This is a genomic window from Streptomyces sp. NPDC006339 (assembly GCF_040612775.1).
Taxonomy (GTDB): Bacteria; Actinomycetota; Actinomycetes; order Streptomycetales; family Streptomycetaceae; genus Streptomyces.
Map to the genome: position 1 here is coordinate 114603 of NZ_JBEXQW010000003.1, position 115343 is coordinate 229945.

General features: G+C 73.5%; 86 protein-coding genes, 1 pseudogene and 1 riboswitch (2 of these 88 cut by a window edge). Of the genes and pseudogenes, 23 read left to right on the forward strand and 64 right to left on the reverse strand.

All coding sequences use genetic code 11. The annotated features are described in order from the left end of the window. The 4 genes from ABZ135_RS03365 to ABZ135_RS03380 form a co-directional block, all read right to left on the reverse strand. Positions 1 to 880: the 5' portion of a hypothetical protein gene (locus ABZ135_RS03365; protein ID WP_356691273.1), read on the reverse strand. It extends 143 nt beyond the left edge of the window; the window shows 880 of its 1023 coding nt (coding positions 1-880); the start codon lies at positions 878 to 880; the stop codon falls past the left edge of the window. A gap of 12 nt (positions 881 to 892) precedes the next feature. After that, the gene (locus ABZ135_RS03370) at positions 893 to 1189 is read right to left on the reverse strand and encodes a DUF4193 domain-containing protein (protein WP_003955561.1); all 297 of its coding nucleotides are present in this window, start codon (positions 1187 to 1189) and stop codon (positions 893 to 895) included. A 396-nt stretch (positions 1190 to 1585) separates the two neighbouring features. Beyond that, positions 1586 to 2821 carry a HAMP domain-containing sensor histidine kinase gene (locus tag ABZ135_RS03375; RefSeq protein WP_356691274.1) on the reverse strand — a complete coding sequence of 412 codons (1236 nt, stop codon included), beginning with the start codon at positions 2819 to 2821 and terminating at the stop codon, positions 1586 to 1588. Between the two features lie 6 nt (positions 2822 to 2827). Beyond that, on the reverse strand, positions 2828 to 3481 hold the full coding sequence (locus ABZ135_RS03380) for a response regulator transcription factor (protein WP_345485078.1): 654 nt from the start codon (positions 3479 to 3481) through the stop codon (positions 2828 to 2830). A 373-nt stretch (positions 3482 to 3854) separates the two neighbouring features. Between ABZ135_RS03380 and ABZ135_RS03385 the strand changes: the two genes are divergently transcribed. Next, positions 3855 to 4028: a hypothetical protein gene (locus ABZ135_RS03385; protein ID WP_352079527.1), complete on the forward strand. Its 174-nt coding sequence runs from the start codon at positions 3855 to 3857 to the stop codon at positions 4026 to 4028. Between the two features lie 80 nt (positions 4029 to 4108). Here the strand turns inward: ABZ135_RS03385 and ABZ135_RS03390 are convergent. The 3 genes and pseudogenes from ABZ135_RS03390 to ABZ135_RS03400 all read right to left on the reverse strand — a co-directional run. After that, positions 4109 to 4264, reverse strand: a pseudogene (locus tag ABZ135_RS03390) (inositol monophosphatase); the annotation flags it as partial. Between the two features lie 215 nt (positions 4265 to 4479). Further along, a complete protein-coding gene (locus tag ABZ135_RS03395; protein ID WP_356691276.1) occupies positions 4480 to 5280 on the reverse strand; it encodes an inositol monophosphatase family protein in 801 nt (266 codons plus the stop codon). Between the two features lie 12 nt (positions 5281 to 5292). Next, a complete protein-coding gene (locus ABZ135_RS03400; RefSeq protein WP_356691278.1) occupies positions 5293 to 6420 on the reverse strand; it encodes a ferrochelatase in 1128 nt (375 codons plus the stop codon). Between the two features lie 158 nt (positions 6421 to 6578). Between ABZ135_RS03400 and ABZ135_RS03405 the strand changes: the two genes are divergently transcribed. Then, positions 6579 to 7835, forward strand: coding sequence for an MFS transporter (locus tag ABZ135_RS03405; protein ID WP_356691279.1), 1257 nt, complete (start codon positions 6579 to 6581; stop codon positions 7833 to 7835). Further along, complete coding sequence (locus ABZ135_RS03410) at positions 7786 to 9114, forward strand: D-arabinono-1,4-lactone oxidase (RefSeq protein WP_356691469.1); 1329 nt, start codon at positions 7786 to 7788, stop codon at positions 9112 to 9114. The genes ABZ135_RS03405 and ABZ135_RS03410 overlap by 50 nt, the downstream gene beginning before the upstream one ends. Before the next feature lie 3 nt (positions 9115 to 9117). On the opposite strand, the gene ABZ135_RS03415 is transcribed toward ABZ135_RS03410, so the two are convergent. Next, a complete protein-coding gene (locus ABZ135_RS03415; RefSeq protein WP_356691280.1) occupies positions 9118 to 9984 on the reverse strand; it encodes a hypothetical protein in 867 nt (288 codons plus the stop codon). Between the two features lie 432 nt (positions 9985 to 10416). Between ABZ135_RS03415 and sepH the strand changes: the two genes are divergently transcribed. After that, complete coding sequence (sepH, locus tag ABZ135_RS03420) at positions 10417 to 11472, forward strand: septation protein SepH (protein WP_356691282.1); 1056 nt, start codon at positions 10417 to 10419, stop codon at positions 11470 to 11472. A gap of 282 nt (positions 11473 to 11754) precedes the next feature. On the opposite strand, the gene ABZ135_RS03425 is transcribed toward sepH, so the two are convergent. Next, positions 11755 to 12582 (reverse strand): sulfurtransferase, encoded by an 828-nt coding sequence (locus ABZ135_RS03425; protein ID WP_356691283.1) that lies wholly within the window; start codon positions 12580 to 12582, stop codon positions 11755 to 11757. Between the two features lie 214 nt (positions 12583 to 12796). Here ABZ135_RS03425 and ABZ135_RS03430 point away from each other — a divergent pair, with 214 nt between their 5' ends. Beyond that, a complete protein-coding gene (locus ABZ135_RS03430) occupies positions 12797 to 13573 on the forward strand; it encodes a VOC family protein (protein ID WP_356691285.1) in 777 nt (258 codons plus the stop codon). A gap of 63 nt (positions 13574 to 13636) precedes the next feature. Here the strand turns inward: ABZ135_RS03430 and ABZ135_RS03435 are convergent, their stop codons facing one another. The 3 genes from ABZ135_RS03435 to ABZ135_RS03445 all read right to left on the reverse strand — a co-directional run bounded on the left by ABZ135_RS03435 (position 13637) and on the right by ABZ135_RS03445 (position 18816). Further along, positions 13637 to 14938, reverse strand: coding sequence for a polysialyltransferase family glycosyltransferase (locus ABZ135_RS03435; RefSeq protein WP_356691287.1), 1302 nt, complete (start codon positions 14936 to 14938; stop codon positions 13637 to 13639). Between the two features lie 74 nt (positions 14939 to 15012). Further along, complete coding sequence (locus ABZ135_RS03440; protein WP_356691289.1) at positions 15013 to 15987, reverse strand: glycosyltransferase family 2 protein; 975 nt, start codon at positions 15985 to 15987, stop codon at positions 15013 to 15015. Between the two features lie 39 nt (positions 15988 to 16026). Beyond that, complete coding sequence (locus tag ABZ135_RS03445) at positions 16027 to 18816, reverse strand: YfhO family protein (RefSeq protein WP_356691291.1); 2790 nt, start codon at positions 18814 to 18816, stop codon at positions 16027 to 16029. Positions 18817 to 19004: 188 nt separating this feature from the next. Here ABZ135_RS03445 and ABZ135_RS03450 point away from each other — a divergent pair, with 188 nt between their 5' ends. After that, positions 19005 to 20003, forward strand: a complete 999-nt coding sequence (locus tag ABZ135_RS03450; protein WP_356691292.1) for a DJ-1/PfpI family protein — start codon at positions 19005 to 19007, stop codon at positions 20001 to 20003. A gap of 97 nt (positions 20004 to 20100) precedes the next feature. On the opposite strand, the gene ABZ135_RS03455 is transcribed toward ABZ135_RS03450, so the two are convergent. The 6 genes from ABZ135_RS03455 to ABZ135_RS03480 all read right to left on the reverse strand — a co-directional run bounded on the left by ABZ135_RS03455 (position 20101) and on the right by ABZ135_RS03480 (position 34734). Further along, on the reverse strand, positions 20101 to 21528 hold the full coding sequence (locus tag ABZ135_RS03455) for an FAD-binding oxidoreductase (protein WP_356691294.1): 1428 nt from the start codon (positions 21526 to 21528) through the stop codon (positions 20101 to 20103). A gap of 43 nt (positions 21529 to 21571) precedes the next feature. Next, entirely contained in the window at positions 21572 to 22837 is a 1266-nt protein-coding gene (locus ABZ135_RS03460) for a LuxR C-terminal-related transcriptional regulator (protein WP_356691296.1), read from the reverse strand. Next, positions 22834 to 24576, reverse strand: coding sequence for a phenylacetic acid degradation protein PaaN (paaN, locus tag ABZ135_RS03465; protein WP_356691298.1), 1743 nt, complete (start codon positions 24574 to 24576; stop codon positions 22834 to 22836). The genes ABZ135_RS03460 and paaN overlap by 4 nt, the downstream gene beginning before the upstream one ends. Before the next feature lie 513 nt (positions 24577 to 25089). Then, positions 25090 to 25968, reverse strand: a complete 879-nt coding sequence (locus tag ABZ135_RS03470; protein ID WP_356691300.1) for an SDR family oxidoreductase — start codon at positions 25966 to 25968, stop codon at positions 25090 to 25092. Between the two features lie 29 nt (positions 25969 to 25997). Further along, a complete protein-coding gene (locus ABZ135_RS03475; protein ID WP_356691471.1) occupies positions 25998 to 27212 on the reverse strand; it encodes an NAD(P)/FAD-dependent oxidoreductase in 1215 nt (404 codons plus the stop codon). A gap of 61 nt (positions 27213 to 27273) precedes the next feature. Continuing rightward, positions 27274 to 34734, reverse strand: coding sequence for an amino acid adenylation domain-containing protein (locus tag ABZ135_RS03480; RefSeq protein ID WP_356691302.1), 7461 nt, complete (start codon positions 34732 to 34734; stop codon positions 27274 to 27276). A 196-nt stretch (positions 34735 to 34930) separates the two neighbouring features. Between ABZ135_RS03480 and ABZ135_RS03485 the strand changes: the two genes are divergently transcribed. Beyond that, entirely contained in the window at positions 34931 to 35722 is a 792-nt protein-coding gene (locus tag ABZ135_RS03485; RefSeq protein WP_356691473.1) for an alpha/beta hydrolase, read from the forward strand. Positions 35723 to 35864: 142 nt separating this feature from the next. Here the strand turns inward: ABZ135_RS03485 and ABZ135_RS03490 are convergent, their stop codons facing one another. Further along, positions 35865 to 37043, reverse strand: coding sequence for an MFS transporter (locus ABZ135_RS03490; RefSeq protein WP_356691304.1), 1179 nt, complete (start codon positions 37041 to 37043; stop codon positions 35865 to 35867). A gap of 118 nt (positions 37044 to 37161) precedes the next feature. On the opposite strand from ABZ135_RS03490, the gene ABZ135_RS03495 reads away from it, so the two are divergent. After that, positions 37162 to 38067, forward strand: coding sequence for a LysR family transcriptional regulator (locus ABZ135_RS03495; RefSeq protein WP_356691475.1), 906 nt, complete (start codon positions 37162 to 37164; stop codon positions 38065 to 38067). Positions 38068 to 38069: 2 nt separating this feature from the next. On the opposite strand, the gene ABZ135_RS03500 is transcribed toward ABZ135_RS03495, so the two are convergent. The 4 genes from ABZ135_RS03500 to ABZ135_RS03515 form a co-directional block, all read right to left on the reverse strand. Further along, positions 38070 to 38717 (reverse strand): thymidine kinase, encoded by a 648-nt coding sequence (locus tag ABZ135_RS03500; RefSeq protein WP_356691306.1) that lies wholly within the window; start codon positions 38715 to 38717, stop codon positions 38070 to 38072. 71 nt (positions 38718 to 38788) lie between these two features. After that, complete coding sequence (locus ABZ135_RS03505; protein WP_356691308.1) at positions 38789 to 39994, reverse strand: nucleotide pyrophosphatase/phosphodiesterase family protein; 1206 nt, start codon at positions 39992 to 39994, stop codon at positions 38789 to 38791. Next, positions 39994 to 40587 carry a DUF5998 family protein gene (locus tag ABZ135_RS03510; RefSeq protein WP_356691310.1) on the reverse strand — a complete coding sequence of 198 codons (594 nt, stop codon included), beginning with the start codon at positions 40585 to 40587 and terminating at the stop codon, positions 39994 to 39996. Before ABZ135_RS03510 ends, ABZ135_RS03505 begins: the two co-directional genes overlap by 1 nt. Positions 40588 to 40675: 88 nt before the next feature. Further along, positions 40676 to 43543, reverse strand: coding sequence for a GNAT family N-acetyltransferase (locus ABZ135_RS03515; protein ID WP_356691312.1), 2868 nt, complete (start codon positions 43541 to 43543; stop codon positions 40676 to 40678). Positions 43544 to 43737: 194 nt separating this feature from the next. Between ABZ135_RS03515 and ABZ135_RS03520 the strand changes: the two genes are divergently transcribed. Continuing rightward, a complete protein-coding gene (locus ABZ135_RS03520; RefSeq protein ID WP_046910823.1) occupies positions 43738 to 44019 on the forward strand; it encodes an HPr family phosphocarrier protein in 282 nt (93 codons plus the stop codon). Positions 44020 to 44176: 157 nt separating this feature from the next. Here ABZ135_RS03520 and ABZ135_RS03525 read toward each other — a convergent pair whose 3' ends face one another. The 4 genes from ABZ135_RS03525 to ABZ135_RS03540 form a co-directional block, all read right to left on the reverse strand. Then, on the reverse strand, positions 44177 to 44860 hold the full coding sequence (locus ABZ135_RS03525; RefSeq protein WP_356691314.1) for a GntR family transcriptional regulator: 684 nt from the start codon (positions 44858 to 44860) through the stop codon (positions 44177 to 44179). A gap of 170 nt (positions 44861 to 45030) precedes the next feature. Continuing rightward, positions 45031 to 45801, reverse strand: coding sequence for a M23 family metallopeptidase (locus ABZ135_RS03530; RefSeq protein WP_356691316.1), 771 nt, complete (start codon positions 45799 to 45801; stop codon positions 45031 to 45033). A gap of 12 nt (positions 45802 to 45813) precedes the next feature. Continuing rightward, a riboswitch (cyclic di-AMP (ydaO/yuaA leader) is annotated at positions 45814 to 45979 on the reverse strand. 202 nt (positions 45980 to 46181) lie between these two features. Then, positions 46182 to 47549 carry a pitrilysin family protein gene (locus ABZ135_RS03535; protein ID WP_356691477.1) on the reverse strand — a complete coding sequence of 456 codons (1368 nt, stop codon included), beginning with the start codon at positions 47547 to 47549 and terminating at the stop codon, positions 46182 to 46184. 26 nt (positions 47550 to 47575) lie between these two features. Next, positions 47576 to 48922, reverse strand: coding sequence for a pitrilysin family protein (locus ABZ135_RS03540; RefSeq protein WP_356691318.1), 1347 nt, complete (start codon positions 48920 to 48922; stop codon positions 47576 to 47578). 181 nt (positions 48923 to 49103) lie between these two features. Between ABZ135_RS03540 and ABZ135_RS03545 the strand changes: the two genes are divergently transcribed. Then, positions 49104 to 51560, forward strand: a complete 2457-nt coding sequence (locus ABZ135_RS03545; RefSeq protein WP_356691320.1) for a DNA topoisomerase IV subunit A — start codon at positions 49104 to 49106, stop codon at positions 51558 to 51560. Between the two features lie 115 nt (positions 51561 to 51675). Here the strand turns inward: ABZ135_RS03545 and ABZ135_RS03550 are convergent, their stop codons facing one another. Next, positions 51676 to 52734, reverse strand: a complete 1059-nt coding sequence (locus ABZ135_RS03550) for a GTP-binding protein (protein ID WP_356691322.1) — start codon at positions 52732 to 52734, stop codon at positions 51676 to 51678. 154 nt (positions 52735 to 52888) lie between these two features. On the opposite strand from ABZ135_RS03550, the gene ABZ135_RS03555 reads away from it, so the two are divergent. After that, a complete protein-coding gene (locus tag ABZ135_RS03555) occupies positions 52889 to 54574 on the forward strand; it encodes a sensor histidine kinase (RefSeq protein ID WP_356691324.1) in 1686 nt (561 codons plus the stop codon). Continuing rightward, positions 54571 to 55263, forward strand: a complete 693-nt coding sequence (locus tag ABZ135_RS03560; protein WP_356691326.1) for a response regulator — start codon at positions 54571 to 54573, stop codon at positions 55261 to 55263. Before ABZ135_RS03555 ends, ABZ135_RS03560 begins: the two co-directional genes overlap by 4 nt. Positions 55264 to 55319: 56 nt before the next feature. Here the strand turns inward: ABZ135_RS03560 and ABZ135_RS03565 are convergent, their stop codons facing one another. The 3 genes from ABZ135_RS03565 to ABZ135_RS03575 form a co-directional block, all read right to left on the reverse strand. Further along, entirely contained in the window at positions 55320 to 56912 is a 1593-nt protein-coding gene (locus ABZ135_RS03565) for a cation acetate symporter (protein ID WP_356691328.1), read from the reverse strand. Beyond that, positions 56909 to 57478, reverse strand: a complete 570-nt coding sequence (locus ABZ135_RS03570; protein ID WP_356691330.1) for a DUF485 domain-containing protein — start codon at positions 57476 to 57478, stop codon at positions 56909 to 56911. The genes ABZ135_RS03565 and ABZ135_RS03570 overlap by 4 nt, the downstream gene beginning before the upstream one ends. Positions 57479 to 57620: 142 nt before the next feature. After that, complete coding sequence (locus tag ABZ135_RS03575; RefSeq protein ID WP_356691332.1) at positions 57621 to 59738, reverse strand: DNA topoisomerase IV subunit B; 2118 nt, start codon at positions 59736 to 59738, stop codon at positions 57621 to 57623. Between the two features lie 432 nt (positions 59739 to 60170). Here ABZ135_RS03575 and ABZ135_RS03580 point away from each other — a divergent pair, with 432 nt between their 5' ends. Next, the gene (locus tag ABZ135_RS03580; RefSeq protein WP_046910811.1) at positions 60171 to 60401 is read left to right on the forward strand and encodes a hypothetical protein; all 231 of its coding nucleotides are present in this window, start codon (positions 60171 to 60173) and stop codon (positions 60399 to 60401) included. A 141-nt stretch (positions 60402 to 60542) separates the two neighbouring features. On the opposite strand, the gene ABZ135_RS03585 is transcribed toward ABZ135_RS03580, so the two are convergent. The 7 genes from ABZ135_RS03585 to ABZ135_RS03615 form a co-directional block, all read right to left on the reverse strand. Then, the gene (locus tag ABZ135_RS03585; RefSeq protein WP_356691334.1) at positions 60543 to 61361 is read right to left on the reverse strand and encodes a serine protease; all 819 of its coding nucleotides are present in this window, start codon (positions 61359 to 61361) and stop codon (positions 60543 to 60545) included. A 144-nt stretch (positions 61362 to 61505) separates the two neighbouring features. Then, entirely contained in the window at positions 61506 to 63053 is a 1548-nt protein-coding gene (locus ABZ135_RS03590; protein ID WP_356691336.1) for an RNA polymerase sigma factor, read from the reverse strand. 412 nt (positions 63054 to 63465) lie between these two features. Beyond that, on the reverse strand, positions 63466 to 64350 hold the full coding sequence (locus tag ABZ135_RS03595; RefSeq protein WP_356691338.1) for an FCD domain-containing protein: 885 nt from the start codon (positions 64348 to 64350) through the stop codon (positions 63466 to 63468). A gap of 160 nt (positions 64351 to 64510) precedes the next feature. After that, positions 64511 to 66292: an ABC transporter ATP-binding protein gene (locus ABZ135_RS03600; protein WP_356691340.1), complete on the reverse strand. Its 1782-nt coding sequence runs from the start codon at positions 66290 to 66292 to the stop codon at positions 64511 to 64513. 120 nt (positions 66293 to 66412) lie between these two features. Further along, positions 66413 to 67183, reverse strand: coding sequence for an NUDIX domain-containing protein (locus tag ABZ135_RS03605; protein WP_356691342.1), 771 nt, complete (start codon positions 67181 to 67183; stop codon positions 66413 to 66415). 140 nt (positions 67184 to 67323) lie between these two features. Continuing rightward, entirely contained in the window at positions 67324 to 69378 is a 2055-nt protein-coding gene (locus ABZ135_RS03610; RefSeq protein ID WP_356691344.1) for a glycogen debranching N-terminal domain-containing protein, read from the reverse strand. A 259-nt stretch (positions 69379 to 69637) separates the two neighbouring features. Beyond that, positions 69638 to 71239 carry a DUF4192 domain-containing protein gene (locus ABZ135_RS03615; protein WP_356691346.1) on the reverse strand — a complete coding sequence of 534 codons (1602 nt, stop codon included), beginning with the start codon at positions 71237 to 71239 and terminating at the stop codon, positions 69638 to 69640. Between the two features lie 134 nt (positions 71240 to 71373). Between ABZ135_RS03615 and ABZ135_RS03620 the strand changes: the two genes are divergently transcribed. Further along, entirely contained in the window at positions 71374 to 73557 is a 2184-nt protein-coding gene (locus ABZ135_RS03620; protein WP_356691348.1) for a RecQ family ATP-dependent DNA helicase, read from the forward strand. Positions 73558 to 73773: 216 nt separating this feature from the next. Continuing rightward, positions 73774 to 74400 carry a hypothetical protein gene (locus tag ABZ135_RS03625; RefSeq protein WP_356691350.1) on the forward strand — a complete coding sequence of 209 codons (627 nt, stop codon included), beginning with the start codon at positions 73774 to 73776 and terminating at the stop codon, positions 74398 to 74400. 279 nt (positions 74401 to 74679) lie between these two features. On the opposite strand, the gene ABZ135_RS03630 is transcribed toward ABZ135_RS03625, so the two are convergent. From ABZ135_RS03630 to ABZ135_RS03655, 6 genes are all read right to left on the reverse strand, one after another. Continuing rightward, positions 74680 to 75309 carry a hypothetical protein gene (locus ABZ135_RS03630; protein WP_356691352.1) on the reverse strand — a complete coding sequence of 210 codons (630 nt, stop codon included), beginning with the start codon at positions 75307 to 75309 and terminating at the stop codon, positions 74680 to 74682. A gap of 182 nt (positions 75310 to 75491) precedes the next feature. After that, positions 75492 to 76202: a ribonuclease HII gene (locus tag ABZ135_RS03635; protein ID WP_356691354.1), complete on the reverse strand. Its 711-nt coding sequence runs from the start codon at positions 76200 to 76202 to the stop codon at positions 75492 to 75494. A gap of 540 nt (positions 76203 to 76742) precedes the next feature. Continuing rightward, positions 76743 to 78689, reverse strand: coding sequence for a DUF4153 domain-containing protein (locus tag ABZ135_RS03640; RefSeq protein ID WP_356691356.1), 1947 nt, complete (start codon positions 78687 to 78689; stop codon positions 76743 to 76745). Between the two features lie 286 nt (positions 78690 to 78975). Further along, positions 78976 to 79887, reverse strand: a complete 912-nt coding sequence (locus ABZ135_RS03645; protein WP_356691358.1) for an ADP-ribosylglycohydrolase family protein — start codon at positions 79885 to 79887, stop codon at positions 78976 to 78978. Between the two features lie 12 nt (positions 79888 to 79899). Beyond that, a complete protein-coding gene (locus tag ABZ135_RS03650; protein ID WP_356691360.1) occupies positions 79900 to 80559 on the reverse strand; it encodes a histidine phosphatase family protein in 660 nt (219 codons plus the stop codon). A 165-nt stretch (positions 80560 to 80724) separates the two neighbouring features. Then, positions 80725 to 81330 carry a YdbC family protein gene (locus tag ABZ135_RS03655; protein ID WP_356691361.1) on the reverse strand — a complete coding sequence of 202 codons (606 nt, stop codon included), beginning with the start codon at positions 81328 to 81330 and terminating at the stop codon, positions 80725 to 80727. 196 nt (positions 81331 to 81526) lie between these two features. Here ABZ135_RS03655 and ABZ135_RS03660 point away from each other — a divergent pair, with 196 nt between their 5' ends. Continuing rightward, positions 81527 to 82057, forward strand: a complete 531-nt coding sequence (locus ABZ135_RS03660) for a TerD family protein (protein ID WP_356691362.1) — start codon at positions 81527 to 81529, stop codon at positions 82055 to 82057. A 69-nt stretch (positions 82058 to 82126) separates the two neighbouring features. Here the strand turns inward: ABZ135_RS03660 and ABZ135_RS03665 are convergent, their stop codons facing one another. The 3 genes from ABZ135_RS03665 to nrdR all read right to left on the reverse strand — a co-directional run bounded on the left by ABZ135_RS03665 (position 82127) and on the right by nrdR (position 86571). Beyond that, on the reverse strand, positions 82127 to 82822 hold the full coding sequence (locus ABZ135_RS03665) for a DUF6215 domain-containing protein (RefSeq protein ID WP_356691364.1): 696 nt from the start codon (positions 82820 to 82822) through the stop codon (positions 82127 to 82129). A 173-nt stretch (positions 82823 to 82995) separates the two neighbouring features. Further along, on the reverse strand, positions 82996 to 85887 hold the full coding sequence (locus ABZ135_RS03670; protein ID WP_356691366.1) for a vitamin B12-dependent ribonucleotide reductase: 2892 nt from the start codon (positions 85885 to 85887) through the stop codon (positions 82996 to 82998). A 174-nt stretch (positions 85888 to 86061) separates the two neighbouring features. After that, on the reverse strand, positions 86062 to 86571 hold the full coding sequence (nrdR, locus tag ABZ135_RS03675) for a transcriptional regulator NrdR (RefSeq protein ID WP_356691368.1): 510 nt from the start codon (positions 86569 to 86571) through the stop codon (positions 86062 to 86064). 523 nt (positions 86572 to 87094) lie between these two features. Between nrdR and lexA the strand changes: the two genes are divergently transcribed. Beyond that, positions 87095 to 87883, forward strand: a complete 789-nt coding sequence (lexA, locus tag ABZ135_RS03680; protein ID WP_356691370.1) for a transcriptional repressor LexA — start codon at positions 87095 to 87097, stop codon at positions 87881 to 87883. Positions 87884 to 88004: 121 nt separating this feature from the next. Here lexA and ABZ135_RS03685 read toward each other — a convergent pair whose 3' ends face one another. From ABZ135_RS03685 to ABZ135_RS03705, 5 genes are all read right to left on the reverse strand, one after another. Further along, entirely contained in the window at positions 88005 to 89978 is a 1974-nt protein-coding gene (locus tag ABZ135_RS03685; protein ID WP_356691371.1) for an ATP-dependent DNA helicase, read from the reverse strand. 50 nt (positions 89979 to 90028) lie between these two features. After that, positions 90029 to 91831 carry an IucA/IucC family protein gene (locus tag ABZ135_RS03690; protein WP_356691373.1) on the reverse strand — a complete coding sequence of 601 codons (1803 nt, stop codon included), beginning with the start codon at positions 91829 to 91831 and terminating at the stop codon, positions 90029 to 90031. A gap of 60 nt (positions 91832 to 91891) precedes the next feature. Continuing rightward, positions 91892 to 92614, reverse strand: a complete 723-nt coding sequence (locus ABZ135_RS03695; protein WP_356691375.1) for a GNAT family N-acetyltransferase — start codon at positions 92612 to 92614, stop codon at positions 91892 to 91894. A 70-nt stretch (positions 92615 to 92684) separates the two neighbouring features. Further along, positions 92685 to 94577 (reverse strand): IucA/IucC family protein, encoded by a 1893-nt coding sequence (locus ABZ135_RS03700; RefSeq protein WP_356691376.1) that lies wholly within the window; start codon positions 94575 to 94577, stop codon positions 92685 to 92687. Positions 94578 to 94620: 43 nt separating this feature from the next. Continuing rightward, positions 94621 to 95943 (reverse strand): diaminobutyrate--2-oxoglutarate transaminase family protein, encoded by a 1323-nt coding sequence (locus ABZ135_RS03705; RefSeq protein ID WP_356691479.1) that lies wholly within the window; start codon positions 95941 to 95943, stop codon positions 94621 to 94623. A 412-nt stretch (positions 95944 to 96355) separates the two neighbouring features. Between ABZ135_RS03705 and ABZ135_RS03710 the strand changes: the two genes are divergently transcribed. Together ABZ135_RS03710 and ABZ135_RS03715 are read left to right on the forward strand one after the other, a co-directional pair. Next, the gene (locus ABZ135_RS03710) at positions 96356 to 97537 is read left to right on the forward strand and encodes a hypothetical protein (RefSeq protein WP_356691377.1); all 1182 of its coding nucleotides are present in this window, start codon (positions 96356 to 96358) and stop codon (positions 97535 to 97537) included. A gap of 157 nt (positions 97538 to 97694) precedes the next feature. Beyond that, positions 97695 to 98870, forward strand: a complete 1176-nt coding sequence (locus tag ABZ135_RS03715) for a hypothetical protein (RefSeq protein WP_356691379.1) — start codon at positions 97695 to 97697, stop codon at positions 98868 to 98870. Between the two features lie 87 nt (positions 98871 to 98957). Here ABZ135_RS03715 and hflX read toward each other — a convergent pair whose 3' ends face one another. The 6 genes from hflX to miaA all read right to left on the reverse strand — a co-directional run bounded on the left by hflX (position 98958) and on the right by miaA (position 107151). After that, the gene (gene hflX, locus ABZ135_RS03720; RefSeq protein ID WP_356691380.1) at positions 98958 to 100451 is read right to left on the reverse strand and encodes a GTPase HflX; all 1494 of its coding nucleotides are present in this window, start codon (positions 100449 to 100451) and stop codon (positions 98958 to 98960) included. 135 nt (positions 100452 to 100586) lie between these two features. After that, positions 100587 to 102083, reverse strand: coding sequence for a M1 family metallopeptidase (locus ABZ135_RS03725; RefSeq protein WP_356691381.1), 1497 nt, complete (start codon positions 102081 to 102083; stop codon positions 100587 to 100589). A gap of 198 nt (positions 102084 to 102281) precedes the next feature. After that, complete coding sequence (locus ABZ135_RS03730) at positions 102282 to 104438, reverse strand: HD domain-containing protein (protein ID WP_356691382.1); 2157 nt, start codon at positions 104436 to 104438, stop codon at positions 102282 to 102284. A gap of 214 nt (positions 104439 to 104652) precedes the next feature. Then, a complete protein-coding gene (gene dapF / locus ABZ135_RS03735) occupies positions 104653 to 105519 on the reverse strand; it encodes a diaminopimelate epimerase (RefSeq protein WP_356691481.1) in 867 nt (288 codons plus the stop codon). Between the two features lie 120 nt (positions 105520 to 105639). After that, on the reverse strand, positions 105640 to 106104 hold the full coding sequence (locus tag ABZ135_RS03740; protein ID WP_356691483.1) for a hypothetical protein: 465 nt from the start codon (positions 106102 to 106104) through the stop codon (positions 105640 to 105642). Between the two features lie 108 nt (positions 106105 to 106212). After that, the gene (miaA, locus tag ABZ135_RS03745; RefSeq protein WP_356691383.1) at positions 106213 to 107151 is read right to left on the reverse strand and encodes a tRNA (adenosine(37)-N6)-dimethylallyltransferase MiaA; all 939 of its coding nucleotides are present in this window, start codon (positions 107149 to 107151) and stop codon (positions 106213 to 106215) included. A 113-nt stretch (positions 107152 to 107264) separates the two neighbouring features. On the opposite strand from miaA, the gene ABZ135_RS03750 reads away from it, so the two are divergent. Further along, positions 107265 to 107585 carry a hypothetical protein gene (locus ABZ135_RS03750; RefSeq protein ID WP_356691385.1) on the forward strand — a complete coding sequence of 107 codons (321 nt, stop codon included), beginning with the start codon at positions 107265 to 107267 and terminating at the stop codon, positions 107583 to 107585. Positions 107586 to 107661: 76 nt separating this feature from the next. Continuing rightward, the gene (locus ABZ135_RS03755; protein WP_356691387.1) at positions 107662 to 107967 is read left to right on the forward strand and encodes an antitoxin; all 306 of its coding nucleotides are present in this window, start codon (positions 107662 to 107664) and stop codon (positions 107965 to 107967) included. Positions 107968 to 108044: 77 nt separating this feature from the next. On the opposite strand, the gene ABZ135_RS03760 is transcribed toward ABZ135_RS03755, so the two are convergent. From ABZ135_RS03760 to ABZ135_RS03785, 6 genes are read right to left on the reverse strand one after another with little or no spacing between them, the layout of a single operon-like run. After that, positions 108045 to 108752 (reverse strand): class III extradiol dioxygenase subunit B-like domain-containing protein, encoded by a 708-nt coding sequence (locus tag ABZ135_RS03760; protein ID WP_356691389.1) that lies wholly within the window; start codon positions 108750 to 108752, stop codon positions 108045 to 108047. A gap of 22 nt (positions 108753 to 108774) precedes the next feature. Then, a complete protein-coding gene (locus tag ABZ135_RS03765) occupies positions 108775 to 109113 on the reverse strand; it encodes a hypothetical protein (protein WP_356691391.1) in 339 nt (112 codons plus the stop codon). A 40-nt stretch (positions 109114 to 109153) separates the two neighbouring features. Continuing rightward, positions 109154 to 110659 (reverse strand): tRNA (N6-isopentenyl adenosine(37)-C2)-methylthiotransferase MiaB, encoded by a 1506-nt coding sequence (gene miaB / locus ABZ135_RS03770; protein ID WP_356691485.1) that lies wholly within the window; start codon positions 110657 to 110659, stop codon positions 109154 to 109156. 26 nt (positions 110660 to 110685) lie between these two features. Beyond that, positions 110686 to 111399, reverse strand: coding sequence for a HisA/HisF-related TIM barrel protein (locus ABZ135_RS03775; protein ID WP_356691393.1), 714 nt, complete (start codon positions 111397 to 111399; stop codon positions 110686 to 110688). A gap of 40 nt (positions 111400 to 111439) precedes the next feature. Then, a complete protein-coding gene (pdxA, locus tag ABZ135_RS03780; protein ID WP_356691395.1) occupies positions 111440 to 112471 on the reverse strand; it encodes a 4-hydroxythreonine-4-phosphate dehydrogenase PdxA in 1032 nt (343 codons plus the stop codon). Next, positions 112468 to 113976 (reverse strand): four-carbon acid sugar kinase family protein, encoded by a 1509-nt coding sequence (locus tag ABZ135_RS03785; protein WP_356691397.1) that lies wholly within the window; start codon positions 113974 to 113976, stop codon positions 112468 to 112470. The genes pdxA and ABZ135_RS03785 overlap by 4 nt, the downstream gene beginning before the upstream one ends. Before the next feature lie 171 nt (positions 113977 to 114147). Here ABZ135_RS03785 and ABZ135_RS03790 point away from each other — a divergent pair, with 171 nt between their 5' ends. Continuing rightward, the gene (locus ABZ135_RS03790) at positions 114148 to 115083 is read left to right on the forward strand and encodes a LysR family transcriptional regulator (protein WP_356691399.1); all 936 of its coding nucleotides are present in this window, start codon (positions 114148 to 114150) and stop codon (positions 115081 to 115083) included. Between the two features lie 87 nt (positions 115084 to 115170). Next, positions 115171 to 115343 carry the 5' portion of a TAXI family TRAP transporter solute-binding subunit gene (locus ABZ135_RS03795; RefSeq protein WP_356691401.1) on the forward strand. The gene runs 826 nt beyond the window's last position, so 173 of the gene's 999 nt are visible here — the first part of the coding sequence; it begins with the start codon at positions 115171 to 115173; its stop codon lies beyond the right edge, outside the window.

A 115343-nucleotide genomic window follows, 5' to 3' on the forward strand; every position in this document is an offset into this window, starting at 1 on the left:
CGACGGCCGCGCCCACCATGAACGGGGCGAGGTTCGGCAGGTTGCGCACCATGCGCTTCATGATCTGCTGGCGCAGTTCGCGCTTGAGCTGTCCGCCGAGGGCCGCGTTGACGGTGGTGGGCTTGGTGGGGTCGATGCCGCGCTCCTCGGCCCAGGAGGTCAGATAGGCGGTCGAGCGCTGGGTGAGGCCGCCGGGCGGCCGCAGGCCGTAGACCTCGTGCAGTTCGGCGATGAGCTTCAGCTCGACGGCGGCGACGCCGGTGATCTCCGCGGCCAGCTCGGCGGGCATCGCGGGCGGTACGGGGAGCATGGCGGCGGCTCCGACGCCGGCGCCGACCGTGGCGCTGGCGTTGGCCGCGCCGTTGACCAGCTTGTCGGCGAGCTGTTCGGGGCCGAGTCCGGGGAACTGCCGGCGCAGGGTGGCCAGGTCCCGTACGGGGACGCGCGGGGCGAGCTCGATGACGCGGTCCGCGAGGAAGCCGAGGCCGGCCTTGGCTCCCTGACCGCCGCGCCTGACTCCGCGCCGTACGGCGTCGACGCGGGCGGGGTCGAGCTTGAGGCGGTCGAGCTTGACGCGGTCGAGCCCGGCGCGCGCGGGGTCGGTCACGCGCCACAGGACGCCGCCCCTGGGGCCGTCGCCCTCGGGGTCGTTGTCCCGTCGGTCCTGGACGGGCCGGTGGTCGGCCCGGTGCGACGCCGCTTCGAGCGAGGCCGAGGGGCCTCGCTCGTCGTCACGTGCGCCAGGGGTGGGCAGGGGGGCGGAGTGCTCGGCGGAGGATGCGTCCTGTGCGCCCTCTGCCGGGCCCGAGCCGCCCTTGTACGACCCCGGCTTCCAAGGGAGCCGGAGTCGCCGCTTCCGAGACGGTGTGTCGCCTGCCACGGCCGCTCGATCTCAGTCGCAGTCGCGGCAGATCGGCTGGCCGTTCTTCTCCCGGGCCAACTGGCTGCGGTGGTGCACGAGGAAGCAGCTCATGCAGGTGAACTCGTCGGCCTGCTTGGGCAGGACCCGGACGGCGAGCTCCTCGTTCGACAGGTCGGCGCCCGGGAGCTCCAGGCCCTCGGCGGCCTCGAACTCGTCGACGTCGACGGTCGAGGTCGACTTGTCGTTCCGGCGGGCCTTCAGTTCTTCAAGGCTGTCCGAGTCGACGTCGTCGTCGGTCTTGCGTGGGGTGTCGTAATCCGTTGCCATGTCGCTCTCCCCCTCTGGGTGGTTTGCGGTGTCTCCAGCGCACGTAACGCGTGAGAGGCCGGACTTGTGCCCGACCCGAGGCGGAGATTTTGCCTCACATCAAGGTCTGTTACTCAATCGACACCCAATCCGCCCTCTCACGAGTGAGCGGCTTTGGGTGGCGAACCGGACCGTACACGGTCCGTCGGCGGTCCCTCGCAGGCGCCACCCCGTGTACTTCCCGTCATTCGGACCCCCGGAAACCCGGACTTTTCCGGGTTTTCCGAGGGAATTCGCGATCACGGAGAGTGGAGGGACGGGCACCCATTCCTGTGATCGATCACACAGGACCGTCTCAGGAATGGAAACCGGAAATTCCGCGCAAAGCGAACAAAACCGGTCGGCTCGTGCAGTGTGTCAGATCGGGAGAGTGACGCGCATCACGAGACCACCGCCCTCGCGGGGCTCCGCGATGATACGGCCCCCGTGGGCACGCGCGACGGAGCGCGCGATCGACAGGCCGAGGCCGACCCCCTTGTCGCTGCCGGTGCGCTCCTGACGGAGGCGCCGGAATGGCTCGAAAAGGTTGTCGATCTCGTACGCCGGGACGACGGGGCCGGTGTTGGAGACCTCCAGGACCGCCTGACCGTTGCCGGTCGTGGTGGTGACCTCCACCCAGCCGTCCTCCGGCACGTTGTACCGGACGGCGTTCTGCACGAGGTTCAGGGCGATCCGTTCGAGCAGGACGCCATTGCCCCGGACGACGGCCGGACCCCGCTCGCCCCGGAACGCCACGCCCTTGGCCTCGGCCTCGGCGTGCACCTGGTCCATCGCCCGCGAGGCGACCTCGGCCAGGTCGACGGGTTTCCGCTCGACGATCTCGTTGTCGCTGCGGGCCAGCAGCAGCAGGCCCTCGACGAGCTGCTCGCTGCGCTCGTTGGTGGCGAGCAGGGTCTTGCCGAGCTGCTGGAGCTCCACCGGCGCCTCGGGGTCGGAGAGCTGGACCTCCAGCAGGGTGCGGTTGATCGCGAGCGGGGTGCGCAGCTCGTGCGAGGCGTTCGCGACGAAGCGCTGTTGGGCGCTGAAGGCCCGCTCCAGGCGCTCCAGCATCTCGTCGAAGGTGTCGGCGAGCTCCTTGAGCTCGTCGTCGGGGCCGTCCAGCTCGATCCGCCGGGACAGATCGGATCCGGCCACCTGGCGGGCGGTCCGGGTGATCCGGCCCAGCGGGGAGAGCACCCGGCCGGCCATCGCGTAACCGAAGGCGAAGGCGATGATGCTCAGGCCGAGCAGGGCGAACAGGGAGCGGCGCAGCAGGTCGTCCAGGGCGATGTCGCTCTGGTGGCGCAGACACATGGTGACGGCGTTGTTGAGCTGCTCGCCGGTGGACTTCTCGGGGAGGTCGCACCAGTCGGTGGTGGGCTGGACGGTGCCGGTGACGACCTTGAAGGGCAGCTCGGAGGTGCTGTCCCGGAGGGCCTGCGCGGTGAACAGGTAGATGATCGCCAGCAGCAGGATGCCGGCGATCAGGAACATCCCGCCGTAGAGCAGGGTGAGCCTTATCCGGATGGTCGGCCGCAGCAGCGGGCGCACCGGGTCCCGGGGGTCCCAGGTCGGCTTCGGAGGCGCGTGGAGGGGCGCCGGAGTCTGGACCATCGGCGGTCAGATCCGGTAGCCCGAGCCCGGCACGGTGACGATCACCGGGGGTTCGCCGAGCTTGCGCCGCAGGGTCATCACGGTGACGCGTACGACGTTGGTGAACGGGTCGGTGTTCTCGTCCCAAGCCTTCTCCAGGAGCTGCTCGGCCGAGACGACGGCGCCCTCGCTGCGCATCAGGACCTCCAGGACGGCGAACTCCTTGGGCGCGAGCTGCACCTCCTTGCCGTCGCGGAAGACCTCGCGGCGGTTCGGGTCGAGCTTGATGCCGGCGCGCTCCAGGACGGGCGGGAGCGGGACGGTGGTGCGGCGGCCGAGGGCGCGGACGCGGGCGGTGAGCTCGCTGAAGGCGAAGGGCTTGGGGAGGTAGTCGTCGGCGCCGAGCTCCAGGCCCTCGACGCGGTCGCTGACGTCTCCCGACGCGGTGAGCATCAGGACGCGGGTGGGCATGCCGAGCTCGACGATCTTGCGGCAGACGTCGTCGCCGTGGACCAGGGGGAGGTCGCGGTCCAGGACCACGACGTCGTAGTCGTTGACCCCGACCCGCTCCAGGGCGGCCGCGCCGTCGTACACGACGTCGACCGCCATGGCCTCCCGGCGCAGGCCGGTGGCCACCGCATCCGCGAGCAGTTGCTCGTCCTCGACGACGAGTACGCGCACGTCTGAAGTCCTTTCGTGGGCCCTGGTCCTGGACGCGGACGGGCGGTTTCACGCACTGACTGTGCGTGTCCATCCTGCCCCGAACGCGCGTAAACCGGCTGTAAGGCGGCGGTGGGGGCCGGACGGGCGAGGGGCGGTGGGGCGGGGCGGGGGGCGCGGGTGCGGCCGGATCCGCCGGCGGGGATCGGCCTGATTCGCGGCCGGGTTGAGGTTTCTCTGAGGAAAGGGGTGGGGAGGACGACTGCACACCCCGCGATCACGCCCTGTAGGTGTCACGCCACCTACCGCTCTCTGTCCCCCAGAGGTTGCGGTGTGTGATCCACCCACCCCCGGCACACCCCCGTGCCACCGACCCACGACGAGGGGGCGCACGATGGACGCTTTCACCGCAGGACTGCTGCACCGGATCAAGACCACGCAGTCCGACCTCACGCGCGCTCGTGAGACGGGCGACGACTTCCTCGCGGAGGTCGAGCAGGCCGAGCTCGACGACCTGCACCGCCTGGCCGCCGAACACGGCGTGGAGGTCGGCGCGTCCTGCGCCTGACCCCATCGACGTGAGCGGGCCCCCGGAGTCACCGACTCCGGGGGCCCGCCCATGTGCCCGCCGGGCCGCCCGGCCGGGCCTCAGTCGCGCCAGGCCCCCCACTCCTCCAGGAAGCCCTGCAGCACCCCGAACACCCCCTCCGACGCCGCCAGCGTCAGCTCGCCCGAGGCCGGGTCGCCGGGGCGGCCGCCCGTCAGGGCGCCGGACTCGCGGGCGATGAGGGTGCCGGCGGCGAGGGCAGTCGCCTCGATGGCCGCCCTCGCACTGCTCGGCCCCAGGGGCCTCACAGGCTTCGGACGGCCGGCCGGACTCCGTCCGGCGTGCCCAGGGCCCTCGGGGCAGTCGCGAGCCCGGAGTGCTCGCCCCCTCGCGCCTCAGGCGTGCCAGCCCGGCATGCCCGGTCCCTCGCGCCTCAGGCGCGCCAGCCCGGCATGCCCCGGCCGCTCCTGCCTCAGTCGTGCCAGGCCCCCCACTCCTCCAAGAAGCCCTGCAACACCCCGAACACCCCCTCCGACGCCGCCAACGTCAGCTCGCCCGAGGCCGGGTCGCCGGGGCGGCCGCCCGTCAGGGCGCCGGATTCGCGGGCGATGAGGGTGCCGGCGGCGAGGTCCCAGGGGTGGAGGCCGCGTTCGTAGTAGGCGTCGAGGCGGCCGGCGGCGACGTCGCAGAGGTCGACGGCGGCCGAGCCGGAGCGGCGGATGTCGCGGACGCGTGGGATGAGGCGCTGGACGACGTCGGCCTGGTGGGCGCGGCGGGTCTGGACGTAGGCGAAGCCGGTGGCGACCAGGGCCTCGTCGAGCGGCGGGGAGGGGCGGACGGCCAGGCGGCGGTCGCCGAGCCACGCGCCGCCGCCGAGGACGGCGTGGAAGGTCTCGCCGCGCAGCGGGACCTCGACGACGCCGACGAGGGTCTCGCCGTCCCGCTCGGCGGCGATGGAGACGGCCCAGGTCGGCAGCCCGTAGAGGTAGTTCACGGTGCCGTCGAGCGGGTCGACGATCCAGCGGATCCCGCTGGTGCCGGCGCTGGAGGCGCCCTCCTCGCCGAGCATGCCGTCCTGGGGGCGGTGCTCGGCGAGGAAGCCGGTGATCAGCTTCTCGGCGGCGATGTCCATCTCGGTGACGACGTCGATGGCGCTGGACTTGGTCCTGGCCACGGCCAGGTCGTCGGGCCGCCCGTCGCGCAGCAGCGCGCCGGCCCGGCGCCCGGCCTCCAGGGCCAGGTCGAGGAGTTCGGGCAGCAGGGGGTCGGTCACGGGGCGGTCTCCTTACGCGTACGGGCTGTCGGCGCCGGCCGCCGCCGGCCGCTCGGCCCGGGCGGGGCAGCAGCCGATCGGGCAGAGGTCGTGGGAGGGCCCGAGCGCGCCGAGGGCGCAGCGCTCCACGCGCTGCCCGCGTTCGGTGGCGGCCCGCTCCAGGACGAGCTCGCGCACGGCCGCGGCGAACCGCGGGTCGGCGCCGACCGTGGCCGAGCGCCGCACCGGGAGCCCGAGCTCGGCGGCCTTGGCGGTGGCCTCGGTGTCGAGGTCGTACAGGACCTCCATGTGGTCCGAGACGAAGCCGATCGGCACCATGACGACGGCGGGGGCCCCGGCGCCGTGCAGCTCCTCCAGGTGGTCGCAGATGTCCGGCTCCAGCCACGGGATGTGCGGGGCGCCGCTGCGGGACTGGTAGACGAGCTGCCAGGGGTGCTCGACGCCGGTCTCCTCGCGGACCGCGTCGGCGATCAGGCGGGCCACGTCGAGGTGCTGCTTCACATAGGCGCCGCCGTCGCCGTGCTCGGTGACGGGGCCCGAGGTGTCGGCGGCGGAGTCGGGGATGGAGTGGGTGGTGAAGGCCAGGTGGGCCCCGTCGCGCACGGACTCGTCGAGTGCGGCGAGCGAGGCGAGCACGCCCTCGACCATGGGCCGGACGAAACCGGGGTGGTTGAAGTAGTGCCGGAGCTTGTCGACGCGGGGCAGCGGCAGCCCTTCCGCGTCCAGTTCGGCGAGGGAGTCCGCGAGGTTCTCGCGGTACTGGCGGCAGCCGGAGTAGGAGGCGTACGCGCTGGTGGCGAGGACGGCGATGTGGCGCCGGCCGTCGGTGACCATCTCGCGCAGGGTGTCGGTGAGGTACGGCGCCCAGTTCCGGTTCCCCCAGTAGACCGGCAGGTCGAGACCGGCCTCGGCGAAGTCCGCGCGCAGGGCGTCGAGGAGGGCGCGGTTCTGGTCGTTGATGGGGCTGACGCCGCCGAAGAGGAAGTAGTGCCGGCCCACCTCCTTCAGGCGTTCCTTGGGGATGCCTCGGCCGCGGGTCACGTTCTCCAGGAACGGGACCACGTCGTCCGGGCCCTCGGGGCCGCCGAAGGAGAGCAGCAGCAGCGCGTCGTACGGGGCGGGATCGAGCTCGTCGGACATGGCACCGATCCTCCCACCCTTCCCGCGCCCGCGACCGCGAGGCCCCTGCGGAGGGCCGCCCGTCCGGGCGGGCCGAAAATGGAGCGTGACCGATCCAATTCAAGGCCGTAGGCTTTAGCTATTAATTACACGTGTTGAGCGGAAGCCCGGAGATCATCTTGCCCAGTCCCTACCGCGCGATCTTCGCAGCCCCCGGCACCAGATCCTTCTCCGTGGCCGGCTTCCTCGGCCGTATGCCGCTGTCCATGATGGGCATCGGTATCGTGACCATGATCTCGCAGGTCACGGGCCGGTACGGGCTCGCCGGCGCGCTCTCCGCGACCCTCGCGATGTCCGCCGCGGTGCTCGGCCCGCAGATCTCCCGCATGGTCGACCGCTACGGCCAGCGGCGGGTGCTGCGCCCGGCGACGCTGATCTCGCTGGCGGCGGCCGCGGGACTGCTGCTCTGCGTGCAGTTCGAGGCCGCCGACTGGACGCTGTTCGTGTTCACGGCCTTCGTCGGCTGTGTGCCGAGCGTCGGCGCGATGACCCGGGCCCGGTGGGCGGACATCTACCGGGGCGAGGCCCAGCGGCTGCACACCGCGTACTCGTGGGAGTCGATCGTCGACGAGGTGTGCTTCATCTTCGGCCCGATCATCTCCATCGGCCTGTCGACCATCTGGTTCCCCGAGGCCGGCCCGCTGCTCGCCGGTGTCTTCCTCGCCGTCGGCGTCTTCTGGCTGACCGCTCAGCGCGCCACCGAGCCCGTCCCGCACCCCCGCGAGGAGCACTCCGGCGGCTCCGCGCTGCGCTCCCCCGGCCTGCAGGTGCTCGCCCTCGCCTTCGTCGCCACGGGCGCCATCTTCGGTTCGGTGGACGTCGTGACCGTCGCCTTCGCCGAGGAGCAGGGCCACAAGGCCGCGGCAAGTCTGGTTCTGGCCGTCTACGCGCTGGGTTCCTGCCTCGCGGGCGCCGTCTTCGGACTGCTCCACGTCAAGGGCGAGCCGTCCGTCCGCTGGCTCGTGGGCGTCTGCGCCATGGCCGTGAGTATGATCCCCCTCCTACTGGCCGGGAACTTGCCGTTGCTGGCCGTGGCGCTCTTTGTCGCGGGCCTGTCCATCGCGCCGACGATGGTGACCACCATGGCCCTCGTCGAAGCGCACGTACCGCGCACCAAACTGACCGAGGGCATGACCTGGACAGGGACCGGGCTCGCGATCGGTGTGGCGCTCGGCTCCTCGGCCGCCGGCTGGGTGGTCGACGCGTCCGGGGCGGAGGCGGCGTACGTGGTGCCCGTGGTCTCGGGTGCGCTCGCGGTCGTGGTGGCGCTCCTGGGCTATCGCCGGCTGCGCAGGCCGGTGCCGACGCGGGAGGGGCAGCGTGACGATGACACAGCGGTCGGGGAACGGCTCGACGGCGAGCAGCACGTGGCGTAACTGGGCGGGGAACGTCACCTCCCGGCCGGTACGGGAGGTGAGTCCCGCCTCCGCCGAGGAGCTCGCCGACGCCGTGCGGAAGGCCGCCGAGGACGGGCTGCGGGTGAAGACGGTCGGCACCGGCCACTCCTTCACCTCGATCGCCGCCACGGACGGCGTCCTCATCAGGCCGGGGCTGCTCACCGGCATCCGCCGGATCGACCGCGAGACGATGACGGTGACCGTCGAGTCCGGCACCCCGCTCAAGCGGCTCAACGTGGCGCTGGCCCGGGAGGGCCTGTCGCTCACGAACATGGGCGACATCATGGAGCAGACGGTCGCCGGGGCGACCTCCACGGGCACCCACGGCACCGGCCGCGAGTCGGCCTCCCTCGCCGCGCAGATCCGCGCGCTCGAACTGGTCACGGCCGACGGCCGGCTGATGACCTGCTCGCCGACGGAGAACCCCGAGGTCTTCGCCGCCGCCAGGATCGGACTCGGGGCGCTCGGCATCGTCACGGCCCTCACCTTCGCCGTGGAGCCGGTCTTCCTGCTCACCGCGCGCGAGGAGCCGATGAGCTTCGACCGCGTGACCTCCGAGTTCGACGCGCTGCACGCGGAGAACGAGCACTTCGAGTTCTACTGGTTCCCGCACACCGACAACTGCACCACCAAGCGCAACAACCGCAGCGCGGGCCCCGCCGCTCCGCCCGGGCGGCTGAGCGGCTGGATCGAGGACGAGCTCCTCTCCAACGGCGTCTTCCAGATCGCCTGCGCGGTGGGGCGCGCCGTGCCGCCGCTGGTCCCGTCGATCGCCAAGGTCTCCAGCCGGGCCCTGTCGGCCCGTACGTACACCGACATCCCGTACAAGGTGTTCACCTCGCCGCGCCGGGTGCGCTTCCTGGAGATGGAGTACGCGCTGCCGCGCGAGGCGGCGGTGCCGGCGCTGCGCGAGCTGAAGGCGATGGTCGAACGCTCGCCGCTGAAGGTGAGCTTCCCGGTGGAGGTGCGCACGGCGCCGGCGGACGACATCGCGCTGTCCACGGCCTCGGACCGCGAGTCGGCGTACATCGCCGTGCACCTGTACAAGGGCACGCCCCACCGCGGGTACTTCACCGCGGTGGAGCGCATCATGACCGCGCACGGCGGCCGGCCGCACTGGGGGAAGATCCACACCAGGGACGCCGCCTACTTCGAGAAGGTCTATCCGCGGTTCGCCGAGTTCACGGCCCTGCGGGACCGTCTCGACCCGGACCGGCGCTTCGCGAACGACTATCTGCGCCGGGTCCTGGGCGACTGACGGTCACTCGGCTCCCGTGCCCCCGGGACTCTCGGGGGCGGGGGCGGCGGGCGGGGAAGTCGGCGGGGCGGTGGTGGCGCCGCCCGCGGGTCCGGTGGAACCGGACGGCGTGGGCGTCGGGGTGGGCGTGGGCGCCGGCGTCGGAGTGGTGTCCGGAGTGGCCGGACCGGTGCCGGGGGTGTCGCCCGGGGCCGGGGCGTCCCCGCCGCCGGTCCGCTCCCCCGGGTCTCCCTGCCCGGCGCCGGCGCTCGGCGTCGCGTCGGGCGTGCCGCCCCCGGCCGGCCGCTCCTCGCCCTTGCCGTCGCCTCCGCCTCCGCCGCCCTGACCGCTGACCACGGAGCCGAACGTGGTCGTGCCCCTGGTGCCGCTGAGGTCCTGTCCGGAGGTCAGCTCGTACGCGGTGATGCCGCCCATCGAGATCAGGAAGACCAGGGCGGCGCCGAGGGCGGGGCGCTTCCAGCCCCGGACCCGGGTGCCGTGGGTGGTGGGTTCGCCGAACTCCCCGGCCGGCGTCGCCCCGCTCTCGTACGGCTCGGCGGCCTGGCGCGCCTTCGGGCGGGGGACCGTGACCTCGCGCATCTGCTCGCCGGTGCGCTTGAGGAGGTGCTGGAGGACCGGGCCCCCGCAGGTGGCGATGACGCTGATCACACCGGCGCCGACGATGGTGCCGTACACGCCGAGCGTGGAGGCGAGCTTGGCGGCGAGGACGGTCGCGAGGGCGCTGCCGGCCACCTGAGGCACGCTCAGGTCGAACCGCTTCCCTTCCGCCTTCCCCGCCTTGCCTGTCTTCTCAGCCTTGCCTGCCTTTCCCGCCGTCTCAGTCGTCTCCATGGTCTTCGTGTGACGCATCTCCGGCCCCTGCTTGTTCATCTGTTCCACCATGCACCCACAAGGGACAAAAGGGCGAAGGGATTAGTTCCGTTTCTGGTGTTTCTGTGAAGAGCGACACGCGTCACCCGGACGACGGGGAATCAACTCCCGTACACCCCGAGAAGTTGGGCGGCGCGCCTGTCCACCCAGGTGGCCCGAATGGAGTACTGTGGCGAACCCTGGGTCCGGATTCCCTCACGGGTGTCCGGAATCGACGGAAGGGGGCCGAAGGTGGCACTCGAACCGGCGGCGCCGCGGCACCGCACGGACTCCCGCGACACAGCGTGACGGTCGATCACTCTGTGTCGCAAGTGGGTAACCGTGCCATAACGGCGTTCCAGGGTCCAGGCCCGACACGCCGGGCAACTCGGCAGGGTTGTGGCAGGCTGCACCCGGGCAGGCCACACTCGACTAGCGGAAGCAGCGACGCACGTGACGTCGGCAGGCACCACCCGGGAGGTTCCCATGCCCGAACTGCGTGTCGTGGCCGTCTCGAACGACGGCACACGACTGGTGCTGAAGGCTGCTGACAGCACGGAGTACACGCTTCCGATCGACGAGCGGCTGCGCGCCGCCGTGCGCAACGACCGCGCGCGCCTCGGCCAGATCGAGATCGAGGTGGAGAGCCACCTCCGCCCCCGCGACATCCAGGCACGGATACGTGCCGGTGCCTCCGCCGAGGAGGTCGCCCAGCTCGCCGGCATCCCCGTCGACCGGGTACGGCGCTTCGAGGGCCCCGTGCTCGCCGAGCGCGCGTTCATGGCGGAGCGGGCCCGCAAGACCCCCGTACGACGGCCGGGCGAGAACACCGGACCGCAGCTCGGCGAGGCCGTTCAGGAACGGCTGCTGCTGCGCGGCGCCGAGAAGGACACCGTGCAGTGGGACTCCTGGCGCCGTGACGACGGCACCTGGGAGGTCCTCCTGGTCTACCGGGTGGCGGGCGAGGTGCACACCGCCAGTTGGACGTACGACCCGCCGCGGCGGCTCGTCCAGGCCGTCGACGACGAGGCGCGCGCGCTGATCGGCGAGACCGACGACACGCTCGCCGCGGTGCCGGAGCCGAGCTTCCCGTTCGTCCCGCGGATCGCCCGGCTGCCCCGGGACCGGCCGCTGGACCGCGCGCTCGACCGCCAGATGGACCGGACGCCGGTCCCGGCGCCCGAGCCGGAGGAGGAGCGCGACTCCCTGACCAGCCTCCTGGAGGCCGTGCCCAGCTTCCGCGGCGACCTGGTGGTGACCGAACCGTCCGACACGGAGCCCTCCGACGAGGTCGAGGCGGAGGAGCCGCCGGCCCCGGCCGCCTCGGCGGGTGCGGGCTCCGCCTACGCGGACGTCCTCATGCCGCGCGCCGTCTCCGGCCACCGCGACCGCCTGCACGGCGCCACGGACCGCCAGGCCGAGGCGGACGGCGTCCGCCCGGGCCGCCGCGCGGCCGTCCCGAGCTGGGACGAGATCGTCTTCGGCACCCGCCGCAAAAAGCAGGAGTGACGACCGGACCGACGTCCCGTACGTACGTCGAAGGGGGCCGCGCCGGTGTGCGCGGCCCCCTTCGAAGTACGCCCTGGAGTGGTCGACGGCCCGGACAGCCGCGAGCCCGGGCCGGGGCGACGCCCCGAGTCCGGCCCGTGGCCCCCGGGCGGTGCCGGTCACCGCGCGGCCGGGCCCGGTGCCTTCCGGCGAGTCACGCCCGTGGCCCCCGGCCCTCGTCACTACTGGGTCCGGGCACGGGGTCATCCGGCGAGTCGAGCCCATGGCCTCGGGCGGTGCGGGCTATTGCGGGTCCGGGCCCGTTGCCACGGGGCGGGTGGGGTCGGAGGACCAGTCGGACCAGGAGCCGGCGTAGAGGGCGGCGTCGAAGCCGGCGAGCTGGAGGGCGAGGACCTCGTGGGCTCCGGAGACGCCCGAGCCGCAGTAGACGGCGACGTCCGCGGCCTCCGCGACGCCCAGGGCGGTGAAGCGGGCCGCGAGCGCGTCGGCGGGGAGGAAGCGGCCGTCGGGGGTCACGTTCTCCGTCGTCGGGGCCGAGACGGCGCCGGGGATGTGGCCGCCGACGCGGTCGATGGGTTCGACGTCGCCGCGGTAGCGCTCCGCGGCGCGCGCGTCCAGGAGGAGCCCCGCGCGGGCCAGCGCCGCCGCGCCGTCCGCGTCGAGCAGACCCATGCCGCCCGGGCGTGGCTGGAAGTCGCCGGGCTCGGGGGACGGGATGTCCTTGGACAGCTCCCCCTCCCAGGCGGCGAGGCCGCCGTCCAGGACCCGCACATCCGGGTGCCCCGCCCAGCGCAGCAGCCACCAGGCGCGGGCCGCGCCCCAGCCCGGGCCGCCGTCGTAGACGACGACCGGCGTGTCCGCGGAGACACCCGCACGACGCATCGCGGCCCCGAAGGCGGCGAGGTCCGGCAGCGGGTGGCGGCCGCCGCGTCCGGGCGGACCCGCGAGTTCGGTGTCCAGGTCCACGTACACGGCGCCGGGAAGGTGCCCGGCCTCGTACTCGGGGCGTCCGGGCGGGCCGCCGAGGGTCCAGCGGACGTCCAGGAGGACCGGGGGCCGCGCCCCCGCCGACTCGCTCAACAGTTCGCTTGCGGAGATGATGGGCTTCATGGGTGCCATCCTCGCGCAGCGCGCACCCTGAAGACGGCCCTCCTTCCGGAATCGTCCGGGGCGCGCGGCCCGCCCCGCGGTGCGACCATCGGCACGGGACGTACGACCGGTCGATGTGTACGACGGGCGGTTGGTGGGCAGGGACCCGCCGGAGCCCCGCCGTACGGCCCGCCGACCCCACCCTCGTACGGCCACTGGCGAGGAGAGAGTGACGATGACCGAGGCGCCTCGGCGCACACCCGGCACACCCTGTTGGGTGAGCTTGATGGTGCACGGACTTGACGCGACGCTGGAGTTCTACGCGTCGCTGTTCGGCTGGGACTTCGTGCCCGGCCCGCAGCAGCTCGGCCCCTATGTGCGGGCACTGCTCGACGGCCGCGAGGTGGCGGGGATCGGCCAGTTGCCGCCCGACCGCCATCTGCCGATCGCCTGGACGACGTATCTGGCCACGGACGACGCCGACGAGACGGCGGAGACCATCCGCTGCTGCGGCGGCACGGTCGCCGTCGGTCCGCTCGACGCGGGCGAGGCCGGGCGGCTGGCGCTCTGCTCCGACCCGGCCGGCGCCGTCTTCGGCGTCTGGCAGGCCGAGGCCCACCACGGCACGGCCACCGCCGGCCCGGCCGGCACGCCGGTCTGGAACGAGCTCCTGACCTACGAGACGGCCTCGGTCGGCAAGTTCTACCAGACGATCTTCGGGTACGAGGTCGAGCCCGGCGTCTCCGCCGACTTCGACTATCTGACGCTCCACCTCCAGGGCCGCCCGGTCGTCTCCCTGCACGGCGTGGGCGCGGCGCTGCCGCGCGACCGGGGCGCGCACTGGATGACGTACTTCGAGGTCGACGACGTGGACGCGTCCGCCCGGCTGGTCTCGGAGCTGGGCGGCCAGGTGCTCCGCCCGCCGCGCGAGGGCACGGCGGGGCGGCTGGCCCTGGTGACCGACCCCGAGGGCGCGGTCTTCACGCTCGTCCGGTCGGCGGAACGGACCTGAGATCGACCTGGGGTCGACCCGAGATTCGACCTGACACGGACCTGAGGGGCGGACGGCGGTCGGTCAGACGCGGGCCGCTGCCGTCGTCAGCCCCAGTTCGGCGAGCCGTTCCTCCGGGAAGTGGAGGGCGGCCGCCGGGTCGCCCCGGTGCTCCGCGAGGTAGCGGACGGTCTCGGCGCGCAGACCCGGGTGGGCGGTCGGCCGCATGCAGTAGCCGACGGCCCGGACCAGCGGCGCCAGGCTCGCGGGCGCGCCGCCCGGCACGACGGGCCGCTCGCCGCCGGCCAGGTCCGGCACGAGGTGGTCGACGACGGTCAGCGGGACGCGGTTGCTGTTCTCGTACGGGGTGAGCCGGGCCAGGACGGTGTCCGTGCCCACGCGTGCGACGGGCACGCCGTAGTAGACGGCGGCGGTGAGCATGGCCGTGGAGAAGCAGCCCACCACCAGTTCGGGGCGGCAGCGCTCGTAGAAGGTCTCGGCGAGCAGCGGCCCGTCCAGGACGGTGAGGGTGACGTCCGCGCGGGCGGCCTCCTCGTGGAGGGCGGTCGAGTAGCTCGCCGGGGCCGTGGGGTGGGGCTTGAAGACGACGGAGCGGTGCCCGGCCGCGGCGGCGCCGCGCAGCATCCGTACGTGCAGGTCCTCCTCCTCCTCGGCGGTGAGGATGCCGAGGGCCGCCAGGTACTGACCGAGCAGCAGGGCGGTGGGAGCGGCGGCGGCAGCGGCGGTGAGGCCCACGTCCTCGGCGCTCTCCCCGGCGGCCTCCGCGATCTCGCGCAGCACCGCGCGGAAGGCGTCGTCGGGGACCAGCTCGGCCTCGACGCCGTACTCGGTGAGCAGCAGCGGCCGCAGGCCCGGCACCAGGTCGAGGTGGAGGACGCGGCGGACGCGGCAGGCGAGGGACTGGGGCAGTTCGTCGCGGGTGGGGCCGTAGCTCATGAGCCCGTCGGCGTAGACGTGGACGGCGCTCTCGGCGAAGACGGCGGCGAGTGCCTTGGCCGGGTTGACCTGGATGGACTCGACGACGACCTCGACCGTGGTGGCGGGACCGAGCCCCCACGCGGTGCGGAAGACCCGCTGCCACAGCGGGGCCTCCTCGGGGCGGGGTGCCCAGGAGCTGGGGTGGTGCGGGTGGACGGCCTCGTTCCAGTCCACGACCTCGTCGAAGCGGGCGGCGATCCGCTCGTAGCCGGTCATGGAGGCGAGGCGGACCGCGGTCTCGGGGACCTCGGCGTTGTGCGAGACGAGCAGGAGGCGGCGGGCGTGGCCGGGGGCGCCGAACTGTCCGGCGTCGACGGCCGCGGCCACGGTCGCGGCGCCGTAGAGGGTGGACACCTGGAAGATCTGGACGCGGTCCACACGGTCCACGCCTTCCGTTTTTTCCGTGCGTTCCGTGCGTTCCGTGCGTTCCGTGCGTTCCGTGCGTTCCGTGGTCGGCATGGTCAGGCGGCCTTTCCGGTGTCGCGCAGGCTCCGGAGGAGGGTGCTGCGGGTGGCGTCCATCGTCGCGAGGGTCTCGTCGAGGACGGGCTGCGGCATCCGGCGCAGGGCGTCGGTGACGTCGCGGCGCAGCCGCTTGGCCACGGCCGGCTCGTACTGGCCGGCCTTCGCCATGTGGAAGGCGATCATCGCGCAGTAGGTGCGGACGGCCTTCGGCAGGAACCGGTCGGCGTCACGGTCGCGTGCGACCTCGTCGAGCAGCAGGTCGTAGGACGGGATGAAGTCGAGCTGCCGGTTGTCGGTGATCTGGGTGAGCGAGGTGGTGACGCCGCGCCGGTAGAAGACGCCGTGCAGGGAGAGCGCCGCGTAGGTGCGGGCGGTGAGGTGGAGGCGCCAGATCCAGAGCCGGTCCTCGGCGGTGCGCAGCTTCGTCTCGAAGCGTGAGGCGCCGTTCTCGAACAGCCGGGCGCTGTAGATGCCGAACGGGACGAAGGGGTAGTCGACCATCGTCACCATGCTGGCGGGGGCGATGCCGTCCCTGGGGTCCATGACGGTGTCCCGCCGCTTCGCGGGCGCGTAGCGGATCTGCCGGTTGCGGCCGGTCGACAGGACGTGGTCGGTGCGGGCGAAGTCGCAGCCCAGACGCTCGATTCCGGCGACCATCGCGCGCAGGTGGCCGGGGGCGTACCAGTCGTCGCCGTCGAGGAAGGTGAGGTAGTCGCCGGTCGCCGCGTCGATCCCGGTGTTGCGTGCCTGGGCGACGCCCAGGTTGGTCGGGTGGCGGATCACGGTGGCCTGCGGGATGCGGTCCTTCCAGCGGTCGAGCAGGTCCGGCGTCTCGTCGGTGGAGTGGTCGTCGATCAGCAGGAACTCGATGTCGGTGCCGGCCGGGTCCGCGTTGTCCGCGAGACTGCGCAGGGTGTCGGGGGCGTAGGGCCCGACATTGTGGAGGGGCACGACGACGGACAGTTTCGGCACTCGGGCTTCCCAACTCGCGTATCTGTACTGGCGGGCAGACTAGGCAGGGCTCTTCTCGGCCGGACGAGGCCCAGGTTCACGGGCGGTGAACTCTTGCCGTCCCTCGGGGGCACGGGCGCGGCGGCGCCGGTGGAGCAGGGCGGTGGCGAGGAGGGCGACGAGGGCCGCGGCGCCGATCGCGCCGCCGAGCCGCAGTCCCGGGGGACGGAAGGAGCAGGTCACGGAGGTGGCCCGGCCGTCGAGGGGGACGGCGAGCAGGCCGAGGTGGCTGCGCGCGGGGGCGAGGGGCGCGTCGCCGGCCGCGCAGCGCCAGCCGGAGATCCGGGGGACGGCGAGGACGGCGGTGCCGGTGCTGCCGGGGGGCAGGTCGGCGGTGAGGGTGTGGCCGGTGGTCCGGACGTCGGTCGCGCCGGTGGCGGTGAGCTGCCGTACGGCGGTGTCGAGCCGTTCCCGGACCAGGCAGCCGATGGGGTGCGCGGGCAGCTTCGGCCTGGGCAGGGCCTTGGTCGCGGACTTGGTCGTGGTTTTGGTCGTGGTCTTGGCCGTGGTCTTGGGGTGCAGGTCGATGCGGACGGTGCCGGTGAGGGGGGTGGTGCCGAGCTGCCGCATGGGGGCCAGGACGGACGGCTGCTTGCCCGCGTAGTCGACGGGTCGTCCGTCGGCGGACCGTCCGTCGGCGGACCGTCCATCGGTGAGGGCGGCGGTGCCCTGGTACTCGGGCGCCCAGAACCAGACCCCGGAGCCCGCGGGACAGGCGGCGGTCAGGGTGACGGTGCCGTCGGGGGCGGTCGTACGGAGCGGGGTGTCCGGCACGTCGTACACCCGGTGGCCGAGGAGTCGTTCCTGGCGGGTGAAGGCGGAGTCGGCGGCCCGCGTGTTCCGGGCGTTCTCCGCGTTCCGTGGCCGGACGGTGACGAGCGGCGGCACGGGGGTGTCGGTGACGGTGATGCGGGCCTCCGGCAGCCGGTCCGGGTCGAGCGGTGCCGTGGGGGTCGAGCGCATCCGGGTGCCGATGGAGAAGATCGCGTCGGTGACGGGGTTGTCGAGGCTGACGGGGTGACGGCCCTTGGCGTAGTAGCCGAAGCCGAGGCCGGCGAGGGTCTCGGAGTACGTGGCGGAGGTGAGGCTGCTGTAGTAGTCGGCGCCCTCTCCGCCGACCAGCAGGACGTCGTTGCCGCCCGGGACCTCGCCCGGGTCGGTCCGGTGGCGCGGCCAGGCGCCGGCGGCGGCGACGGCGTCGGCCATGTCGGTGTGCCAGGGGCCGACTCGGGGAGCCCAGGAGACCTCGCTCACCTGCTGTTCCTCGATGCGCTTGCCGGTGACGAGGGTTTCGCCGGCCTGGGCGGCGAGCAGCAGGACGACGGCGAGGGCGGGCAGCAGGCGGGTGCCGGGCCGGCGTCCGGCGAGCAGCGCGGTCACGGCGGCGAGGGCGGCCAGTGCGGCGGCTCCCGCGACGGCGGGGTAGGTCCAGCGGTCGATGTCGGCGCTGCCTCGGGCGGCCGCGGCGGCGACGGCCAGCAGTCCGCCGCCGGCGAGCAGTGCGACGGGCCGGGGCGCTCCCCCGGCCGTGGACAGCCAGGCAGCGAGGAGGAGCAGCCCGCACAGCACGAAGCTCTGGCGGTAGGGGATGCCGTTGGGCGAGGCTCCGGCGTGCCAGAGGAGATGGGTCGGCTCCCACTGGAGGGACAGCGCGACCAGCGCGATCGCCGCCGTCCAGGCGAGGCGGACGCGGGCGGCGACGGCGGTGTTGAAGGGCAGGGTGAGGGCGAGCGCCAGGGCGGGGGTGCCGATGAAGAGGGCGGGGGTGGCCACGCTCGCGGTGGCCGGCAGGAGGCGGGCGAGGACGTCCGTCCAGGCGGCGGGGGCGAAGGCGGTGGGCGGGGTCGGGTCGGCGACCCGGGTGGCGAGGAAGACGACGACGACGAGCGGGGCGGCGAGCCCGATGCCGATGAGGACGGTGCGGGCGGCCCGCAGCAGGGCGGTGAGCCGAGGGCGGCGGGTGGCGGGGGCCGTGGCGGTGGTGCCGCCGTGCGCGCCGTTCGTGGTCAGCAGCCGGACGGCGAGGAAGACGGCGGCGCCGAGGGTGGCCATGTAGGCGGTGTAGAAGTTGGCGAACCAGGCCAGGGCGACGACCAGCGGCCCGAGGACCGGCCGGCGCCCCGTGCGGGCCCACTCGGCCACCAGGCAGAGGAGCGGGAAGGCGATGAGCCCGTCGAGCCACATCGGCACGGTGGCCGCGTAGTTGAAGGTCCAGCCGGACAGCGCGTACGCGGTGCCGAGCACGGAGGCGAGCGGCCAGGGGCCGCGCCGCAGGGTGAGGAGCAGGGCCGCCATCGCCGCGCCCGCCGTGGAGATCTTGGCGGCGGTGATCACGTAGAGGGCGAGCTCGGTGCGGTCGGCCGGGAAGAGGATGACGAGCAGCGCGAACGGGCTGCTCAGATAGGTGCCGAAATCGCCGAGGAAATTGGATCCAAAACCCGATGTCCAGTTCAGGAAGAGATCGCCGTGGGTCTGACCGGTGATCAGCTTCCGCCCGTACGCGTGGTACGGAAGGTACTGCTGGCCCAGGTCGACGATGTTGCGGGTCCGGGGTCCGAAGGGATGGCTTCCCGCGAGCCGCCCGGCGAGGCAGAACAGCAGACCGGTCAGCAGGGCCGCGCCCGCCGCCGCCCGCAGCCGCGGCCGGGACGAGGAGCTCTCGGCCGCGGACCCGGTCGCGGTCGCGGACTCGGTCGCGGACCCGGTCGCGGTCGCGGACTCGGTCGCGGACCCGGTCGCGGTCGCCGTCGCGGGCTCCGGCTCGGTCTCCGGCTCGGCAGCGGGTGGCACACGTCCTCCAGGGTCGGCTTCGGCGATGACGGTCGCCGTAGAGACGCATTACCGCCGAGCCGTGCGACCCGCGGCCGATCGGCAGGAGATCCCCGCGTACACCTCAGGTGAACAGCCGGTGCCCGTCGCCGTCGGGCTCCGTACCATGCACAACCGGACACCGCGTTCACCCACCGACCGGAGACCCCATGAGCACCGCCGGCGAACGACTCGTCGTCATCGTCCTCTTCGAGGGCGTCGACCTGCTCGACGTCACCGGACCGCCGGAGGTCTTCGCCCTCCTGCGCCGCGAGACGGACGACGCGCCGGGCTACGAGGTCGTCCTCGCCGCCGAGACCCTGGACCCGGTCACCACCTCCGCCGGTGTGCGGGTGCTGCCCGACACCACCTTCGACGCGCTGGCCACGCGGGCGGTGGACACCCTTCTGGTGCCCGGCGCGGTGGAGGTCGACGAGCGGCGGCGGGTGCACGCGCTGGTCGACCCCGGTGTGGTCGACCGGGTGCGGTCCCTGGCCGGGCGGACCCGGCGGGTCACGTCCGTCTGCGTCGGAGCGCACATCCTCGCCGCCGCCGGACTGCTCGACGGCAGGCGCGCCACCACCCACTGGTCGACCGCGCAGCAGCTCGCCGCCGACCATCCGGCGGTCGAGGTCGACGCCGACCCGATCTTCATCCGGGACGGGAACGTGTGGACGGGGGCGGGCATCAGCTCCTGCCTCGACCTGGCGCTGGCCCTGGTCGCCGACGACCACGGCGAGACCGTGGCGCTGCGGATCGCCCGGCAGTTGGTGATGTATCTGAAGCGGCCCAGCGGGCAGAGCCAGTTCAGCGTGCCCCTGGAACCGGTCTCCACGACCCGGCGGATGGAGGACCTGCGCCACTACATCAGCCGGAACATCGGCGAGCGGCTGACCCTCGCGGACCTCGCCGCCAGCGCCCATGTCAGCGAGCGCCAGCTCACCCGGATCTTCAAGGCGGAGCTGGGGACGACACCGAGCGCGTACGTCGAGTCGGCGCGGGTGGAGAGGGCCCGCCACCAGCTCGAGACCACCGACGCCACGCTCGAACGGATCACCACCCTCTGCGGTTTCGGCACGACGGACACGCTGATACGGGCGTTCCGCCGCCGGCTCGACACGACGCCGATGGAGTACCGGCGCCGCTTCCGGGCCTCTCCGGGCGACTGACGGCGTCCAGGCGGCCGCTCCGGGCGACCGACGGCGTCCGGGCGGCCGCTCCCCCGCCACCGACGGCTCCCGGACCTCCGCCGCCGGCCGCCGTCCGTCAGAACACCGACACCAGTCGCTTGACCAGGTCGGGGACCCGTCCCCCGCCGTCCTCCCGGGCCTCCACCGCCCGCAGGGCCGGCAGCACGAGGCGCGCGCCCGGGTAGCGCACCGGCTCGGGCGGGAACCAGCCGCCCGGCGCCCGCGTGAAGGCCGACCGCGCCCAGGCGTCGTTCGTGCCGAGGACGAAGGAGGCCAGCACCTTCGCCATCAGGCGGGAGGGGCCGACGCCGTCGCCGGAGTATCCGGCGGCGTAGCAGACGCCCGGCACGGACTTCAGCCACCCGGCGAACGGCAGCGAGGTCACCGAGTACTCCACGGGCGCGGTCCAGCTCATGTCGACCGGCGCGTCGGCGAGTTCGGGGAAGAGGCGGCGCAGATGGGCCCGCAGTTCGGCGGGGCGCAGCGCGTCGCCCCACAGGGTGCTGGGTCCGAGGTCGCCGTAGGCGACGCCGGAGCCGCCCTTGCCGAACAGCAACCGGCCGTCGGGGGTGGTGCGGTAGTAGTTCAGGCGGCGCCGGGAGTCGCAGACCGAGACCTCGCCGTTCCAGCCGAGGGCCTTCAGGCGCTCCGGTACGGGCCGGGTCAGCACGGTGTCGCTGGCCACGGTCACCATGCGGCGGCCGAGGTCCTCGATCTTTCCGGCCCAGGCGTTGACGGCCAGCACCACCTTGTCCGCGTGGACCGTGCCGTAGGGCGTGCGGGCGCGGACGGTACCGCCTCCGGCGGCCCGCAGCGCGGCGAGCGGGGTGCGTTCGTGGATCCGTACACCCGCGTCGAGGGCGGCCCGGCGCAGGCCGCGGGTCAGCTTGGCGGGCTGGAGGGTGGCGCAGCCCGGGTCGAGCACGGCTCCGTAGTGGCTGCGGGTGCCGACGGTCTCGCGGGACTCGGCCGCGGTGATGCGGTGCAGCGGTTCTATGCCGGCCCGGTGCAGGTCGTCGAGGGTCCGCTGCCAGGCGCCGCGCTGGGCGGGCGAGGAGGCGGCCCACATCCAGGGGCCGCGGCGGTGCTCGATGTCGATGCCGTGGGTGTCGGCGAAGTCGAGGATCTCGTCGACGGCCGCGGCCGACGCCTCGCCGATGCGGCGGGCCTCCTCGTACCCGCCGAGGGCGACGAGGCTGCTGAAGCGGGCCCACATGGGCATGAGGAAGCCGGCGTTGGCGCCGCTGGCGCCGCCGCCGCACACATCGGCCTCGATCAGCACGATGTCGGTGCCGGGTGCCCGGCGCAGGATCTCCAGGGCCGTCCACAGTCCGGTGAATCCGCCGCCGACGACGAGGACGTCGCAGCGCGTCTCGTCGGTGAGCGGCGGGGTGCGGCCGTCGTCGGGTTCGGCGGCGAGGGCGTCCCGCAGCCAGGGGGTGCGGCGGTCGGGGCGCGGGGTGTCGAGGTGGGGCCAGGTCGGGGCCAGGCGCAGTTCGGTCATGGGTGGTGTCTCCAGCGGGGTACGAGGGGTGAGGGGCGCGGCCTCAGGCGCGGCGGGCGGCCCGCAGCAGGTCGATCCGCGAGCTCACCCCGTAGAGCTTGAAAAGCCGGCGCAGGTGGTAGTTGACGGTGTGCGGGGAGAGGGCGAGCCGGCTGGCGATCTGCTGGTTGGTGAGTCCTTCGGCGACCAGCGCCACCAGGGCGTGCTGCTGCTCGCTCAACTGTCCGCCCCGGGTGGGCCGCTCGGCGGTGGAGGGGCCCGGCCGGGCCGGGGCGGCCGGCGGCGGGGCCGTGGCCGGGAGCGGAGCGGGTGCCGGGTGGCGCTGCCCCCGGCGTACGGAGCGCAGCGCCGCGGCCTCCTGCTCCAGGGCGAGCCGCACCGACGGGGGCACGGATTCCGCGATGAGGCGGCGGAGCAGCGGGTTGTGGAAGACGGCGCGGCTGCCGATGTTGCGGACGACTCCGGTGGCGCAGACCTCTTCCAGGGTGGGCAGCAGGGCGGAGACGGAGGTTCGCATCATCAGGGCCAGTTCGCCGTACACGACCTCGTCGCCGAGGACGGCGGCCACGCAGAGCAGTTGGCGGCAGGACGGCGAGTAGCGCTCCAGGGTGGTGCGTACGCGTGCGGCGAGCCGGGCGGGCAGCGTCTCGGTCAGCAGCTCGGCCGCTCCGCCGGACAGGGCGACGCCGCCCTCCTCCTGGAGGCCGGTCAGGAGCTCGATGAGCAGCCGGGGGTGGCCTCCGGCGTCGTCGATGAGGGGTTCGAGGGACGGGGCGGGCGGTACGCCGAGCAGGCCGTGGGCGAGCCGGCGGGTGTCGGTGGGGGCCAGCGGTCCGAGGACCAGGCGCTCGGTGCGTGCGGCCGGGTCGGCGAGGAGGGGGCCGGTGAGCGGCGGGGACTCGCCGGGCCGGTGGGCGATCAGCCAGACGGCCCGGCCGGTGCCGGGGCGGCCCCGGGGGCCGGGGACGCGGGCGAGGCCGGTCAGGCGGTCGGTGGTCCCGCGCGGGTCGTCGACGATCACGAGCCGGGGTCCGGTGGGGCGGTCGCCGCTCCGGGCGCCGGTGAGGGCGGCGGCCGGGCGGTGGGTGCGTGCCTCGCGTCCGTGGCCGCCGCGCGAGGGAAGGTAGCCGAGGCGCCGGGCGAGGGTCGCGGCCTCGGTCAGCAGGCGGGTCTTGCCGATGCCCGGCATGCCTTCGACGGAGACCACGGCGGTGCCCTCGCGTCTGCCGTGCTCCAGGACGTCGCGGATCAGGGCCAGTTCGCGTTCCCGGCCGTGCAGCGGCAGGTCGGTGGTCAGGAGGGTGTTCATGTGGCACCGCCGTAGCGTCGTACGACCACCGTGCGGAAACGTTCCGCCACGTAGGCACCGTCGCTGTACACCGCGTTGCCCGCCGGGTTCATGCCGGTGCCGTGCAGGTCGGAGTAGACGGCGGACTGCGAGATGTACCAGTCGCCCATCAGGTTCATCGACAGCATCACCCCGGTCTCGACGCAGGCGGCCTCCATCGCCGCCTCCACCTCGGCGGACACCGAGTACAGACCCACCGAGAGGGCCCCGCACAGACGCGTGGTCTCCTTCACGAGCTCCACGGCCGCCGCCACCGAGTCCACGGCCACGGCGAAACAGACCGGTCCGAGCCATTCGGCGAGCAGGGTGGCCCGTTCCTCCGCCCGGCCGGCGTCGAGCCGTACGACGACGGGTGTACGGACCACCGCGTCCGGGTACCTCGGGTGCCGCACCTCCCGCGAGGGCACGCCGACGGGGCCCAGCGCCCCGGACATCGCGAGGTCGACCCGGGAGCGCACCTCGGGGCCGATCAGCGCGCCCAGCACCTCGCAGGCCGCGCCGTCGTCGCCGAGCAGGGCGTCCAGGGCGGCGCCGAGGTCGGCGACCACCTCCTCGTAGCTCTTGTGGCCCTCGTCGGTGGCGATGCCGGTGCGCGGGATCAGCAGGTTCTGGGGGCTGGTGCAGAGCTGGCCGCTGTAGAGGGAGACCGAGAAGGCCAGGTTGGCGAGCATGTCGCGGTAGTCGTGGGTGGACTCGACGAGCAGCGAGTTGACGGCGGAGGCGGCCGTGAAGACCCGGGCCTGGCGGGCGTTGTCCCCGAGCCAGTCGGCGAAGGCGGTGCGGCCCGCGTAGTCCACGAGGCGCACCCGGGGGTCGGTCGCCAGGCGCCGGGCCAGCCGCTCGCCGGGGTATTCGGGGGCCAGGCACACCAGGTCGGGGGCGAAGCCCGCCTCGGCGAGCACCTCCCGGGCGATCCGGACGGTGAGCGCGAGCGGCAGGACCGCGGCGGGGTGCGGCTTGACCAGGACGGGGTTGCCGGTGGCGAGGGAGGCGAAGAGGCCGGGGTAGCCGTTCCACGTGGGGAAGACGCTGTTGGCGACGAGGAGGGAGATCCCCCGGGGCACGGCCGTGAACCGCTTGCCGATCTCGACGCTCCGGCCCGGGCCCTGGGGCTTGCTCCAGTGGGCGGTCGCGGGCAGCCTGGTCTGCTCGGCGTAGGCGTAGGCCACGGCCTCCAGGCCCCGGTCCTGCGCGTGGACGGCGCCGGCGTGGAAGGCCATGACGGGGTTGTGGCCGCTGGTGTGCTCGGCGACGGCCGCGAACTCGGGGCTCCGGGCGTTGATCCGGTCCAGGATCTCGACGCAGACGGCGGCGCGGGCCTCGGGACCGGCGTCCCGCCAGGCGGGCAGCGCGGCCGTCATGGCGGGCAGCAGGACCGCGGGGTCGTGGTGGGGATAGGAGATGCCCAGCTCCATGCCGTACGGGGAGCGCTCGCCGCCCCGCTCGGGTTCGGGCCCGACCGTGCCGTCCCGGCCGGGCTGGCCGAGGTCCATCGGCCGGCCGAGCAGCGCGCGTAAGGACGCCTCGCCGTCCGCCGTGGCGTCCGGCCCGTAGGCCCGGGTGTCCTCGGGGTAGGGGGACCAGTGCTCGCGGGTGCGGATGGCCGTCAGGGCGCGGTCCAGGGTGGCGCGGTGGCGGGTGATCAGGCGCGCCGGGGATCGGCCGTCGGTGGGGGGAACGTGGGGAGTGGTACGTGCCATGATCTTCATCCTTGTCGTGCGGGGTCACCGGTTTCCACAGCAAACTCGGTCACTGCGGGCCTTGACGGTCCGTTCACACACGCCGTCCCGCGCACCGCGCGCCCGGCGCACGCCGAGGGGCCCGGGAAGGGCGCGCGAAATCCCCGGGCAGGGCGTGGGAGAGGCGCGATCCCGTGGGTCCCGGGGCCTTCGGCGGGTCCGCCCGGGCGGGCCGCGGGCACGGAGGACGACATGCCTCGGCGTGACCGGGACACCGGGGTTCCGGTCACGATCTTGGCGCGATCTCTACGGGGAGGGTGGGCCGGGCAGGTCGGACGACTGGCCTGTTTCCTACGGGTCCGAGCCGTACGACAGTTCGGTCGGACGACGGACCCGCCGGGAGGGCGGCGGGTCCGTCGTCCGGTCTCGTGGGGGAAGGGGCTCCCGGCCGGCGGCGTCACCGAGGGATCGGACCGAGTGACCGGGATGCCCAGGGATCGGGATTCCGAGGAATCGGGTTACCGAGGGCTCGGGCTACCGCGTGATCGGGCTCAGGTACCGGTCGAGTGCCGCGTCCGGCAGGGCCCGCGCCAGGACGCTCACGGTGCGGGCGTCCGTACCGACCCGGTAGCGGGACTTCGGCCGCCGGGAGGTGAGCGCCTGGCCCACGGTGCGCGCGAAGTCCTCGGGACGGGTCCTGCTGTCCCTGGCCTGGCGCTCGTTGGCGTGCAGGAAGCGGTGGAACGGGATGCGGTAGAGGTCGGCGATGTGCTCGGGGACGCCGTCCATGGCGGCCCGGGCCGTCTCGCTCACCTTCCCCCAGATCGGGGTCATGATCGCCCCGGGCTGGACCACGCTCACGTCCACCCCGTGCGGCCGCAGCTCGCGCCTCAGCACGTCGGTGAGGGCCTCCTTGGCGAACTGCGCCGAGGCGTAGGCCCCCAGGTAGGGGATGGCCACGCTGCCGAGACCGGAGGTCACGTTGACCACCCGGCCCCGGGCACGGCGCAACGGGGGCAGGAACGCCTGGGTGACGGCGAGCTGGCCGACCACGTTGATGTCGAGCTGGCGGCGCAACTGTTCGGGCGCCACGCACTCGAGCGGGGCCGAGACGCAGATGCCCGCGTTGTTGACCAGGCCCCACAGGCCCCGGTCCCCCACGGCCCGCGCGACCTGTTCGGCCGCCGCCGCGATGGTCTTCTCCTCGGTCACGTCGATCCGGACGGGGGTGATCCCGCCGCCCGTGGCCTCCTGGGCCAGGGCCTCGCCGTCGGCCTCGGCGCGCACGCCGGCGAAGACCCGGAAGCCGGAGCGCTCCAGTTCCAGCGCGCAGACCCGGCCCAGGCCCGAGGAGGCGCCGGTGACAAGCACGGTCCTGCCGTGCGGGGTGAGCGCGCGCGGATTGCCTGACATGTGGTGTCTCCTGAGTCGTTCGGCGGCGGTCATGCCGCGGCGGGGGCCGGGGAGGCGGGGCGCGGGGTGCTCAGCGGGAAGGTGAGCGAGTCCTCCAGGGTGCGGACCAGCTTCCGCTGCGGCATGAAGCGGAAGTAGGCGTCGCGCAGGGGCCGGCGCACCGGGTCCTCGGACTGCTCGAAGGTGCTGATGCCGCGCGAGGCGGCCACCATGCCCCGGGTGCGTTCCCGGCGCTCGTCCTCGTAACGGCGCAGGGCGCGCGGCAGGTCGACGGCGCCCGCAAGGGCCCGCCCGAGGACGACGGCGTCCTCGATGGCCATGCCCGAGCCCTGGCCGAGGCTGGTGAGCATGGGGTGGGCGGCGTCGCCGAGCAGGGTGACGGGGCCCCGGCCCCAGCGTTCCAGGAAGACCCGGTCCCGGGAGGGCACGGCGATGACCGCCTCCGCCGGGGTGGCCCGGATGGCCTCCTGGACCTCGTCCGCCCAGCCCGCGTAGGTGGCGAGGATCTCCTCCTTGCCGCCCCGCCAGTGGGCGGAGCGCTCGGCGGGCATGTTCTTGGTGCCCCACCAGTAGAGCCGCCCGCCGCCCATGTCGACCATCCCGAAGCGCCGGCCGCTGCCCCAGTAGTGGGTGACCGAGCCGGGCGCGAACCGGGGGTGCGCGAAGGGGATCACGGCCAGCCAGCAGAGGTAGCCGCTGTCCTGGGAGTCCTCCGGGCCGACCAACTGCCGGCGGACGACCGAGTGGAAGCCGTCGGCGCCGATCAGCACGTCCCCGTGGACCTCGCGGCCGTCCTCGAAGCGCACCCGCACCCCGTCCGCCGGGTCCTCGCCGGTCTCGAAGCCGGTGGCGGTGGCGCCGAGGGTGAGGGGGATGCCGTCCGCCGCCTCAAGCAGGGCCGCCTGGAGGTCGGCGCGGGTGATCAGCACGCTGGGGACGCCGAGCCGCCCGATGATCTCCGGGAAGGGGAACTCCCGGATCAGCCGGCCCCGCGCGGTCCTGACGTGGTACGACTCCAGGGCCGTGCCCCGCTTCTCCAGGTCGATGCCGAGGCCGAGGGAGTCCAGGGCACCGACGGCGTTGCTCATCACCGAGAGGCCGGAGCCCGCGGCGCGCAGCTCGCCCGCCCGCTCGTACACCTCGACGTCGAGTCCCGCCCGGCGCAGGGCGACGGCGGCGGTGAGGCCGCCGATGCCCGCGCCGAGGACGATGGCCTTCCGTGCCGTGCTGCCGCTCCGCTTCATCGCGCCGTCCCTGTCTCTGTCCTGGTGCTGGTGCTGGTGCGTGTCGGTGAGGTCGGCCATGTCACGCGCCGCCGATCAGCTCGACGACGGTCCTGACCATGTGACCCACGTGCGGCTCCTCCATGATCGTGAGGTGGTCGCCGGGGACGTCGACCACGTCCAGGACGCCGCTGGTGCGTTCGCGCCAGCCGTTGGTGGGGTCCTTGTGCATGCTCTCGATCGCGGTGTGCATGGAGTTGAGGACCTCCGGCAGCGGCTCCGAGGCGTGGATGAGGACCATGTCCTGCTCCACCACCTCCGGGCGGTAGGCGAAGGCGGCCTTCCAGTTCGCCTCGTACACGTGGAACAGCCGCCGCACGACCGCTCCCGTGCTGCCCGCCGGCAGCACGCCCTCCTCGATGGCGAGCTGCGCGATGAAGTCGAACTTCTCCTCCAGTGTGGCGAGTCCGGCCGGGATCAGCTCCAGCGGGGAGTCACCGCCGCGGCGCAGCCAGAGCAGCTCCCAGAAGAACCAGCCGAGCAGCGCCTCGTCGCCGGTGTTCAGCCGCCGTCCGGGGTTGAGCGCGGTGGTGTCGAGGAGCACCAGGCGGGCGATCTCCTCGCCGGCCGCGCGCAGTTGGCGGGCCATCTCGAAGGCGACGAAGCCGCCGAAGGACCAGCCGCCGATCACGTACGGGCCGCTGGGCTGGACCCGGCGGATCGCCTCGACATAGCTCGCGGCGATCTCCTCCACGCTGCGCAGCGCCTCGGTGCCCGGATCGGCGCCGGCCGCCTGGAGGGCGTAGAACGGCTGGCCGTCCGGGAGGTGCTTGGCGAAGCGGACGTAGCAGAGCACGTTGCCGCCCATGGGGTGCACGAAGAACATCGGGCGCCTGTCGCCGTCGGGGCGGATCGGCACCAGCGGGTCGAAGGCCGTGCAGGCCCGCCCCGAGCGCAGCCGGGCCGCGAGGGCGGCGGCGGTGGGGGCGGCGACGAACTCCGAGAGCGGGACGCTCGTGCCGTACCGCTGCTCGATCTGGACGACCAGGCGCATCGCGGTCAGCGAGGTGCCGCCGAGGTCGAAGATGTCCTGGTGCGGGCCCACCGCCGGGAGCTGGAGCAGGTCCGCCAGCATCTCGGTCAGCGTCCGCTCGTACGCGTCGAGCGGTTCGGCGGCGTCGGCCGCGGTGCCGGCGGTCAGCGGCTTCGCGCGCAGGGCGGCGTCGTCCCGCTTGCCGCTCGGGGTGAGCGGCAGGGCGTCCAGCCACTCGATGTGCGAGGGCATCATGTAGTCGGGCAGGACGGTGCGCAGTTGCTTGCGCAGCAGGGCCAGATCGGCCCCGTCCGGGTCGCCGGTGAGGAAGGCGGCCAGGAAGGAGTCGTTGCCCTCGCGCCGGCGGGCGACGACGGCGGCCTCCTGGATGCCGGGGTGTCCGGCCGCGAAGCGGGTGATGGCGAGCTCGACCTCGGCCGGCTCCACCCGGTAGCCGCGGACCTTGACCTGCGAGTCGGCCCGGCCCAGGCACACGAGGTCGCCGTCGGGCAGCCGGATGCCGAGGTCGCCGCTGCGGTAGAGGCGCTCCCCCGTGACCGGATGGGTCACGAACCGCTCGGCGGTCAGGTCGGGCCGGTCGACGTAGCCCTCGGCGAGGCAGTCGCCCGCGAGATACAGCTCGCCCTTGACGCCGGGCGGCACCGGCCGCATGCGGGCGTCGAGGACGTGCACGCGGGAGCGGTCGACCGGGCGGCCGATGGGCGGCAGCGCGGGGAACCGGTCCGGGTCGCCCTGCATGGTGTACGCGGTGACCACATGGGACTCGGTGGGCCCGTACTGGTTCTCCAGGATGATCCCGGGCAGCGCCGCGCACAGACGGCGTATCTCGTCGGTGACGCGGAGCTGTTCGCCGGAGGACAGCAGGGCCTTGAGACCGCGTGGGGCCAGGTCGAGTGCGGCGGCGGCCTCGGCGAGCTGCTGGAGGGCGACGTAGGGCAGGTACAGGCGCTCGACTCCCTCGCGGTCCAGCAGGCGCAGCAGGGCGGGCATGTCGCGGCGCTCGTCCTCGGCGAGGACGTACAGGGTGCCGCCGCCGCAGAGCGTCGAGAAGATCTCCTGGAAGGAGACGTCGAAGCTCATCGGGGCGTACTGGGCGGTGGTCCCGCCGACGACGCCGCTCGGTACGGAGTTCTGCCAGGCGACGAGGTTCGCGAGGGAGCGGTGCGGCATGGCGACGCCCTTGGGGGCGCCGGTGGAGCCGGAGGTGAAGAGGATGTACGCGATGTCCTCGGGCGCGATACGGGGCGCGCTGCCGGACCCGGCGTCGGGCAGGGCCACGGCCGCCTCGCCGGGCACGGCCTCGGCCGCCACGCCGGCCGCCACGTCGGTCGCGACGCCGGCCGACACGTCGGTCACCCCGCGCGTCACCTCGTGCGTCGCCTCGCCGCTCGCCTCGCCGAAGAGGTCCTCGGCAGACAGCACCGGGGCCAGTTCCCCGAGCGTGCCGGCGTGTTCGGCCGCCGCGACGATCCGGAAGGGCCGGGCCTGCTCCACCATCGAGGTCAGGCGCTCGGCCGGGTAGCCGACGTCGAGCGGCACCGTCGCCGCCCCGGCCCGCATGACACCGAGGATGACGGCGATCGTCTCCGGGGAGCGGGGCATGGCGATGCCCACCCGGGCGCCGGGGCGCGCGCCGAGGGCCAGCAGCCGGGCGGCCACCCGGTCGGCGGCGCGGGCGAGTTCGGCGTAGGTCCACCTGCGGGAGCCGAAGGCGACGGCGACCGCGTCCGGGGTGCGCGCCGCCTGCTCGAAGACGGCCCGGGCGACGTCCCGGAAGTCCGCCTCAGGGTGCTCCCGGCCGGCGGCGAGAGCGTCGGCGGCCCTCGGCTCGGTCTCGGGCCCGGGCTCGGCCTCGGTCTCGGGCTCGGGCTCGGCCTCGGTCTCGGGCTCGGCCTGGGCCTCGGGGCGCTGTGCGACGAGGAAGCCGAGGTCCGGGGCCTCGTCCGGGTGCCGGACGATGCGGTCGAGCAGGGCCGTGTAGGTCTCGGCGTACAGCTCCGCCTGAGCGGGGGTGAAGGTCTGGCCGTGGAAGTCCATCCGCAGCCGCACCGTGCGCTCCACCGGGTCGGTCATGGCGTTGACGAGCACCTGGAAGTTGGTCTCCTCCCAGGTGCGGAAGTCCAGCATGCGCACGCCGGGCAGCTCCAGGACGGCGGCGAGCTGGCGGAAGTGGATGTAGTTGAACGCGGTCTCCAGGACGGCCGCGCCGCGGTCCTCCTGCACGGCGCTGAGCGGGTAGCGGCGGTGCTCGTGGCTGAGCCGCTCCTCGTCGAAGGCCGCGCGGACCACGCCGGCCCAGTCGGCCGGGGCCCCGGTGTCGAGGCGGACGGGCATGGTGTTGAGGAAGAGGCCGGCGGTGCGGTCGGCGCCGTCGATCTCGGGGCGGCCGTGGGTGACCAGGCCGGTGGTGACGTCGGCCGAGCCGGAGTACAGCCGCAGGGTGAGGCAGTGCGCCGCGAACAGCACCGACTTCAGGGGCAGTCCGCGCTCGGCGGCGAAGGCGCGTGCGGTGTCCGTGAGCTCCCTCGGCAGGTCGACCAGCCGGGTGATCTGCTCGGCGCCGCGCGGGGCCTCGTGCGGCCGGAATGCCTCCAGGTGCAGCAGCGGGGCGTCCGCCAGCCTGTCCCGCCAGAAGCGCCGGGTGTCCGCCGACTCCAGGGCGCCGCGCTCGGCCAGCACATGGTGGGCTCCGGAGGGCAGGGCGGTGTCGGGCACGGCCTCGATGGGGTGACCGAGGAGGTGGAGGTAGTCCTGGAGCAGGTCGCGCAGGAGGGTGGCGACGCTGCCGCCGTCGAGGATCGCGTGGTGGAAGCTGAGCACCAGCTCGACGGTGTCGTCCAGGACGTGGGCCCGGAAGAGATAGAGCGGGGCGCGCTCGAACTCGTAACGGTGGAAGCGCCGTTCCTCGATGTGGGCGGCGATGGCGGCCCGGGCCTCGGGCTCCGCGCGTCCGCGCAGGTCCACGGTCTCCAGTCCGCCGTCGACGGTGTGGTCCACGATCTGCAGGGGCTCGGAGAAGGAGCCCAGGTCGAAGGAGGACCGCAGCACGGGGTGGCGTGCGACGAGACGCCCGAAGGCATCCCGGAAGCGGTCCTCGTCCCAGTCGAGCACCAGGCTGTACTGGAAGACGTCGTGGTAGACGGCCGAGTGCTCCTCGGCGCGGCTGTGGTAGAGCAGGCCGAGCTGGAGGCGGGTGAGCGGGTAGGCGTCGGCGCGGCCTTCGAGGCGGGCCCGGTCCACCTGGGAGACCAGCGTGAAGGGCGCGAGCTCCGGGGCGGCCTCGGTGGGTGCGCCGGTGGTGGCTCGGGCGGCCAGTTGGGCCACGGTGGGATGGTTCATGAGGTCGGTAGGCGAGAAGCGGATGCCGGCCTTCTCGGCCTGCGCGTGGATGCGCAGCATGGTGATGGAGTCGCCGCCGAGGGCGTAGTAGTCGTCGTGGACGCCGAGCCGGCCGGGCTCGGTCTCCAGGACCTCGGCCCAGATGCGGACGAGGGTCGCCTCGGTGGCGTTGCGGGGCGGCTCGGGGGCGCCGTCGGCGCCGGAGGCGGTGGCCGGGGCGGGCAGGGCGCGCCGGTCGGCCTTGCCGTTCGGGGTGAGGGGTACGCGGTCGATCCGGACGAAGTACGACGGGATCATGAACTCCGGTAACCGCTCGGCCAGTTCGGCGCGGAGCTCGGCCGGGTCGCGGGCCTCGTCGGCGACGTAGTAGCCGACCAGGACGGTGCCACGGCTCGCCGTTTCGCGGTCGACGACGACGGCGTCGCGGACGCCGTCGAGGGAGGCGAGCCGGTTCTGGACCTCGCCCAGCTCCACGCGGTTGCCGCGGATCTTGACCTGGCCGTCGATCCGGCCGAGGTACTCGATGGCGCCGTCGGCGAGGCGGCGGGCGAGGTCGCCGGTGCGGTAGATCCGCCGCTCCGGGGTGAAGGGCTCCTCGCCGGGCAGGTGACGGGCGGGGAAGGGGTCCTGGAGGAACTTCTCCGCGGTCAGCTCGGGCCGGTCGAGGTAGCCGCGGGCCACGTTGACGCCGCCGATGCACAGTTCGCCGGGCACGCCGGGCGGCTGGAGCCCGCCGTGCGCGTCCACCACGTACAGGACGGTGTTGTCGATGGGGCGGCCGATGGGCACCCGGCGGACCGGGCCGTCGGCCTGCCCCGGGCAGTCGTGGTACGACACGTCGACGGTGGCCTCGGTGGGCCCGTAGAGGTTGACCAGGCGCGGGGCGTCGGGGCCGGTGCCGAGGACCCGGTTGAACTGCTCGACACGGGCCGCCGGCAGGGCCTCGCCGCTGCAGAAGACGGTGCGCAGCGAGGCGGCGCGGACGCGGAGCTCCGGCGAGACCTCCAGCAGGTCGAGGAAGGGCCCGAGCATGGAGGGCACGAAGTGCAGCACGGTCACCCGGCGGCTCTCGACGGTGGCGAGGATCTCGCGCGGGTCCTTCTGGCCGCCCACGGGGAGCAGGGCGAGGCCCGCGCCCTCGACGGCCCACCAGAACAGCTCCCACACGGAGACGTCGAAGGAGATCGGCGTCTTCTGGAGCAGCACGTCGTCCGCGCCGACCGGGTAGGCCCGCTGCATCCAGGCCAGCCGGTTGACGACCGAGTGGTGTTCGACCATGACGCCCTTGGGGCGGCCGGTGGAGCCGGAGGTGTAGATGACGTACGCGAGGTCGCGCGGGCCGGCGTGCGGGTCGAGCGGGCCGTCGGGGCCGGTGAGGAGCTGGTCCACGGTCAGCGCCGGCGCGTTCCGCGCCGCCTCGGGCAGGGCGGTGCCGGGGTCGGCGAGCACGGCCGTGGCGCGGCTGTCCTCGAGCAGCAGGGCGATCCGCTCGGCCGGATAGCCGGGGTCGACGGGCACATAGGCGCCGCCCGCCTTGAGGACGCCGAGCAGGGCGACGAGCAGCCGGGGCGAGCGCTCCATGAGGACGGCGACGCGGTCGCCGGTGGCGACCCCGTGCGCGCGCAGTCCGCGGGCCACCTGGTTGGAGCGGGCGTCGAGTTCGGCGTAGGTGAGGGTGTCCGTGCCGTCGGCGCCGGTGACGGCGGTGCGGTCCGGGGTGCGGGCGGCCTGCGCGGCGATCAGGGCGTGCACGGTGGTGTCGTCGGCGTACGGGACGCGCGGGCCGCGGGAGTCGCGGACCAGCGCGGCGTATCCGGCCTCGTCGAGCAGGGGCAGGCTGACGGCCGGCCGCTCGGGCTGCTCGGCACCGGCCGCGATGAGGGTGCGGAGCTGGTCCGCGACGGCGGTGATGGGCAGGTCCTCGTCGAAGACGTCGAGCGCGTAGTCGAGGTCGACCCGCAGGTCGGCGTCGTCGTCGAAGGCGTGGATCATGACGGACAGCGCGTCCTGGGCGTGCACGGGTGCCTTGACGACGGTCTCGGTCTCGACGCCGGGCAGGGCCGCGGGGCGCGGGAAGCGCAGATAGGAGACGGTGACGTCGAAGAGGCGGCGGGATCCGGGCCCGCCGGCGGGGAGTTCGCGCAACACGTCGCCGAGGGCGAGCCGCTCGTGGCCGCGCAGCGTGTCGGTGCCGGTGCGGACGCGGGCGGCGAGCTCCGGCAGGGTGGCCTTCGGGTCGACGGCCAGCCGGACCGGGAGGCTGTTGGCGACCTGTCCGACGACGGCCTTCTCCGCCTCGGTGCGGCGGTTGAGGAACGGCACGCCGAGCACGGCCTCGTCGGCGTTGTGCACGCGCGCGAGGTAGGTGGCGAAGGCGGCGGCGACGAAGGCGAAGGGCGAGCTGCCGCCCTGGCGTATGCGGCGGACCAGCGCCGCGTCCACGGTGAAGGTGTGCCGGCCCCGGAGCACGGGCGCGTCGGCGGCGGCGACGGTACGGGGGAAGAGCGCGGGGGCGATGCCGGCGAGCGCCTCGCGGTGGTGGGCGCGGTCCTCCTCGTACGCGGCGGAGGCGCGGTACGCGGCCTCGGCGTCCAGCAGGGTCGTCACGGAGGACGCGCCGGTGTGCGGGCTCGCGCCGTCGGCGGCCGGGGCGGCGGGGGATCCGGTGCGGCGAAGGTACGCGTCGTGGACCTGCCGCAGGACCAGGTTCAGCGCCCAGGCGTCGGCGATCAGGTGGTGGACGTTCAGGTGCAGATGCACCACGCGGTCGCTCTCGCGCAGCACGGCGGCCGTGAACAACCGCGAACGGCGCAGCGCGAAGGGGCGGTTGAAGGAGTCGCGCTGCCACCGTGCGCAGGCCGCGGCGGGGGCGGGCGCGTCGGAGTGGTCGACGTACTCCACCCAGGGCGCGTCGTCCTCGGACGCGCACCACTGGTAGGGGACGCCGTCGGCCTCGTCGAAGCGCAGGGAGAACGCGTCGTGGGCCCGCAGGACCTCCTGGAGGGACTCCCGGAGCGCGTCGGTGTCCAGCTTTCCGTCCAGTCGCTCATGGAGGAGGACGTTGAACTGGGGGTCGGCGGCGGTGGCGGATTCGGCAGCCCAGATATCGCGCTGATAGGCGGACAGCGGGAGCTGACGTGAAGTGAGCATCGGCCTTCCTTCGATAATTCAGGCTCAGGGAATTGTCGTTGCCCGATGCTCGTGAGCCTACGTTTCGCTCGATCCGGTCCACCACTACCTGAGTGAGTAGCCTGTGACCACTCGATCAAGTAGTCGCCGGCCGGAACGGCGTGAAGTCGACGGAGAATTCAGAGGAATAGCCGGGCGTTTCGCTAGCATCGCCGACATGACCTCTCCACTTCCCTCCTCGTTTTCCTGTTCCGTGTGGGGCAGCGGCCCTGGACTCCTGCTCGCGCACGGCGCGGGCAGTGATGTACAGGACAGTTTCGGCCCCGTCATCGAATCCCTCGCGCAATCGAGGACCGTGATCGGTCCTGATTACCCGGGGTCGGGTTCCACCCCTCTCTCGGACGAAACACTGAGTCTGGACATGCTGGCCGACGGAATTGTGGAAAGCGCCGTGCAATCCGGTGCCGACACTTTCGCCATTTCCGGTTTCTCGATGGGCACGACGGTGGCCGTACGGGCCGCGGTCCGGCATCCCGAACGGGTCACGGCCCTTGTGCTCTCCGCCGGATTCGCTTTCCCGAATCCACGGCTGCGGCTGGTCGTGGAGACCTGGCGCGCGCTCGGTCGCCGCGATCCGGCCGGCCGTGAACTGGCCGCGTTCCTGTCCCTCGCGGTCGGCGGGCCGGACTGGCTGGACGAGCGCTCCGGCGACGAGATCGAGGAGCAGTTGCGGCTGTTCGCCGCGGGCATGCCGCCCGGCACGGACGCGCAACTGGCCCTGTTCGAGACCATCGACGTACGGTCCGATCTGGCCCGGGTCCGGGTGCCCACCCTGGTGGTGTGCGCCGAGCGGGACCTGCTCACCACTCCCGTTCACTCCCGCGAACTGGTGGACGGGATTCCGGGGGCCGGGTGGGCGGTTCTGGAGTGCGGGCACGCCATCGCCGCCGAGCGGCCGGCCGCGTGGGCCGAGCTGATCCGGGACTTCCTCGACGGCGTCGGCGGCTGACCCGGCCGGCCGCCTGAGCCGGCCGGGCGGTGGACCGGACCGGGCTTCCGGATCGGTGTCCGGGCCGGTCCACCATGGCGGCGCTCCGGGGTGCGGGGGACGTCCCCCGGAGCGCCGCCCGTCTCGGGGTGGCGGCCGCCGGTCAGGCGCGGGCGCCGGCCGGTGCGCGGCCCAGGGCCGTCACCGCCAGGGCGCCGACGGCGAGGGCCGCGCCCAGGTACATCACGGCCTCGACGCCGGAGCCGTCCGCGGCGAGGCCGCCGACGAACGCCCCGAGCGCGATCGAGCCGTTGAAGACGCCGACGAACAGGGCGGACGCCGCCTCGCGGGCCTCGGGGGCGGCCCCGAGCAGCCAGGTCTGCGTGGAGACCGACACCCCGCCGTAGGACAGGCCCCAGACCGCGAGCAGCACCGTCGCCGTGACCACCGAGCCGCCGATCAGCGGCATCAGGCAGACCGTCGCGGCCAGGACCAGGCTGATCAGGAGGAGCGTGCCGCGCGGGGTGCGCGCCGCGCCCGCGCCCGCGGCGAAGTTGCCGAGCACGCCCGCGACGCCGTACACCAGCAGCAGCGTGCCGATCACGGAGGCACTGGCCCCCGAGATCTCCTCCAGGGCGGGCCGTACGTAGGTGTACGCGGCGAAGTGGCCGGTGACCAGGAGCGCGACCACGCCGAGTCCGGTGGCCACGCGCGGGTTGCCGACCAGCCGCATCACGCCGCCGAGCCGGATGTCCTGCTCGGCCGGCAGCTTCGGCAGCAGCACCGCCAGGGCCACGAGGACCACCAGGGCGAGCCCGGCGATGGTGACGAACGCGGTGCGCCAGTCGGCGAGTTCACCGATGTAGGTGCCGGCCGGGACGCCGAGCACCGAGGCCACCGCGATGCCGCTGAAGACCAGGGAGGTGGCCGGGCCCACGGACTTGGCCGGGACGAGCCGTACGGCGAGGCCGGCCGCGATGGCCCACACGCCGCCCATGCCGATGCCGACCAGGACCCGGGCCACCACCATCACCGCGAAGTGCGGGGACCAGGCGGCCAGCAGGTTGCCGACGATCAGCACCGCCATCAGACCGCACATCACCAGCCGGCGGTCGAAACGGCCCAGCGCCGGGGTGAGCAGCGGCGCGGACACCGCACCCACCAGACCCGTGATGGTCAGCGTCAGTCCGGCCGTGCCCTCCGTCACCCGCAGCGCCTCGCCGATGGGGGTGAGCAGACCCACCGGCAGCATCTCGGAGGTGACCACGGTGAACGTCGCCCCCGCCACGGCGACCACGGCGGGCCAGCCACCCCCCGGGGGACGCGGAACGTCCGGTGTCACACCTGCGATTTCCTCTGTCTGTGCCATGAGTTCAGCAAACCCGCCGCGACCTGCGGGAACAACGGCCAATCCCTCATGCTTCCATGAGCAGGGCTACTTGATCGAAGGGGAGGACACCATGGGCGGTCTGGAGATCCGCGAGCTGGAGGCGTTCCTCGTGCTCGCCGAGGAGTTGCATTTCGGCCGAGCGGGCGAGCGGCTGTACGTGTCCCAGAGCCGGGTCAGCCAACTGCTCCGGTCGCTGGAGGGCCGGATCGGCGCCCCGCTGGTGGAGCGGACCAGCCGCCGGGTGGCCCTGACCCCGCTCGGCGAGTCCTTCCTCGCGTCGCTGCGTCCGGCGTACGAGGCGCTGCGGGCGACCGTCGACGAGGCCCGGGCGGCCGCCCGGAGCGTCGGCGGGGTGCTGCGGATCGGCTTCCAGGGGACGGTGGACGACTATCTGGCGCGGGCCATCACCCGCTTCGAGGAGCGCCACCCGACCTGCACGATCGAGGTGGCGGAGATAGCGCTGTCCGATCCGTTCGGGCCGGTGCGCCGCAAGGAGGTGGACTGCGCGGTGGTGCTGCTGCCGGTGGCCGAGGAGGACCTGGTGCTCGGGCCGGTGTTCTCACGGCAGCCGCAGACCCTGGCGGTCTCCGTCCGGCATCCGCTGGCGGGCCGGGAGTCGGTCGCGGCGGAGGAGCTGGCGGACTGCCGGCTGATCGGCATCCACGACTCCGCGCCCGCGTACTGGCGCCGGGCCCAGGCGCCCCACGAGACGCCGGGCGGTCTGCCGATCCCGGCCGGGCCGCTCGTCAACACCCTGCAGGAGGGCCTGTCGCTCACGGCGGCGGACCGGGGGGCGATGCTGCTGTGCCGGTCGACGGCCGAGTACCACGGCCACCGCCGCTCCCTCGCCTTCGTCCCGGTCGAGGGCCTGCCCGACTCCCTCCTGGGCCTGGTCCTGCGCCGCGGGAGCGCCACTCCGCAGGCACGGGCCTTCGCCCGGGCGCTCGGCGAGACGCTGGAGCAGGAGGCGGCCTGACGTCAGGTCAGGGTGACCGGCAGCACGTCGGGCGACAGCGCCGCCGCGCGCGCCGTCGCGCTCGTCATCCGCTTGCGGTGGTGCCGCCGGCACAGCACCTCGTACCCGACCTCGTCCCCCGCGTTCACATCGCCGACGACGACCTGCGCCCCCTCGACGACCATCTCGCCGCCGACGGTGCGCGCGTTGTGGGTGGCGCGGGCGCCGCACCAGCACAGGGCCTCGACCTGGAGGACCTCCACCCGGTCGGCGAGCTCGACCAGCCGCTGGGAGCCGGGGAAGAGCTTGGAGCGGAAGTCGGTGGTGATGCCGAAGGCGAAGACGTCGAGTTCGAGGTCGTCGACGACCCGGGCGAGCTGGTCGATCTGCTCGGGCGCGAGGAACTGGGCCTCGTCCGCGATGACGTAGTCACAGCGCCCGCCCTTCGACAGATGGGCGACGAGGTACGCGTAGAAGTCGAAGCCCTCGGCGGCCTCGACGGCGTCGGTGACCAGGCCGAGCCGGGAGGAGAGCTTGCCCGCGCCGGCGCGGTCGTCCCGCGTGAAGATCATGCCCTGGAGGCCCCGCGCGGAGCGGTTGTGTTCGATCTGAAGAGCGAGGGTGCTCTTTCCGCAGTCCATCGTTCCGGAGAAGAACACCAGCTCGGGCATGGGGGGTCGATGACCTTTCGCGATCGGGGACGGACGGGGGCGGGAGGAGACGGGCATGGGGAGGGGGACGCTCAGGAACGGACTTCGAGGAGCGGCACGAGCTGCTCCGCCGCGGTCATGGACCCGTGCATTCCCGCCATCGCGGACTCGTTCGGCTCGTTGACGGAGGCCGTGATGGCGAGATCGCCGTCGGCGGCCGCGACCACGTCGCCGATCCTTCCGTACACCCGCTCGTCGATCCGGTCGCCGAACCAGCCGAGCTCGATCGCCTCGTCACGGCCCGCCACCCAGAAGCGGTCGCCGAGGACCTCGCGCCAGCAGGTGAGGACATCGGCCCGGGCTCCGGGGACGGCGTAGACGTGCCGGGCCCGGCCCTCGCCGCCGAGGAGGGCGACACCGGCGCGCAGCTCCCAGTCCTCGTCGAAGTCGATGCGGTGGTCCTCGTCGAAGGGGACGTCGACCATGCCGTGGTCGGCGGTGACATAGAGGGCCGCGCGGGGCGGGAGCTGTTCGGCGAGCCGCTGGACGAGCCGGTCGACGCACATCAACTGGCCGCGCCAGGCGTCGGAACCGATGCCGAAACGGTGTCCGGCGCCGTCGAGCTCGCTGTAGTACGTGTAGACCAGCGAGCGGTCGCCGGCGGCGAGCTGCTCGGCGGCGAGGTCCATCCGCTCCTCGCCGGAGAGCCGTCCGTGGAACGTTCCGCCGCTCAGCGCGATCTTGGTGAGCGGGGTGTCCTGGAAGATCGGCGAGGAGACCTGGGCGGTGTGGACCCCCGCCTCGTCGGCGAGCCGGAAGACGGTGGGGTACGGCTGCCAGACCTGCGGCGGGGTCCAGGGCTTCCAGCGGAGCTGGTTCATCAGCTCGCCGGTGTCCGGATTCCGCACGGTGTAGCCGGGCAGGCCGTGGGTGCCGGGGAAGAGCCCGGTGCCGACCGAGGCGAGGGAGGTCGCGGTGGTGGCGGGGAAGCCGGCGGTGAGCGGGCGGCCGGTGCCGCCGCGGGAGGTGGCGAGCAGCGAGGTCAGATAGGGCGCCTCGTCCGGGTGCGCCTTGATCTGCTCCCAGCCGAGCCCGTCGATGAGGAAGACGCAGTTGCGGTCGGCGGACTCGAGCTCCGAGATCCGCGCCTCGAAGCCGGGCACGCCCTGCCCCGCGACGAGGGTGGGCAGGAGGTCGCCGAGGGAGCCGGAGCCGTACTCGGGGACCGGCGCGGAGGCCGGGTCGAGCGGAACCGGGTCGTCGGGCCAGCCCTGGGTCAGGGCCGCGGGCTGCACCATCAGCGGGTGACCGTGGTCGACGCGGTGGCCTCGGAGAGCGCCTGGGCGAAGGCGAGGGTCTGCCGGACCGTGTCCGGGCCGTCCCCGGCGTCGCTGACCCGGAGGCTGAGGTCGTCGGCGGTGGAGTTGCCGGTGTAGCCGTGGTCGGCGTCGCAGTTGGGGTCGCCGCAGGCGGCCGGCTCCAGGTCGATGCGGGAGACCGCGCCCCAGCCGATGGTGAGGACGACCTCGCGGGGCAGGGTGCCCGGGGTGTACGACTCGGGGTTGGAGACGACGCGGCTGACGACGATCGAGGAGATCCGGTCGAGCTTCACGGACTCGGTGGAGGTCGTCGCGTACGGCGTCGGGGAGCTGCTGTCGGCGGCCTGCTCGTCGGTGTGGCTGACGATGAAGCGGTTGGCCGTGAGGACGAGGACGGTGACGTGGCGGCGGACCTCGTTGGCGTCGAAGGTGGTCTCCTGGTGGACCACGTACGACGTGACGGCCTCGCCGCCGACGGCGGACTCCACCGCCTCGGCCACGAGTGCCGGGTAGTAGCCGCTGCGCTCGATCGCCGCGCGCAGCCCCTGGGTCGTCGTACCGGTCTTCGCCATGGACTCCATCCTACGGGGCGGCGGGGCCCCCTCCGGTCCTCCGCCGCTGCTCGGCGACTCGCTCACGGCACGCTCCTTCCGCCCGGTGTCAGTAGCTCGGGAGGCGGCGGGGCCCCAGGTCGGTGCGGGGCGGGGGCGGGGCGAGGCGGACGGTGGCGCCGAGGACGGAGAGGCCGCGGGGGGCGACGACGACGGGTTCGAGGGAGACGGCGACGATCTCCGGGTGGTCGTCGACGAGCCGGGAGACCCGCAGCAGCAGCTCTTCGAGGGCCGGGGTGTCGACGGGGGCGGAGCCGCGCCAGCCGAAGAGGAGGGGGGCGGTGCGGATGGAGCGGACGAGGTCGGCGGCGTCCCGGTCGGTGGCCGGGACGAGCCGGTGGGACATGTCGCCGAGGAGCTCGGAGGCGGCTCCGGCGAGGCCGAAGGAGAGCACGGCGCCGACGGCGGGGTCGATGGCGGCGCGGACGACCGTGTCGACGCCGCGCGGCACCATGGCCTGGACGACCGGCTGGAGCTCCTCCGGTTTGCCGAGGGTCTCGGTGAGCTCGGCGTAGGCCGTGCGCAGTTGCTCCTCGGTGGCGAGGTCGAGGCGTACGCCGCCGAGGTCGGGGCGGTGGCGCAGGTGGGGGGCCGTGGTCTTGAGGGCGACGGGGAGGCCGAGGCGGGCGGCGGCCCGGACGGCGTCGTCGGGGGTGGGCGCGGGCAGCGTGGGCAGGACCTCGATCCCGTACCGCCCGAGCAGGGCGCGGGCGTCCTCGGCGCCGAGGGTGACGCCGCGCGTGTCGGTGGTGGGCTCGCCGAGGATCCGGTCGATGAGCGCGGCGGCGCCGGTCTCGTCGATGTGCTCGAATTCCGGGACCCGGCCGGGGTCGGCGGCGGTCTGGCGGCGCCACTGGGCGTAGCGGACGGCCTCGGCCAGGGCGCGGACGGCCCGCTCGGCGGCGGGGTAGGCGGGGATGGGGCCGCGGGTGGGGGTCCGGTCGGCGGCGTCGTCGGGTCCGGCCGGCTCGTCCGCCCGGGCCTCGGTGGCGGGGGCCGGAGCGGGCGCGGGGGCGGGCGGGCCGGCGGGGCGGGTGCGAGTGGCCGCGGACAGGGCCTCGGCGAGGGCGCCCATCTCGACGTGGACGACGACGACCGGCTTGGCGGGGCCGGGAGCGGCGGCGACGGCGGAGCGGAGAGCCGCGGCGAGGACCTCGCCGTCGCCGGACTCGGTGGCGCCGTTCTCGCCGACCCAGGGGATGGCGGTGACGACCACGGCGTCGCAGGTGTCGTCGGCGAGGGCGGCCGTGAGCGCGGCGCGGAAGTCGGCGGGGGTGGCGCCGGTGGTGAGGTCGAGGGGCCGCAGCGGGCGCAGGCCCTCGGTGAGGCAGGCGTCGTAGGTGAGCAGGCCGAGGGACTCGGAGTTGCCGAGGATGGCGACCCGGGGGCCCGCCGGCAGGGGCTGGTCGGCGAGGAGGAGGCCCGCGTCGACGAGTTCGGTGACGGTGTCGACCCGGATGACGCCGGCCTGCCGCAGCAGGACGGAGACCGTGGCGTGCGGGATGCGGGTGACCGGGACGCGGTGGCCGGGCGGGGCGCTGCCGCTGTGCCGGGCGCCCTTGACCACCACGACGGGCTTGACGGCGGCCGTCCGGCGGGCGAGCCGGGTGAATTTGCGGGGGTTGCCGATCGACTCCAGGTAGAGGAGGACGACGTCGGTCGCGGGGTCGTCGTACCAGTGCTGGAGGAGGTCGTTGCCGGAGACGTCGGCGCGGTTGCCGGCCGAGAGGAAGGAGGAGAGCCCGGCGCCGCGCCGGTGCAGCCCGGCGAGGAGCGCGATGCCGATGGCGCCGGACTGGGTGAAGAGCCCGATCCGCCCGGCGGCCGGCATCTGGGGGGCGAGCGAGGCGTTCAGCCGGACGGACTCGGCCGTATTGATGATCCCGAAGGCGTTGGGCCCGATGATCCGCATCCCGTACGAGCGGGCCTGGCGCACCAGGGCGCGCTGGCGCTCGCGGCCCTCGGCGCCGCTCTCCGCGTATCCGGCGGAGAGCACGACCAGGCCGCGCACGCCGTGCTCGCCGCAGTCGGCGACGGCTTCGGGGACGCGCTCTGCGGGGACGGCGACGACGGCGAGGTCGACGGGTTCGCCGATGTCGGCGACGGAGCGGAAGGCGGGGACGCCCTCCATGTGGTGCGGCCCCTCCTCCAGGGCGGCGTTCACCGCGTGGACGCGGCCGGTGTAGCCGGAGGCGAGGAGGTTGCGCAGCACGGTCCGGCCGACGCCGCCGGGGGCGCGGCCGGCTCCGATCACGGCGACGGAGCCGGGGGCGAGGAGCCGCTGCACCGAACGCGCCTCGGCGCGCTGTTCGCGGGCGCGCTGGACGGCGAGGGAGCGGTCGGTGGGCTCCAGGTCGAGGTGGAGGCGGACGGCCCCGTCCTCGAAGCTGCGCTTCTGGGTGTAGCCGGCGTCCGTGAAGACCTTGATCATCTTGTTGTTGGCGGGCAGCACCTCGGCGGCGAACCGCCGGATCCCGCGCTCGCGGGCGACGGCCGCGATGTGTTCGAGCAGGGCGGAGGCGACGCCGCGGCCCTGGTGGGCGTCCTGGACGAGGAAGGCGACCTCGGCCTCGTCGGCGGGCGCGGAGGCGGGGCGCCCCTGGTCGTTGATGCGGTCGTAGCGCACGGTGGCGATGAACTCGCCGCCGACGGTCGCCGCGAGTCCCACCCGGTCCACGAAGTCGTGGTGGGTGAAGCGGTGGACGTCCTTGGCGGAGAGGCGCGGGTAGGGCGCGAAGAAGCGGTAGTACTTCGACTCGTCCGACACCTGCTCGTAGAAGCTGACCAGCCGGTCGGCGTCGTCGGTGGTGATGGGCCTGATGCGCGCGGTGCCGCCGTCCCGGAGGACCACGTCCGCTTCCCAGTGGTCGGGATACGCGTGTTCCGGCTGCTGCGACTGTTCGGACGCGCTCTGCATGGGGCAAGCGTACGGCGGGGGTACGACAGCGGCACCGGTCGTGACGGGAGCACCGGTCGCGCGGCGGGTGCGCTGCGGGCAAGGTAGGGAAGGCCGAACGGCCGTCCCGCCGGGGCCGCAGGTCGGTACGAGAGCATGTCGCCACCCGTGAGAGACTGGTCTAGACAACCGCTGAAAGTTGAAGGGCAACCACCATGGCTGAGCGCCGCGTCAACGTCGGCTGGGCCGAGGGCCTGCACGCCCGCCCCGCCTCCATCTTCGTCCGTGCCGCCACGGCCGCCGGCGTCCCCGTGACGATCGCCAAGGCCGACGGCAACCCGGTCAACGCCGCGTCCATGCTCGCGGTGCTCGGCCTGGGTGCCCAGGGCGGCGAGGAGATCGTGCTCGCCTCGGACGCCGACGGCGCCGAGGCCGCGCTCGACCGCCTGGCGAAGCTGGTCGCCGAGGGTCTCGAGGAGCTCCCCGAGACCGTCTGACCCGTCTCCTCCCCGACGACGGTTCGACAAGAAGCCGGGCCCGACGGAATTCCGTCGGGCCCGGCTTCTTTTGTGCGCGGAATTCGGCGGGCACCGGAATTCGGGCAGCATGAACAGCGCCCCGGAATTCCCCCACCCTTTATATACGGCGCCCGTGTTAATTCCGCCGGCCCGCGATGTTGACGACATGTTGCGAAACCCTCACAGGCGCCCGCTCCGGCCGTTTCAGCCGGTGCAGCGGCAGCGCGTGCTCCACGTGCAGCGCGGTCAGGGCCCGGGCCCGTTCGGCGTCCCCGCGCGCCACGGCGTCGACGATCGCCCCGCGCTCGGCCCACGCCTCCACGGGCCGATCGGCCGGCTCGACCACGTACATCCAGGCGATCTTGTGCCGCAGTTGGGTGAGCAGCGCCGTGAGCTGCGGGCTCCCGGATGCCTGCGCCAGGGTCTCGTGGAACCAGCCGCCGAGCGCGGCCAGGTCCTCGCCCCGGCCCCGCCTGGCCCGCTCCTGGCCCAGCCTGACCAGGCCGCGCAGCACCTTGAGGTGGGCGTCGGTGCGCCGCTGGGCGGCCCGGGCGGCGCCCAGCGGTTCCAGCAGCGACCGCATCTCGAGCAGATCGGCCGCCTCCTGCTCGGTGGGCTCGGCGACCTGGGCGCCGGCGTGGCGGCGGGTGACGACGAAGCCCTCGGACTCCAGCGTGCGCAGGGCCTCGCGGACCGGGACCCGGGAGACCCCGTAGCGGCGGGCGAGCTGCTCCTCCGTCAGCCGGGCGCCCCGCTCGAACACCCCGGAGACGATGTCGTCCCGGATCGCCGTGCATACCGAGTGCGCGGGAATGCGCATGTCCGACCTCCCCTGTGATCCGCGCGAAACCCCATTCGAGCGGCGCTTGTCCGGCGACTCTATTGCAGGACGCCGGAATTTCCGATGCCGCCCGGCAATTCGGGGAACGAAAAGGCCCCGGCTCGCAGGAGCCGGGGCCTTTTCCCGTCGCGTGAGCGGGGTCCGTCGGGTCAGACGTCGACGCCGCGGGCGCGGAGGTAGGAGAGGGGGTTGATGTCCGAGCCGTACTCGGCGCTGGTGCGCGCCTCGAAGTGGAGGTGCGGGCCGGTGGAGTTGCCGGAGGAGCCGGAGATGCCGATCTGCTCGCCGGGGGTGACCTTCTGGCCGACGTAGACGCTGATCGCGGAGAGGTGGCCGTACTGGGTGTACGTGCCGTCGTGCATCCGGATGACGATGTTGTTGCCGTACGCGCCGCCCCAGCCGGCCTCGACGACGGTGCCGGAGCCGACGGAGACGACCTTGCTGCCGTAGGAGGCGTGGAAGTCGATGCCGGAGTGGCTGCCGGAGGACCAGAGCGAGCCACCGGTCTTGTAGCCGGTGGACACGTACGTGCCGGCGACGGGGAGCTGGAAGGAGTTCAGGCGCTTGCGCTCGGCCTCGCGGGCGGCGCGCTCCTTGGCGGCGCGGACCTCCTTGGCGCGGGCCTCGGCCTTGCGCTTCGCCTCGGCGGCGGCCTTGGCGCGGGCGGCGGCCTCGTAGGCTTCCTTCTCCTGCGCAGCGGCCTGGGCGTCGACCCGCTCGGCGAGGGACTCCTCGGTGATCACCTGGGTGAGGCCGGTGTCCTCGGGAGAGGGTTCCTCCGTGTCGGCGGCGAACGCCGGGGAGGCGAGGGTGCCGATGACGCCGGTGGTGGCGAGGGTCGCCACGCCGACGAGGCCGGCGTTGCGGCGCGCCATGCGGCTCGGACCACGATGCTTCCCGGTGGCACGGGTGAACGCCATGTAGTGGCTGATCCTTTCCTTCCCTCTCGCCTACCGGGTTAGCTGACGGGTTCGGAGCAGGAAGGTCTCCTACGGGCCCCTCCGCGCGGAGCGAAGGCGTCCGATTCACCCCAGGGACTGCGTGCGGGTCCCCGGCTCCCCAGGCTCGCGCCTTACGGGGACTCGGCGATGACTGTCCGTTGCCGCGGATGCGGCGTGGTGCAACGGCCGGACAGCCGGGTCGACGCTAGGCCGATCTTCAGTCGATCGGCAAACAGACTCGGGTGTTTGTAAGACATGCCACAGGGCATTCAGGCATCCTTGACGACAATACGGACATACGACAGGACCCCGGCGAACCAGGTCGCCGGGGTCCTTCGTCGTCCGTGACGTCGGCTCAATCAGCCGGTGACGACGGTCACTTCACCGATGCCGAGCGCCCGCACCGGCTCCGCGATCTTCGACGCGTCACCGACGAGCACGGTCACGAGCCGGTCCACCGGGAAGGCGTTGACCACGGCCGCGGTCGCCTCGACGGTGCCCGTCTCGGCCAGCCGCGCGTACAACCGGGCCTGGTAGTCGTCCGGGAGGTGCTGCTCGACCTGGTCGGCGAGCGTGCCCGCGACGGAGGCGGCCGTCTCGTACTTGAGCGGGGCGACGCCCACCAGGTTCTGCACCGCCACGTCCCGCTCGGCGTCGGTCAGACCCTCGGCGGCGAGGGTGCGCAGCACCTTCCAGAGGTCCTCGAGCGCCGGGCCGGTGTTGGGCGTGTCGACCGAGCCGCTGATGGCGAGCATCGAGGCGCCGTTGCCCTTGCCGTCGGACCGCAGCACCTGGCCGAAGGCCCGCACGCCGTACGTGTATCCCTTCTCCTCGCGCAGGACGCGGTCCAGGCGGGAGGTGAGGGTGCCGCCGAGGCAGTACGTGCCGAGCACCTGGGCCGGCCAGACGCGGTCATGGCGGTCGGCGCCGACGCGGCCGATGAGCAGTTGCGTCTGGACGGCGCCGGGGCGGTCCACGATGACGACCCGGCCGGTGTCGTCGGCCGTGATGGGCGGCATGGGGCGGGGCGCGGCCGGAGCGCCGGTCCAGGCGCCGAGCGTCTCGTCAAGCACCTTGTCCAGGTCGACGCCGGTGAGGTCGCCGACGACCACGGCGGTGGCCGCGGCCGGCCGGACGTGGGCGTCGAAGAAGCCGCGGACGGCGGCGGCGTCGATCGCGCCGACGGTCTCCTCGGTGCCCTGGCGGGGCCGGGACATCCGGGCGGAGGCCGGGAACAGCTCCTTGGAGAGCTGCTTGGCGGCCCGGCGGGCCGGGTTGGCCGTCTCGTGGGGGATCTCGTCGAGGCGGTTGCGCACCAGACGCTCGATCTCGGTCTCGGCGAAGGCCGGGGCGATCAGGGCCTCGGAGAGCAGGCCGAGCGCCTTGGGCAGCCGGGAGACCGGGACCTCCAGGGAGACGCGTACGCCGGGGTGGTCGGCGTGCGCGTCGAGGGTGGCGCCGCAGCGCTCCAGCTCGGCGGCGAACTCCTCCGCGCTGTGCTGGTCGGTGCCTTCGGAAAGCGCCCGCGCCATGATCGTGGCGACGCCGTCCAGGCCCTCGGGCTCGGCGTCCAGCGGGGCGTCGAGGAAGATCTCGACGGCCACCACCTGCTGGCCGGGGCGGTGGCAGCGCAGCACGGTCAGGCCGTTGTCGAGCGCGCCGCGCTCCGGGGCGGGGAACGCCCAGGGCTTGGCCTCGCCCGGCCGGGGCTGCGGGTGGAAGGTCATGCTCGTCAAAGACGCGGCAGCGTCGGTCACTGGTCCGCTCCCTCTTCCTCGTCGCTGTCGCTCTGTTCGCCGGCCACCGGCTCGTAGACCAGGACGGCGCGGTTGTCCGGGCGCAGCCGGGCCGCGGCGACCTCCCGCACCTCCTCGGCGGTGACGTCGAGGACCCGGTTCACGGCCGTCAGGGCGAGCTGCGGGTCGCCGAACAGCACCGCGTACCGGCACAGTTCGTCGGCGCGGCCGGCGACCGTGCCGAGCCGGTCCAGCCACTCGCGCTCCAACTGGGCCTGGGCGCGCTCCATCTCCTCGGGCGTCGGGCCCTCGGCCGCGAAGCGGGCGAGCTCCTCGTCGACGGCCGCCTCGATCCGCGGCACCTCGACGCCGCCGGAGGTCTTGACGTCCAGCCAGCCCAGCGAGGGCGCGCCGGCGAGCCGCAGCAGGCCGAAACCGGCGGCGACGGCCGTGCGGTCACGGCGGACCAGCCGGTTGTGGAGCCGGGAGGACTCGCCGCCGCCGAGGACGGTCAGGGCGAGGTCGGCCGCGTCGCACGCGCGCGTGCCGTCGTGCGGCAGCCGGTAGGCGGCCATCAGCGCACGCGCCGGGACCTCCTCCTCGACGACCTCGCGGAGCTGCTCGCCGATGACGTCGGGCAGCGAGCCGTCGCGCGGCTCGGGCTTGCCGTCGTGGCCGGGGATGGAGCCGAAGTACTTCTCCACCCAGGCGAGGGTCTGCTGCGGGTCGATGTCGCCGACGACCGAGAGCACCGCGTTGTTCGGCGCGTAGTAGGTGCGGAAGAAGTTCCGGGCGTCTTCCAGGGTGGCGGCGTCCAGGTCGGCCATCGAGCCGATCGGGGTGTGGTGGTACGGGTGGCCTTCCGGGTACGCGAGGGCGGTCAGCCGCTCGAAGGCGGTGCCGTACGGCACGTTGTCGTAGCGCTGGCGGCGCTCGTTCTTGACGACGTCCCGCTGGTTCTCCATGGACTCGTCGTCCAGGGCCGCGAGCAGCGAGCCCATGCGGTCGGCCTCCAGCCAGAGCGCCAGCTCGAGCTGGTGGGCGGGCATGGTCTCGAAGTAGTTGGTGCGCTCGAAGCTCGTCGTGCCGTTGAGCGAGCCTCCGGCGCCCTGCACCAGCTCGAAGTGACCGTTGCCGTGGACCTGCTTCGAGCCCTGGAACATCAGGTGCTCGAAGAGGTGGGCGAGGCCGGTGCGGCCCTTCACCTCGTGGCGCGAGCCGACGTCGTACCAGAGGCAGACCGCGGCGACCGGGGTCAGGTGGTCCTCGGAGAGCACCACGCGCAGGCCGTTGGCCAGCCGGTGCTCGGTCGCTGTCAGGCCGCCGGAGCCGGTCTCGGCCGTGGCCGTGTGACCCATGGGCATGTACGTCCCTTCGATCGCGATGTGAAAAAGTCCTGCCACTGTATGCAAGCGCGCCGACACCTGGCGAAGTTCCCGGCCGTATCGGATGTCCCTCTTCCGGGTCGCGGTCGGCGTTGTCGGTGGCACGGTCCACAATGGTCCGCGTCAGATCAACCATGTTGGTGAAGGAGCCGCAGCCGCGATGGCCCGCCGCAGCACGAAGACACCGCCGCCGGACGACGCGTTCGAGGAGCGAATCCTCGACATCGACGTCGTTGACGAGATGCAGGGCTCCTTCCTCGAGTACGCGTACTCGGTCATCTACTCCCGCGCGCTGCCCGACGCCCGCGACGGCATGAAGCCCGTGCAGCGGCGCATCGTCTACCAGATGAACGAGATGGGGCTGCGGCCCGACCGCGGCTTCGTGAAGTGCGCCCGCGTCGTCGGCGAGGTCATGGGCAAGCTGCACCCGCACGGCGACGCGTCGATCTACGACGCGATGGTCCGCATGGCGCAGCCCTTCTCCATGCGCGTGCCGCTCGTCGACGGCCACGGCAACTTCGGCTCGCTCGGCAACGACGACCCGCCGGCCGCCATGCGGTACACGGAGTCGCGGATGGCCCCGGCCGCGCTGCTCATGACGGAGTCCATCGACGAGGACACCGTGGACTTCGCGCCGAACTACGACGGCCAGGAGCAGGAGCCGGTCGCGCTCCCCGCCGCGTATCCGAACCTGCTGGTCAACGGCGCGTCCGGGATCGCGGTCGGCATGGCGACCAACATGCCCCCGCACAACCTGGGCGAGGTCGTCGCGGCGGCCCGCCACCTGATCCGGCACCCGAACGCGGACCTGGAGGCGCTGATGCGCTTCGTGCCGGGTCCCGACCTGCCCACGGGCGGCCGGATCGTCGGCCTGTCCGGCATCAAGGACGCGTACGAGACGGGCCGCGGCACCTTCAAGATCCGCGCGACCGCCACCGTGGAGAACGTGACGGCGCGCCGCAAGGGCATCGTCGTCACGGAACTGCCCTTCACGGTCGGTCCCGAGAAGGTCATCTCCAAGATCAAGGACCTGGTCAACGCCAAGAAGCTCCAGGGCATCGCCGACGTCAAGGACCTCACCGACCGCAACCACGGCCTGCGCCTGGTCATCGAGGTGAAGAACGGCTTCGTGCCGGAGGCGGTCCTGGAGCAGCTCTACAAGCTGACGCCGATGGAGGAGTCCTTCGGCATCAACAACGTGGCGCTGGTCGACGGCCAGCCGCTCACCCTCGGTCTGAAGGAGCTCCTGGAGGTCTATCTCGACCACCGCTTCGACGTCGTCCGGCGGCGCTCCGAGTTCCGCCGGACCAAGAAGCGCGACCGGCTCCACCTGGTGGAGGGCCTGCTCGTCGCGCTGCTCGACATCGACGAGGTCATCCGGCTGATCCGGCAGAGCGAGAACTCGGCGGAGGCCAAGGAGCGCCTGATGGAGCGCTTCTCGCTGAGCGAGATCCAGACGCAGTACATCCTGGACACCCCACTGCGCCGGCTCACCAAGTTCGACCGGATCGAGCTGGAGAGCGAGCGCGACCGGCTCAACGGCGAGATCGACGAGCTGACCGGGATCCTGGAGTCCGACGCGGAGCTGCGCAAGCTGGTCTCGGCGGAGCTCGCGGCGGTCGCGAAGAAGTTCGCCACCGAGCGGCGCACGGTCCTGCTGGAGTCGGCGGGCGCCCCGGTGTCGGCCGTCTCCCTGGAGGTCGCGGACGACCCCTGCCGGGTGCTGCTGTCCTCGACCGGACTGCTGGCCCGCACGGTGACCGAGCAACTGCCGGCCGTGCAGGACGGCAAGCGCGCCAAGCACGACGTGATCGTCTCGACGGTCGCGGCGACCCAGCGCGGTGACATCGGCGTGGTGACCTCGGCCGGCCGGCTGCTGCGGATCGCGGTCATCGACCTGCCGCAGCTCCCCGACACGGCGAGCGCGCCCACGCTGGCGGGCGGCGCGCCGCTGGCCGAGTTCGTGTCCCTGGAGCCGGACGAGACGGTGGTCTGCCTGACGACGCTGGAGGAGGCATCGCCCGGCCTGGCCCTCGGCACGCTCCAGGGTGTGGTCAAGCGCGTGGTGCCCGACTATCCGGCGAACAAGGACGAGCTGGAGGTCATCACCCTCAAGGAGGGCGACCGGATCGTCGGCGCCACCGAGCTGCGCACGGGTGAGGAGGACCTCGTCTTCATCACCTCGGACGCCCAGTTGCTGCGCTATCCGGCCTCCCAGGTGCGGCCGCAGGGCCGTCCCGCGGGCGGCATGGCCGGCATCAAGCTGTCGGCGGGCGCCGAGGTGATCTCGTTCACCGCGGTGGACCCGGCGGCGGACGCCGCCGTGTTCACGGTGGCGGGATCCTCCGGCACGCTCACCGGCGCGGCACCGACCTCCGCCAAGCTCACCCCGTTCGACCAGTACCCGCGCAAGGGCCGTGCCACCGGCGGCGTCCGCTGCCAGCGCTTCCTGAAGGGCGAGGACGTCCTGCTCCTGGCCTGGGCGGGGCCGACCCCGGCCCGCGCCGCCCAGAAGAACGGCACCCCGGTCGACCTGCCGGAGCCCGACCCGCGCCGCGACGGCTCGGGCACCCCGCTGGCCAAGCCGGTGGACGTGGTGGCCGGACCGCTCGGCTGACCGGCCGGCTCCGGCTGCGTACGGGGTTCCGTACGAAGGCTCGGATCCGGTACGAGGACGCCCCCCGGTCCACGCGTCGGCGCGGACCGGGGGGCGTCGGCGTACGCACGCCCGCTCAGGAGGCGGCGGCGTCCGGCTCGTCCTCGGTGCCGGGCACGTACCGCAGCACGCCCCACATGCTGGTCTCGTCGGGAAGGTCCCCGGGGCCGTTCTGCTCGCAGGCGGCGAGCTCCTTGCGCAGCGCGGCGGCGTCGACACCGGTGCCGATGAGCACGAGCTGGGTCAGCCGGGGCTCGCCCTCGGGCCAGGGCTCGGGCGAGAAGCGCAGGAAGCGGCCGACCGCGTGGACGCCGTAGCGGTTGGCCGGGTCGGCGGTGCCGAAGTCGACGAAGCCCTTGATGCGGTAGAGGCCCTCGGGGCGCGAGTCGAGGAAGGCCATCAGGCGGCGCGGGTGCAGCGGGGTCGAGGCCGTCAGCGAGACGGTCTCGTAGGCCGCGTGCGGGTGGGCGTCGTCCCCGTCCTCGGAGCCGTACAGGATGTCCTCGATCGACATCTGGCCGGTGATCTCGCCCTCGGGCACGACCCGGTCGAAGAGCAGCTCGGGGTCGACGCGGCCCTGGACGGCCTCGACCACGGCCGCCCGTCCGGCGAGGCCGGTGACCGTCTCCCGTACGGTACGGAGCTCCTCGGGCGAGACGCGGTCGGCCTTGTTGACGACGACGAGGTCCGCGGCGGCGAGGTGGCGGTCGGTCTCCGGGTGGCGGGCACGGGTGCCCGCGAACTCGGCGGCGTCGACCACCTCGACCAGTCCGCCGTAGACGATCCGCTCGTTGTCGCTGGCCAGCACCATGCGGACCAGCTCCTGCGGCTCGGCGAGGCCGCTGGCCTCGATCACGATCACGTCCAGGCGGAGCTCGGGGCGGGTCAGCACCTCCAGATACTCGTCCAGCTCGCTCGCGTCGACGGCGCAGCACAGGCAGCCATTGCCGAGGGAGACGGTGGAGCCGACCTGCCCGGCGACGGTCATGGCGTCGATGCCGATGTCGCCGAAGTCGTTGACCATGACCCCGATCCGCGTCCCGCGCGCGCTGCGCAGCAGATGGTTGAGCAGGGTCGTCTTCCCCGCCCCGAGAAACCCGGCGAGGACGACGACGGGGATCTGCTGGGTGGTCAAGGGTCATGCCTCCTGGCCGTCGGTGCGTGCGGGCGGTGCCCGCTCGGGCGAAGCCCCAGGATAGGCAGGCCCTCGCCGGGATCCCGGAACCGGCGGTCCGGTGCGCGGCGGGAGCATTTCCGGTCGGCGCCCCCGTCCCCGTACCGTTTCCGCCATGAGCCCCGCACCCTCCTCCTCCGCGCGGCCACCCGTCCGCCGGCGCAGGTTCGGGTGGCCCCAGCGGGTGTTCTCGCAGGTCCTGCTGATGCAGCTCGCCATCGCGACCGGGGTGACGGTGCTCGCCACGGGCCTGTTCCTGGCCCCGCTCAGCGCCCAGCTCGACGACCAGGCCATGCGCCGGGCCCTCGCCATCGCGCAGACCACCGCCTCGCCGCGGATCGCCGCCGAGGTGCGGACCACCCGGCCGTCGGCCGCGGGGCCGGTGCAGACGGAGGCGGAGCGGATCCGGCGGTCCACGGGGGCCGAGTACGTGGTCGTGATGGACACCCGGGGCGTCCGCTGGTCCCACACCGACCCCGCCCGGATCGGCAGCGTGGTCTCCACCGACCCCAGCGACGTGCTCGCCGGCCACGAGGTGATGGAGATCGACAGCGGCACCCTGGGCCGCTCCGCCCGGGGCAAGGCGCCGCTGCGGGACGGCCGCGGCGAGATCGTCGGCGCGGTCTCGGTCGGCATCGAGTACGACAGCGTCCGCGACCGGCTCCTCGCCGCGATCCCCGGTCTGCTCCGCTACGCCGGCGGCGCCCTCGCCGCGGGCGCGCTCGCCGCGTATCTGATCTCACGGCGGCTCCAGCGGCAGACCCACGACCTGGCCTTCTCCGACATCTCGGCGCTGCTCGCCGAGCGCGAGGCGATGCTGCACGGCATCCGCGAGGGCGTGGTGGCCCTCGACCGCGGCGGCCGGATCCGGCTGATGAACGACGAGGCCCAGCGGCTGCTCGGACTCGGTCCCGAGGCCACCGGACGTCCGCTCGACGAGGTCCTGGGCACGGGCCGGACGGCCGACGTGCTCGCCGGCCGGGCGACCGGCGAGGACCTGGTGACCGTGCGCGGCAGCCGGGTGCTCATCGCCAACCGGATGCCGACCGACGACGGCGGCGCCGTCGCCACCCTGCGCGACCGCACCGAGCTGGAGCGGCTCGGCCGCGAACTGGACTCGACGCGCGGTCTGATCGACGCCCTGCGCGCGCAGGACCACGAGCACGCCAACCGGATGCACACCCTGCTCGGTCTGCTCGAACTGGAGATGTACGAGGACGCGGCCGCGTTCGTCACCGAGGTGGTCGGTGTGCACCGCGCGACCGCCGAGCAGGTCACCGAGAAGGTCCACGACCCGCTGGTCGCCGCGCTCCTCGTCGGCAAGGCCACCGTCGCCGCCGAGCGGGGCGTCTCCCTGCGCGTCGCGCCCGGCTCGCTGCTCCCGGACCGGCTCGTCGATCCGCGCGAGCTGGTCACGGTGGTCGGCAACCTCGTCGACAACGCCCTGGACGCGGCCTCCGGCAGCCTCCACGCGCGCGTGGAGGTGGCTCTGCGCACCGAGGGCCGGACGGTGGTGCTGCGCGTGGCGGACAGCGGTCCCGGCGTACCCGACGGGCGGCGCGAGCTGATCTTCACCGAGGGCTGGAGCACCAAGGAGCCTCCGGCGCACGGCAAGCGGGGGCTGGGGCTCGCCCTGGTGCGCCGGCTCGCGGAGCGCCGGGGCGGCAGCGCCCGGGTGGGTACGGGCGCGGACGGCGGAGCCGAGTTCACCGTGGTGCTGCCGGAGGCGCTGAGCGAGGCGGACGGCGAGCTCGCCCCCGTGGCCGGGGAGCAACCCGTGGCCGTGGAGGAGGCGCGATGATCGGGGTCCTGGTCGTCGACGACGACGTGCGGGTCGCGCGGGTCAACGCCGCCTATGTGGAGAAGGTGCCGGACTTCCACGTGGTGGGCGTCGCCCACTCGGCGGCCGAGGCCCTGGCCCGACTGGCCGAGGGGGAGCCGCCGGTGGATCTGGTGCTGCTCGACCACTACCTGCCGGACGGCAACGGACTCGGGGTCGTACGGGAGCTGCGCGCCCTCGGCCGGCAGTGCGACGTGATCATGGTGACGGCGGCCCGTGACGTCGCGACCGTGCAGGCGGCGATGCGGCACGGGGCGTTGCAGTACCTGGTGAAGCCGTTCGGCTTCGCCGGGCTGCGCGCCAAGCTGGACGCGTACGCGGCGCTGCGCCGCACCCTCGACGGCGGCGGCGAGGCGGAGCAGGCCGAGGTGGACCGGATCTTCGGGGCGCTGTCGGCCGGGGCGGTGGAGCCGGATCTGCCGAAGGGCCACTCCCCCACCACGGTGGAGCTGGTGCGGCAGGTGCTGCTCGCGGCGGACGGGCCGCTGTCGGCGCAGGAGATCGCCGAGCGGGCCGGGGTGAGCCGGCAGACCGCCCAGCGCTATCTCAAACTCCTGGAGCGGACCGGCCGGGTGCGGCTCTCGCTGAAGTACGGCGAGACGGGCCGCCCCGAGCACCGTTACGTGTGGGTGGCCTCGGCCACGCGCTGATCCGGCGGCCCCGGCGCGACCGGCGGCACGGGCCTCGCCGCCGCCCCCGGTGCTCGTCAGACGGCGCCGGCGCCCGTGAGCGCCCGGACCTCGGTCTCGGCGTGCCGGGCCTCGTCGGGCGGCTCGGGCGAGGTGACGGTCCCGAGCCAGCCCGCGAGGAATCCGAGCGGGATGGACACCAGGCCCGGGTTCTGCAACGGGAAGAGCCGGAAGTCGACGCCGGGGAAGAGGGCTTCGGGAGTGCCGGAGACGACCGGGGAGACGAGCACGAGCAGGACGGCGGGGATCAGACCTCCGTAGACCGACCAGACCGCTCCACGGGTGGTGAACCTCCGCCAGAACAGCGAGTAGAGCAGCACGGGGAGGTTCGCGGAGGCGGCGACCGCGAAGGCGAGGCCGACGAGGAAGGCCACGTTGAGGTCGCGGGCGAGCAGGCCGAGGCCGATGGCGGCCACGCCGATCCCGGCGGCGGCGAGCCGGGCGACGGTCACCTCGCTGTACCGCTTGGCGTGCGGGCGGCGCAGCGAGGCGTAGAGGTCGTGGGCGACGGAGGCGGAGGAGGCGAGCGTGATGCCGGCGACGACGGCCAGGATCGTGGCGAAGGCGACGGCGGCGACGACGGCGAAGAGGACCGTGCCGCCGGTGGAGCCCGCTCCGCCGCCGAGGTCGAGGGCGAGCAGGGGTACGGCGGTGTTGCCGGCGCTGTTGGAGGCGCGGACGGCGTCGGGGCCGACCAGGGCCGCCGCGCCGAAACCGAGCACGATGGTCATCAGGTAGAAGCCGCCGATGAGCCCGATGGCCCAGACGACGGACCGCCGGGCCGCGCGGGCGGTGGGGACGGTGTAGAAGCGCGACAGGATGTGTGGGAGGCCGGCGGTGCCGAGGACGAGGGCGAGACCGAGGCTGACGAAGTCGACCCGGGCGGTCCAGTCGCCGCCGTAGCGCAGTCCGGGGGCGAGGAAGTCGCGGCCGTGACCGCTGCGTTCGGCCGCGGTGGTGAGCAGGTGGCCGAAGTCGCCGTGGAAGCGGATCAGGACGAGCACGGTGAGGGTGATCGTGCCGGCCATGAGGAGCACGGCCTTGACGATCTGGATCCAGGTGGTGGCCCGCATGCCGCCGAGCGACACGTAGACGACCATGAGCGCGCCGACGCCGATCACGGTCCAGGAGCGGGCGGCTTCGCTGGTGCCGCCGAGCAGCAGGGCGACGAGGCTTCCGGCGCCGACCATCTGCGCGACCAGGTAGAGCACGGACACGGTGACGGAGGAGGTGCCGGCGGCGATCCGGACCGGGCGCTCGGCCATCCGCGAGGCGACGACGTCGGCGAGGGTGAAGCGACCGCAGTTGCGGACGAGTTCGGCGACGAGGAGGAGCACGACCAGCCAGGCCACGAGGAAGCCGACGGAGTAGAGCATGCCGTCGTAGCCGAAGAGCGCGATGAGGCCGGAGATGCCCAGGAAGGAGGCGGCGGACATGTAGTCGCCGGCGATGGCGAATCCGTTCTCCATCGGGGAGAAGAGCCGGCCTCCCGCGTAGAACTCCTCGGCCGAGCCGTGCCGGTTGCGGCTGACCCAGGTGGTGATGCCCAGGGTGACCGCGATGAACGCGCTGAACAGCAGCAGCGCGAGGGTCTGGTGGTCTCCGGTCACCGCCGCACCCCCCGGGTCATCTCCTGGGTGTCCCAGCGCAGTTCGAGCGCCGCCCGGTCCCGGCGCAGCCGCGCGTGCCGCGCGTAGGCCCAGGTCAGCAGGAACGTGGTGGCGAACTGGCCGAGTCCGGCGACCATGGCGACGTTGACCGCCCCGGCGACGGGGCGGGCCATGAGGCCGGGGGCGGCGGTCGCCGCGACGACGTAGGCCAGGTACCAGAGGAGGAAGACGAGGGCGGCCGGGAAGACGAAGCGGCGGTAGCGGCGGCGCACCTCCTGGAAGGCGGGGCTGCGCTGGACCTCCAGGTAGATGTCGGCGGTGCTGGGGGCGGCGGCGGGCTGCGGTGCCCGCGCCTGTGCCCCTGTCCGCGCCTGCGTCTGCGCCTGTGCCTGCGTCTGTGCCTGCTGCCGGGGGACGGACCCGGGCGAGGCCGCCGCCGTGCCGTTCGCGTCGGCGCCGTCGGGTGCGTCGTCGGCGTCGTGCTCGCCCCAGCCGGCGGCCAGCTCGTCGTACCAGGGATCGTCGAACCGCACCGCCGCGGCGTCGCGCCCTTCCTGCTTCTCCACCGGTGAACTCTCCTTGTCAGCGAACCGTTTCGGCCGCGTGCCAAGGATGGACAGAGTGGGAAGATCCCGGACTCTTCTCCCGCTCCTCTTCACCCCATTGTGTGAAGAGACCCCCGGCGCCTGTGACGCCGGGGGCGGTGGCTCAGGCGTCGATGCGCGAGCGGTCGAGGGTCGCCGCGGAGCTGGTGATGAACTCCTTGCGGGGCGCCACGTCGTTGCCCATGAGCAGGTCGAAGACCTGCTCGGCCGCCTCCAGGTCGCCGATGTTGATCCGGCGCAGGGTGCGGTGGCGCGGGTCCATGGTGGTCTCGGCCAGTTGGTCGGCGTCCATCTCACCGAGGCCCTTGTAGCGCTGGATGGAGTCCTTGTAGCGGACCCCCTTGCGCTGGAATTCGAGCAGGGTCTGCCGCAGCTCGTTGTCCGAGTACGTGTAGACGTACTTGTCCTGGCCCTTCTTGGGCTGGACCAGCTCGATGCGGTGCAGCGGCGGCACGGCGGCGAAGACGCGGCCCTGCTCGACCATGGGGCGCATGTAGCGCTGGAACAGGGTCAGCAGCAGCGTCCGGATGTGGGAGCCGTCGACGTCGGCGTCGGTCATCATGATGACCTTCCCGTACCGGGCGGCGTCGATGTCGAAGGTGCGGCCCGAGCCCGCTCCTATGACCTGGATGATCGCTCCGCACTCGGCGTTCTTGAGCATGTCCGAGACGGAGGACTTCTGGACGTTGAGGATCTTGCCGCGGATCGGCAGGAGGGCCTGGAACTCGCTGTTGCGGGCGAGCTTGGCGGTGCCGAGCGCGGAGTCTCCCTCGACGATGAAGAGCTCGCTGCGCTCGACGTCGTCGCTGCGGCAGTCGGCGAGCTTGGCCGGCAGCGAGGAGGTCTCCAGGGCCGTCTTCCTGCGCTGCGCCTCCTTGTGCTGCCGGGCCGCGATCCGGGTGCGGGCGGCGGCGACGGCCTTCTCCAGGACGGCGCGGGCCTGGGCCTTGGCGTCGCGCTTGGTGGAGGTCAGGAATGCCTTGAGCTCCCTGGCCACCACGTTGGCGACGATCCGGCGGGCCGCGGAGGTGCCGAGCACCTCCTTGGTCTGGCCCTCGAACTGCGGCTCGGCGAGGCGCACGGTGACGACGGCGGTGAGGCCCTCGAGGGCGTCGTCCTTGACGATGTCGTCCTCGGCCACGCGCAGCAGCTTGGTGGCGCGCAGCACCTCGTTGACCGTCTTGGTGATCGCCTGCTCGAAGCCGGAGACGTGCGTGCCGCCCTTGGGCGTGGCGATGATGTTGACGAAGGAGCGGACCGTGGTGTCGTAACCGGTGCCCCAGCGCAGGGCGACGTCGACGCCGAGCTCGCGGGTGACCTCGGTGGGGGTCATGTGGCCGCGGTCGTCGAGGACCGGGACGGTCTCCTTGAAGGTGCCCTGGCCGGTGAGGCGCAGCACGTCGCAGACGGCCTTGTCCTGGGCGAGGAACTCGCAGAACTCGCTGATGCCGCCGTCGAAGCGGAACGTCTCCTCGCTCTTGCCCACGCCGTCCAGGTCGCGCTCGTCGCGGACGACGATGGTGAGGCCGGGGACGAGGAAGGCGGTCTGGCGGGCGCGCTGGTGCAGCGTCTCCAGGGAGAGCTTGGCGTCCTTGAGGAAGATCTGGCGGTCCGCCCAGTAGCGCACGCGGGTGCCGGTGCGGGTCTTCGGGACGCGCTTGCCCTTCAGGAGGCCGCCGGCCGGGTCGAAGGGGCTGTCGGGGCCCTGCTCGGTGAAGATGCCGGGGACGCCGCGGCGGAAGCTGATGCTGTGCGTGGCGCCGTTGCGGTCGACCTCGACGTCGAGGCGGGCCGAGAGCGCGTTCACCACGGAGGCGCCGACGCCGTGCAGACCGCCGGAGGCCGCGTAGGAGCCGCCGCCGAACTTTCCACCGGCGTGGAGCTTGGTCATGACGACCTCGACGCCGGAGAGCCCGGTCTTGGGCTCGACGTCGACCGGGATGCCTCGGCCGTTGTCGCGGACCTCGACGGAGCCGTCGTCGTGGAGGATGACGTCGATGTGGTCGCAGTAGCCGCCGAGGGCCTCGTCGACGGAGTTGTCGATGATCTCCCAGAGGCAGTGCATCAGGCCGCGGCTGTCGGTGGACCCGATGTACATGCCGGGGCGCTTGCGGACGGCTTCGAGCCCTTCGAGGACGAGCAGGTGCCGCGCGGTGTAGTTGGAACCGTCACGGTCTGCGGTCAGCAGCGCACTGGACGGCACGGACGTCTCGGCGGTCACGCGGTTCGCTCCTCGCTGAATTTGAAAACTGGCCCGGTGGGGTAAGGCCCGGCGTCGGTCACCGGTCAGAGGGTACCGATGCCTGGTAGAGCCGTTGTCACGCCACCCACCTGATTCCTCATGCTAGTCCAGAGTCGTATGGGTGTTCGATCCCTCGATGGGGTGACGTGAACATCACGTTCCCTTCCAGGCATGAACCATTTAGGGTTCGGGCACGTCCTCATGAACAACCGGCAACCCGCCGGAGGGACTCAACCACACACAGCAATGCGAAACCCGTAGAGCGAAGCAATACGGCTCATTCGCCGCCAACCGGCAGCAGACAGCCACCTTGGGAAAAAGTTTCGAGGAAAAGCCACGAGCGGGAACGTTTTCGGCCTGGTTGGATGTTGACCCTGGTACGACAGCTCGTCGAGCTAGAGAAGAGGCGACGTGACTACTGTTCTGACCCCCGCGAGCCCCCTGACGGCCGCTGACCGCTGCGACCGATGCGGCGCCCAGGCGTACCTGCGTGTCGTCCTCACCAGCGGCGGTGACTTGCTCTTCTGCGCCCACCACGGGCGTAAGTTCGAGCCGGAACTCAAGAAGATCGCCGCAGAGATACAGGATGAGACGGACCGGCTCACCGACGTGCCGGCCCGCACCATGGGAGACGAGCACTGACGCCTCGCGTCCACGACGAGCCAGGGGCCGGTTCCTGACATCCGGCCGACGGGCGGCCATCCCCGCGTCTCGAGGGGGTGGCCGCCCGTTCTCATACGGTGACCGGGGCGTGACGTCCGGTCACACGAGACGGAGACTCCGTCAGGAGCGCCGCGGCAGCACTTCGGAGACCCGGGTGTAGACCCCGGGGTTCTCCGCCTGCCCACAGCCGCTCCCCCAGGACACCAGGCCGATCAGCCGCCCCTGCGCCACCAGCGGCCCCCCGCTGTCCCCCTGGCAGGCGTCCTTGCCTCCGTCCGGGTCTCCCGCGCACAGCATGGTGTCGTCGCGGTAGACGGCGCCCAGGCCGCCCGGGTACGCCCGCTCGCAGGCCGCGTCGGGCAGCACCTGCACCCGCGCCGAACGCAGCGACATCGCGTACGTCCCGTGGCCCGACGTGTCGCCCCAGCCGTAGACCTTCGCCGGCGTCCCCGGCGCGACCGCCGGATCGCCGGGGGCCGCCACCGCGATCACGTACGAGGCCGGCAGCGCCTTCTCCAGGGTGAGCACCGCCAGGTCGCCCGAGTTGGTCGACCGGTCGTAGCCGGGATTGATCCAGGTGTCGGAGATCCGCACCTCCTGACCGCCCTGTCCGCGCAGCGAGGTGCGCCCGGCGATCACCTTGAGGTCGGGGAGCTGCGAGGGCTCCCCGCCGAGGACGTCACGGCCGAGGCAGTGCGCGGCGGTGAGCACCTTGGTGGGGGCCACGATCACCCCTCCGCAGAACTGTCCGGCCCGCGTACCCCCGAACCGGTCACGGCTGGAGAGCGCCACCACCCAGGGCGCCTCACTGATACGGGTCGGCTGCCCGCCGACCACGACGCTGTCGGCGGACGCGGGAGCCGCGGGGGCGAGCGGTCCCGCCGCCGCGGCGATGAAGCCCAGGGCACCGGTCAGTGCTCGGGTGAGGGGACGACGCATGGAGCCTCCTGACTCTCCGGTGATGTCGGTTCACCCAGCGTCGTCCAGGTGGGCGTCCCGTGCACCCGCGCATGCGCCGAAGGGCCCGGCTCCCCACGCGGGGGAACCGGGCCCTTCGTTCGTCGTACGCGTCCCTCGGCGGGATCAGTCGAGGTAGTCGCGCAGCACCTGCGAGCGCGACGGGTGACGCAGCTTCGACATCGTCTTCGACTCGATCTGACGGATGCGCTCACGCGTCACGCCGTAGACCTTGCCGATCTCGTCGAGCGTCTTCGGCTGACCGTCGGTGAGGCCGAAGCGCATGGAGACGACGCCCGCCTCACGCTCGGAGAGCGTGTCGAGGACCGAGTGGAGCTGCTCCTGCAGAAGCGTGAAGCTGACCGCGTCGGCCGGGACGACCGCCTCGGAGTCCTCGATGAGGTCACCGAACTCGCTGTCGCCGTCCTCGCCCAGCGGGGTGTGCAGCGAGATCGGCTCACGGCCGTACTTCTGGACCTCGATGACCTTCTCCGGGGTCATGTCGAGCTCCTTGGCCAGCTCCTCCGGGGTGGGCTCACGGCCCAGGTCCTGGAGCATCTGGCGCTGCACACGGGCGAGCTTGTTGATGACCTCGACCATGTGCACCGGGATACGGATGGTGCGGGCCTGGTCGGCCATGGCGCGGGTGATCGCCTGACGGATCCACCAGGTGGCGTACGTGGAGAACTTGTAGCCCTTGGTGTAGTCGAACTTCTCGACGGCGCGGATCAGACCCAGGTTGCCCTCCTGGATCAGGTCCAGGAAGAGCATGCCGCGGCCGGTGTAGCGCTTGGCCAGCGAGACCACGAGTCGGAGGTTGGCCTCCAGCAGGTGGTTCTTGGCGCGGCGGCCGTCCTCGGCGATGATCTCCAGCTCGCGCTTGAGCTTGGGGGCCAGCTTGTCGGAGTTCGCCAGCTTGTCCTCGGCGAACAGGCCGGCCTCGATGCGCTTGGCGAGCTCGACCTCCTGCTCGGCGTTGAGCAGCGGGACCTTGCCGATCTGCTTGAGGTAGTCCTTCACCGGGTCCGCGGTGGCACCGGCGACGGCGACCTGCTGGGCCGGAGCGTCGTCCTCGTCCTCGTCGGACAGGACGAAGCCCTTGCTCTCGCCCTCGGCCTCCTCGTCGTCACCCTTGCCGGGCGCGACGTCCTCGAGCAGCTCCTCGCCCTCGAGCAGCTCTTCGTCGTCCTTCTTGGACGTGGTCTTCTTGGCCGCCGTCTTCTTGGCGGTGGCCTTCTTCGCCACCGTCTTCTTGGCGGCGGTCTTCTTCGCGGCGGCCTTCTTGGCCGGCGCGCCGGCCTCGTCGGCCGGGTCCGCGCTCTCGGCCGCCGGGGCCGCGGAGGCGGCCGAGACGGTCTTCGTCACGGTCGTCCTGGCGGTGACGGTCTTGGTGGCGGTGCGCTTGGCCGGGCTCTTCGCTGCGACGCTCTTGCGGGCGCGCTTCGGCGACTCCGCTGCACTGACCATCAGCGTCACACCCTCTTCCTCGAGGATCTGATTGAGGCTGCGCAGAACATTCTTCCACTGGGTTGGCGGAATCTGGTCAGCCTCGAAGGCCCGACGCACGTCATCGCCGGCGATCTGCCCATCAGCCTTTCCCCGCTCGATGAGCGCCATCACAGACTCGGACTCGGCGATCTCCGGCGGGAGCGTACGGGATGTGCTGGCCGACACGAACAACCTCTCGGAACGATGGAAACGGCTTCCGGCCCCGCCCTGGATCGGGCCGGAGCCGACGACCGTCGGCCGGGAATGTGCCGACGGCGCGGGCTGGACCGGGGAACTGCACAGCACCGTGAGCGGCTGCTGTATTCCTTCCTCGGCTGTCACCTCTTAGGTCATCGCGAGGCTTCGAGGAGTGTTACGCCCAATCCGCGTGGCCCGAGTCACACCTCATTTGCGACGATCCGCCATCAAACATACGAAACGCGGCGTGATCACCGCGTCCCGGCCCCGCACCCGCCCGTCCGGACGTGTGCCGCCGGACCCCGGCGCGCCCGGGGACGGTTCTCCGCCCCCGGGCTCCGCTCGGGTCCGGCGGCACGCGATGCGGGCCCCGGGGTGCTCCTGCCCACGACGGGGCGGATCAGTGCTCGCGGGGAGCCGGCACCACGCGCTCCACCTCGGGGTGGACGGTCAGGAGCTGGCGCATGGCGGTCTCGGCGGCCAGGGCGTCACCGGCGGCGAGCGCGTCGACGATCCGGGCGTGGTGGGCGAGGCAGTTCTCGTTGGGGCGGTCGCAGCCGGTGGCGGGCGCCCCGGAGACCTGGAGGGCGGCGCCGACGATGCCGGAGAGGTGCTCCAGCATGCGGTTGCCGGCGAGCTGGATGAGCAGGGCGTGGAACTCGGCGTCGGCGCGGGAGAAGGTGATGCCGTCTCCCTGGGTGTAGGCGTGGCCCATGATCTCGACCATGTCGGAGAGGCGCTGCTGGACGTCCTCGCGGCCGTGGCCCGCGGCCAGTCGCGCGGCGAGGGGCTCGATGGTCCAGCGGAGCTCGTGCAGCTCCCGGCGCTGATCGTCGCGCTGTGGCCCGAAGGCGCGCCACTCGATGATGTCGGGGTCGAGCAGGTTCCAGTCGCTGACCGGGCGCACCCGGGTGCCGACGTTGGGGCGGGCACTGACCAGACCCTTGGCCTCGAGCACGCGCAGCGATTCGCGGACGACGGTGCGTGAGACCTCGAAGCGCTGACCGATCTCCTCGGGGACGAGGGGGCGGTCGGCGCCGAGGTCGCCGGAGACGATCATCTGGCCGAGCTGCTGGACGAGCTGTCCGTGCAGCCCGCGGCCGCGGCTGCCGGCGGTCCTGCGGCCGACGCGGCCGAGGTCCTCCGTGGCCTCCCAGGCCGGCGGTCCGACACGGTCGGCTCCGGGCGCCTCCGCGTAGGGGTAGCGGTCGAGGTCGCCCGGCGTGCCGAGGCCGGACTCGACGGGGCGGGCGGGGGTCATCATCGTGTGCGCAAGGGTACTCACGCATCCTTTGTCGGCCTGGTTCTCGCGCCCCTTGAGGTCTTTGGTGAAAAGCACACGAAAGGGTGATCGGCACTCGCTACACAATTGACGATTAATCGGACATAACGGGTATTTCTCAAGGGACTTGCGGTCGAAGCGGAAGCGCTCGATCCCGAAGTGATCACCAACGCGCCCTACTGTGGCGGCCGGTGAGCACATAGGCGCAGAGCAGGACCGTCAACGTGAGCGTCAGAGCCACTCCCACGGGCTGTCCGAGCACCCGCAGGGCACCCATCAGCCACCGGTCGACGGCCGACGGCCACTCGACGCTGGCGAACTCGCGCAGGCGGGCCGGAAGTCCGGACACCGAGCGCCGGGGCACCCCGGCGAGCATCCGCTGCAGCGGCGGCGCGAAGACCACGGGCACGGACAGGACCGCCGCGACTCCGGCGGCGGCGGCCCGGAAGACCCCGGCCCCGAGCACCCCGGCCCACGCGCAGCCGATCACCAGACCGAACCAATTGGCGGACAGCGTCGGCCAGTTGCGCGGTACGGGAATCAACTCGCCGCCGTAGACGAGGCGCAGCACCTCCAGGTCGGCCACCACCACGAGCACCGCCAGGACCGCGCCGACGCCCGCCGCCACCGTGAGCTTGGCCAGCAGCAGGCCCAGGCGGCGCGGGACGGCGCCCCGCCCGGTGGTGAGGGCCGGATACCGGTATTCCTCCCCGAACGAGAAGGCGCCGAGCAGCCCCGCCCCGATCGCCGCGGGCGGCAGCGGCGAGATCCCCGGCCACCCGGCCAGGAGGGCGGGCAGCGGCGTGCGCCCGTTGCGCGCGAGCAGGACCGCGAGGGCGACGGACACCAGCACCACCCCGGCGGCGACGAGCGGCGTGGAGGGGACCCCCAGCAACCGTCGGACCTCGTAGCGCAGCGGACGCAGCGGCGAACGGTACGGGGCGCGGTGCGCCCGGCGGCGGGCGGCGGGGGCGTCGGCCGCCGCCGCGGGGGCGGGCGGGGGGTCCGTGGGCGTCGTGTCCGCGGGGAGGGCGCCCGGCGCCGGAAGGGCCTGGATCCGAGGGGCCTGGGGCTTGGCGTCGCCGGTCTCGTCGGCGAGCCGGTGGAGGAGGACGCCGTTACGGAAGGCGGTCTCGCCGACGGTGGCGCAGTCGCTGCCGTAGACGGAGAGCCGGTTGCCGCCCTCGGTGACCACCTCGACCGGGCGGCGGGCCGCCCGGGACTCCTGGGCGAGGACGGCGGCCAGCCGGGCCGCGTGCGGCGTGCGCACCGCGACCCGGGGGCGCAGCCGGGTACGAGCGAACTCGGCGGCGTCCTGGTCGGCGACGAGCCGGCCGCCGTCGAGGGCGACGACCCGGTCGGCATGGCGGGCGGCGTCCTTGGGGTCGCTGGTGGTGTAGAGCACGGTGCCGCCCTCGTCGGCATGGGTGCGCAGCAGTTCGTGGAGCCAGGCGCTCTCGGGTACGGAGAGCCCGGCGGCGGGCTCGTCGAGGAGCAGGGTGTGCGGGTCGCCCAACAGGGCGGAGGCGAGGCCGAGTCGGCGGTCCATGCCGCGGGACAGGGTGCCGATGCGCTGGTCGTGGACGCCGGTCAGGCCCACGGCCCGGAGCATGTCGTCGGCGCGGGCGGCGGGGACGCCGGTGGCGGCGCACAGCATGCGCAGTTGGCTGCGCAGGGTGCGGGAGGGATGTCCGGGGACGTCGCCGAGGAGGACGCCGACCTCCCGGGCGGGGTGGGCGACGCGGTGCAGCGGGCGGCCCCGGAAGTAGGTGACGCCGCGGCCCGGTTCGAGCTGCAGCATGAGCCGGAGGGCGGTGGTCTTGCCGGCGCCGGCCGGCCCGAGCAGGGCGGTGACGGTGCCCGGCCGGGCCTCGAAGGTGAGATCGTCCACGGCGGGCGGAAGGTCCCGGCGGGGGGTGCTGGTGAGTCCGATGGCCTGGAGCATCGCTTCTCTCGCGGGTAGGTGAGACCGCTCCGCGGCAGGGCGGCTGTCCCAGCAAGATAACGTCCCATTTCGGACTTTTGGCGCAGGATTGACGCCTCGGGGCGCGTGGGCGACCGCCCGTCAGACCTCCGGGCGGAGCATGGGCGGGTTGAGCAGCGTGGCCCCACCGGCGCGGAAGAGCTGGGCCGGCCGGCCGCCCTGACGGGTCGTGGTCCCGCCCGCCGGTACGAGGAACCCGGGCGTGCCGGTCACCTTGCGGTGGAAGTTGCGGGGATCGAGGGCCACTCCCCACACCGCCTCGTAGACCCGTCGGAGCTCGCCGACCGTGAACTCCGGCGGGCAGAAGGCGGTGGCGAGCGAGGAGTACTCGATCTTCGAGCGGGCGCGCTCCACCCCGTCGGCCAGGATCCTGGCGTGGTCGAAGGCCAGCGGCACCGGCGGCTCGCCCCCGGGCTCGGCGCCTCCGTCCTCCCCGAGGAGCTCCTCGACGGGTGCCCAGCGCGCGCTGTTGGCGTCGCCGCCCGCCCGCGGCGCCGGAAGGTCGGGCGCGAGCGCCAGGTGCGCCACGCTGACCACCCGCATCCGCGGGTCCCGGTCGGGTGCCCCGTAGGTCGCGAGCTGTTCGAGATGCGCCCCGTTGCCCGGCACGGGCGGCGGGGCGCCCGGGTCGTGGACGCAGAGTCCGGTCTCTTCGACCAGTTCGCGCGCCGCGGCGGCGTCGAGGTCCTCGTCGGCCCTGACGAAGCCGCCCGGCAGTGCCCAGCGCCCCTGGAAGGGGGCCTCCCCCCGTTTCACGACCAGGGCGCACAGGGCGTGGCGCCGCACGGTGAGCACGACCAGATCGACGGTGACGGCGAAGGGCGGAAAGGCCGACGGGTCGTAGGGAGGCATGCCCGTGATCATAGTCGTCTTCCTGACGATAAACACCTCTCGCGGACGGATCCGCCGCCACTTCCTCTCCGTCCCGCCCTCCCCCGCCCTCCGTTCTTCCGCTCCGTGTCGCCGTCCGCCGCCGAAACGCCCGTGGCGGGTCACCCACCGAGCTGGAGGCCGGGCGCCGCCTCCTCGACCATGCCGAGCCCGAGCCGTCCGACACGCGCCGCGAAGGGCTCGCCCGCGACCCGGAGTCCCGACAGCCGCACCTCGCCGAGCGGGGCGGAGCGCAGCGGGTGCAGGGCGACCGTCCGGCCGGGGGCGTCGGGGCGGACACCGACGACCGCGGTCAGCAGGTGCACCCCGGCCGCGGCGGCCACCGCGGCCGGCCGGCAGGCCGCCGGGTGCGGCAGCGGCACGGCACCGCTCGTCCGCCGCTCCCCGGCGTACATCTCGGGAAGCCTGTGGTCGAATGCCTCGGCGGCGTCGAGGACGCCGCGCAGCAGCGACGCCGCCTCGCGCTCGTGTCCGGCCGCGGCGAGCCCGGCGACGGCGACCGCCGTCTCGTGCACCCGGACCGCTCCCGACCGGTGCCCGAAGGGGTTGTAGCCGGGCTCCTTCTCGCCCAGGCCGCGCAGGCCCCAGCCGGAGTCGAGCGCCGGGCCGGCGAGCAGCCGGGCCAGCCGCTCGGTCTGCGCCTTGTCGAGCAGCCCGGGTGCCGGCCGGCCGGCGGCGGTGAGCCCCGTGTCGAGGAGGTGCGCGGCCCAGCCGCCCAGGTGCGGCAGCGGGCGGCCGTCGGGCAGGCGGGCGAGGAGCGGCCGGCCGCCGGAGGGGTCGTCCAGCCAGAACCGCCCGCGGAACCGCTCGCGCAGCGCCCGTGCCCACTCCCGCCACGCGTCCCCTCCGGGCTGGCCGCAGGCGTCGAGCAGGTCGGCGCCGAGCACGGCCGCGCGGTGCGCGTGGGCCTGGGTCTCGGCCCGTGTGGGCCCGGCGGGGCCCGGGTCCGGCACGAAGCCGCTGCCGTCGACGGCCCCGCGCAGCCAGTCGAGGCACCGCTCCGCGACGGGGAGCAGTTCCGCGAGGTCCTGCTCGGGAAGGCCCCAGCGGCGGGCCTCGGCGAGGACGGCGGGGAAGGCGAGGGTGGCCTCGACGCCGGTGCAGCGGGCCGGGAGCAGGGGGCCGGCGTCCCTGAGCGGCCCGGGGATGCGCCCGGACTCGGGCCGGTCGCCGAGGAGTTGGGTACGGCCCAGGGCGCGGAGGGTGGTGGCGGCGAGCCGGGTGCCGAGCGGCAGGGCCATCCGGGCGGCCCAGAGCGCTTCGGCGGTGACGGGGCCGCAGCGCCAGGGGACTCCGGCCGCGAGGTGGACGTCGGCGAGGTGGGCGGGGTCGCGCTGGAGCAGGGCGCGCAGGTCGGCGACGGAGGCGGACAGCAGGGGCGCGAGCCGGGGGTCGTCTCCTTCGGCGACGGCGTCGGCCAGGGCGTGCCCGCCCGGCCGGCCGGTGCCGGGGTTCTGCCGGCGGCGGGATCGCTCGCTGCTGATCCGGAGGGTGAGGACGAAGCGGTCCCCCGGGGCCAGCTCCGCCTCCCAGCGGAGGAGTCCGGCCGCCGCCAGCGCGTCGTGGGGCGGCGGGTCGGCGGCGACGGTGACGGCGGTGCCGTCACCGTGGCTCCAGCGAAGGCCGGTGCCGTGGACGCTCGCGGCCAGCTCGGGCCCCGGTCGCCCGGCCGCCACCGCGCCCAGGTCCGCGAGATCCGTGCCCAGAGCGAGCTCCACGGGGAGCCGCAGCGGCCGGTTCGCGGAGCTGCGCAGGGTGATCCGCTCGGTCCCGTCGGCCTCGCGGTTCCGCTCGACGAGGAGACCCGGGTCGGGGCCGGTGTCGCCCGGCGTGCGCAGGACACCGAGGAAGTCGGCGCGGTCCGCGGTGGCCGGGCGGCCGTGGAGGGGGACGGGCTCGCGGCCGGCCACGCGCAGGACGCAGCGGGACAGGAGGCGTCGTCCGGCGAGGAAGATCCCTTCGAGTCCGGTGCCGGTGAGCTGGCCGTGGCGGGGACTGAGGGCGAGGGCGGGAAGGGCGACGCCGACGAGGGCGTCGTGCAGCGCGGGGAGCTCTCCGGGGCGGGCCGTCCCGGGGCCCGTTCCCGGTGGCGGAGCTCCGGTGTGGGACGGGCGTCCGGCGGAGGGTCCGGGGACCTGGGCGGGGCTGGGGGCCATGACAGGTGTGTGGTGCTCTCTGTGCGGTCCGGGCGGCTCGGCCGGGCCCGGGGGCGCCCGCGGCGGGGGCCGCTCGGGTGGTCCGGGGATCCGGCCGTGGGGCGGCGGCACTGCTCCTGCGCGACCGCCACCGATGTGAACGCCCCCGCGGGCCGCCGGGTCACGGCCCGGGGCGACCTCGGCCGGAACACGCCCCGGACGCGGGCGGCGAGCCGCGCGCACGGCCGGGAGAGGACACCCTTCGCAGCGGACACCCGGTTCATTCGCCGCTCCTCGCCCCGCGCCGCCCCGTGCGCCGTGCCGCCGTGCTCCTCGGCGGCCTGGGTTCCGCGTCGCGGCGCCGGGCGGCGGAGGCGACGCGTGACGGTCCGCGGCTCGCGGCTGCGGCGCGCAGTCCCGCCTGCCGGGCGGTCCGCCGTGCGACCTGCCGGGCCCGCTGTCGCCGGCGGTCCCGTGCCCCGCCGGCGACCGGGACGCGGCTGCGCCCCTCCGCCCGTTCAACCGTCTCCGTCTCCGTCTCCGGAGTCGGCGCCGCCCCGGGCTCGCGCGGCGGATTCTGATCCTTGCTCCGTGCCGGGAGGTCGGACCCGTCCCCTTCCGCGCCCTCGCCGGTGAGGGCCGGCGCCGGTGCGGCCGCGCGGGCGAGACGCGCGTCCCGCTCCTTGCGCAGGCAGTCGCGCAGCGACTCGGGGTCCAGGCCCTCGTTGCACGCCTGGTGGAGCAGCCGGGCGAAGAGGTAGTCGGGGTCGGCCTCCAGCGCGAGACCGAGGGCCACCCGCGCGGAGGGTTCGTCGCCGGTGGACCAGGCGACCCAGCCGGCCAGGGTCAGGGGAGCCGCCGCGTACTCCTGGTAGGGGGCGACACAGCGGCGGGACAGGGCCCGCCAGAGGCGCAGCGCCGGCCCCGCCTCCGGGCCTTCCATCCACTCGGCGGCCTGGTCGCGGGTGTCGCGGTCCTGGAGGCCGAGAATCACGGTGGCCGCCTCGTCGGGCGTCAGAAGCGCGTCGTCCCGGGCGTCGGCGCTCGCCGTGCCCGCCGCCGCCCCGCCGACCAGCCCGGCGAGTCCGGGCGGCACGGCGCTCCGGCCGGCGGCGGCCTGCGCCGCCGGGGGCTCGGGTGGTGCGGCGAAGCGGGCGATGAGCCGGCGGACCAGGGCGAGGGTGGTGTCGCGCGTCTCCTGGCGCCCCAGACCTCCCGGCGCCCCGGCGAGGATCCTGGGCACGATGACCGCGGCCGCGTCGTTCAGGGCCGCGCGCTGCGCCGCGTCGCCCTCGGAGCCCCATGGCTTCAGCCGGGCCTCCATGTCCTTGAGGCTGCCGCGGACCTGGATGCCCGCGTAGGCGGCGGAGGCCGCCATCACCGACGTACCGGAGAGGGCGAGGGGCGTGCCGTCGGGCGGGCAGCAGCGGGCGTCGGGGCAGCAGTACGAGAAGTAGAGGCCGTCGGAGATGCAGAGGGCTTCGAGGACGGGGATGTCGAGGGCGCCGCAGGCGGTGCGCAGGCGCTGGGCGAAGGGGCGCAGCCGCTCCATCACCCGCTGTCCGGTCTCGCCCGGTGCGGGGTCCTGGCAGAGGAAGACGACGATGGCGTCGGGGCGGTCGCCGCGGCGGGTGCAGCCTTCGACGAGGCATTCGGCCAGGTGGTCGGCGGTGGCGGACCATTCGTGCGGTGAGCTGGGGATGCCGACCCTGACCCGGCCGCCGAAGCGGCCGCGCTCGCCGTGGAGCGCGACGAGGACGACGGAGTCGCTGGGGTGGAAACCGAGCATGAACGGCAGCGCGTCGGCCAGCTCGGCCGGGCCGCGCAGGGTGATCTGCTGGGTGGAGGACGGGCCGTGGGATTCGTGGTGGTTCGTGTTCATGGCCACGACGGTCCCGCGATCACGGTCGGTGGCGAAACCCCTGTGGATAACTCCCGGTCCGATCGCTCGGCGAGTTATCCACAGGCTCGGCGGCTCGTTCGCGCTTTGTCGGACCGATCGGGTTGCATGGGGGCATGACCAACGCAGACCGCCCCGAGGACCGCGCCGCCCTGCGCGCGGCCGCCGACGCCGTGCTCGCCCGTCTCGTCTCGGACCCGACGGGGACGGCGAGACTCCGCGAGGACCAGTGGCGTGCCATCGAGGCGCTGGTCGCGGACAGACGCCGGGCACTCGTCGTGCAGCGGACCGGCTGGGGCAAGTCGGCGGTGTATTTCGTGGCGACCTCGCTGCTGCGCGAGCGCGGCGCCGGCCCGACCGTGATCGTCTCGCCGCTGCTCGCCCTGATGCGCAACCAGGTGGAGGCGGCCGCTCGCGCGGGCATCCGCGCCCGCACGATCAATTCGTCGAACACCGAGGAGTGGGACACCGTCCAGCGGGAGGTGGCGGACGGTGAGGTCGACGTGCTGCTCGTGAGCCCCGAGCGGCTCAACAACCCGGACTTCCGCGACCAGGTGCTGCCCCGCCTCGCCGCTGCCACCGGCCTGCTCGTCGTCGACGAGGCGCACTGCATCTCGGACTGGGGGCACGACTTCCGGCCCGACTACCGGCGGCTGCGGACGATGCTGGCGGAGCTGCCGGGCGGGGTGCCGGTGCTGGCGACGACGGCCACGGCCAACGCCCGGGTGACCGCGGACGTCGCCGAGCAGTTGGGGACCGGCGTGGACACGGACGCGCTGGTGCTGCGGGGCCCCCTCGACCGCGAGAGCCTGAGCCTCGGCGTGATCCGGCTGCCGGACGCGGCGCACCGGCTGGCCTGGCTGGCCGACCATCTCGGCGAGCTGCCCGGGTCCGGGATCATCTACACGCTGACCGTCGCCGCGGCCGAGGAGGTCACGGCCCATCTGCGCCAGTGCGGGCACACGGTCGCCTCGTACACGGGGCGGACGGAGAACGCCGACCGGCAGCAGGCGGAGGACGACCTGCTGGCCAACCGGGTCAAGGCGCTCGTGGCCACCTCGGCGCTCGGCATGGGCTTCGACAAGCCGGACCTGGGCTTCGTGGTCCATCTCGGTTCGCCCTCCTCCCCCATCGCCTACTACCAGCAGGTGGGCCGTGCCGGGCGTGGTGTGGAGCACGCGGAGGTGCTGCTGCTGCCGGGCAAGGAGGACGAGGCGATCTGGCAGTACTTCGCCTCGGTCGCCTTCCCGCCGGAGGAGCAGGTGCGCCGCACCCTCGACGTGCTCGCGCAGGCCGACCGGCCGCTGTCCCTGCCCGCCCTCGAGCCACTGGTCGAGCTGCGCAGGACCCGCCTGGAGACGATGCTGAAGGTGCTCGACGTGGACGGCGCGGTGCACCGGGTGAAGGGCGGCTGGACGAGCACGGGCCGCCCGTGGGTCTACGACACGGAGCGGTACGCGTGGGTGGCCCGGCAGCGGGCGGCCGAGCAGCAGGCCATGCGGGAGTACGCGGCGACGACCGGTTGCCGGATGGAGTTCCTGCGCCGGCAACTGGACGACGAGGAAGCGGCTCCGTGCGGCCGCTGCGACAACTGCGCCGGCGTCCGGTTCGACGCGAAGGTCTCCGAGGCGGCGCTCGACACGGCCCGGGGCGAGCTGGGCCGGCCGGGCGTGGAGGTCGAGCCGCGCAAGATGTGGCCGACCGGACTCGCCGCCGTGGGCGTCGATCTGAAGGGCCGTATCCCGGTGGGCGAGCAGGCGTACGCGGGCCGGGCGCTCGGCCGGCTCTCGGACATCGGCTGGGGCAACCGTCTGCGTCCGATGCTGGCCGACTCCGCGCCGGACGGGGAGGTCCCGGACGACGTGGTGCAGGCCGTGGTGAGGGTGCTCTCCGATTGGGCGAAGGGTCCGGGAGGCTGGGCCTCGGGGGCGGCGGACGCGCCGCCCCGGCCGGCCGGCGTGGTGACGGTGGCCTCGCACCGCAAGCCGCGGCTCGTGGGCTCGCTCGGTCGGCGGATCGCCGAGATCGGCCGCATGCCGTTGCTCGGTGCGGTGGAGTACGCGCCGGAGGCGGAGGACCTGCGGATCTCCCGGACGAACAGCGCGCAGCGGGTGGTCGGGCTGCAGCGGGCGCTGGTCGTCCCGCCGGAGCTGACGGAGCGTCTGGCGTCGGCGGGCGGACCGGTCCTGCTCGTGGACGATCTCGCCGACAGCGGTTGGACGTTGGCGGTGGCGGCGAGGCTGCTGCGGCGGGCGGGGGCGGAGGGAGTGTTTCCGCTGGTGCTCGCCGTCCAGGCGTAGAACGGGGAGTGAACATCAGGCGACTGGGCAGGGATATGAGAGGCATACCGGTTCATTCCCGTCAGCGGCCTCAATTGCTCGTTGCCGCCCGCGCACGGGCCAGGAAGAATTGGGAATCCGCCCCGCACGGCCCGTACGTGGTCCGGTCGGACCATGCCGTGGTGCGCCCCCACCCGACCCTGCCCGCGGAGCGGGCGCGTATCCGAAGGGAGGATCGTGACCTTCGGATACGCTCCGTCCTCATCCGCTCCGGGCTCCGCGTCGTCCGGGTCGGCCAGCCGCCTCGCCCGGATGCTCGAACCGGCGGAATGGGCCTCGGCGGGAATCCCGCTGCTGCGCAATCCCCGGGAGGTCGTCAGCGGCCTGCACTTCCGCCACCGGCCCACGCCCGCGACGGCGGTGGTCGCCGTGCTCGACCACGAGGAACGGCTCGCGGCCAGCGCGTCTTTCACCCGCAGGCCGGCCCCCGCGGACGGCTGGGAGTTCCGCAACGCGCTCCTGGCGCATCTGCGCCGGGTCCTCCCGCACGACCTGCGGCGCCGCTCCCCGGTGCGCACGGCCGTGCTGCTCTACTGCCGTGACGGCGACGAGCGCTGGACCGAGGAGGACGGCGCCTGGATGTGGGGGCTGCGGGACGCCTGCACGCTCCACGGGCTGCGCTGCGGTGCGTACATCACCCTGACCGCGGGCGGCTGGCAGGTGCTCGGCGAGGGCCGGGGCGGGCGCAGGCCCAGCTCCGACTCGGCTCCGACACCGCTGGGTGAGGACTCCGCGCTCGAACGGCTGGCGCCGCGCATAGCGAGCGGTGCGCCCGAGCCGCTGCGCCGGGCCGCCGCCCGCTGAGCGGTCGGCCGAGCACCGACCACCCCGCATTTCCGGGCCTCACACGGCACGAGCTCTCCCGACTCGGCGCGAACGACCGTCAGTTGAGCCACCTCGCGCACGCGCAGGGCGCACGCGCAGGGCGCACGCGCAGGGCGCACGCGCAGGGCGCACCCGCAGAGGCGCCTCGGGCACACCGAGGAACGGGCGGGGCATGCCCCGTGTCCGCAGGAAGGGGCACGGGCGGGGAAGGGTGTCCGCCCGGCCGCCGTGGGACGGCCGGGACACGGACGGGCGTGGTCAGACGCCGGCGCCGAGCGCGGCGTTGACGCGCTGCGGGTCACCGCAGACGATCAGCAGGGCGGTCGCCCGCCGCATCGCCTCGGGCAGCCGGCGCGCGATGTCCTCGTCGGAGCCGCCGTTGACGGCGACGACGACCACGGGCCGGTCGGCGGCCCGGGACACGGCGGCGGCGTCCGCGAAGAACACGTCCTCGCGGGCGTCCTGCTGCGCCCAGTAGGCGGCCTCGCCGAAGGACAGCTCGTGCGCCGCCCACGGGTGCTGCTCACCGGTGGTCAGCACCAGCACGTCGCCGGGGGCGCGGCCGGACTCCAGGAGCATGTCCACGGCCTCCTCGGCCGCGTCGACGGCACCGTCGGCGGGGGCGGGGATCATCTGGATCTGCGGTCCGGACGGCTCGTCGGAACGATTCTCCGCACGGGCGGCGGGGGCCGGTGCGCCGGCGGACGGGCGCGGTACCGGCGGCGCGGGCCTGGCCGGACCGGGGCCCGGACGCCCGGGACGCGGGGAAGCCGCGGAACGCGGGCCGGGGACGGGTCGGGGGGTCGGCACGGGGCGGCCTGCGGCCGCGGTCGCGCGGGGACCCTGGGCACTCTCGTGAATCTGAGGCTCCTCGGGGATGAGAGGCATGGGTGATGTCTATCAAACGCCGTCGCGCGAAGCTCGGGCGGGTGGGCGCATTCGTGCGCCCCGGCTACCGCGATGGCTCTGCCGGAGAGTTCCCCCAGGGGCCCCGCCGGAGCATCCGGAATCCGGACTCGGAGTCCGGGCCCGGTAGCCGGAAGTCGGAAGTGGTCGGACGTCACAAGTGATCAGAAGTCGAAGCCGAGTTGGCCCCCGCTTTCCAGTGCGGCCGCCTCGGCGGAGATCCGGACCTTCTTGAGATGCCGCCAACGGGGCATCGCGTCGAGATACGCCCAGGAGAGCCGGTGGCAAGGACTGGGCCCCAGCTCGTGGAGCGCCGCCTTGTGGACCGGCGACGGGTAGCCCGCGTTGTCGGCGAAGGCGTAGGGGGCGTACGCCTCGGCTTCGGCCGCCAGCTCGGCCATCAGCGCGTCGCGCCGGACCTTGGCGATCACGGAGGCGGCGGCGACGGCGATGCAGGACTGATCGCCCTTGATCACCGTACGGACCTGCCAGGGGTTGCCGAGGTAGTCGTGCTTGCCGTCGAGGATCACGGCGTCGGGGCGGACCGGCAGGCCCTCCAACGCGCGGATCGCGGCCAGCCGCAGCGCGGCCGTCATGCCCAGTTCGTCGATCTCGGCGGGCGAGGCGTCGCCCAGCGCGTACGCCGTGACCCATCCCTCGAGTTCCGCGGCGAGCGCGGAGCGGCGTTTGGGGGTGATGAGCTTGGAGTCGGTGAGTCCGGCGGGCGGGCGCCGCAGGCCGGTGACGGCGGCGCACACCGTGACGGGACCGGCCCACGCCCCGCGTCCGACCTCGTCGACCCCGGCAACGATCTTGGCGCCGGTGGTGACCCGGATCGATCGCTCGACAGTGTGGGTGGGTGGTTCGTACGGCATGGCGCCTGACAGGTTACGCCGATGGATACCTCCCTTGGTACCCGGATTCCACGTGCTGGTCCAGCGCGGGCCGAAACCCGCCCCTTTCCGGCGTCCGCGCGCCCGTCCGCTCAAGCGCCGGCGCCACCGGAACAGCGGCCCGGCGCCGTGGCGGCGGCACCCCGAGCAGGTCGATCATCCCGACGCTCTCGGGTCACCCTCTTCGCTTCCGCACAGACGGGTCTGGGACGTCGTCCCCGGCGGCAACACGTCACCGACGCCATCGCGGGCGCATCCTCCACGTACCCGAAACAGCCACCCAACAAGGCGATCGGCCGCCTCCAGGGGCGACCGCCGCCACAGCTCACCCCCTCCGCGAAGGATCGGCCCGCGAGGCGCCCCGCGACCCCTGATCGCATGCGCGAAGCAGACCCGCAGGGCGGGCCGGGCGTCGAGGACAGCCCGGCCCGCCCCCATCGGCCCCGCACGCGCCGACCGGCACCGCACACCACACCGTCCTCGGCGGACCGTTTCGGCCAAGGTCGCGCCGGACCGGCCGGATCAGGGTGCGTACGGGTCGGCGTAGGGGTCGGCGTCCGGGTCGTACTGCTCCTCGCGGCTCGGGCTGCCGCAGGACGCCCGGCGGCTCGGCTCGCGGGCGGCGAGGATGTCCCGGGCGCGGGCCTCGGACAGGCTGGTCTCGTACCACGCCTCGTCGTTGTCGTCGCGGAGCCGGTCGGCGATGTCCCGCAGTGCGCAGGAGCGCAGAGGTTCGGGCAGCCGGTCCAGGGCGGGCACCGCGTCGGACGAGAGGCCCTCCAGGTAGCGCACGTCGATCTTGCCGAGCCGTTCGTGGCGTTCGACGTTCTGCTGGGCGATGACGGCGTCCGGCTGGATCAGGCCGAAGGCGAGGACGAAGCCGGCGGCGCTGACCGCAAGGGCGCGCGGCAGCAGTCGGGCACCCCAGATCCCGGCCGCCATGATCAGCACGATCGCCACGCCGAGCCAGATCTCCATGGTGAGGACGGAGATCCGCAGCCGGGTGAGGCCGTACGCGTCGACGTACAGGTCCATCCTGCGCAGCGCGGAGGCGACCACGACGAGGGTGAGGACGCAGAGGGTGCCCAGGACCGTACGGACCAGACGCCGGTCGCCGGCGTCGGCGCGCGGCGCCCAGCGCAGCGCCAGGCCGATCACGCCCAGGGTGAGGAGGGTGGCCATGAGGAGCTGCCAGAAGCCCTGGCGCGCGTACTCGGCGTAGGTCAGGCCGGTCTCGCTGAGGACCTTGTCGTAGCCGCCGAACAGCACGGTGAGCTGGATGGCGTTGAACGCCGCGAAGAGCAGGTTCAGGACGACGAGCGGGAGCGCCCATTCCAGCCGGCCGCGGGCCCGGCCGGGGCTGAAGGACATGCGGTCCCAGCGCAGCGGGGCCGCCGCGGTGCGGGCGACGGCGAGGGCGCCGAACAGGCCGAGCAGGAAGAGCAGCAGTCGCCAGGGCGCCTGGTCGAGCGAGATGTCCGGGATGAGGGAGCCGAGCAGGTCGGCGAAGGCGGCGTCGGCGCCGGCGAACAGCGCGCCGAAGACGACCAGCAGACCGACCGCGATCAGGACGGTGCGCAGGAGCGGCCCCCAGCGCCCCTGGGAGGCGCCCGCGCGCTCGCGTACGCCGCGCCAGCCCCACATCATGCCGGTGCCGACGGAGTCGAAGAGGCCGAGGGGGCCGAACAGCATGCTCGGCCAGCCACGGCCGCCGTGGAGGGCGAAGCCGGTGAGTCCGATGGCCGTGACGACCGCGAGGAAGGTCGGCCAGCCCGCGTCGCTCAGGACGGGGACGGCGAGCAGCCCGGCGGCGCCGAGCGCCCAGACCAGGGTCCAGGGGCGCAGCCTGCGGCCGGCCGCGCGGGCGGCGAACGCTCCGGCGAGGGTGGCGGGGACCGCCACGAGCAGCAGGTTCGCCCCGGCGCCCGCGCCGAGCAGCAGGGCCGCGCACAGGGCCGTGGCCAGGACGGCCCACAGGGTGGCGGCGGTCGGCCGGGCCGGTGCGGCGGGCCTGAGGCGACTCGGCGGCGGCTTCCTCGGCGGCCCCCAGGCCCGGTACGCCGGGTGGCCTCCCGGCCCGTACGGCCCCGACCACGCCCCGGCCACGCCCGGCGCGCCACCCGGCCCGGCGGGACCCGGTGCCCCGGCGTACGCGGCAGGCGCGACGGGCGCCGCCGGTGCGACGGGCGCGGCGGTGGGTGAGGGGGCGGTCGGCGGCGTGGCGGCCGGCTGTCCCTGCCCGGACGGCACGGCGTCGGCGGGTGCGGGTGCGGCTGCGGGTGCGGCCCCGGCCGTGGGCCGCGCCTTCCCGTCGGCCTGCGGCTTGTCCTTGGGCTGTGCGGCGCCCGCCGGTTCTGCGGTGTCCTTGGGCTGTGCGGCGCCCGCCGGTTCTGCGGTGTCCTTGGGCTGTGCGGTGTCCTCCGGCGGTGCGGTGTCCTTGGGTGGCTCTGCGGGCGATGTGTCGGTCACGGGACCCCCTCCCGGCCCGGTCCGCGCGGCCATGCGGCTCGAGAAGGCGGTCCCGGGTGTCTCGTCGGCACGCTGTTGTCATGATCAGCGCTGCGGCGTGGCCGACTCTAACCGCGGTACGCCCGGTCCGGCCGCCTCGGACGCGGCTGTGGCAGGACCGTGACACTCACCCCGCCCCTCCCCGGCAACCGCTCCGGGGCTCCCCCGCGTCCGGCTCCCGGCGCTCCCGGCGCTCCCGGGGCTCCCGGCGGCCGAGCCCCCGCGCGCCGACGAGCCCCCGGTCTCGCTAGGAGCGCGCTCGCGAGGGCAGCCAGTCGGGCAGTTCCTCGGTCCGCGCCAGCCATGCGGCGGGCGGCGCGCCCGCGGCCGAGGCGGCGACGACACCGCCGGCGATGGCGCAGGTGGTGTCGACGTCACCGCCGACCTCCGCGGTCGTCCAGAACATCCGCTCGAAGTCACCGAGCGCCCGGGCCGCGGACCAGAGCGCGAACGGGACGGTGTCGTGCGCGCTGGTGCGCCGGCCGCTGCCGAGCACGGCCGCGACCGTCCCGGCGTCGCCGTAGTCGAGCATGTCGCGGGCCCGGCGCAGACCGGCTCCGACCGCGCTGCGGGGAACGAGGGCGACGACTCCGTCGAGCAGCGCCTCGGGCGTCGGCGGCCCTTCCGGGGCGGCGGCGAGGGCCGCCGCCGCGGCCACGGCCATCGTTCCGACCACGGCCTCGCGGTGCTGGTGGGTGGTGTAGGCGGAGATCTCGGCCTGGTGGGTGGCCTGCTCGGGGTCGTCCGCGTACCAGGCGCCGAGGGGCGCGATCCGCATGGCCGCGCCGTTGCCCCACGAGCCCTGCCCGTTGAAGAGCGCCGCCGCGAGTTCCCGCCAGTCCCCTCCCTCGCGGATGAGCCGGAGCATCCGGTTCACGGCCGGTCCGTAGCCGCGGTCGAAGTCGTGGTGCCGGGCGAACGACTCGGCGAGCGCGTCCTGGTCGATGCGGTCGTGGCCGGCCAGCACGGCGAGGACCGAGCAGGCCATCTCCGTGTCGTCGGTCCACTGCCAGGGACCGGGCGGCAGCTCGTGCCGCTTCAGGAGGGGATAGTTGGCGGGAACGAAGAACTGGGAGCCCAGGGCGTCTCCCACGGACAGCCCGCGCAGGCTGGCCAGGGCGCGGTCGAAGCGCCGGTCAAGAGAGGAGTCAGCGGTCATCGCTCCGCCACTCTATCCGGTGGGGCCGTACGGTTCCGGGGTACGCCAGCGTTCGAAGGGCCGGTCGAGCCGGTACTTCCCGTCCTCTCCGAGCAGCAGCGTCCTGGTCTCGGCGTTGCCCGGGTTGGACAGGGACTCGAAGTCGGCGACCGTCCAGTGGAACCAGCGCATGCAGAACAGGCGCATGGTCAGGCCATGGGTGACCAGCAGGACGTTGGGCGGGTGGTCGGGCGCCTCGAAGCTCCGGTAGAGGCTCTCCAGGAAGGCCCCCACACGGTCGTACACATCGGCTCCGGACTCGCCCTGGGCGAAGCGGTAGAAGAAGTGCCCGTACGCGTCGCGGTACGCCTTCTGGAGGCGCACGTCCTCCCGCTCCTGCCAGTTGCCCCAGTCCTGCTCGCGCAGCCGGGGCTCCTCCCTCACCCGGACGAGGCGCGGGTCGAGGCGGAACGCGCGCAGTGTCTCGTGCGTGCGGCGGTACGGCGACACGTAGACGCTGACCCGCTCCTCCCCGAAGAGCTCCCGCAGCCGCTCCCCCGTCTCCTCCGCCTGCCGCCACCCGGTGGCGGTGAGCCGGAGCGCGTGGTCGGGCTCCCGCTCGTACACCGTGTCGTCGGCATTGCCCTCGGACTCTCCGTGCCGTACGAGGACGATGCGCCGCGGTCGTGCCATGGGACCGACCCTAGACGGCCCCCTGGCGGCAGGCTCGGTCGAGCAGGCGTCCGGAGTCCGTCCGGGGTACGCGGCCGGTGAACCGGTGGTGCGGCGCCGGCCGGGGGAGGCGATCATCACGGCCTCCGGCCTCTGCCCGCGCTCCCACCCCCGTACCCCAGTCCTTCACACCGTCCAGGTCGGCTCGAGCTGCACGACGTCGCCGCTCATCGCCGCCACGTCGGCCTCGGTCTGCGCCCGCAGGCCGAGGCGCTCGATGCGCTCCACCCGGTACTTGCCGTGTTCCGCCACCGAGTTCCACATCGACAGGACCAGGAACTCGTTTCCCGGCGCCTCCCCGAACAGGCCGCGGAGCATGCCGGGGGATCCGGCCATCGCCGGGTTCCACACCTTCTCCTGCATGAGCGCGAAGTGCTCGACCCGCTCCTCGTGCACCCGGCAGTGCGCGACCCGGGCCACGTCGGCGTCACCGAACCGCGGCTCGAACCCGGTCTTCACGTCGAAGCGGTGGTCGAACAGTTTGACCTGCGCGTTCCGGAACGTGCCGACCTGCGCCGCCGCCAGCCGGTCGTGCGAGCGCGCCATGAAGGAGTCGTAGAAGGCACGGCTCTCCCAGAACGCGAAGACATGGGCGACATCCGGCCGCCGCCGGCTCCATCCCCCGCCCTGTCCCCGGAATCCCGGCTCACCGAGCAGCCCCGCCCACTTCCGCTGCCCCCGCTCGAACCCTCGACGGTCCACCACGGTGCAGCGAATCCACTTGACCAGCACCGCGCCATGGTACGGGGCGGAACGACGCGTCGTCAGACCTCCGCGAAGCTGCCGAGCGTCCGATCCTCGCCAGATATGCGTCCGGATCCGGCTCTTCCCCGTCCCCCGTACGGTATCGCCCCTCGACCGATGACAGGTTGATCGCATGACACCATGAACGCCTTGTCAGGAACCGCGCACGGAGAGGGCATTCACGATGAGCGGACTCAACAAAGGGGTCGGCAAGGTCGAGGTGGCGCTCAAGTGGGACCCCAGTCCGGCCGGCGCTCCCGCGCACGACCTGGACATCATCGCCGGGGTCTACACGGCGGACGCCCCGTACGGCCCTCCGGCCTATCTCGTGCACTTCGACAGCCGCTCCCCCGACGGCACCATCACCCTCCACCGCGACAGCCGTACGGGACAGGGCTTCGGCTACGACGAGGCGATGACCCTCGAACTGCCGCGCCTCGCCGACCGGTACGCGCGCGTGGTGGTCGGCGTCGCCATACAGCAGAGCGGCGGGCGTCTGACCTTCGGCGAGGTGGCCCGCACCGGGGTGCGGGTCCGCGAGGGGTACACCGACCTCCTGGACGACGATCTCGCGTCCGTGGCGGACGCGACCGCCGTGGCCATCGCCGAGTTCGTCCGGGACGGGGCGGACGGCTGGACCTTCCGCCCGCTCCTCCGGGGCTTCGACACCGACCCCGGCGACTTCGGCGCCGTGATGGGCGCACGGCACTCCTGAGAGCGGCGGCGCGGACTTCGGGTGGACCGCCCCGAGGGACCGGTCCACCCGGCGGCCCACCCGGCCGTCTCAGCCCGTGGCCGCCCAGCCCGGCACCGTCGGCAGCACCCGCTCGGCGACGCGGAGCAGTGCCGCGTCGTCGGGGATCCCCTCGTCCTCGCGCCAGATGACGAGCTCGTACGATCCGCCGCCGTCCTTCGGGTCCTTGGCGACCAGAAGGTGCCGGGCGATGCCGCCGGTACGGGACTCGGCCTTGCCGCCGCTGCCGAGCGGCACGGTGAAGGCGAGGGTCCGGTCCGAGTAGAGGACCGCGGGACGCCCGAGGAAGGTCGTCGGCTCCGCGGTGTTCCCCAGCAGCCGCCCCAGGGTGGCGACCGGCAGGCGGTCGTAGGAGACCGAGAGCTTCAGGGAGTACGTCGCCAGGTCGACGTTCCCCTCGGGCGACGGGGCCCGGTCGGCCTTCTCGCCCTCGGGGCGCCCGTCGTTCCCGTACGCCAGCCGCGCCTGCTCTCCCGGCGTCCCGAGCAGCGCCGGCAGATCCGGCCGGTTCAGCGCCTCGCACAGCCGTCGCCCCGACACGTACCGCGACGCCGGTGAGGCGGTCGACTCGTCGCACACCGCCGGTTTCGGGTCGGAGACGCTCTCCTGGGAGGTCTTCGCGGCGAACCAGAAGCCGCCCGCGAGCACCAGGCCGAGCCCCAGCGCCGCCGCCACCTGCCCGCCCACGCTCGGCCCCCGGTCCGGACCGCTCACGTCACCGGCCATGCTCCACCCCACCCCCCTGTGCGCGCTGTCTGCGCGACGGCAGAGCCTAACCGGTGACCGTTCACGCGCGGACCGAGTTTTCCCGCGCACGCGGAAGAGGGTGCCGACCACCGGTCGGCACCCTCTCTCACGCTATGCGGTCACGCGCTGCGCGGTCACGCTCGCCCGAACGGTCAGCTACAACCGCTGGTCGAGCCGCAGCCCTCGCAGATGTAGCAGGAGCCGGCGCGCTGCATCTTCGTCCCGCAGGAGAAGCAGAGCGGGGCGTCGGCGCTGATGCCGAGCTGCATCTCCACGAGCTCCGCGGAGGTGTGGGCCTGCTTGGGGGCGGGGACCTCGGCCTTGGGGGCCGGGGCGGCGACCGCCTTCAGCTCCTGGGTGCGGGGCGCCGACTGGGCCAGGCCCTCGACGTCGACGTCCTCCTCGGCCGGCTCGTACGAACCGGTCTCCAGGTGGCGCTGACGCTCCTCGGCCGAGTGGATGCCGAGGGCGGAGCGGGTCTCGAAGGGCAGGAAGTCGAGCGCGAGGCGGCGGAAGATGTAGTCGACGATCGACTGCGCCATCCGCACGTCCGGGTCGTCCGTCATGCCGGCCGGCTCGAAGCGCATGTTGGTGAACTTCGAGACGTAGGTCTCCAGCGGAACGCCGTACTGCAGACCGACGGAGACGGCGATGGAGAAGGCGTCCATCATGCCGGCGAGGGTCGAACCCTGCTTGGACATCTTCAGGAAGACCTCGCCGAGACCGTCGTCCGGGTAGGAGTTGGCGGTCATGTAGCCCTCGGCGCCACCGACCGTGAAGGAGGTGGTGATCCCCGGGCGGCCCTTCGGGAGGCGCTTGCGGACCGGGCGGTACTCGACGACCTTCTCGACGGCCTCGCGGATCGTCGCCTCGGTCTTCGCGGTCACCTCGGCCTTCTCGTCCTCCTTCTTCTTGGCGGAGAGCGGCTGGCCGACCTTGCAGTTGTCGCGGTAGATCGCGAGCGCCTTGACGCCCATCTTCCACGCCTCGAAGTAGATCTCCTCGACCTCCTCGACGGTCGCCGTCTCCGGCATGTTGACCGTCTTGGACAGGGCGCCCGAGATCCAGGGCTGGATGGCGGCCATCATGCGGACGTGGCCCATCGCGGAGATGGAGCGCTCGCCCATGGCGCAGTCGAAGACCTCGTAGTGCTCGGTCTTCAGGCCGGGGGCGTCGATCACATTGCCGTGCTCGGCGATGTGGGCGACGATCGCCTCGATCTGCTCCTCCTGGTAGCCCAGGCGGCGCAGGGCCTGCGGGACGGTGCCGTTGACGATCTGCATCGAGCCGCCGCCGACCAGCTTCTTGAACTTGACCAGGGCGAGGTCGGGCTCGAGGCCGGTGGTGTCGCAGGACATCGCGAGACCGATGGTGCCGGTCGGGGCGATGACCGACGCCTGGGAGTTGCGGAAGCCGTTCTTGGCGCCGAGGCGGATCACGTCCTGCCATGCCTCTGTGGCGGCGGCCCAGATCGGGGTGTCCAGGTCGTCCATGCGGACGGCCTTGTCGTTGGCGTCGGCGTGCTGCTTCATGACCCGCTGGTGCGGCTCGGCGTTGCGGGCGTAGCCGTCGTACGGGCCGACGACCGCGGCGAGCTCGGCGGAGCGGCGGTACGAGGTGCCGGTCATCAGGGAGGTGATGGCACCGGCGAGGGCGCGGCCGCCGTCGGAGTCGTACGCGTGGCCGGTCGCCATCAGCAGGGCGCCGAGGTTGGCGTAGCCGATGCCGAGCTGGCGGAAGGCGCGGGTGTTCTCGCCGATCTTCTGGGTGGGGAAGTCGGCGAAGCAGATGGAGATGTCCATCGCGGTGATGACGAGCTCGACGACCTTGGCGAAGCGCTCGACGTCGAAGGACTGGTTGCCCTTGCCGTCGTCCTTGAGGAACTTCATCAGGTTCAGCGAGGCGAGGTTGCAGGACGTGTTGTCCAGGTGCATGTACTCGCTGCACGGGTTCGAGCCGTTGATGCGGCCGGACTCGGGGCAGGTGTGCCAGTGGTTGATCGTGTCGTCGTACTGGATGCCCGGGTCGGCACAGGCCCACGCGGCCTCGGCCATCTTGCGGAAGAGCGCCTTGGCGTCGACCTCCTCGATGACCTCGCCGGTCATGCGGGCGCGCAGGCCGAACTTGCCGCCGGACTCCACGGCCTTCATGAACTCGTCGTTCACGCGGACGGAGTTGTTGGCGTTCTGGTACTGGACGGACGTGATGTCGTCGCCGCCCAGGTCCATGTCGAAGCCCGCGTCGCGGAGGGCGCGGATCTTCTCCTCCTCCTTGACCTTGGTCTCGATGAAGTCCTCGATGTCGGGGTGGTCGACGTCGAGGATGACCATCTTGGCCGCGCGGCGGGTGGCGCCGCCCGACTTGATCGTTCCCGCGGAGGCGTCGGCGCCGCGCATGAAGGAGACCGGGCCGGAGGCGTTGCCGCCGGAGGAGAGGAGCTCCTTGGAGGAGCGGATGCGGGAGAGGTTCAGGCCGGCGCCGGAGCCGCCCTTGAAGATCATGCCCTCTTCCTTGTACCAGTCGAGGATCGACTCCATGGAGTCGTCGACGGACAGGATGAAGCAGGCGGAGACCTGCTGGGGCTGCGGCGTGCCGACGTTGAACCACACCGGGGAGTTGAAGCTGAAGATCTGGTGCAGGAGGGCGTAGGCCAGCTCGTGCTCGAAGATCTCGGCGTCGGCGGGCGAGGCGAAGTAGCCGTAGTCCTCGCCGGCCTTGGTGTAGGTCTTCACGATCCGGTCGATGAGCTGCTTGAGACCGGTCTCGCGCTGCGGGGTGCCGACGGCCCCGCGGAAGTACTTGCTGGTGACGATGTTGACCGCGTTCACCGACCAGAAGTCGGGGAACTCGACGCCACGCTGCTCGAAGTTGATCGAGCCGTCGCGCCAGTTGGTCATGACGACGTCACGACGCTCCCAGGTCACCTCGTCGTACGGATGCACGCCGGGGGTGGTGTGGATGCGCTCGATACGCAGGCCCTTGCTCGCCGCCTTGGCTCCCTTGGTGCGGGAACCACGTGCCGGACCGCTCGCCGTCTCTGTCATGCCGCCTCCCATATACGGGCAAAACACCCTGGAGCACCCGGAAAATTCCAGGGCTCTGTTTTCTGTACTGCTGTCTGTACTGCTGTTGCCACGAGCGCCTCACGGGCCGCTCGGGGCACGTCTTTCCCGACCGCGCGCGGCCGGCCGCCGGACCGTCCCGGTCCGGCCCGCCGGTCAGTCGGCGGCGTTGGCGGGAACGGGGACCCCTGGGGTCGCCGCGGTCCCGCCGTTCTCAGCGGGAGGCCGCTCACGGAGTTCCGCGATGGCGGCCTCGAAGTCTTCGAGGCTGTCGAAAGCCTTGTACACGGACGCGAAACGCAGGTAGGCGACCAGGTCCAGTTCCTGCAGGGGGCCGAGGATGGCCAGACCCACGTCATGGGTGGTCAGCTCGGCGCTTCCGGTGGCGCGCACCGCCTCCTCGACCCGCTGGCCGAGCTTGGCGAGGGCGTCCTCGGTGACGGGCCGCCCCTGGCACGCCTTGCGCACGCCGGAGATGACCTTGGTACGACTGAAGGGCTCGGTGACCCCGGACCGCTTCACCACCATGAGCGAACAGGTCTCCACCGTCGTGAAACGACGGGAGCAGTCGGGGCACTGGCGGCGGCGTCGGATCGACGTCCCGTCGTCGGTGGTGCGACTGTCGACGACGCGGCTGTCGGGGTGCCTGCAGAAGGGGCAGTGCATTGGTTCCGACCCTCCCTCTTGGCACGACTGAATAGCCTCGCCGGGCCCGTCAAGGCCCCCTCGAAGCGACCACCAGCATAGGCGATCCGAGCACCCCCGGCCGACCGGGGACCACTACTGGTGGGTGGCTGATGGCATCCAACCACTAGATCTTGGGTCGATCCGCGATTTTGGGCCCATGCGCGTGTCGCGCCGCGACGGGCGCGCGAGGCGCCGGGCGGACGGCCACGAGGGTACGGGAAGGGCGCGGCGGCGCGGATTCCGGGGTGGCCGGTGCGACACTGGGAGGGAAGTCGTCAGGGCGCCCGGAGAGCACTCCCGGGACGGGAGCCGTCCCCTCCGGTCCGACCGGGAAGGCTACCGTGCCGGCCGGGGCGAGCAGTGGTCGACCCGCCTATACACCCACCCGCGCACACGCGTAAGCCGAACTGCGAATTTTCACTCGAACGTGTGTTTGGCGCAACCTTTCGAAAGCTACTACCGTTGTGCCAGCCAGGGAGACCATTCGAGAGGGGCCGACGACGTGACCACCACCGCAGACAGTGCCACCATTACCGCCCAGGACCGCTCCCAGGGCCGACTCGAGCCGGTGCATGCGATGAATGACGCAGTCATGAACGGGGAGGAGCCCGGCCGACCCGCCCGCTCGCTCCCCGGCCGACCTCCAGGCATCCGGGCCGACAGCTCCGGCCTCACCGACCGGCAGCGCCGGGTCATCGAGGTCATCCGCGACTCCGTGCAGCGCCGGGGATACCCCCCGTCGATGCGCGAGATCGGCCAGGCCGTCGGCCTCTCCAGCACCTCCTCCGTGGCGCACCAGCTCATGGCCCTCGAGCGCAAGGGCTTCCTCCGTCGCGACCCGCACCGGCCCCGGGCGTACGAGGTGCGCGGCTCCGACCAGCCCAGCACCCAGCCGACGGACACGACGGGCAAGCCCGCCGCCTCCTACGTCCCCCTGGTCGGCCGCATCGCGGCCGGTGGCCCCATCCTGGCCGAGGAGTCCGTCGAGGACGTCTTCCCCCTCCCCCGGCAGTTGGTGGGCGACGGCGAGCTGTTCGTCCTCAAGGTGGTCGGCGACTCCATGATCGAGGCCGCGATCTGCGACGGCGACTGGGTCACGGTCCGCCGCCAGCCCGTCGCCGAGAACGGTGACATCGTCGCCGCCATGCTCGACGGCGAGGCCACGGTCAAGCGCTTCAAGCGCGAGAACGGCCACGTCTGGCTGCTGCCGCACAACGCGGCGTACCAGCCGATCCCCGGCGACGAGGCCACCATCCTCGGCAAGGTCGTCGCCGTGCTGCGACGGGTGTGACCCCACCTCGTCGGCCCTGAACCGGGCCCCGGGACCCACTGCGCCGGTCCCGGGGCCCTGCCGTTTCCCAGGCCCCCAGGCCCCCGGGCCGCCTCCCGTCCTCGCACCCGAGGACGCCGCGCTACGCCTCCGCCGCCTGGGCCGCCGCGTCGATGGCCGCCAGCGACCGCCGCACCTGATTGCGGTCCGTCGTGTACCAGAAGTCGGGCAGCGAAGCCTTCAGATAACTGCCGTACCGCGCCGTGGCGAGCCGCGGATCGAGGACCGCCACCACACCGCGGTCCCCCGTCGCCCGTACGAGCCGACCGGCGCCCTGCGCCATCAGCAGCGCCGCGTGGGTCGCCGCCACGGCCATGAAGCCGTTGCCGCCCGCGTCCTCGACCGCCTTCTGGCGCGCGCTCATCAGCGGGTCGTCCGGGCGCGGGAAGGGGATCTTGTCCATGACGACCAACTGACAGCTCGGGCCGGGCACGTCCACGCCCTGCCACAGCGACAGCGTGCCGAACAGACAGGTCTTCGGATCGGCGGCGAAGTTCTTGATCAGCTCGCCGAGCGTGTCCTCGCCCTGGAGCAGGATCGGCAGCTCGGGAATCCTGGTCCGCAGCTCCTCGGCCGCCTGCTGGGCGGCGCGCATCGACGAGAAAAGCCCCAGCGTCCGGCCGCCGGCGGCCTGCATCAGCTCGGTCAGCTCGTCCAGCATGTCCCCGCGCTCGCCGTCCCGAGCCGGCCGGTTCAGGTGCTTGGCGACGTACAGGATGCCCTGCTTGGGATAGTCGAAGGGCGAGCCGACGTCGATGCCCTTCCACACGGGCATGTCCTCGCCCTGGGTGCCCTCGGGAGCGAGGCCGAGCGAGGCACCGACCCCGTTGAAGTCCCCACCCAGCTTGAGCGTGGCGGAGGTCAGCACCACCGAGCGGTCCGCGAACAGCTTCTCCCGCAGCAGGCCCGAGACGCTGAGCGGCGCCACCCTCAGCGAGGCGCCGAAACGGTCGTGCCGCTCGTACCAGACGACGTCCCACTCGGAGCCCTGGGTGATCCGCTCGGCCACGCCGTGGACCGACTCGACCGAGGCGAGGGCCTGCTTGCGGACGGCGTCCTCGTCCTGCACGGAACGGTCGCGGGTGGAGCCGAGCGCCGTGATCACCGCTCGCGAAGCGTCGCGCAGTGCCATCAGCGCATAGCCGAGGTCCTCCGGGATCTCCTCCAGGCGGCCGGGCAGCGCCAGCTCCATCAGCTTCTCGAAGCCCTCGGCCGCGGTCTGCAGTTGATCGGCCACCTTCTCGTCGACCAGCTTCGCCGCCCGCCGCACCGCCCGGTTGACCTGCCCGGGCGTGAGCTCACCGGTGGCCACCCCGGTCACCCGGGACACCAGCTCATGGGCCTCGTCGACGATCAGCACCTCGTGCTGCGGCAGCACCGGCGCGCCCTCGATCGCGTCGATGGCGAGCAGCGCGTGATTGGTGACCACGACGTCCGCGAGCTTGGCCCGCTCGCGGGCCGCCTCGGCGAAGCACTCCGCCCCGTACGCGCACTTGCTCGCGCCCAGACACTCGCGCGAGGAGACCGAGACCTGGGCCCAGGCCCGGTCGGAGACGCCCGGAGTGAGGTCGTCCCGGTCGCCGGTCTCCGTCTCGTCCGACCAGTCCCGCAGCCGCAGCAGGTCCTGACCGAGCTTGCTGGTCGGCGCGGCCGCCTCGAAGGGGTCGAAGAGGCCCTCCTCCTCGTCCTGCGGAACGCCCTCGTGGAGCCGGTGCAGGCACAGATAGTTCGACCGGCCCTTGAGCATGGCGAACTCCGGGCGGCGGCGAAGCTGCGGGTGCAGCGCCTCCACCGTCCGCGGCAGGTCGCGCTCGACGAGCTGGCGCTGGAGCGCCAGCGTCGCCGTCGCGACCACCACACGCTCCCCCTGCGCCAGCGCCGGTACGAGATAGCCGAGGGACTTACCGGTGCCGGTGCCGGCCTGGACGAGGAGGTGGGAACCGTCGTCGATGGCCTCGGCCACGGCCTCGGCCATGGTGACCTGGCCGGGGCGCTCCACACCGCCGACGGCGGAGACGGCGGCGTGGAGGAGATCGGGGAGGGATGGCTTCGTCATAGCCCTTCCACCCTACGGGGCGGCACTGACAGCCGGGCCCCTCCCCGTGATCACGCCAGCGGGTTCGGGACGCTTCCGTGGACGGCCGCGTGGGGCCGCTCGGGGCGGTCGCGGTAGCCGTCGAGGTGGAGGCGGTTCCGGTTGAGGCACAGCCGCTCGATCCTGGGGACGAGGAGATCGAACAGCTCGAACCGTTCCTTCAGCTCCGGGAAGCGTGCCTGGTGGCGGAGGATCTCGGCGCGCACCAGGGTCCAGAACTCCTCCTCGGGCACCTCGAGTTGCTCCTCGCAGAGCGGCGCGAGGTAGCGGAAGACGCCCACGAAAAGGCCCGAATGGATGAACTGGGTCAGGAAGCCGGGTTCCTCCGTGAGGAGCACGGCCCGCACGTCGTCCGGCATCGTGCCGTGCTCGGGGAGCGGCACGGCGCTGATGTTGACGTCGTCCACGAAGTCCTTGATCGCCAGGCGGACGGGCACGTCCTGTTCGTCGTAGACGACGATGGCGTTCTCGCCGTGCGGGGAGAAGACGGTGCCGTACTGGTAGAGGAAGTGCAGCAGGGGTGGCAGCAGGGCGGCGAAGAGGCGCTGGAGCCAGGCCCGGGGGGTGAGGTCGGAGCGGGCGACGAGCTCCGCGACGAAGGCCCGGCCCTCGGGGTCGACGTGGAGCAGCGAGGCGAGGGTGCGGGCCCGCTCGCCCGGGGGCAGCCGGAGGGGTTCGCGCCAGATCGCGCCGAGGAGTTCCTTGTACTGGTACGGCACTTCCGGCAGCCGGTCGTAGAGCGGGTGCTCGACGGTCACGGACGCGACCTCGCCGAGGAGGATCAGGCCGCACTCCTCGCGCAGGAAGGGGTCGGCGTCGCGCAGGCCGTGGACCCAGGCGGTGACGGCGGGGGCGGCGAGGGTGCGCTCGGTGGGCAGGCCCCGCCAGACCAGGGTGTTGAGGACGGAGAGCGGCAGCTTGACGGTGTGCCGGTCGGGCCGGGTGGTGTTGAGGAAGGTACGGACGGACTGCTGCGGCAGGCGGAGGTCGGGGTCGGCGGGGAGCGGGACGAGGGCCCCGGAGGCGATCGCGGGGGCGTAGAGCGGCAGCAGGATCTCGTCCCACTGCCAGGGGTGTACCGGCAGCAGCAGGTAGCCGTCGGGGTCGAGGCCGCGGGCGCGCAGGGCGTTGTGGAAGCTCTCCCGGACCTCGGGGTCGAGTTCGCGGGCGTAGAGCAGGTCGGGGGTGTCGAGGCCGGGGACGCCGCGGTAGGCGGCGAGCCGGGTGCTGACCGCGATCCAGGGCAGGCGGGCGGGGCGGCGGGCCTCGGGGGCCCACCGGGCGGCGTCGGTGGCGGAGAAACCGATCCGGCCCTTGTTGAGGACGAGCCACGGGTGTCCGGTCTGGTGGCCTTCGAGTTCCGCGTAGCCGAGGTCGGCGAGGCGGGCGGCGGGCAGGGCGGTGTGGTCGAGGCGGGCGTCGGCGGCGAGGGTGGTGGTGAGCTCGCGGATGAGGTGGCCGAGCGTGGCGCCGTCGAGGCCGAGGAGCCGGCGGGCCCGGACGAGGAAGGCGAGGGGGTCGGTGGCGGGCCTGCCGTCGAGGGTGAGCGAGTCGGGGTCGACCCGCCAGCTCTCGTAGGCGCCCCGGCGGGCGGTGAAGGCGAGGGTGCCGCCGTCGTCGAGGGTGAGGGTGTAGCGGCCGGGGCCGTCCCCGGGGCGCGGCCGGACGATCTCCTCGTAGGCGAACTCGGCGACGGCCTTGGCGAGCAGGCGGGTACCGGCCCGGGTCCAGGCGGTCGCGTGGAGCTCGGGGGGAGCGTAGAGGTCCGACGGTGCGGGTGGTGCGGAGTCGTGGGGTGCAGGGGACGTCGACACGAGGACTCCTCGGGGTGGGAACCGCTGTGGGTCGAGCGGTGTATGTAAGGCAGAGGGTGTTCAGAGGACGTGGCGCAGGGCCCGGTCGCGGACCATGAGCGCGGCTCGTTTGTCGGGCAGGTCGACTTCCGCGGACAGACGGAAGCCGGCGGCCAGGAAGGCCGCTACGGAGGGGGTGTTGCGCAGGTCGGGTTCGGCGAGGACGCGGGTGCACCGGGGCCGGTGGTCGAGGACGAGGTCGGCGACGGCCCGGAGCAGGAGGGTGCCGATGCCGCGTCCGCGGTCGGTGACGCCGCCGATGAGGAGGTGGACGCCGGTGTCGTGCGGGCGGGCGGGGTAGTGCCGGGCGAGCGGGTCGAGGTCGGCGCGGTAGATCTCGAAGTAGCTCATCGGCGTGGAGTCGAGGACGCCGAGGCAGGGCACGCTGCGGCCGTCGCCGTCGAGTTGGGCGCGGATGTGGTCGGCGGTGACGCTCTCGGGTCCTTGGAGTTCCCAGAAGGCGGCGACGGCCGGGGCGTTCATCCAGCGGGTGACCAGCGGCAGGTCGCGGTCGAGCCGGACGGGGACGAGCTGGAAGCGTCCGGCGGGGGTGGCGGTCGGTCCCCAGTCGGCGAGGTCGTCGAGGAGGTCGCCGGCGCCGCTGCGGTCCCGTTCGGCCTGGGCGAGGAGGGCGAGGAACTCCTCGGGCAGGTGCAGGTCCAGGGTGTCGTCGGCACTCGGGTCGGCGCTCGGGTCGGCGTCGGGTGGGCCGGCGGTGCCGGGGTGCGCTTCGGTGGGAGGCACGGGGCGCTCTCCTCTCGGCGGGTCGGGGCGGGGTGGGTGCGGTCCCGGGGTGGTCCCGGGCGGCGGTGGTTCAGGAGCGGAGGGGGTTGGTGATGGTGACGTAGACGGACTGGGTGTCGACGGGGCCGACGAGCTCGTCGAGGCCGTGGAGCCGGGTGAGGAGGTTGGCCTTGCAGCGCAGGGTGGCGGCTTCCAGGAGCCGGTGCGGCAGCGGGGAGCCGAGGCTGGTCGCACCGCTGAGGAAGCGGCGGAGAGCGGCGAGCAGGACGCGCTCATCGGCCAGGTGCTGGGAGCCGAAGGCACCGATGAGGCCGAGGACGTTGTTGATGCCGAGGTAGTAGGCGAAGCGTTCGTCGGTGACCTGGTCGGAGACGAAGGTGTCGCTGGCGGTGCCGATGCCGGGGAGGCGGCTTTCGAGCTCGTCGCGGCGGGACTCGCGGAAGTAGTAGCCCTGGTTGTCGCGGTAGCGGCCGCCGGTGGGCCAGCCCTCGGGGTCGAGGAGGACCAGGGTGTTCTGCTGGTGGGCCTCCAGGGCGACGCCCGCATGGCCGTCGAGCCAGAGCACGGGGCGGACCACGAGGTCGAGGTAGCGCAGGAACCACTCGGTGGCGACGGCGGTGGTGGGCCGGCCGGTGCGGGCGGCGAGGCGGAGGACGATGTCCGCGAGGCGCGAGCGCATCCGGGTCGAGCCGGGCCAGGGGCGTGGGGCGGTGAGTCCGGCGAGGCAGACGGCGTCGTCACCGGCGGCGAAGGGGTTGTGCCGGATCATGACGTCGAGTCCGGGGACGGGTTCGCCGTCGGGGGTGTCGACCGCGAGCCAGGCCGGGTCGCGGACGATGTCGAAGCCGGGGTGGGCGGCCTGCCACTGGTCGACGAGGCCGGTGCGCAGCAGCCGGTGGACCTCGACGCCGCGGTGGAGTTCCTTGCGGAGGTTCTCGCGGCGGGAGTTGGTGATCCGTACGCCGAGGGAGAGCTTGAGCATGGCGCGGGCGCCGGGGCGGTGCACGGTGCGGACGGAGGAGGTGGGGTGCCAGCGGCTGCCGTGGGGGCCGAGGTCGTGGAGGAGGCCGGCGTCGAGGAGGGCGGCGACGGCGGGGCGGTGGCGGAGCTCGCGGGCCTGCCAGGGGTGGAGGGGCAGGGCGGCGGTGCCGGCGGGGAGTTCGAGGCCCTCGGCGAGGCCGGCGGTGAGCTGGGCGGCGGCGACGGGGCGGCCCTGTTCGGTCCAGGCGGAGTCGGTGGCGAGGACGCTGCGGTCGACGGCCATCCAGTGCAGGGGGAAGGAGCCGTGCAGTTCGGGTGAGTAGAGCCGGGCCTCGGCGTCGGAGAGTCCTTCGCGGCTCTTGGGCGTGGGGTGGAGGGGGTGGCCGAGCAGCAGGGACTGTTCGGCGGTGAGGAAGAGGTCGGCCTCGGGGGCGGGCCGGGGGTCGCGTCTGCGGGCGGCGATGAAGTCGGCGGTGCGGCGGCTCGAGTCGGCGACGCGGCCGACGAGTTCGGTGGCTTCGGGGCGGCCGGTCTCGCGGCTGAGCAGGGCGGCGAGGGTGACGGCGTCGAGGGGCGGTACGGAGGTGGGGAGGCCCTCGAGGACGGGGGCGCCGAGGCGGTGCCAGCCGGTGGGCGACCAGTGGCGGACGGGGACGAGGAGGGCGGTGCCGCTGGTGTCGAGGGCGATGCGCAGGGGGCTGCCGCCGTCGGGGGCCGGGAGGTTCTTCTCCCGGACCCAGCAGCGCAGCAGATTCTCGACGGCGGCGCTGTCGGCGGCACGGATCGGATCGGGGTGGTCCAGCGGGTCGTCCTGCGGGTCGGCCGCCGCCGTTCCGATCGGGGCGGGGCCCGGTGCGATGCCGCGCGGCTCGTGCGCCGTGGGGCGGGGGCTCGCGTACTGGCGGGGGACGGTGGGCTCGGCGGTCAGGGGGCCGCCGGCGGGTCCGGTGCCGGTGGCTTCGGAGGCGGGGGTGGGGTTCACGGGGTTTTCCTTGGGGGGAGGGGACCGGGGCGGGGGGTCCGGTTCAGTGGGACGGCCCGGAGTGCCGGGGCGGGCGGGCCCGTTCGGCGGCGGCCAGGGCGTCGGCGAAGCGGTCGAGGACGGCGGCCGCCTGCTCGTCGGTGAGGGTGAGCGGGGGCAGCAGGCGCACGACGGCGTTGTGCCGGCCGCCGAGTTCGACGATGAGCCCGCGGTCGAGGCAGTGGCGCTGGACGGCGAGGGCGAGCTCGGGGTCGGGCGGCGGGGTGAGGTCGTCGTCGCCGCCGGCCTCGGGGTCGACGAGTTCGACGCCGATCATCAGGCCGCGGCCGCGGACGTCGCCGATCGAGGGGTGGGCGGCGGCGAGGCCCTGGAGCTGTCCGAGCATGCGGGCGCCGAGGGTGCCGGCGCGGTCGGCGAGCTTGTTCTCGCGGACGAAGGCGAGGGTGGCGGCGCCCGCGGCCATGGCGAGCTGGTTACCGCGGAAGGTGCCGGCGTGGGCGCCCGGTTCCCAGGCGTCGAGTGCCGACCTGTAGACGATGACGGCGAGGGGGAGGGAGCCGCCGATGGCCTTGGAGAGGACCATCACGTCGGGGACGACGCCGCTGTGTTCGACGGCCCAGAAGGCGCCGGTGCGGCCGACGCCGGTCTGGATCTCGTCGGCGATCAGCGGGATGGAGCGGGCCTCGGTGATCTTCCGCATGCGGCGCAGCCAGTCGTCCGGGGCGGGGATGACACCGCCCTCGCCCTGGACGGGTTCGAGGATCATTCCGGCGGGCCGGGGGATGCCGCTCTTGGGGTCGTCAAGGACCGTCTCGGTCCAGCGGGCGGCGAGTTCGGCGCCGCGTTCGCCGCCGACGCCGAAGGGGCAGCGGTAGGTGCGGGGGTAGGGCAGCCGGGCGACGCGGACGTCGGTGGCGCCGCCGGAGGCGTCGAGGGCGCCGGTGGTCATGCCGTGGTAGGCGCCGCTGAAGGCGAGGATGCCTCGTCGGCCGGTGGCGGTGCGGACGAGTTTGAGGGCGGCTTCGACGGCGTCGGTGCCGGCGGGTCCGCAGAACTGGATGCGGGCGTCGGCGGCGAGCTCCGCGGGCAGGGTGGCGAACAGCTCGGTGACGAAGGCGTCCTTGACCGGGGTGGCCAGGTCCAGGACGTGCAGGGGCGCGCCCGAGTCGAGGACCTTGCGGATGGCCTCCAGGACGACGGGGTGGTTGTGTCCGAGCGCCAGGGTGCCCGCGCCGGAGAGGCAGTCCAGATAGCGGCGGCCGTCGGCGCCCTCGATGGTGAGTCCCCGGGCCCGCACGGGGACGATCGGCAGGGAGCGCGCATAGGTGCGGGCGGCGGATTCGCGCTGTGCCTGGCGGCGCAGGATGCCCTCGTGGGCGTGGCGCTCGGCGGCCGTGCGGGGTTCCTCACAGGTCCGCGCGGCCGGTGGTACGGCCGGAGCTGGTTCGGTCACGGCCACGGCTCGGTGTCCTCCCGCTGTAACGGTTGCGTTGCACATCGGTACGTTGCAGGGCCGCCCCGAGGAGGGCCCTGAAGGCTGCCGTTGCGTCCCCCGCACGTACCAACGACGGCGTCTGCCGGGGATCACGGGCGGCGGTCAAGATCCTTGGCGTGTCCCGGATCACGGCACGGCAACGACCGGAGCGGTGCCGGAACCGCGGCCCTGCCGCGTACCGTCCCCTCCGTCACCGGCATAGTGGGGCTTCGTGCGACGCGGGCTTCCGCGCCGCCGCTGTTCACTGATGCACAAGTTGACGTAGTCCCAGGGGGATCACGAGATGCGATCGATTCGTCCGCTGCTGGCCGCAGCGTCCGCCGTCGCGGCGCTGACGCTGACGGCGACTGCCTGCGGTCCGACCGAGGACAACGCGGGGGGTGACAAGCAGCCCACCGCCTCCGCGACCCCGTCCTCGGGCGGCAAGATCACGATTCCGCCGGACCTGAAGGAGCGTCTGAAGGAACACGGGATCGACGTCGACAGGTGGCGGGGCGGCGAGTGGAAGAACTGGGACCGGGACAAGTGGCTGCGTGAGGCCAAGGACTTCGTCAACCCGATCATCGAGGACCTCTGGGACCCGGACCGGATGCGGGACGCCGAGCGTCCGGACAAGCCGGTCGAGGAGGAGGACATCTCGGGTGACAAGGGCGTGACCGACCCGACGCCGGACCCGGTGCGGGCGAAGGCCGTGCAGCCGCCCTACCACGCGTCGGAGCCGGCCTCCGGCAAGGTGTTCTTCGACGGGCCCGAGGGTTCGATGGTCTGCTCGGCGACGGTCGTGCAGGACCCGGCGCGCCCGGGCAAGTCCAACATGGTGTGGACGGCCGGGCACTGCGTGCACGCGGGCAAGAAGGGCGGCTGGTACCGCAACATCGCCTTCGTCCCGTCGTACAACGACAGCGGCAAGCCGACGTCCGCGCTGGAGAGCGCGACCCGCGAGGAGATCGCTCCGTACGGCGTGTGGTGGAGCGACTGGGCGCAGACCTCCCAGCAGTGGATCGACCAGGGCGGCCAGACCGGCGGCAAGGGCGCTCCGTACGACTACGCGGTGCTGCACGTGACCCCGGAGAAGGGCAGCACGGGCAAGTCGCTGGAGGAGACGGTCGGCGCGGCGCTGCCGGTGGACTTCAACGCCCCTGCGGTCCCGAAGATCGCGAGCATCACGGCGACCGGCTACCCGGCGGGCAAGCCCTTCGACGGCCAGAAGATGTTCCAGTGCGCGGACAAGCCGGGCCGTCTCTCGGTGAAGGCGGAGCAGCCGACGATGTACCGGATCGGCTGCACCATGACCGGCGGTTCGTCCGGCGGTGGCTGGGTGGCCACGGGCAAGGACGGCAAGCCGGCGCTGGTGTCGAACACCTCGATCGGGCCGGTGTCGGCGGGCTGGCTGGCCGGTCCGCGCCTGGGCGCCGAGGCCAAGGCGCTCTATGACGGCGTGAGCAAAAAGTACGCCGACCAGTAGGACACGCGCGGGGGTCGGGCGGGACCGGTGCGGTCCCGCCCGGCCCGTCCGGGCATACTGTGCAACCGCTAGTGACGCGTCCATGGCAAAACCATGCCCGTGGCGGCCGTAGCCGGCCGGGCCGGACGCGACGAATACCCCAGGGGGACACCACTTCATGCGTTCCATACGACTCCTGCCCGCCGGCGGCGTGGCGGCGGCGCTCGCGATAGCGCTGACCGCCACGGCCTGCGGCCCGACGGAGACCCCGGCGGCGGACAAGCCCGCCGACACCACCGCCACCGCCACCGCGAGCCCGGCCGAGGGCGCCGGTGGTCCGGAGCTTCCCACCGACCTCGCCGACAAGCTGAAGAAGCACGGCGTCGACATCGACAAGTGGAAGAACGGCGAGTGGAAGAACTGGGACCAGGACACCTGGCTCCGTGAGGCCGAGGACTTCGTCAACCCGGTGATCGACGGCCTCTGGGACACCGAGCGGATGCAGTCCGCGAAGAGCCCCGACCCGACCGTCGAGACCCAGGCGACCTACGGCGGCAGCGACCCGGTGCCGCGGCCGGTGACGGCGCAGCGCGAGAAGACGCCGTACCACCGCAACGCGGCGCCGGTCGGCAAGATCTTCTTCGACTCGCCGCAGGGCCACATGGTCTGCTCCGGCACCATCGTCAAGGACCCGCGCCGGCCCGGAAAGTCCAACCTGGTGTGGACCGCGGGCCACTGCGTCCACGCGGGCAAGAAGGGCGGCTGGTACCGCAACATCACCTTCGTCCCCGCCTTCAACGACAAGGGCAAGTCTCCCTCCGCCCTGCGCAACGCGCAGCCGCACGAGGTCTACCCGTACGGCCAGTACTGGGCCGACTGGGCCGTGACCTCCGGTGAGTGGATCAAGAGCGGCGGCACCAACCAGGCATGGCCGTACGACTACGCCGTCCTGCACGTCCAGCCGCAGAAGGGCCGCAAGTCGCTCGAGGAGACGGTGGGCGTGGCCCTGCCGATGGACTTCTCCGCTCCGGCTCCCGCGCAGGTCGGCACCGTCGGCGCCTGGGGCTACCCGGCCGGCCCGCCGTACAACGGCGTGATCATGCACAAGTGCCTGGACCGCGCCACCCGGTACACCACGGCTCCGGCCACGCCGACCATGTACCGGATCGGCTGCACCATGACCGGCGGATCGTCCGGCGGCGGCTGGTTCCGCGTCCTGCCGAACGGCAAGACGGCGCTGGTGTCGAACACCTCGATCGGTCCCGCCGGCCGCAACGGCTGGCTGGCCGGACCGCAGTTGGGCAAGGGCGCCAAGGCGGCCCACGAGATGGTCAGCAAGAAGTTCGCCCGCTGACCCGGACGCACCGCACACCCCGCACACGCACGAAGCGCCGGCCGTCTCCCTCTCGGGAGGCGGCCGGCGCCTTGTGTGTCGGTGGCGTCAGTGCGCGGCCGGAACGAACGGCGCGAGCAGCGCCGCCAGCTCCTCGTGCACCCGCGCCTTGAGCAGCGTGCCCTCCGGGGTGTGCTCCTCGGAGAGGAGCTCGCCCTCGGCGTGCACCCGGGAGACGAGACCGCCCTGCGTGTACGGCACGAGGACCTCGATCTCGACCTGCGGCCGCGGCAGCTCGGCGTCGATCAGCGCCAGCAGCTCCTCGATGCCCTCGCCCGAGCGGGCGGAGACCGCGATGGAGTGCTTCTCGACCCGCAGCAGCCGCTGGAGCACCAGCGGGTCGGCCGCGTCCGCCTTGTTGATCACGACGATCTCCGGCACGTCCAGCGCGCCGACGTCCCGGATCACCTCGCGGACCGCGGCGAGCTGCTCCTCCGGGGCCGGGTGCGAGCCGTCGACCACGTGCAGGATGAGGTCGGAGTCGCCGACCTCCTCCATGGTGGAGCGGAACGCCTCGACCAGGTGGTGGGGCAGGTGCCGGACGAAGCCGACGGTGTCGGCCAGGGTGTAGACCCGGCCGGTGGGCGTCTCGGCCCGCCGGACGGTCGGGTCGAGGGTGGCGAACAGCGCGTTCTCCACCAGCACGCCCGCGCCGGTGAGGCGGTTGAGCAGGGACGACTTGCCGGCGTTGGTGTAGCCGGCGATGGCGACCGACGGCACCTTGTGACGGCGCCGCTCCTGCCGCTTGATGTCGCGGCCGGTCTTCATCTCCGCGATCTCCCGGCGCATCTTCGCCATCTTCTCGCGGATCCGGCGCCGGTCCGTCTCGATCTTGGTCTCACCGGGACCACGGGTGGCCATCCCGCCACCGCCGCCGCCACCCATCTGCCGGGAGAGCGACTGACCCCAGCCGCGCAGTCGCGGCAGCATGTACTGCATCTGCGCGAGCGCGACCTGCGCCTTGCCCTCTCGGGACTTGGCGTGCTGGGCGAAGATGTCGAGGATGAGGGCGGTCCGGTCGACCACCTTCACCTTGACGACGTCTTCGAGGGCGATGAGCTGGCCGGGGCTGAGCTCGCCGTCGCAGACGACGGTGTCGGCACCGGACTCGAGCACGATGTCCCGAAGCTCCTGTGCCTTGCCCGAGCCGATGAAGGTGGCCGGGTCCGGCTTGTCGCGGCGCTGGATGACACCGTCGAGCACGAGGGCACCCGCCGTCTCGGCGAGGGCCGCGAGCTCCGCGAGGGAGTTCTCCGCGTCCTGCACCGTCCCCGAGGTCCACACACCGACCAGCACGACGCGCTCCAGGCGCAACTGGCGGTACTCGACCTCGGTGACGTCCTCGAGCTCGGTGGAGAGGCCCGCGACACGGCGCAGAGCCGCGCGCTCGGAGCGGTCGAACTGGTCGCCGTCCCGCTCTCCGTCGATCTCGTGGCTCCAGGCGACGTCCTCTTCCATCAGGGCATCGGCCCGAAGGCTCTCGGTGCGGCTCGTCTCCGCGAAGCTCTGCTTGTCCTGGGAAGGGGAAGAAGAGGAGGTCATTTGATCCTTACGTCGAAGAAAAGTCCGTTACGGCAGTCACAACGCGTGCTGCCCGGAAAGAATTCCCGGGGCCGCCCGGCAGCGCCGCCGACCTGAAGATGGTGGCACGCCGCCGCGGCCCGCGTCACCCGGGTTTCACCGCGCCGACGCGCTCGCCGCCCCCGAGGCCCGCTCCGCGGCCCGCTCCGGCGCCCGGCTGCGCCAGTCGGGGTGCCCGGGCATGGGCGGGGTCTTCGCCGCGTACAGCCAGTCGGCGAAGAACCGGGTCAGGTCCCGCCCGGAGACCTCGGACGCGAGGGCGGTGAAGTCGGCGGTCGTGGCCGTGCCGTCCCGGTGGTCGGCCACCCAGCGGCGCTCCAGGCGCCGGAACGCCTCGGCGCCGATCTCGTGGCGCAGGGCGTACAGCACCAGGGCGCTGCCGTCGTAGACCACGGGCCGGAAGAGGCTGATCTTCTGGCCGGGCGCCGGCGGCCTGGGCGCGGCGGGCGGCCCGCCGGCCGCCCGCCATCCGTCGGAGGCGGCGTACGCGGCCTTCATACGGCGTTCCAGGGTGGGCCCGCCGTTCTCCTCCGCGTACAGCGCCTCGTACCAGGTGGCGTGGCCCTCGTTGAGCCAGAGGTCGGACCAGGTGCGCGGCGAGACGCTGTCGCCGAACCACTGGTGGGCGAGCTCGTGGACCATGACGGAGTCGACGAACCACTCCGGGTAGCCGGGCCCGGTGAACAGACGGCGCTCGAAGAGGGAGAGGGTCTGGGTCTCCAGCTCGAAGCCGGTCTCGGCGTCGGCGATCAGCACCCCGTAGTTCTCGAAGGGGTACGGGCCGACGTGGGCCTCCATCCACTCCAGGTGTCCGGGGGTGCGCCGGAGCCAGGGTTCCAGGAGCTCCCGGTCGGCGGTGCGGACGACGTCGCGGACGGGCAGGCCGCCGGGGCCCTCGCGGCGCACGACGGTGGACTTCCCGATGGACACCTGCGCGAGCTCGGTCGCCATGGGGTGCGCGGTGCGGTAGGTCCAGGTGGTGGTCGCGCCGTTCCGGTCGGGCTCCTCGGCCAGACCGTTGGCCACGGCCGTGAGGGCGCTGGGCGCGGTGATCCGGAAGGTGAAGAACGCCTTGTCGGAGGGGTGGTCGTTGGAGGGGAAGACGCGGTGGGCGGCGTCCGCCTGGTTGGCCATGACGAGGCCGTCGCCGGTGCGGACCCAGCCGCCGGAGGTGGCGGGGCCGGTGGGGTCGCTGGTGTGGGTGACGGCGATCTCGACGTTCTCGCCCCGGTCCACCGGCCGGGCGGGGGTGATCACCAGGTCCTCGCCGGTGCTCGTCCACTCGGCCGGCTCGCCCTCCACCGCGACGGCGGAGACGGTGCCGTGCGTGAAGTCGAGGTTGATCCGCTCCAGGTCGCCGGTGGCCAGCGCCTGGATCCGGGTGACGCCGTCGAGCGGGGTGGTGTTGCGGCCGGAGTAGGTGAGGTCGATGTCGTAGGTCAGGACGTCGTAGCCGGGGTTGCCCAGGTGGGGGAAGAGCGGATCCCCGATGCCCAGCGGCGTGGGCGCGGGCAGGGCGGCGGCGACGAGACCGGCGGAGAGGGCGACGAGGACGGCGGAGCGCAGGGCCCGCGTACGGGAGGGGAGCGGCATGGGCTACGGCTACCAGGGCGGTGGCCGCTTCCCGGGGCGGCGCGCGCGCCCGCCACTCGAAGGGGGCACGGGCGCCGGATCGTGGATCCAATATCCAACATCCGATATCCCGTACCCGGGCTCCACCATCCGATCGCCACCGTCCGATCTCCAGGAGCTCGGATTCTGGAGATCGGATCCTGGATCCTGGATCCGATTTCAGCCCTCCGGCGCGGCCTGGTGCCGGGCGCGGCGCACGTCGTACACGCCCGGCACGTCCCGCATCGCCTTCATCAGGGCGGGGAGCCGGGCCGCGTCGGGGAGTTGCAGGGTGTAGGTGTGGCGGACCCGCTGCTCGCTGGGGGGTTCGACGGTGGCGGAGACGACAGCGGCGCCCTCGGTGGCGATGGCCTCGGTGAGGTCGGCGAGGAGCCGGGGCCGGCCGAAGGATTCGGCGACCAGGGTGACCCGGCAGGCGGCGGTGTCGCCCCAGTGGACGGTGACGGGTGTCCGGCCGAGCCGTTTCATGGTGTCGGCGGAGGCGCAGCCGGTGCGGTGGACGGTGACGGAGCCGCCGCGGACGACGAAGCCGGTGATCTCGTCGGGGGGTACGGGGGTGCAGCAGCCTGCCGGGCGTACGGCGGGCGGCTCGGCGTCGTCCGGGCCGGGCAGCTCGACGCGCAGCCTGGCCCCGGAGCGCCGGTCGGCCGTGACGGCGGCGGGCGGCCGGGGAGCCGCCGCGGGGGCCTTGGCGGCCTCCGGATGGGCCTGGAGCCAGCCGGTGATGGCGATCCGCGCGGCGGGGGTCCTGGCGTGGTCGAGCCACTCCGGCGACGGCCCCGAGGTGGCGTCCGGGGCCAGCAGCAACTGGACGGTGTCGCCGTCCTGGAGCACGGTGCCGAGGGGGGTGAGCCGGCCGTTGACCCGCGCGCCGAGACAGCCGTGGGCGGCCTCGCCGTGCTGGGCGTAGGCGGCGTCGACGCAGGTGGCGCCGGCGGGCAGGCTGATCGCGCCGGGGCCGCCGCCGTCGGTGCGGAAGACGGTGATCTCCTGGTCCTGCGCGAGGTCGGCGCGCAGCGAGGTCCAGAAGGTGTCGGGGTCGGGGGCGGACTGCTGCCAGTCGAGCAGCCGGGACAGCCAGCCCGGCCGGGTGGGGTCGGCGCGCTCGCCGTCCTCGACGCACTCCCCCGCGCCCGTCTCCGGGCCGCTGTACGGGTTGCCGAGGGCGACCACGCCGGCCTCGGCGACCTTGTGCATCCGGTGGGTGCGGATGAGGACTTCGGCGACGGCGCCGTCGGGCGCGGCGACGGCGGTGTGCAGCGACTGGTACAGGTTGAACTTGGGGGCCGCGATGAAGTCCTTGAACTCGGAGATCACCGGCGTGAAGCAGGTGTGCAGTTCGCCGAGGACGGCGTAGCAGTCGGCGTCCTCCGCGACCAGGACGAGCAGCCGCCCGAAGTCGCTGCCGCGCAGTTCGCCGCGCTTGAGGCGGACCCGGTGGACGGAGACGAAGTGCCGCGGCCGGACGAGCACTTCGGCGCCGATGCCCGCCTCGCGCAGCACGGCGGAGACCTGTTCGGCGATGGCGGCGAGGGCGTCGGCCGCGCCGGGGTTGCCGGCGATGACCGCGCGGGTCGCCTCGTACTCCTCGGGGTGGAGGATGGCGAAGACGAGGTCCTCCAGCTCGGTCTTGAGGGCCTGGACGCCGAGGCGCTCGGCGAGCGGGATGAGGACGTCCCGGGTGACCTTGGCGATGCGGGCCTGTTTCTCGGGGCGCATCACGCCGAGGGTGCGCATGTTGTGCAGGCGGTCGGCGAGTTTGATCGACATGACGCGGACGTCGTTGCCGGTGGCGACGAGCATCTTGCGGAAGGTCTCGGGCTCGGCCGCCGCGCCGTAGTCGACCTTCTCCAGCTTGGTGACGCCGTCGACGAGATAGGCGACCTCGTCGCCGAACTCCCGCCGGACCTGGTCGAGCGTCACCTCGGTGTCCTCGACGGTGTCGTGGAGCAGGGAGGCGGTCAGGGTCGTGGTCTCGGCGCCGAGTTCGGCGAGGATCAGGGTGACGGCGAGCGGATGGGTGATGTACGGCTCGCCGCTCTTGCGGAACTGGCCGCGGTGCGAGGACTCGGCGAGCACGTACGCGCGGCGCAGCACGGCCAGGTCGGCGTCGGGGTGGTGGGCGCGGTGGGCCTCGGCGACGTGCCCGATGGCGTCGGGCAGCCGGTCGCGGACGGCGGGCCCGGCGGTCGCGCCGAGCAGGGCGGCACGGCCGAGCCTGCGGAGGTCGATCCTCGGGCGGCCTCGTCTGCGGCCGGGAGCGTCGGGGCCGGTGGCCCCGGCCTCGCTCACGGGATCGGTGGCCTCTGCGCTCATGGGGGGCACCTCCGGCGGCGTCGACCGGCGGGACCGGGCAGGCGTGCCCGGTGGGCCGGTGCTTGATGCTACCGACCCCACCACGTGGCGCAGTCGCGCTCTCGCCGAGCGTGAACCGGATCACCCATTCGAGGGACGGATCGGTCGTCGCCCGTTTCGCATCCGGGGCGCGGGAGGCCGGACGCGAAGGGAGGGAGCGCGGAGGGGTGGTGCCTCAGGCGGAGGGCGCGAGCCAGGACGGCTCGACGGTGCCCTCGGCGACGATCACGGCGGGGCCGGTCATCTCGATCTCGCCGTCGGGATGCTCGGTGATGACGAGCGTGCCGCCGAGGACGTCGACGGTGTACGTGACGGGGGTGCCGGTCTCGGCGGGGTCGACGCCGTCCCGGCGGGCGGTGGCGACGGCGACGGCGCAGGCGCCCGTACCGCAGGAGCGGGTCTCGGAGGCTCCGCGCTCGTGGACGCGCATGGCGACGTGGCGGGGCCCGCGGTCGACGACGAACTCGATGTTGACGCCGCTCGGGTAGACCTCGGCCGGCTCGTACGGCGGCTCGTCGTGCAGGGTGCCCGCGTGGGCGAGGTCGTCGACGAAGGCGACCGCGTGCGGGTTGCCCATGTTCACGTTGCGGGCGGGCCAGCTACGGCCGTCGACGGTGACGGTGACGCCGTCCTCGGGGAGCACGGCACGCCCCATGCGGACGGTGACCGCGCCGTCCTTGTCCAGGTGGACGCGCTTGATCCCGCCGCGGGTGGCGACGGCCACCTCACCGGCCGTGACGTGCCCGGCGTGCTGGAGGTAGCGGGCGAAGACGCGGACACCGTTGCCGCACATCTCGGCGACGGAGCCGTCCGCGTTGCGGTAGTCCATGAACCACTCGGCCTCGTCGGCCATGCCCCGCGCCTCCGGGTGCGCCGCGCTGCGCACCACGTGCAGCACGCCGTCGCCCCCGATGCCGGCCCTGCGGTCACACAGCCGGGCCACGAGGGCGGGAGGCAGGTCGAGGGCGTTGTCGGCGTCGGGGAGGATGACGAAGTCGTTCTCCGTGCCGTGGCCCTTGAGGAAGGCGAGGGGCGAGGTCAGCGCGTCGGTCACGGGATCAACTCTACGGGTCGGGTACGACAGCGGGCCCGACGGTCCGGGGAGCGGTACGGGGCCGGGCATGACACCCGCACCGCAGAGGCACCGCCGGGGCGCGGCGGCTCAGCGCAGGCGGGCCACGCGCCAGACCGCGAGGGCGACCAGGAGGGCACTGACCGACACGTACAGGGCGAGGACGCGCCAGTCCGGGCGCTCGCCGGAGCCGCGGGCGGGCAGGCCGGGCCAGGTGTGGCCGACCCGGCGGGCGGCCATCATGCCCCAGCCGGCCGCGCAGGAGCTGATCAGCAGGCCCAGCATGGCGAGGACGGCACCGCCGTCGCCGGAGCCGAAGGCGAGCGGGAAGGCGAACATCAGGGACCCGACGGCGGCGAGCCCGACGATCGGGGCGAGCTGCCAGATCCGCAGGCGGCGCTGCGGGCGCAGTTCCACCTCGACCTCCGCCGCGTCCACCTCGACGGCGCTGCCCTCGGCCTCGTCGGGGCCGTCCGGCGTCAGTCCGGGCGCCTCACCGGGGCTTTCGCCCCGGACGGCGGCTTGCTGCTCTGTGTCGCGAGGGCCGGCCTCCATCGCCACGCGCCCTCCCAACTCGGACTCCACTTGGTCGATCGATGCTCGATGATGGCACGCCACCGACCCCCGGAATGACGGGCATGACGTCCCGATGCCATCACGTGATCAGGCTGTAACCGCTCGTTCGACCAACGTGAGGGCCCGCCGCGGGAGTTCCCCGCGGTCCGCGGCGGCGCCGCTGAGCCAGTGGACCCGGGGATCGCGCCGGAACCAGGAGTCCTGACGGCGCGCGAAGCGCTTGGTGGCGCGCACCGTCTCGGCGCGCGCCTCGTCCTCGTCGCACTCCCCCGCGAGCGCCGCGAGCACCTGCTGGTAGCCGAGCGCGCGGGCGGCCGTGCGCCCCTCGCGCAGGCCGCGCGCCTCCAGGGCGCGGACCTCGTCGACGAGGCCGGCCTCCCACATGCGGTCCACGCGCGTGGCGATGCGCTCGTCGAGCTCGGGGCGCGCGACGTCGACGCCGATCTGGACCGTGTCGTAGACGGAGTCGTGACCGGGGAGGTTGGCCGTGAACGGCTTGCCGGTGATCTCGATGACCTCCAGGGCCCGGACGATGCGCCGGCCGTTGCTGGGCAGGATCGCGCGCGCGGCCTCGGGGTCGGCGGCGGCGAGCCGGGCGTGCAGGACGCCGGAGCCGCGCTCCTCCAGCTCGGCCTCCAGGCGGGCCCGGACCTCCGGGTCGGTGCCGGGGAAGTCCAGCGCGTCGATGGCGCCCCGTACGTACAGGCCGGAGCCGCCGACGAGGATCGGGGTGCGGCCCTCGGCGAGCAGCCGGTCGATCTCGGCGCGGGCGAGGCGCTGGTACTCGGCGACGCTGGCGGCCTCGGTCACGTCCCAGATGTCGAGGAGGTGGTGCGGGACGCCGCCGCGCTCCTCCATCGTCAGTTTGGCGGTGCCGATGTCCATCCCTCGGTAGAGCTGCATCGAGTCGGCGTTGACGACCTCGCCACCCAGCTCCTGGGCGAGAAAAACACCCAGATCGGACTTTCCGGCCGCTGTGGGACCGACGACGGCGATGACCCGCGGGGCGGGAGCTGCACTTCTCACTTCCCCAGTCTCGCAAACCTCACGGCGCGTCCCCGAATGAGCTACGTGACGGCCCTCGCCCGACTTCGTTGCCTGTTGCGGAATTCCGACCCTGAGTACGCTAGGGAGCAGATATGGGCGTTTTCGCATTGTTTCGCCGGAAGAGCAAGGAAACCGTCGAGACGACGGCCGTGACGGAGGAGACGGAGGCTCCGGCCGGTGCGGCGGACGCGTCGGCCGCTCCGGAGGCGGAGGCGGTGGAGGTCTCGGAGTCGGGGTCTCTCCCCGAAGCCACCGAGGCCGCCGGGACCGCCACCGCCGCCGACGCAGCCGGGACCACCGAGGTCGCCGGGGCCGCCGACACGGCGGTGAAGGCCGAGGCCGTGGAGATTCCGAAGCAGCAGTCGGCGGAGGAGGCCGCGGACAACGAGGCCGGCGAAGGCGCCCGCGCATAGGCACGACCACAGGCACGGAAGCGTCCGGTCACGGAACGGAACGGGCCCCGAGGTCCGTCGGAGGGATGGTGACCCCATGGGTCTCCTGGATTCACTGAAGGCCAAGCTCGGCCCCGCCAAGGAGAAGGTCTCCGACCTCGCCAAGGAGCACGGGGACAAGGTGGAGCACGGCCTGGAGAAGGCCGCGCGGATGGTCGACGAGAAGACCAAGGGCAAGTACAGCGACAAGATCGAGTCCGGCACCGGCAAGGCCAAGGGCGCCATCGAGCGGCTGGCCCACAAGGACGAGGGCACGCCCCCGCCGCCTCCCCCGGCCTCACCGCCTCCCGCCTCGCCGCCCCCGGCTTCACCGCCGTCTCCCCCGGCGCCGCCGGCCGCCTGACCGACGTCCGGTCCGGACTGGGGATGGGCGAACGGCGGACGGCCGCGGAGCGTGTTGCTCCGCGGCCGTCCGCCGTCTCAGCTCCAGGCGGCGACGAGGTAGCCGACGCCGTACGGGGCGTCCTCGTACAGCAGCCGGCCCTCCAGGCCGGCCCCCTCCGCAGCGCCCGCGAGCACCTGCCAGGGCGCCCGGCCCGCCGCCTTCAGCTCCTGCGCCAGGCCGGGGTCCAGGGCGAGCAGCGCCGCCGTGTCCGCCGCGCCGAGGGCGCGGGCGGCCTCGGCGTCGAAGCCCTCGGCGCGCTCGTCCAGATAGCCGGGTGCCTTCACGGTCCGGCAGGCGCTGCCGTCCCCCATCACGAGCAGGGCGACCCGCTCCGCCGACGCGGCGAGCTCCCGGCCGGTCGCGGCGCAGCGGGCGGGCTCCAGGGACTCGTCGACCCCGAGGCCCTCGACGGGCGCGTCGGCCCACCGCGTGTGCTCCAGGAGCCAGGCGGCCACGGCGAGGGAGGCGGGCAGCGGCCGGTCGCCGCCGGGGCCGCTGCCGAGCCGTACGGTCAGGTCGACGCCGAACCCGGCGAAGGAACCGGCCGTCCCGGCCGGATGGACCCCTTGCGCGCCCTCTCCCGCCGGGCCGACGACGACGAGCCGGTCGGGCCGGGAGGCGGCCAGCACCGCGAGCGCGTCGGAACAGGCCGTACGCGCGTCGGCGAGCTCGGCGGCCGCACCGGCCGCGACGGCGGGCACGAGCAGCGGGGGGCAGGGGCAGACGGCTGCGGCGACAAGCATGATCCGCAGCCTACTGCGCCTCCTACGCGACCGGCGGGTCCTCCGGGGCGGCGGCGTCGGTGGTCCCGGCGGAGGGGCCGGGGGCGCCCGCGGCGGGGTCGGTGGAGTCGTGGACCAGTTCGGCCAGGGAAAGGACGCTGTCCGTCTCGGACATCAGGCCGCTGACCCGTACGAGATAGCTGTCGCCCGTGCCGAGCCGGTACACCCGGCGGCGCTTCTCACGCACCGGTTGCCGAAACGTGAGGGCGGCCTTCCACAGCGCGTCCCGCGCCTGCTCCCGCGTGCCGGTCACCTCATCGACGACCCGGGTCCGGTAGTTCTCCCCGGACCCGTACTGGGCTATGACGGCCCACGTCCCCATCTGTTCCCCCCGTTCATCCTGCTCGCTCAGCGGCTTTCCGTCAGTGGCTGCCGCAGGCCGGCGCGTCCGCCACCGGCAGCGGCTCGGGGACGCCGATCTTCGGCAGTCCGAGCAGCACGCCGGCCGGCTTCGCGGCCGCCGCGGCGGTGCGCTTCTCCCAGGCGTCGCCCGCGCGGGTGCGGCGCACGGAGGTGGTGGGGCCCTCGGCGAGCAGGTGATGCGGGGCGGCGTAGGTGATCTCGACGGTGACCACGTCGCCGGGCCGGACGTCCTCGTCGGGCTTGGTGAAGTGGACGAGCCGGTTGTCGGGGGCGCGGCCGGACAGGCGGTGCGTCTCGCCGTCCTTGCGGCCCTCGCCCTCGGCGACCATGACCTCCAGGGTGCGGCCGACCTGCTTCCTGTTCTCCTCCCAGGAGATCTCCTCCTGGAGGGCGACCAGGCGCTCGTAACGCGCCTGCACGACCGCCTTGGGGATCTGCCCCTCCATGGTGGCCGCCGGGGTGCCGGGGCGCTTGGAGTACTGGAAGGTGAAGGCGTTCGCGAAGCGGGCCTCGCGCACGACGTGCAGGGTCTGCTCGAAGTCCTCCTCGGTCTCGCCGGGGAAGCCCACGATGATGTCGGTGGAGATGGCGGCGTGCGGGATGGCCGCGCGCACCTTCTCGATGATCCCGAGGAAACGCTCCTGCCGGTACGAGCGGCGCATCGCCTTCAGGATCGTGTCCGAACCGGACTGCAGCGGCATGTGGAGCTGCGGCATCACGTTCGGCGTCTCGGCCATGGCGGCGATGACGTCGTCGGTGAAGTCGCGCGGGTGCGGGGAGGTGAAGCGGACCCGCTCCAGGCCCTCGATCTCGCCGCAGGCGCGCAGCAGCTTGCTGAACGCCTCGCGGTCGCCCAGGTCGGAGCCGTAGGCGTTGACGTTCTGGCCGAGCAGGGTGATCTCGGAGACGCCCTCGGCGACCAGTGCCTCGATCTCGGCGAGGATGTCGCCGGGGCGGCGGTCCTCCTCCTTGCCGCGCAGCGCCGGGACGATGCAGAAGGTGCAGGTGTTGTTGCAGCCGACGGAGATGGAGACCCACGCGGCGTACGCGGACTCGCGGCGGGTCGGCAGGGTCGACGGGAATGCCTCCAGGGACTCCGCGATCTCGACCTGGGCCTCCTCCTGGACGCGGGCGCGCTCCAGGAGGACCGGCAGCTTGCCGATGTTGTGCGTGCCGAAGACCACGTCGACCCAGGGGGCCCGCTTGACGATGGTGTCGCGGTCCTTCTGGGCCAGGCAGCCGCCGACGGCGATCTGCATGCCGGGCCTGGCCGCCTTCTTCGGCGCGAGGTGGCCGAGGTTCCCGTACAGCTTGTTGTCGGCGTTCTCACGGACCGCGCAGGTGTTGAAGACCACGACGTCGGCGTCGCCGTCGGCGCCCTCGGGCGCCCGCACATAGCCCGCGTCCTCCAGGAGGCCGGAGAGCCGCTCGGAATCGTGGACGTTCATCTGGCACCCGTAGGTGCGCACTTCGTAGGTTCGCGTCACGACGTCCTGCTCGGCCACGGCTCCGGTCCCGTCTTTGCTGCTGGTCACCTCACAAGGGTAAGGGGGTCGCGGGACTGCCCGGGCTGGCTCGGGCCGCCGCTCGCCTCCAGGATCGCCGCGAGCTGGGCCGCGAGGCCGCCGGCGTCCGGGCGGACGGCGCCCGCGAAGGCCGCCGAACCGACGGTGAAGGCGTCCGCTCCGGCCTCGGCGAGGGCGTGGATCTGGGCGGGGCTGCTCAGCGAACCCGCGACGACGAGCCGGCCCCCGGTGGCGGCTCGGGCCGCGCGGACCAGGTCGAGCGGGTCGGCCTCGGTGGCCCGGTGGGCGAGCAGGTCGACGCCCGCGCAGCCGGCGGCCTCGGCCCGGCGGCAGTCCTCTGCGATACGGGCGGGGCTGCCCGCCAGGCGGGTCGGGTGGCCCGTCGGCTCGCCGGCGAAGGGGAGGTAGCGGACGCCGCTGCCGGCGAGCAGGGCGAGGGTCTCCTCGATCCAGGTGCCGCCGAGCAGCCAGTCGACACCGAGGTCGACGGCCGTCCGTACGGAGGCGAGGGCCTGGTCGCGGCCCGTGGAGACGACCTCGAGGTGACTGGTGGCGCCGAGTGCCCGGATCTGTTCGTGGAGCCGGCGCAGGGTCGCGGTGTCGACGCCGACGTCCTTGAAGCCGATGTGGGTGATGCCGAGCTCGCGGACGGAGTCGAGGACGTGGAGGCAGTCGGTGACGGTCCGGTCGTCGCGGGTGAGCATGAAGACGAAGTCCATGGCGGCGTCCTGCGGGGTGTCGGGGGCTGGTGTCGGGGGGCTAAGGGCTTCGGGGGCTAAGGGGCTTCCGGGCCTCAGGGGCTTCCGGGGCCAGCTCGGCGGCGTGGTGCAGGGCGGTGAGCAGGCTCGTGTGGTCGGCGGTGCCGGTGCCGGCGAGGTCGAAGGCGGTGCCGTGGTCGACGCTGGTGCGGACGAACGGCAGGCCGAGGGTGATGTTCACGCCGTGCTCCAGGCCGAGGTACTTGACCGGGATGAGCCCCTGGTCGTGGTACTGGGCGACGACGGCGTCGAACTCCCCCGCCCGCGCCCGCATGAAGACGGTGTCGGCGGGCCAGGGCCCGCTCGCGGCGATGCCTTCCGCGCGGGCGGCTTGCACGGCAGGGGCGATGATGTCGAGGTCCTCGCGGCCGAAGAGGCCGTTCTCGCCGGCGTGCGGGTTGAGGGCGGCGACGGCGATCCGGGGGCGCCGCGTCGAGGGGCCGCGCAGGGCGCGGTGGGTGAGCCGGATGGTGTCGAGTTCCCGCTCGACGGTGAGCGCGTCGATCGCGGTGCGCAGCGACTGGTGGACGGTGACGAGGACGGTCCGCAGCTCGTCGTTGGCCATCATCATGGCGTAGCTCCGGGTGCCGGAGAGCTCGGCCAGGATCTCGGTGTGGCCGGGGTGCGGCACTCCGGCGAGGCGCAGCGCCTCCTTGTGGATCGGGGCGGTGGTGAGCGCCCGTACCCGGCCCGCGAGGGCGAGTTCGACGCCTTTGCGGACGTACGCGTAGGAGGCCGCGCCCGCCTCGGCGGCGACGGTGCCGAGGGCGAGCCCTGCCGGGAGGGCGGGGCCTTCCGCGAGGACGTCCAGGACGCCGGGGGTGCGGCCGGCGCCCTCCGCCTCGGTGGCGGACGACAGGGTGCGGACGTTCAGGCGGGTGCCGGTGGTGCGGCAGGCGCGTTCCAGGGTGCCGGGGTCGCCGATGACGACGACGGGGGCGCGGCGGCGCGGGTCCGCGCAGGCCCTGACGGTGATCTCGGGGCCGATGCCGTGGGGGTCGCCCATGGTGACGGCGATCGGGCGGCCCTTCACCGGGCGCCGCCCGCCGCGAGGAGGGCGTGGAGACGGACGAGGGTGGCGTCGTCGCCGAAGCCGCCGGCCTTGACGAGCACGGGGAGGCGGGGCGCGGCGGGGCCGTGCAGGGTGCCGCGGGCGATGCCGGGCTCCGGCTCGTCGTACAGCTCGATGCCGGTGCCGCCGAGCGCGCCGAGGACGGCGGCGGCGGTCTCCCCGCCGGTGAGGACGAGTCCGTCCGCGAGACCGCTCCGGGTCCGCTCCCGTGTCCGCTCCGCGAGCCGGCGGATCAGCGCGCCGGGGTCGTCGGCGCGTTCCTCCGGGGTGTGGAGGGCGGCGACGGGGCCGGGCCGGCCGATGGACCGCGCGCGCAGGGCGGCGAGCTGGCGGCGGCTCGCGGGGTGGGCGCTGCCGACGACGGCCAGCGGGCGCCTTACGGCGGGGAGTTCAGGGAGGGCGTCGGCGGGACGCCGGGCGTACCGGCGGGCCAGCGCGTCCGCGAGCCCCGGCGAGCCGACCCACAGGACCTCCTGCGGCCGGGGGACGGCGGCGACGACGGCGTCGAGGTCCGCGTCGGTGGCCGCCGAACAGACGACGATCCCGCCCGCCTCGACCAGCCGCGGCAGTTCGGCGAACGGGTGGGGCGCGGGGCCGGGGAGGGCGGGGCCGGGAGCCGGACCCGTGCGGGGGGTACGCGCCGGGCCGGGGCCGGGAGCGGAGGTCGGACCGGCGCCGGCGGTGCCCGCCAGGCCGAGTCCGGGAGCGGGGACGGCAGCGGAATCGGGGCCCGGGCCGGCGCCGGGGACACGCTCCGGAGCGGGCGCGGAGGCCGGGACGGCAGCGGGAGCCGGGCCCGGACCGGGAGCCGGACCCGCGCCGGAGGTCCACGCCGGGCCGGGGCCGGGCACGGAGGTCGGACCGGCGCCGGGGGCGTCCGCCAGGCCAAGGCCGGGAGCGGAGGTCGGACCGGCGTCGGGGGCATGCTCCGGAGCGGGCGCGAAGGCCGGGACGGCAGCGGGTACGGAGCCCCGGGCCGCGGCCCCGCCGAGCACGATCGCCTCCGGGAGGAGGTGGGTGAGGTCGGCCGAGCGGACCGGGTGGGCCGGGTCGTGGGCGAACTCGCTCGCGTCGACCCGTACGCCCCGGACGTACTGGACGCCTCCGACCGTCGTACGGCCCTCGGCCGGGAAGGCGGGGGCCAGGATCGCGGTGCGGCGGCCGGAGCCGGCGAGGGCGGCCCGCAGTTCGGCGGCCACGTGGCCGCGCAGGGTCGAGTCGACGGTCTTGATCAGGAGTTCCGCGTCGGCGTACGCGGCCGCCGCCTCGCGCGTCCGGGCGGCGGCTTCCGTCTCTCCCAGGAGCCGGGTGCCGAGGTCGACGGCGGTGACGCCGGCCTCGCGGGCGGCGGCGCCGTCGGGTGCGAAGAGGACCCGGGCGCGGTGCCCGTTCCTGCGGAAGGGGGCGGCGCCGTCGGCGGCGCTGGTGAGGTCGTCGGCGAGGACGGCGACGGTGGCGGGCGGCATCACGGGCTGACCCCTTGGTCCTGGACGGGTGGCCGTGTCGCCGAGGATCGAGTGGACGACTCGGCGTTCACCCCTCGGCTCACGCGCACCACCCTCGCCTCCCGAGAAGCCGCAGGACAAGCGATTCCTTCTCACTCCACCTGTGACCGCGGCTCACACTAGGTTTCCTCCATGACCTGGCCGTCCCTGCCCCCGCTGACCACCCTGCTGCCCTTCGAGGCGGCCGTGCGCCACGCGAGCATGACCGCCGCCGCCCGCGAGCTCCACGTCACGCACGGCGCGGTCAGCCGCCAGGTGCGGAACCTGGAGAAGGCCCTCGGGACCTCCTTGTTCGAGCGCGGGGCGCGCTCTCTGCGGCCCACACCGCAGGCCCGGCGTCTCGCCGCGGCCGTCCGGGAGGCGCTCGACCTGATCGAGACGGCGGCGGAGGAGGTCTCCGGCCGGGGGCCCGGCGGCGGCCCCCTCGCGCTGTCCTGCGAGCCCACGCTGCTGATGCGCTGGCTCATCCCGCGCCTTCCCGACCTCGCGGCCCGGCACCCCGATCTGACCGTGCACCTGTCGGCGGGCGGCGGACCGCCGGACTTCGCGCGGGACACCGTGGACGCGGCGCTGCGCCGGGACGACTTCCCCGCGCCCCGGGGAGTGAGCCGGGTGCCGCTCTTCGAGGAGTGGATCGGCCCGGTCTGCCGCCCCGAACTCGCCGAGCGGCTGGCGGCGGGCGACGAGGAGGGCGTCATCCTGCTGCACACCGGCACCCGGCCGTCCGCCTGGGACGACTGGCGGCGGCTGACGGGACACGTCCTGCCCTCGTCGGGCACCGCCGCCCCGGCCGCCGGCCGGCAGACCTTCGAGCACTTCTACCTGGCGCTCCAGGCGGCCGTCGCGGGCGTGGGCGTCGCCGTCGGGCCGTACGCCCTGGTCCATGACGACCTCGTGGGGGGCCGGCTGGCCGCCCCGTACGGGTTCGTCGCGGACGGGACGGGCTACGGGCTGCTCAGCCCGCGCCCGCCGGAGCGGGACGCCCGGATCGCCGCGCTGCTCACCTGGCTGCGGGAGCAGTCCGCGTCCCTGACCCCGCCGGCCGGCCTCGTACGGTCCACCGGCTGAGCGGCCACCCCGCCCTCCCCCCAGCTCCCCCTCCCCCGGTGCCGGCGGCCCTGGCCAGGACCGCCGACCAACTGGCAGGATCGCGCCATGCCCGCCGCACTCTCCCGCTCCGCCCGCCGCCGCGTCCTCCAGGTCTCGGCAGCGCTCCTGGCGCTGGCCGGAGTCCTGGTGTGGTGGCTGGTTCCGATCGGTACGAAGGAGCCCAGCGGGCATGTCACCTTCAGCACCGGCGTGCCCACGGGCGTCTACCAGCGGTACGG

Coding starts and splice junctions, on each gene's coding strand:
- ABZ135_RS03370 (WP_003955561.1), bottom strand. CDS start 1,189: ATGGCAACGGATTACGACACCCCACGCAAGACCGACGACGACGTCGAC.
- ABZ135_RS03375 (WP_356691274.1), bottom strand. CDS start 2,821: ATGGTCCAGACTCCGGCGCCCCTCCACGCGCCTCCGAAGCCGACCTGG.
- ABZ135_RS03385 (WP_352079527.1), top strand. CDS start 3,855: ATGGACGCTTTCACCGCAGGACTGCTGCACCGGATCAAGACCACGCAG.
- ABZ135_RS03400 (WP_356691278.1), bottom strand. CDS start 6,420: ATGTCCGACGAGCTCGATCCCGCCCCGTACGACGCGCTGCTGCTGCTC.
- ABZ135_RS03410 (WP_356691469.1), top strand. CDS start 7,786: ATGACACAGCGGTCGGGGAACGGCTCGACGGCGAGCAGCACGTGGCGT.
- ABZ135_RS03415 (WP_356691280.1), bottom strand. CDS start 9,984: ATGAACAAGCAGGGGCCGGAGATGCGTCACACGAAGACCATGGAGACG.
- ABZ135_RS03425 (WP_356691283.1), bottom strand. CDS start 12,582: ATGAAGCCCATCATCTCCGCAAGCGAACTGTTGAGCGAGTCGGCGGGG.
- ABZ135_RS03430 (WP_356691285.1), top strand. CDS start 12,797: ATGACCGAGGCGCCTCGGCGCACACCCGGCACACCCTGTTGGGTGAGC.
- ABZ135_RS03450 (WP_356691292.1), top strand. CDS start 19,005: ATGAGCACCGCCGGCGAACGACTCGTCGTCATCGTCCTCTTCGAGGGC.
- ABZ135_RS03455 (WP_356691294.1), bottom strand. CDS start 21,528: ATGACCGAACTGCGCCTGGCCCCGACCTGGCCCCACCTCGACACCCCG.
- ABZ135_RS03460 (WP_356691296.1), bottom strand. CDS start 22,837: ATGAACACCCTCCTGACCACCGACCTGCCGCTGCACGGCCGGGAACGC.
- paaN (WP_356691298.1), bottom strand. CDS start 24,576: ATGGCACGTACCACTCCCCACGTTCCCCCCACCGACGGCCGATCCCCG.
- ABZ135_RS03470 (WP_356691300.1), bottom strand. CDS start 25,968: ATGTCAGGCAATCCGCGCGCGCTCACCCCGCACGGCAGGACCGTGCTT.
- ABZ135_RS03475 (WP_356691471.1), bottom strand. CDS start 27,212: ATGAAGCGGAGCGGCAGCACGGCACGGAAGGCCATCGTCCTCGGCGCG.
- ABZ135_RS03480 (WP_356691302.1), bottom strand. CDS start 34,734: ATGCTCACTTCACGTCAGCTCCCGCTGTCCGCCTATCAGCGCGATATC.
- ABZ135_RS03485 (WP_356691473.1), top strand. CDS start 34,931: ATGACCTCTCCACTTCCCTCCTCGTTTTCCTGTTCCGTGTGGGGCAGC.
- ABZ135_RS03495 (WP_356691475.1), top strand. CDS start 37,162: ATGGGCGGTCTGGAGATCCGCGAGCTGGAGGCGTTCCTCGTGCTCGCC.
- ABZ135_RS03500 (WP_356691306.1), bottom strand. CDS start 38,717: ATGCCCGAGCTGGTGTTCTTCTCCGGAACGATGGACTGCGGAAAGAGC.
- ABZ135_RS03505 (WP_356691308.1), bottom strand. CDS start 39,994: ATGGTGCAGCCCGCGGCCCTGACCCAGGGCTGGCCCGACGACCCGGTT.
- ABZ135_RS03510 (WP_356691310.1), bottom strand. CDS start 40,587: ATGGCGAAGACCGGTACGACGACCCAGGGGCTGCGCGCGGCGATCGAG.
- ABZ135_RS03515 (WP_356691312.1), bottom strand. CDS start 43,543: ATGCAGAGCGCGTCCGAACAGTCGCAGCAGCCGGAACACGCGTATCCC.
- ABZ135_RS03520 (WP_046910823.1), top strand. CDS start 43,738: ATGGCTGAGCGCCGCGTCAACGTCGGCTGGGCCGAGGGCCTGCACGCC.
- ABZ135_RS03525 (WP_356691314.1), bottom strand. CDS start 44,860: ATGCGCATTCCCGCGCACTCGGTATGCACGGCGATCCGGGACGACATC.
- ABZ135_RS03530 (WP_356691316.1), bottom strand. CDS start 45,801: ATGGCGTTCACCCGTGCCACCGGGAAGCATCGTGGTCCGAGCCGCATG.
- ABZ135_RS03535 (WP_356691477.1), bottom strand. CDS start 47,549: ATGACCTTCCACCCGCAGCCCCGGCCGGGCGAGGCCAAGCCCTGGGCG.
- ABZ135_RS03540 (WP_356691318.1), bottom strand. CDS start 48,922: ATGCCCATGGGTCACACGGCCACGGCCGAGACCGGCTCCGGCGGCCTG.
- ABZ135_RS03545 (WP_356691320.1), top strand. CDS start 49,104: ATGGCCCGCCGCAGCACGAAGACACCGCCGCCGGACGACGCGTTCGAG.
- ABZ135_RS03555 (WP_356691324.1), top strand. CDS start 52,889: ATGAGCCCCGCACCCTCCTCCTCCGCGCGGCCACCCGTCCGCCGGCGC.
- ABZ135_RS03560 (WP_356691326.1), top strand. CDS start 54,571: ATGATCGGGGTCCTGGTCGTCGACGACGACGTGCGGGTCGCGCGGGTC.
- ABZ135_RS03585 (WP_356691334.1), bottom strand. CDS start 61,361: ATGCGTCGTCCCCTCACCCGAGCACTGACCGGTGCCCTGGGCTTCATC.
- ABZ135_RS03600 (WP_356691340.1), bottom strand. CDS start 66,292: ATGCTCCAGGCCATCGGACTCACCAGCACCCCCCGCCGGGACCTTCCG.
- ABZ135_RS03605 (WP_356691342.1), bottom strand. CDS start 67,183: ATGCCTCCCTACGACCCGTCGGCCTTTCCGCCCTTCGCCGTCACCGTC.
- ABZ135_RS03610 (WP_356691344.1), bottom strand. CDS start 69,378: ATGGCCCCCAGCCCCGCCCAGGTCCCCGGACCCTCCGCCGGACGCCCG.
- ABZ135_RS03615 (WP_356691346.1), bottom strand. CDS start 71,239: ATGAACACGAACCACCACGAATCCCACGGCCCGTCCTCCACCCAGCAG.
- ABZ135_RS03620 (WP_356691348.1), top strand. CDS start 71,374: ATGACCAACGCAGACCGCCCCGAGGACCGCGCCGCCCTGCGCGCGGCC.
- ABZ135_RS03630 (WP_356691352.1), bottom strand. CDS start 75,309: ATGCCTCTCATCCCCGAGGAGCCTCAGATTCACGAGAGTGCCCAGGGT.
- ABZ135_RS03635 (WP_356691354.1), bottom strand. CDS start 76,202: ATGCCGTACGAACCACCCACCCACACTGTCGAGCGATCGATCCGGGTC.
- ABZ135_RS03645 (WP_356691358.1), bottom strand. CDS start 79,887: ATGACCGCTGACTCCTCTCTTGACCGGCGCTTCGACCGCGCCCTGGCC.
- ABZ135_RS03650 (WP_356691360.1), bottom strand. CDS start 80,559: ATGGCACGACCGCGGCGCATCGTCCTCGTACGGCACGGAGAGTCCGAG.
- ABZ135_RS03660 (WP_356691362.1), top strand. CDS start 81,527: ATGAGCGGACTCAACAAAGGGGTCGGCAAGGTCGAGGTGGCGCTCAAG.
- ABZ135_RS03665 (WP_356691364.1), bottom strand. CDS start 82,822: ATGGCCGGTGACGTGAGCGGTCCGGACCGGGGGCCGAGCGTGGGCGGG.
- ABZ135_RS03670 (WP_356691366.1), bottom strand. CDS start 85,887: ATGACAGAGACGGCGAGCGGTCCGGCACGTGGTTCCCGCACCAAGGGA.
- nrdR (WP_356691368.1), bottom strand. CDS start 86,571: ATGCACTGCCCCTTCTGCAGGCACCCCGACAGCCGCGTCGTCGACAGT.
- ABZ135_RS03685 (WP_356691371.1), bottom strand. CDS start 89,978: ATGACGAAGCCATCCCTCCCCGATCTCCTCCACGCCGCCGTCTCCGCC.
- ABZ135_RS03710 (WP_356691377.1), top strand. CDS start 96,356: ATGCGATCGATTCGTCCGCTGCTGGCCGCAGCGTCCGCCGTCGCGGCG.
- ABZ135_RS03715 (WP_356691379.1), top strand. CDS start 97,695: ATGCGTTCCATACGACTCCTGCCCGCCGGCGGCGTGGCGGCGGCGCTC.
- hflX (WP_356691380.1), bottom strand. CDS start 100,451: ATGACCTCCTCTTCTTCCCCTTCCCAGGACAAGCAGAGCTTCGCGGAG.
- ABZ135_RS03725 (WP_356691381.1), bottom strand. CDS start 102,083: ATGCCGCTCCCCTCCCGTACGCGGGCCCTGCGCTCCGCCGTCCTCGTC.
- ABZ135_RS03730 (WP_356691382.1), bottom strand. CDS start 104,438: ATGAGCGCAGAGGCCACCGATCCCGTGAGCGAGGCCGGGGCCACCGGC.
- ABZ135_RS03740 (WP_356691483.1), bottom strand. CDS start 106,104: ATGGAGGCCGGCCCTCGCGACACAGAGCAGCAAGCCGCCGTCCGGGGC.
- ABZ135_RS03750 (WP_356691385.1), top strand. CDS start 107,265: ATGGGCGTTTTCGCATTGTTTCGCCGGAAGAGCAAGGAAACCGTCGAG.
- ABZ135_RS03755 (WP_356691387.1), top strand. CDS start 107,662: ATGGGTCTCCTGGATTCACTGAAGGCCAAGCTCGGCCCCGCCAAGGAG.
- ABZ135_RS03760 (WP_356691389.1), bottom strand. CDS start 108,752: ATGCTTGTCGCCGCAGCCGTCTGCCCCTGCCCCCCGCTGCTCGTGCCC.
- ABZ135_RS03765 (WP_356691391.1), bottom strand. CDS start 109,113: ATGGGGACGTGGGCCGTCATAGCCCAGTACGGGTCCGGGGAGAACTAC.
- ABZ135_RS03775 (WP_356691393.1), bottom strand. CDS start 111,399: ATGGACTTCGTCTTCATGCTCACCCGCGACGACCGGACCGTCACCGAC.
- ABZ135_RS03785 (WP_356691397.1), bottom strand. CDS start 113,976: ATGCCGCCCGCCACCGTCGCCGTCCTCGCCGACGACCTCACCAGCGCC.
- ABZ135_RS03790 (WP_356691399.1), top strand. CDS start 114,148: ATGACCTGGCCGTCCCTGCCCCCGCTGACCACCCTGCTGCCCTTCGAG.